Source organism: Hyunsoonleella aestuarii (genome assembly GCF_006148925.1).
Taxonomy (GTDB): Bacteria; Bacteroidota; Bacteroidia; order Flavobacteriales; family Flavobacteriaceae; genus Algibacter_D; species Algibacter_D aestuarii.
In genome coordinates this window covers 130,001-245,343 of record NZ_VAWB01000001.1, presented here as the reverse complement: position 1 = coordinate 245,343, position 115,343 = coordinate 130,001, and the positions used below count along the sequence as shown (strand labels likewise).

Here is a 115,343-nt window from a genome sequence, read left to right as displayed (position 1 = left end):
CATGGTAAGTATTTTATTTAATTTCTAAGGAGTCGTAAAATAGTGGTTACTATTTCGCTATTTTTGCTGTGCAAAGGTATGAAAAAAAACGTTACCAGAAAAATAACAAGAAGTTAAATGCTTATGAGTCAAGAGGTAATACACGTCTATTTGATGCCGGGTATGGCTGCTAACCCCAGAATCTTTGAACACCTCAAGTTGCCAGAGGGTCAATTTGAATTGCATTGGTTAGAATGGATGATACCCATTGAAAATGAGTTGCTTAGTGATTATGCTTTCAGAATGACAAAAAAAATTGAGCATGAGAATATAGTTCTACTAGGCGTTTCGTTTGGAGGTGTTCTCGTTCAGGAAATGAGTAAATATTTAAAGTTGAGACAATTAATAATTGTTTCGAGTATTAAATCTATGCATGAGCTACCTAAGCATATGTTATTAGCTAAAAAAGTAAAAGCCTATAAATTATTTCCAACCCAATTAACTTATAATGTAGACTTTTTCGCTAAATATGCATTTGGTACTAATATCAAAAAGCGTCTTGATCTTTATAAAAAATATTTATCAATAAATGATTCAAAGTATTTAAGTTGGGCTATAAAGCAAATAGTTTGTTGGAATCAAGATGTACCTATCAAAGGTATTGTACATATTCATGGTGATAATGATTCGGTTTTTCCTATAAAGAATATAAAAGACTGCATCTCAATCGAAGGAGGTTCACATATAATGATTATTAATAAATATCGATGGTTTAATAAGAATTTACCTGAAATTATTTTAAAGAGCTAAATCTTAATTTTAGATTATTTTTTATAACTTTAAACCAAACTTAAAGTAATGAAGATAGCTCAAAAAATTTTGGCGCTTGTGGGATTATTAAGTTTATGTCTCTTATTTATTTATGCCCTACAAGATGCTCCTACCGATGAAAATTTCGAAAAGAAATTAATTAACGATTATAATGTTTATGCGCTTCAAGTTCCAGAGCATTTAGATTTTTCTGGCGAAGCAATGCCTTTAAATAACCCAGATATTTTAGAGCGCATGGATAGGGAGTTACTAGTAAATACCTATTGGCAATCCAACGGCTTATTGATGTTTAAAAGAGCTAAGAAGTATTTTCCGATAATAGAACCCATTCTTGAAAAATATAATATCCCAAACGATTTCAAATACTTAGCTGTTATTGAAAGTGGTCTAACCAATGCGGTTTCGCCAGCTGGAGCAAGAGGTGTTTGGCAAATCATGAAAACGACTGGTCGTGAAAACGGACTCGAAGTTAATACCAATGTTGATGAACGATATCATCTTGAAAAAGCTACAGAAGTTGCTTGTAAATATTTGTTAAAATCAAAAGAGCAATTAGGTTCATGGACCTTAGCAGCTGCAGCTTATAATGCTGGAAATTCAGGTGTTTCCAGACGCCTAAAGGAACAAAATGTAACGGATTATTACGATTTATTGTTAGGAGAAGAAACAGGCAGGTATCTATTCAGAATAGTTGCCTTAAAAGAGATTCTTAACAACCCAAATAAGTATGGGTTCAATTTTAGAGAAAAAGATTTATACAGTAATGTTCCAACCTATAAAGTTGAGGTAGATACAGCAGTAACAGATTTTACTCAATTTGCTGAAAAATTCGGAATCAATTACAAAATATTAAAACTTCATAACCCTTGGTTAAGAGAGCCACATCTCAATAATAAAACTAGAAAACAGTACTTTATTGATATACCAGAAGAAGGCTATTACGATTTGGCTAGTAAATAGTTATCGGCCACGTCTTTTTTGTGACCTTAGAGACCCTCCGGTCCCGTAATGTTGATTAGGCATTTGAGCACGTTTCATATTATCCTTCATCATTTTTACTTGTTCTGTCAGCATACCTTGTTTATCAAGTTTCTGTGCTTCAGACAGTAATTTTTGTGCTTCTTGTTTTCTTCTTTTCGAAAAAGCTATTCCAGCCAAATTTAGTTTTGCCATCGCCAAATCATGATCCATTGATAGTCCAAGTGAAATGGCTTTTTTAAAGAATTTTTCAGCATCATTCATATTGCTTTGAGAAACCATTATACCATGTAAATAGTTGTAATATCCTTGTTGTTTTCTTACTAATGCCGCTTCTGGATTCTTAATTTTATTAAGCCATTTTTTTGCACCATCAAAATCTTGCTTACGTAACCTTAAAAAAGCCAATAGAATAAATTCATTTTTAAAATAAAGAAATACGAAAATTAAAGACAGAAGAATTAACATAATGCCATTTCCTGTGTACCCTTCAGTAAATTGATATACCGAGTAGGCAATTATGCCTGCCGCTATGATGAGTTTTATGATTTTGTTATACATTTTTGTAAAGTTTAATACCGTAATTATTAAGAGTAAAGCATTGAAAGGTGCTTTCTGTTTAATTTTGACTGCAAAGAAACTAAATTTTTATGAAAAATTGGCATCACTTTGCCTCAAAAGAATGCTTGTAAACCCAAATAAATACTGGTCTTGTAAACTAATTAAAGTGTATGGATTTATTTAAAAATATTTTTTATAAAATGATTTGCAAAGTAATAAAGGCTTTGTATATTTGCCCTCAGTTTTGGAGAAACCCCGAACAAAGTACAAGAAAATTACAATTCAGATATTTAAAGATATAAGATAATGAGTAAAAGAACATTTCAGCCTTCTAAAAGAAAGAGAAGAAATAAACACGGTTTTAGGGAAAGAATGGCTTCTGCTAACGGTAGAAAGGTATTAGCTCGTAGAAGAGCTAAAGGAAGAAAAAGATTATCTGTGTCATCTGAAACAAGACATAAAAAATAATGATTAACAATTGTTGATAATTTAAAGGTGTTACTTAAGTGTAACGCCTTTTTTTATATCTACTGATTACTATTTTTGTAACCGATTATTTAAAATATATAACTAATAAAAATGCCGAAAAATCCAAAATTAAAATCGATTCTAATTATTGGTTCTGGACCTATTGTTATTGGTCAAGCATGTGAGTTTGATTATTCTGGTTCACAATCCTTAAGATCCTTAAGAGAAGATGGAATAGAAACTATTTTAATAAACTCTAATCCTGCAACAATTATGACGGATCCCTCTATGGCAGATCATGTGTATTTGTTACCGTTGAACACAAAATCAATTATCAAAATTTTAAAGGAGCACCCTCAAATTGATGCTGTATTGCCAACAATGGGAGGTCAAACAGCTTTAAATTTATGTATTGAGGCAGATGAAAAAGGAATTTGGAAAGATTTTGGTGTTGAGTTAATAGGTGTCGATATTAACGCCATTAATATCACTGAAGATAGAGAGCAGTTTAGAGAATTAATGGGAAAAATAGGTGTAGGTATGGCACCCCAAGCTACTGCAAACTCTTTTCTAAAAGGAAAAGAGATTGCTCAAGAATTTGGTTTCCCACTATGTATTAGAGCCTCTTACACGCTTGGTGGAGCTGGAGCTGCTATAGTTTATGAGGAAGAAGATTTTGATAAACAATTGCGAAGAGGTTTAGAGATTTCGCCTATTCATGAGGTGATGATTGATAAAGCCATGATGGGTTGGAAAGAGTATGAGTTGGAGTTACTAAGAGATAGAAATGATAATGTGGTTATTATATGTTCTATTGAAAATATGGACCCAATGGGTATTCACACAGGTGACTCTATTACTGTAGCTCCCGCTATGACTTTAAGCGATAGAACGTATCAAAAAATGCGTGATATGGCGATTAAAATGATGCGCAGCATTGGAGATTTTGAGGGAGGTTGTAATGTACAGTTTGCTGTTAGTCCAGATGAAAAAGAGGACATAATTGCAATTGAAATTAACCCACGTGTTTCGCGCTCTTCGGCACTTGCGAGTAAGGCTACGGGTTATCCAATTGCGAAAATTGCAACAAAGTTAGCCATTGGTTATACTTTGGATGAATTAGATAATCAAATCACAAAATCGACTTCAGCATTATTTGAACCAACTTTAGATTATGTTATTGTTAAAATACCCCGTTGGAATTTTGATAAATTCGAAGGTTCAGATAGAACCTTAGGATTACAGATGAAAGCTGTTGGAGAAGTAATGGGTATAGGTCGCTCTTTTCAAGAGGCGCTTCATAAAGCGACACAATCGCTTGAGATTAAAAGAAATGGTTTAGGTGCAGATGGTAAAGGTTATACAGACTATAATACCGTTATTGATAAATTAACAAACGCATCATGGGATCGTGTTTTTGTGATTTATGATGCCATAGCTATGGGTATTCCGTTAAGCCAGATTTACGATATCACGAAAATTGATATGTGGTATTTAAAGCAGTATGAAGAGTTATTTCAATTAGAAAAAGAAATTTCAAATTATACTATTGATACGCTTGACAAAGAATTGTTATTAGAGGCGAAGCAGAAGGGTTATGGAGATAGACAGATTGCTCATATGCTAGGTTGTTTAGAAAGTCAAGTATATAACAAGAGAGACGAATTTAATATTCAGCGTGTATTCAAGTTGGTAGATACATGTGCTGCTGAATTTACGGCGAAAACACCTTATTATTATTCTACTTTTGAGAATATGGTAGAGACCCCATCTGGAGAAAAATATGTACATAACGAAAGCGTTGTAACAGACAGAAAGAAGGTCGTAGTTTTAGGATCTGGACCAAACCGAATTGGGCAAGGAATTGAGTTCGATTATTGTTGTGTTCATGGGGTTTTAGCAGCAGCTGAATGTGGTTATGAAACTATCATGATTAACTGTAATCCTGAAACGGTTTCAACAGATTTCGACACTGCTGATAAATTATATTTCGAGCCAGTTTTCTGGGAGCATATTTATGATATTATACGCCATGAAAACCCGGAAGGAGTTATTGTTCAGCTAGGAGGTCAGACTGCATTGAAACTAGCTGAGAAGTTGACCAAATACGGTATTAAAATTATTGGCACTAGTTTCGAATCTTTAGATTTAGCTGAAGACAGAGGAAGTTTTTCACGTTTATTAAAAGAAAATAATATTCCTTATCCCGAGTTTGGTGTTGCTGAAAATGCTGATGAAGCTTTACAGCTAGCTGATGAACTTAATTTTCCAATCTTAGTACGACCTAGTTATGTATTAGGAGGGCAAGGAATGAAAATTGTTATCAATAAAGAAGAGTTAGTAGAGCACGTTGTTGATTTAATTCGTAAAATCCCTAATAATAAGTTGCTATTAGATCATTATTTAGATGGTGCAATTGAAGCTGAAGCTGATGCTATTTGCGATGCAGATGGTAATGTTTACATTATTGGAATAATGGAGCATATTGAACCTTGTGGTGTGCATTCTGGAGATTCTAACGCGACCTTACCTGCATTTAATTTAGGTGATTTGGTGATGCAGCAAATTATTGATCATACACATACTATAGCAAGAGCATTAAATACAGTTGGGTTAATAAATATTCAGTTTGCAATTAAGGATGATATTGTATACATCATTGAAGCTAATCCAAGAGCATCTAGGACAGTACCTTTTATTGCAAAAGCATATAAGGAGCCGTATGTAAATTATGCGACTAAAGTTATGCTAGGAGAGAAGAAGGTAACAGATTTTGATTTTAACCCTCAATTAGAAGGTTATGCTATTAAACAGCCAGTGTTTTCATTTAATAAATTTCCAAATGTTGATAAACGATTAGGACCAGAAATGAAGAGTACTGGAGAAAGTATCTTATTCATTGATAGCTTAAAGGATGACGAATTTTATGATTTGTATTCCAGACGAAAAATGTATTTGAGTAAATAATAAAAAAAAGCCGCTTTAAGCGGCTTTTTATATCTTTTTAAGCTCAAAAATGAATGAGGGCTAAATGTTTTCGGCCTTTTCTTCTAATAAATCATTTTGATAATGAACACAAATCATTGATAATATTAATGGAAGATATAGTTATTTCTTAGTCAAAGGGTAAACTAATTTTTTATAAATCGCCTGCTTAAGTTAATGTCATTAACAATGATAGAAGCAATATAAAAACCCTTAGGTAAAAAATCAATATTTATAGATGAATTGCTATGTAAAACTTTACTGTGTAATATTTTTGTTCCTATAACATTATAAATTTCAACATCAATATCGTCTATACTTTTAGGCCAGCTTAGATTTAAACGTGATGAGGCCGGGTTAGGATAAATAGAAATATTCGATAAATAATTTAATTCTTGTATGCTTAGAGTGCCCTCCGAAACAACTGTTATAGTGCCAAACATTATACTGCTATGTGGTTCACAAATAAAATCGGTGGTACCGATTTGATTAAATGTGAAACTAAAATTGATGCCGGGGTTACTTGTGGTTGATCCGCTGTCAAAACTTTCTGTACCACCATCAGAAACTACATTATGAGATCCGCTGGCATACCAATTCCACTCTACTGTATCACCAACTTCAATAGTTCTATCGGTATTTGCATTTCCAGAAGCGGTTGGTGTAGAATTAAAACCCCAATCAATTGTTATGGTTTGGGTAGTTTGTGCTTGTGCACCTAAAAAAAATAGTAGAAATAATAGTAATATTGTTTTCATAGTATTAAAGATTTAATTGTTAATAATTATGGGGCATTGATCTAGTCTGACTTGTTCCAGCAAATCATCGTAACCTATTACACGTCCTTTTATTTTTAGTTTAGAGTTTATTTGTATTTTAGTTTCTAAAGAACCTTCGAATGAACAAAAAACTAAGTCTTCAATGGTAAGATTATATTCGCTTAGCTCAGTTATGTACCCAAGGATTTCAAGAGTATTATTTAAAAATTTTTCTTCTGAAGTGCTTAAATTTTTTAGACTAGAGTTACTTATTTCAGTTGCTGTAAGTATGTATTTTGCTTTTTCTAATTTTATATTCCTATGGTCTTGATAAACATATTGGTAGATAGAGACCCCAACAATGAAAATAAAAATTAAAAAAACCCATTTGCGCATGATTGGAGAATATTAGCACATATTTTCAGCTCCAAATTCCAATCAATACATTCTATGTGAAGTTTAATGTATTTAGTGTCGTAATTAATTATGTAACCTTACAATTAAATATCAATTTGTGCATTATGTAGCTTTATAATCTCCAAATAATTTTCAATTTTAAATTCTGAAGATTTAAATTTATTAGTTCGATGTTTGGCTTGTTCTTGTCGGGTAATACTTCTTGCAAAACGTCTAATTGCCTGTTCCGAATCTAACATGATACCTGGTACTTTGGCATTTTTACCATTTTCATCCTTGGCAACCATAGTAAAATATGAAGAGTTACAGTGTTTTGTTTTTCCAGTTTGAATGTTTTCCGATTCTACTCGTAATCCAATAACCATAGAGGTTCGTCCCGTATAATTTACCGAAGCTTTTAAGGTTACTAATTCCCCAACTTCAATAGGGTTTAGAAAATCAACACGATTTACAGAGGCTGTTACACAATAGTTTTGAGAATGTTTTGAAGCGCATGCAAAAGCTATTTGATCCATTAAGTTTAATATATGTCCGCCATGAATTTTTCCACTAAAGTTGGAGTGCGATGGCAGCATGAGTTCAGTTATGGTTACTTGTGATTCTTTAGGGTGTTTGAACATATTAATTTATTTTATTCGCTTTCTTCAGCACGCTTAATAATAGCTTCAGGTAATGATTTTTTTGCTTTTGCGCCCATTTTTTTCAATTTTTCAACACTAGTGATAAGGTTGCCTCTGCCTTCGACCAATTTATTCATGGCAGCAGAATAATCACTTTTAGCTGAATCTAATTTTTTGCCAACACCCGTTAAGTCAATCACCAAACCTTCGAATTTATCGTAAAGCGCTCCGGCTTGACGAGCAATTTCAATAGCGTTACGCTGTTGTTTTTCATTATTCCACATAGTATCAATAGTGCGAAGTGTTGCCAACAGAGTAGAAGGTGTAACAATTACGATATTTTTTTCGAATGCTTTGTTGTAAATAGTATTGTCCTCATTAACCACAATAGCAAAGGCGGGCTCAATTGGAATAAACATCAGAACAAAATCTGGTGACTCAATATCATATAAATCTTGGTAGTTTTTTGCAGAAAGCTGTTCAACATGTTTTCTAATGGAATTTACATGGGCTTTTAAAAACAGAGGTCTATCATCTTCGTCGGCATTTACAAAACGTTCGTAAGCGGTTAAAGATACTTTTGAGTCAATTATCATTTTCTTACCATCTGGTAATTGTAAAACAACATCTGGCATAACACGAGTATTATCATTACGCGTAAAACTTTGTTGCACGAAATACTCTCGGTCTTTCTCTAATCCAGATTTTTCAAGTACACGCTCTAATACCAATTCACCCCAATTTCCTTGCATTTTACTATCACCTTTTAAAGCCCTAGTTAGGTTAGTTGCTTCTTTGGTCATTTGTTGGTTGAGGTCTTTAAGGCCTAAAAGTTGTTCCTTTAAAGCAGAATGCATGCTAATACTTTCTTTTTGAGATGCTTCAACCTTTTTTTCAAAGCCTTGTATTTTTTCTTGAAGGGGATTTAGAATGTTTTTAATGTTTTCTTTATTCTGTTCAGTGAATTTATTTGATTTTTCTTCAAGAATAGTATTTGCTAAAACTTTAAACTCATTTCTTAATTGTTCTTGGCGCTCTTCTAATTCTTTATCGCGTTTAATGTTTAGTTGCTGAAGATTATCGTATTCTGTATTTTTTTGAACCAATTCTAAATTCAAGGCTTCTCGATCGTCTCTAAACTGGTCACGTTCCCTCTCTAAACTTTCAATTGAGTTTTTTAAATCTGAAATTGTTATGTTAAGTTGATTTTCACGCTCTTCCAGAGCACTCTGTTCACTTTTGCTTTTTAGTTTTGCAATAGTTTTACCAATATAAACACCTAGACTACCCGATATAAGGATGGCAAGAATTAGAATAATACTCTCGTTCATTTAAAAAATAAGTTTACTCAAAGATAATTTTTTAAATGAAGTCATGAGCTTAGTTTATTCTCTAATTTTAGAAAAAAAACTATAGTATGGAAGTATTTATTTCAATATTGGCATCTTCCCAAGCACGATTAAATTCTTCTTTTATGTCTTTAGCCTCATCATCTTTACCCTGTGCTAATAAACTGTTGTGCAAGCCCATAAGGGACCACCCATTTTGCCTTAGGTCTTTTAAATCTTCACGATAAATTTTTTCAGCTTCACTATATTTTTTAGCCTTCATTAAAACAGCACCTAAATTTTGTCTTGGCGGAATATGCCAAGTAGAAGGCTCGTTGTAAATTAATAAGTCTTCCATTTCAACGGCCTTTTCTAAATGAGATATAGCGGAATTGAAGTCTTTTTTTGTGGAAGCAATTTCTCCCGCTACAATTTCGTAGGCTAGATTGGCTATAGTAGTTCCGTTATCAAAACCTGAGGCTATGTTTTCTAAATCTGGATCCTTAATTAATGTTTCAATAGCCTCAAGTTCTTCTTGAGCTTCCTTTAGATTATTTTTTCTAGTAAAAGCTACACCTCTGGTGTAATGCCAAATGAGTTTTAAATATTTAATATCGTCATTTGGTTTCGGATAGGTTAAAATATCATTCCATTTTCCAAAACGTGTGTAAGCTAAAAGTGGGGTTGCGGCAAAACTCTGTAAAAAATGAAGTTCTTTCATTTCGCCAACAGGGACTTTTTCAGCCGTCTTTTTTGCTGCTTCAATGGCTATGTCACTATTCCCTAATAGGCTTGACGCCGACCATAGAAAATGAATATTATGAGGGTAATAGCCCAATGGGTACATACCTTGAGCATAGCATTGGGAAATATAATCTTCATCAGCTAAAATAGCCTTTTGATTGGCGATAACAGCATCTTTATATCGACCTACACGAATGTAGATATGTGAAGGCATATGCACTATATGTCCAGCTGCTGGCATCAAACCTCCTAGTTTTTCAGCACTTGGAACTGCAAGATCTGGTTTTGGGAGCTCCACCATGTGAATATAGTAATGATGGGCTCCAGGGTGATTAGGATTTATCTCTATGGCTTTTTCAAGTGCTGCCTTGGCCTCTTTTATATTTGGTGAAGGATTACCATCTTTATCCCAGTAATTCCATGGAACTGTGTTCATTACAGATGCTGCGTACAATGTTTGAATATCTGCATCATTAGGATAATTGGTGACTACCTTTTCCATAGCTTCCATATAAGCCATGTTTAATTCCGACACCTCAGTAGAGTCTTTAGAATATCTGTTTGACAACGCTTGGATTAGGGCTTGTTCTTTTAAAGTGGCTTTTGAAGCCAATTTACTCGCTTTAGCAATTGCTTCGTTATAATTTTTTTTACGTTCTTCATCTGGGAAAGGATCATTTATATTTGGTCCAAGTACAAAGGCTTGACCCCAATAAGCCATTGCTAAATTGGAATCTAACCTTGAAGCTTCCATAAACGAACGATGTGCCTCGGCATGATTAAAAGCATAAGTTAACCGCAAACCTTGGTTAAAGAACTTTTGTGCCAACTCATTCACTGTGCTTACTTTATAACTATGATCGCCTATATTTTCAAAAAGTGGCGCAATTTGTTTTGTGGTATCGACATCAGTAAGTAAAAATTTTGCAGGTGTGCAACTTATAGCATTAGAACCAATTCTTTTGGGGTATTCAAAATCATCCTTATCATTTAGTAGAAGCATAACAATTGAAAATGTTAATAAGGAAAAAAGTAAGAGACTTAGTTTGGTTTTCATGGTTGAACAGTTTTAAGTTAGTCACAACCATAAGTAGCTATGAGAAATAGGTGTTAGAGGCTTTTGCGCTAATTGATTAAAATTAAGAAATATAAATGAAATAATAAATAAACTTATTTTTTTACTTTAAAGCTGCCTGTTTTTTCATCAAAGACTATGAGGTCTTTAGGAAATAAGGATTGAAAAACACCTTTTGAGATTAAATTACATGGTTCATCAGAAATAACATCCTCGTCGGTCATTACAATTAGATTATCACAAAGCTGGATTGCTAAATCAATTTCATGAGATGAAAAGAGAATGGTTTTACCCGTTTCTTTGGTTAATCTTTGAAGTAGTTTTAATGTATAAGCTTTATGATACATATCTAAATGTGTTGTAGGCTCATCTAGAATAATCAAATCTGTATCCTGTGCAAGTGCACGAGCAATCATCACATTTTGTAACTGTCCATCACTGAGTTCAAAACATTTTTTGTCTTTCAAGTGTTCAATATTGACTTGTGTAATCGCTCGATTCGTAATTTCAATGTCTTCTTTTGAAAGATTGCCAATCCAATTGGTGTAAGGTTGCCTGCCCAATGCCACAAGTTCATAAACTGACAAGTTTTTGGACGCTATAGGCTCTGTTAAAACCAGACTCAAGACTCTAGATAATTTTAGCGGAGAAATGTCCCTTAGTACTTTGTTATTGATAAAAATATCACCTTCAATAGGGTTTTGAACCTTAGTTAAGGTTCTTAACAAGGTAGATTTACCGATACCATTAGCGCCTATTAGCCCTACAAGTTGCCCTTTACTTAATTCAATATTGATATTAGATGCAACAACCGTTTTTGATTTTCTTGAAGTATACCCAACGGATAGATTTTGAGTTTTTAAAATAATATATTGGTTTTTACTATCCATTAAAATATCATCTTTCTTTTTCTAACTAATAGCCAAATTACTACAGGTGCACCAACTAAAGACGTAATAGCATTAATTGGTAAGGTGAATTCGCTATTCGGAAGTTGTGAAATACTATCGCAAATTAACATTACTATGGCACCAAATAAGAATACTGCAGGTAATAATATTTTATGGTTTGAGGTGTTGAATACTTGTCGTGTAATATGAGGAATAGCTAACCCAATGAAAGCTATTGGTCCAGTAAATGCCGTTATAGTTCCAGCTAAAAGACTTGTTGCTATAATGATTAAGAATCTACTTTGCTTGATGTTTAGTCCCAAGCTTTTCGCATAATTTTCTCCCAAAAGCAAAGTGTTTAATGATTTTGTAGAGAGTTTAGCTAGTAAGATGCCTATTACATAAATAATAAGTAGTATAGTTATATCCTCCCATGATAAGTTGCCTAAACTACCAAAACCCCAGAAGATGTATTGTTGCAATTGTTCCGCGGACCCAAAATAGGATAATACACTTACAATTGACGCAGTTATGCTGGCAAACATGAGACCAATAATAAGTATAGCCATGGTGTCTCTAACTTTCAAGGATACTGCTAAAACTGCAAGTAAGACTAAAAAACTACCTAAACTAGCGGCAATAACGATACCCCATTTCGATATAAAAAGCGATGACAAAATGCCTCCAATAAGGCCAGATCCTAATATTATAATAGCTACGCCTAGACTTGCCCCAGAACTTATTCCTAGAACAAAAGGACCAGCCAATGGATTTCTAAACAATGTCTGCATTAACAACCCTGAAACCCCCAATCCTGAACCGACAATTATGGCAGTTAGTGCTTTAGGTAATCTATAATTTTGAATGATGAATTGCCAAGTTTCTTGTTCCGAAGCATTTCCGATAAGGGTATTAAAAATATCTTTTAAGGGGATATATACCGAACCTAAACTAATATTTATAAAAAAACAAGTAACTAATATAACTGTAAGAATTATAAAGGAAATACGGTATGTCTTAATATTAGGCAACTATTTCAAAGGTTTTAGGAAATATGGTTCATAATAATTTAATAGTTCTGGATGACAAATTTTGATGATGTCTTTTAAAACTAAATCCGGTCTTGTCATTCCCAACTCGTAATATAAAACACCTCCAGTTGCGCCTGTTGTATTTGTAAAAGTATATATGTTTTTGTTTTGATATGCATCAAAAAGAATATGGTTTTCATTACCATTTTTAAGACTTTGATAACTTGTGTAATTTGAAGGGTTTAACCATATGTCGGCTTCTTTGGCTTTAACAAAAACCGATTCAAAATTTAATTTTAAGCTTCCAGAACCTTCAGTGCTACTCCATAGGTAGTTCACATTGGCATCCTTTAAAAGTTGTGCTTCAATACTGGTTCCATTGGGCAAGTACCATATGTCGTTGTGCATAGCGCCACTTAATACTGTTGGTTTTGATTTTGTGTTTTGAGCTAGTTTTTTTGCCTTTAAATAATCTTCTTCAATTTGGTTAAAAACAGAATCGGCTTCTTTTTCTTTATCATATAAAGCGCCAAAGAATTTAATCCATTCCGCTTTAGCTAAAGGCGAACTTTCCACCCAATCCCCATTAAAAATCACGGGAATTTCAGATTTTTTAATAGTTTCTAAGGAACGGTTTCCACCATCAATACCAAATCCAATAACAACGTCAGGATTCAATTCTAATAGAACTTCGGTATTTAATGCTTCATTTTTACCTAATTCTCTAACCGTGCCGCTATCAATTAGTTGCCTTATAGTTGTGGAAGAAACATAATCTGTTCCAGGAAACCCAACTAGAGTTTGCTCAACATTTAGTAATTCTAACGCCGGAAGGTGAGTTGTTGATGTGCAAATTATATTTTGAACAGGAGTCATTATGATGCCATCATATTCACTCCGTAAAATCGTAGCTTTGGCCGCATCTTCTTTATTAATTAATAAAAATTTGAAGGGTTGTTTGGCATTTGGCCAAGGCATTTTTATCTCTAGAATACTAAAGGTATTAAACTTGGTAATTAAAAATCCCTGAGCATATTTTAATGTAACCTCTTCTTTAACAATTAGAGGTAACTCTTTACTATTTTTTTTGTCTTCTTTACAGGCAAAAGAAATGCTGAAAATAAAAAGTAAGATTAGCTTTTTCAAAATCGAATTTTATTCTTTCAAAAGTAATATTATTTAAAGTTTTAATATAAACATTAAACGGAATGTTTACATTTGCAGCGAAATTTGGTTCTATTCAATTAATATGAATGGATTAAAAGGGAATCTGGTGAGAAACCAGAACTGTTCCCGCAACTGTAAGCTATAAAGCTTCATGTTAACTTCAATGTCACTGTCAATTTGATGGGAAGACCAACATGAAGACGCAAGTCAGGAGACCTGCCATTTTCAAAACAAATAAGTTAAACTTTCGGGATAAAAGTTTGCGTATGATAATCCATGCGATTCTCGAGTAATTATTCATTAAAATGAAAAAAACAAATGTTTTTGGTGTCCTTTGTTTAGGGATATCTATGGTTGGTTTTGCGCAGCAGCAAGTAGATTCAACCAAAGTAGAACAGCTTGATGAAGTTGTAATTTCAGATTCACGATTTGAATTAAAGCGTGAAAATTCCGGTAAAACCGTTATTAAAATTTCTCAACAGGAAATTGAGAGAAATCAAGGCAGAACAATTGGTGATTTAATTAATGCCAAGAGTGGTATTGAAGTTAACGGCAGTCGAAGTGTTGCAGGACAAAACATTTCAAGTTTTGTTAGAGGGGGAAATAACAGGCAGGTGTTGGTACTTATAGATGGTATCCAAATTAATGACCCTTCATTAGTAAATAATGAATTTGATTTACGGTTGATGGATTTAAGCACTATTGAATCTGTTGAGATTGTTAAAGGGGCGGCGAGTACCTTATATGGGAATGCCGCAGCAACGGCGGTAATTAATATTACGACTAAAAAAGCTAGTAAAGATGTGGTTTCGGGAAGCTTTTTAACCGTGATTGGAACGAATCAGACGCAAGATGACTTAAATTACAACGGCGCTAGTTTTACCAATAATGTTTCTATAAATGGAACTTTAAATAAGTTTAGTTATTTAGCTTCCTTCGGAAACCAATTTGTTGATGGACTATCAGCTGCCAAGGCTGAAAACGCAGAGAAAGATTCCTTTTCAAGGTATAATACTAATTTGAAATTAGGTTACGAATTCTGTGATAATTTTGAGATAACTGCTTATGCGAGTTTGGATAAGTTTAAAACTGATATTGATGGTTTCCCTCCACCAACATTTGCTTTTGCCGATACTGATGATAAATATATCTCACAGCAGAAAAGAGTAGGTCTTTCTCCCAAGGTAACGTACAAAAATGGAAGTTTTCAAATAAATGCTGCCTACACAAAAATTGATAGAGAAACCATTTCTGCTTTTGGTTCTACAAATGAAGCGGATAGCTATGTTGTTGATGCCTTTAATAAGTATAACTTTAACGATAAATTTTTTACCATAGTTGGACTAAATTATGGTGATTATAAAAGTTTATTTGTAGAAGAAGAAAGTTTAACAAATACCGATCCTTACTTGAATATAGTTTATGTCTCAAAATCTGGTTTAAATATTAATGCCGGCGGAAGAATAAATAACCATAGTGAATATGGTTCTCATTTTGTATATAACTTAAACCCATCTTATAATGTTTCTGTAAATGAAGGTTATGCTAAAATATTTGGGTCTTATGCAACCTCATTCATTGCCCCAAACTTGTCACAGCTTTTTGGTTTTTTCGGAGCTAATCCAGATTTAGAGCCCGAGGAAAATATTACTATTGAAGGTGGACTCGAGTATAATACCAAAAATGGGTTTCGTGTGAGTGGTCTGTATTTTAATAGAAATGAAGAAAATACTATTGTTTTTGGTAGTGCGTACGAAAATGCTAATACGGATGCTACGGTTCATGGTATTGAGGTTGAGGTGCAACTTTATTTAATTGAAAAGGTATCCGTTTCCACAAACTACACGTTTACGGAAGTAAAAGATGGGGTGCGTTTAAGGATACCTAAACATAAAGCTAATGCGAGTTTAGGATATGATATTTGTGAAAACACTTTTGCTTCTTTAAATTATCAGTTCGTTGGAAGTAGAACAGATACTAATTTTTCAACCTTTACAAATGAAGATTTAAGTGCTTATTCCTTAGTTGATTTATATTTTAGCTATAAAATTATCAATAACAAGTTGAAGCTTTTTGCTAATGTAACAAACTTATTAAATGAAGATTATTTGGAAATACTGGGCTATACTTCTAGAGGAAGAAATGTGAGCTTAGGGTTGAACTTGAATCTGTAAATTCAAAAAATAAATTTAAAAAAGGTTGCTTCAATGTATTTTGAAGTGACTTTTTTATGGAATCAAATCGCAGTACCAAACGCCATATTTCTCATCATCACTTTTACAAATAGGGTCGTCATTAGTTTTTGGCGACTTATATTCACGATATACTTTTTCTCCAATAGAGAATTCAATTGGTTTTTTGAAGATAGGACCATCAAAACAAAAGGTGTGAAACTCGCCATTTTCACCACAAGGATCGACGCCTTTAGGTAAATTTTTAATAAAGTCTTTATCGATTACAGTGCCAACAAAATCTTCATTAAAATATTTTGAGTTGGCACAAACTATTATGGTTTTAAAACCTAAATTTAAAAACTCAGTCAATAGCTCTTTTGTATCTCTTTTCCATAGCGGGTAAATAGTAGATAAATTTTTTGTTGCCAATAGCTTATCTCTATAATCTCTTAAATCTTCTAAGAAAATATCACCAAAGGCGGCATATGTAAAACCTTCTTGTTTTAATCCAGAAACAGTTTTATTCATTATTTTCTCATAAACCGCCATACTTGGCATTTCTGGGAGCTCAATTAAACTAGCAGGAATACCAATAGCATTTGTTTGAGCGACTAAAAGTTCTTTTCTCAAACCATGCATAGAAACGCGATTATAATGTGAATTTACCGTTGTAATTAAATGGTCAACGGAAAAGTGATTATCCTTCAACAGATGATGCAAAGCTAAGGCTGAATCTTTACCAGAGCTCCAGTTGAAGTAGGTTTTGTGATTATTCAAAAACTAATTTATTGACCAATACTTTAGGGATTTTTTTATCGGAGTACATGCCTTTTCTAAATGGAGCAAATTCATTACTGTCTGCATCAACGTCTAAGAAGTTTAAGTTATTAGATTTCGCATTAGACGATTTCCCGGTTGCTATTATTTGCGAAATGGCCTCTGCAAGAAGTGGTTCATCAATATCTCCTAGAACGCCCATATTAGTAAACTGTTCGCCTAGTTCTATATCTGGTGTGAGACCATTAAAATAATCGGTAACACCATTAATATTTATGGTTTTATAAACTAAAGGTTGCATAGCATAAGTATGTGTTGGGTCAGCTCCGTCGCGACCAAAATCTTCAGAATCATATACGGTTCTTGATGCTTGGTATTTTCCTGATGTGTTGGTGCCAATATGCACGACGTTGATGTAAGGATCTAAAGAATTAATAACTAACTCACTGGCAGAAGCACTACTTCTAGTAGCTAGAATGAATACACGATCAAGATTTAAGCTATTTAAACTCATACCATCTTCGTTATCTATATATCTGTTTATTAAAAATTCTGGATCATTATCTTCTATTGCAGTTTGAATCTCGGCATTCCACTCCTCTGTATTATGGACTTGTCCAGTAAACTGACCAGTAATTAAACTTGAAAACAAAATAGCTTTAGAAACAAAACCTCCTGGGTTGTATCGCAGATCAACCACCAAATCATCAATTCCGGAGTTTTTAAAAGATCCAAAGACGTCATTAAGTTGTTGAGAACTTCCAGTAAAACCATTATACATTAAATATCCAATCTTCTTTTCACCAGTTTCAACAACCTTATTAATAAAAATAGGATTTTCAATATATTCTTCTTTAACTAAATCTACAGATTCTGAAGTTTCCTCTATAAAGTCGTCTACAGAAGTGTTGGTTGTTCCATTATTGTTATAAACTCCAAAATTAATAGTGTAACTCGACAGTCTTAGTAAATCGTAATTATTGTCTGTAGATGAGTTGAAAAAGAGTTGTGTCCCATTAATACCGTAAAAAATGTCACCTCGTTTAATACCATTTCTTTCAGCACTTGTTTCAGGTAACACATGAGTTACTACACCATAGCGGTTAGACTCTCCAGACCTTAATGGAGCCAGAAGGTACTCCATGCCATTAGTAGCCGAAATATTCTGGAAAGACTGTTCTAAGGCAATATAATCATCAGTTATCCAACTGAATCGATCAACCGACTGTCTTTGAAAAATAAGACTTTCGAACTGTTCTTCGGGGGATGAAAAGCTATTTAAATACTCTCCATATTCACCATTGGAAGAAAAGCGATCATTTGCAAGATCGGGCACATTATCTTTATATAAGTAGAAAATGTTCATGCCTTTCCATACAAAATCATTTAGTTGACTTGCCGAAATGGCGTTATCATCATTATCTTCAAAGCAGCTTGTAAAAAGTAAACAAGCGACTGTAAAGACTAATAGGGCTTTATAAATTTTCATAGCTTTTTAATTACGTAACACTTAGTCTTTAAAACCCTAAATTTACTTACAATATTGTGCAATAAAAAATTTTTGTAACAAATTAGGATGTTGTTCGTCGTAATATCAAATAGCAAGAATGAAGCTGTTTAACTAAACCCAACCAAAAATGACTCAAAGTGAGTTTTTAAATATTGTAATGCCTTTTAAAGATAAGGTCTTTAGGTTAGCAAAGCGATTATTAGTTTCGACTGAAGAAGCAGAAGACGCCACGCAAGAGGTTCTGTTGAAATTATGGAATAACAAAGCAAAAATTGCTGAATATAAGAATGTTGAAGCATTTTCGATGACGATGACCAAGAATTTTTGTTTTGATAAGTTGAAGTCTAAACAGGCACAAAATTTGAAAATTGTGCATAGTAATTACGAAGACAAACAAACGACTTTGCAAAAGCAAGTTGAATTAAATGACAGTGTTAATTGGGTTGCGAAAATTATAGAAGATTTACCAGAACAACAAAAAATGATAATTCAATTACGAGATATAGAAGAATACGATTTTGACGAGATTGCTAAAATGCTGGATATGAATAATACAGCAGTTCGTGTAAACTTGTCTAGAGCAAGAAAAACAATAAGAGAAAAATTAACTAATACGCATAATTATGGTATTAAATAATATAGAAAAATTACTCGAAAGGTACGAGAACGGAGAAACATCGATTAAAGAAGAGCAAGTGTTGAAAAACTATTTTTCCAGCGACACTGTGGCACCGCATTTAGAAATGTATAAACCTATGTTCAACTATTTTTTGGTAAACCAGCAAGAACAATTTACTAAAGACATTCCATTAAACACTAAACGTAAATTTAATTACAAATGGATTTCGGTTGCGGCAGTAACAGTTCTTATGGTGGGGCTCTATTTTGGTAAATCATTCAATAATGATTTAGGAACTTATAGTGAATCTGAAAAAGAGTTGGCTTATAATGAAGTTGTTAAGTCTTTAGAAATGATTTCAGGTCATTTTAATAAAGGGACTTCAACAGTAGCTTATCTAAACGAAGTGGAAAAAGGAACCTCCGCTTTAGGGTATCTAAATGAAGTAAATAAAGGTACTTCAACATTGGGATATCTAAATGAAATTGATAATTCAACAGGAATAATTTTTAAAAACTAACATGTACTGATCTTTCATCAGTAAAAAAATCAAAAAAAATGAAAACTTTAAATAATTTAAAAACAAGAACAATGAAAAATAGATTAATAGTATTTGTAATGGCAGTTATGTTATTGCCAATAACAGGAATGGCTCAAAAAAGTGTTTTTGAGAAGTACAGTGAAAGTCCAGATGTAACTTATGTAAACATTAAACCTAAAATGTTTCAAATGTTAGCAAAGATGGGTGTTAATATTGACGACCCTGAAGCTAAGTCGTACATGGAAATGGTAAAGAGTATTACTAGTTTTAAAACTATTGTTACAGATAATAAAGGGATTTCATCGGATATATCTAAATGGGTAAAATCACGTTCAAGTTCTTTAGAAGAGTTAATGGAGGTTAAAGATGACGGTACCGAGGTTAAATTTTATGTGCAGGAAGGTAAAGATTCGGACCATGTAAAGGAACTTTTAATTTTTGTAAGCGGCATTGATAAAGCAATGAATGGTAAAGGCGTAGAAATTAATGGTGAGAATCGTAATATAGAAACTGTAGTGGTGTCGCTTACTGGGAACATCGATTTGAATGAAATATCTAAGCTTACCGATAAAATGAATATCCCTGGAGGTCAGCATTTAGATAAAAAGGAATAGTATTTTAAAACATCAATCTTAAAATGAGCAGTTGTGATATGCTGACGAAACAAATCATTCGTCAGCATATTGTAATTGTTAATCAAAAAATAATCAACCAATGAAACCCATATTCAACTACATAACTTTAACGGTTTTAATAATTACAATTTTTACTAGCTGTAACAGTGGTCCAACATTGCAACGCTATTTTGTGGATAGTCAAGAGTCGGCAAATTTTATCTCACAGGATGTTCCACTTTCCATGGTCAAGATAGACGATTCTCAGTTTACTGAAGATCAAAAAGAAGCCTATAATTCTGTAAAGCGATTAAATTTTTTAGGGTACAGAGCAAATGAATCAAACGTTGAAGAACTTGATGCTGAAGTAGCCATTGTAAAAGAAATTTTGAGCGATTCTAAATATCAAGACTTAATGGAATTTAGTGATAAAGGAAACAAAATCGTTGTAAAGTATATAGGTGATGATGATGAAGCAGATGAGGTAATTATCTTCGGAAGTGCGAAGGAACTAGGTTTTGGTGTTGTTAGGATGTTAGGAGACGATATGAGCCCAGATAAAATGGTGACTTTGGTTTCTGCCCTAAAAGATGCTAATGTAGATGAGTCTAATGTTCAGGATATTATGAATTTTTTTAAATAGATTATAATATTAATGTAAAAAGGTTTGCTTAATAGCAAACCTTTTTTATTCTTCATTTCCAGTTGAGTCTTCCTTTTTTTTTACCTTATTCATTGTGTAAACCAGATTACCCACAATAGTTAGAAAAATTATAGTTATCACAGTTAAGACAATAAAATTATTAAGAATGTTCAATACGCCACTTACAAAAATGACAGTGGCAAGTATCCCACAGAGTATTAAAGATTGTTTATCTGTTAACATGCTTAAATTCCTGTATAGTTACTTGGTGTTATTTGTTTTAACTCAGTTTTAATCGCATCAGATACTTCTAGTGTATCTATAAAATTAGAAATAGAATTCTGATTAATTTGTTCGTTGGTTCTAGTTAATCCTTTCAGTGCCTCATAAGGGTTTGGATAACCTTCGCGACGCAAAATGGTTTGGATTGCTTCAGCTACAACAGCCCAATTATTTTCTAAATCTTCAGCAAATTTTCTTTCGTTTAATAAAAGTTTATCTAATCCTTTTAATGTAGATTTAAAACCGATTAAGGTATGTCCAAATGGAACACCAACATTACGCAGAACCGTACTGTCTGTTAAATCACGCTGCAATCTTGAAACTGGAAGTTTCGCCGATAAATGTTCGAAAATGGCATTAGCAATACCTAAGTTTCCTTCAGAATTTTCAAAATCAATTGGGTTTACTTTATGAGGCATCGCAGAACTGCCAACTTCTCCAGCTTTTATTTTTTGTTTAAAATAGTCCATAGACACATAAGTCCAAATGTCTCTGTCTAAATCAATAATAATGGTGTTGATGCGTTTTAAAGTATCAAACAAAGCAGCCATATGGTCGTAATGCTCAATCTGTGTTGTAGGAAACGAATGTTGTAAACCTAATTTTTCTTGAACAAAACTACTTCCAAAAACTTTCCAATCAATATTTGAATAAGCAACATAATGCGCGTTGAAATTTCCAGTAGCACCACCAAATTTTGCAGCACTTGGAATATCGTTTAACAAATTAAATTGTTCTTCTAAACGTACTATAAAAACTTCAATCTCCTTTCCAAGACGTGTAGGAGAAGCTGGCTGTCCGTGGGTTCTAGCCAACATAGAAATAGCTGCCCAATCCTTAGATAAGATTTTTAGTTTTTCTAGAACTGTAAAATATTCTGGAACATAGACATCGTTCATTGCCTCTTTAATACTCAGAGGAATGGCAGTGTTGTTTATATCTTGAGAGGTTAATCCAAAATGGATAAATTCCTTATATTCAGATAAACCTAGAGTATCAAATTGTTCTTTAATAAAATATTCAACCGCTTTAACATCATGATTGGTAACACTTTCAATCTTTTTAATAGCAGAAGCATCCTCTGCTGAAAAATCTTTATAGATTGCTCTTAAATCATTAAAAATGCCATTATCAACCTTCTCCAATTGTGGTAAAGGAATTTCGCAAAGCGCAATAAAATATTCTATTTCAACTAAAACACGGTATTTTATTAAAGCTTCTTCAGAAAAATAAGGGGCTAATTCATTGACTTTGCTTCTATAGCGACCATCTATAGGAGAGATGGCATTTAACGCAGATAACGACATAATTTTGTTTGATTTTTTCAAGTTCCAAAGATAGAAAAGAAAGTTTGAAGCACGAAGTTAGAATACCTAACTTATTACTTTTTAATTTTTTTCAAAATATGTCTTGCACGTGCTTTAAAACCGGAACTCTGCAAGTGGAAATCGCGTTCCAAAATTAAAGCTAGTTCTGGATGTACCCAGTCATATTCTTTCCCAAGTAAAAATAAGGTGTTCATAGAGTATGCTTTAGGTGCAATTTTTTCATCATTAATCATGTAGTCAAAACAGGTTTCTATGATGCGCTCTTTATGTGTTTCCGTTAAAATCAGTTTTATATAATTGTCCGTTTTACTCGTATAAGCCTTTGCAAGAAATTCACATATTTTTGCAATTGGACGAACAGCCGAATCTAAATGAACGTTTTTAATATTTGCTGTAAATGTATCTAAATAAGGTGCTATGATGGTTATATCTTCATTACACATAAACTCAAAAACCCATGTTGCACGAGGTGAAATTTTATCATCTACTCTAAATAGAATATCTAAAAGACTTGGAATTAAATTGGGCTTTTCCTGTAGCATTTTTGAATAATACAAACGCTTTTCTCTGGAATGATTTACATAATTTAATTCGTTATAGAGTTGCTCTGTAGTCAAATGGTTTTCTTATTTTTAAATCTTAAAATAATACCGATGAAAATAATAAAAAAAATCCTCATACTACTTCTCATTGTTCTAGTTGTTGCGCAGTTTTTTGGACCAGAAAAGAATCAAGGTGATTTAGCCACAATTGAAGCTTTTATGAATGAAACAAATCCGCCTGAAAACGTAAAGATTATTTTAAAAGAAACTTGTTTTGACTGTCATAGTGACTTTACGAGATATCCATGGTATTCAAAAATTACACCTGTTAATTATTGGATGGAAGATCATGTTAAGCATGGAAAGAAGCATTTTAATGTATCTAATTGGGAAGGTAATTCTGTAAAGCGAAAAGATCATAAGTTTGAAGAGCTTATAGAAATGGTTGAAGACAAAGAGATGCCCTTAAATAGTTATATTTGGATGCACAAAGAGGCTAATCTTTCTGATGACGACATAAAAGCTGTTATAGACTGGGCAAAAGGTGTTCGAATGAAATATAGTTTGGTAAAGCAGCCAGAATAATTTGATAACCTAAAAAAACGTATCACGTGCTAAAGCAATTTTTGATTATTGGTTTTGTTTGGCCAGAACCAAAAAGTTCTGCTGCAGGTACGAGAATGCTACAATTAATTGAAGTCTTTCGGCTAGAAGGATACAAGGTAGTCTTCGCTAGTCCTTGTTCTAAAAGTGATAACGCATTTAATCTAGAAGCTATAGGAGTTACTCAAGTTTCTATTGAACTGAACAACGCTTCATTTGATGATTATATAAAACAACTCAATCCAGAGATTGTTATGTTCGACCGTTTTATGATGGAAGAACAATTTGGCTGGCGGGTTACAGAGCATTGCCCAAAAGCTTTGAAAATATTAGACACAGAAGACTTACATTGTTTGCGTAAAGGAAGGCAGCAAGCTTATAAAGAAGGTGGCGTTTTTGATAAAACTTATTTGTTAAGTGATGTTGCAAAACGCGAAATAGCCAGTATTTACCGTTGCGATTTGAGTTTGATAATCTCGGAGGCTGAAATGGCAATTTTAAAACAAGAGTTTAAAGTAGACGAATCTTTACTGTTGTATTTACCATTTATGTTGAATTCAATTTCAGATGAAGAAAAAAGTAAACTTCCCAAATTTCAAGAAAGAAATCATTTTTTAACCATTGGTAACTTTTTACACGTACCCAACTATGATGCTGTGTTGTATTTAAAGAATACTATCTGGCCTTTAGTTAGAAGACAATTGCCTTCTTCAGAGTTACATATTTACGGAGCCTATGCGTCCCAGAAAGTGAATCAGTTGCATAATGAAAATGAAGGTTTTATTGTCAAGGGATTCGCTGAAAATGTGGATGACGCAATGCAATCGGCCAAAGTTTGTTTAGCACCTATTCGATTTGGAGCGGGTTTAAAAGGAAAACTTGTCGATGCCACGATAAATGGAACACCGTGTGTTGTATCTTCAATTGCAGCCGAAGGGATATATGGTAATTTGGAAGCCAACGGTTTTATTGAGGATCATCCAGAAGATTTTGCGAATAAAGCCATACAGTTATTCCAAGATGAAAGGTTATGGAATACTAAACAGCAACATGGATTTAAAATTGTCAGTCAACGTTTTAGTAAAGCGAATTTTCAAAAAAAGTTAGTTGAAGGAATCAATCAAATAGGTAATAACCTTACAAGACACCGCCAAAATAACTTCACGGGACAAATGCTACAATATCATAGCTCACAAAGTACTAAGTATATGAGTAAATGGATTGAGGAAAAGAATAAATAGTTCTTTCATGCTATCAAATCCAGCTTCTTTGCTTGGAATTACCAAATAATCCGCCTATCTTTAAGGGGCTAGCAACCAATCAATTAATTTCTAATGACTCAAAAAAAAGTTTGGTCTAGGAGACAATTCTCCAAGGCCATTATCTCTGCCCAAGTATTACTTGCATCTGGCGCCTTGACGTTTCCGATAGCATGTAAAATAGACAAGAAAACTCAACAGAATGCTTTATTGCTCGAATCGGAACTTGAAACATTGAAATATGCTATGGATGAAATTATTCCGAAAAGCATTAAAATGCCTTCAGCATCTGAAGTGGGAGGAATAGATTATATTTTAAATATTCTTGATGAATTACCTGATTTATTGCCTGTGTTTCAAAGTACTGTGAGTAACCTCGAAAATATTAGTTTGGCTAAATCAAATAAAGCCTTTTCCGAAATAGAGAAAGACAATCGGGTAGCAGTTTTAAAATATTTAGAAAAAGATAGCCCTGACTTGTTTGGCGTACTTCGAAATTTCACTTACGAAAGTTATTATACGAGTCCCAAGGTTTATGAATTAATAGGTTACGAGCCACATCCAACGGGTACCATGGGACCTAAAATGGAACCTTTTGATGAAAAATTGTTAGATCGTGTGAAGACAATGTCACCAATGTACATAAAAATCTAGCTGTTATATGAAAAGCGAAGATATAGATGTTTTAGTTATAGGTGCGGGTGCTGCTGGTGCCGCTTTGTCATGGAGTTTGACGGAAAGAGGAGCTAAGGTTGTTTGTTTGGAGCAAGGAGGATGGATTGACCCTTCTACATTTCCTTCTTTGAAACCAGATTATGAAACACATCTTACTAGACCTAGAGACTTTAGTCTAAGTCCCAATATGCGTAAATTAAAAGAAGATTACCCAGTAACTACAGCTGGTGAAAATCCACCTTTTATAATGATGTACAATGCAGTTGGAGGATCTACAATACATTGGCAAGGTATTTTTCCTAGATTTCATCCATCCGATTTTAAAGTTAAAACTTTAGATGGGGTAGCAGATGATTGGCCCATTTCTTATAAAGATTTAGAACCTTACTACGATTTTAATGATAAAATGATTGGGGTTTCGGGGCTTTTGGGAGACCCCGCCAATCCTCCACGTTCGCCAAGACAGACACCACCACTACCAATTGGTAAAATGGGAAACACTTTAGTCAAGGGTTTTGAGAAATTGGGTTGGCACTGGTGGGTGAACGATCAAGGTATTATTTCAAAAGCCTATAAAGATAGATCGCCATGTATGCTTCATGGTAAATGTATGTTTGGTTGCCCTATGGGAGCAAAGGCTACTACAGATCGAACCTATTGGCCATTAGCAATTGAAAAAGGAGCCGAAATACGAACTTGGTCCCGAGTAAAAGAAGTTATGGTAGACAAAAACGGCAAAGCAAAAGGAGCCATTTATTTTGATAAAGAAGGGAACACCCAAGAGGTTAAAGCTAAAGTCGTGGTGGTATGCTGTAACGGTATAGGAACACCACGTTTATTGCTAAATTCTAAATCCAATTTGTTCCCAGATGGTTTGGGTAATAGCAACGGTATGGTTGGTAAAAATTTCATGGTGCATCCAAATTTATTTGTTACAGGTATATTCGAAGAGGTAATGGATAGTCATATAGGACCTATGGGCAGCCCTTTATTTAGTCAGCAATTTTATGAAACAAATGAAAATCGCGATTTCGTTAGAGGTTATATGTTGTATGGAGAACGAACCTTTGGACCATTATCCCAATCGGGAAGTATACCATGGGGAGAAAAACATCACGATTCATTTGGTGAAATATTTCCACACCAAGTAGGGCTCACAGTTTTAGCAGATGATTTACCTGAAGAAACCAATACTGTTACTTTGGATGACACAGAAGTAGATTCCAATGGCATTGCTGCTGCAAAAGTGACCTATTCACTTTCAGAAAATTCTAAAAAAATGTTAGATCATGCTGCCCAAAAGGCAACTGAGGCTCTTGAAGCTGCTGGTGCTAAAAAGGTTGTGGTTCCAGCCCCATCAAATATGGCACATTTAATGGGAACGGCAAGAATGGGAACTAGCGACAAGAATTCTGTTGTTGATGCCACCAATCAAGTACATGGAGTACCTAATTTATTTGTTGTAGATGGTAGTTCATTTACTACGGGTGCTGGTGTTAATCCTACCTCGACCATTATGGCATTGGCGTTGCGAGCAGCGGATAAAATTTGGGAACGAAAAATGGAGTGGTAAAAGCCCTATTTCGAAACATAATCAATAAATCTCTTAATACCAATAGTTGCTTTTTCTGCAATAACGGTTAGATTTTTATTGCTTTCTATGTTTGGCTTGGGATCAATAAAATAAGTTGGGGTATTTTTTGGAACGTAATGCATCAAGCTTGCTGCTGGATAAACTTGCATGGAGGTACCTATAATTATTAGAATATTGGCTGTTTCACAAATGTTGACAGCCTTTTCAATCATGGGTACATCCTCACCAAACCATACAATATGTGGTCTTAATTGATGCCCTTTTTTACAAAGATCCCCGAGAACTAAATCGGTTGTCCAATCTAAAACGTCATTTTTATCAAGAGTACTTCTAACCTTTAACAATTCACCATGTAAATGAATGACATTAGTGCTTCCCGCACGTTCGTGTAAGTCATCGACATTTTGTGTAACAATAGTGACTTGATAATTTTTTTCAAGATAAGCTAAATCAATATGGGCTTGGTTGGGTTCTACCTCAAATAATTGACGGCGTCTTTGGTTATAAAAGTCCAAGACTAATTCTGGATTGGAAGCAAAACCTTGTGGCGTTGCAACTTCCATCACATCATGCCCCTCCCAAAGTCCATTAGCATCCCTAAAGGTTTTTATACCACTTTCGGCACTCATGCCTGCTCCAGTGAGAACAACAATGTGTTTTTTCATATTATTCGTCTAATAAATCGGGACGTCGCTCTTTAGTGCGCTGGTAAGCCTGTTCTTCTCGCCACTTTTCAATTTCAGGAAAATTGCCACTAAAAAGAAGCTCTGGCACTTTCCATCCTTTATATTCTCTTGGTTTGGTATATATTGGAGGAGCTAATAAATTATCTTGAAACGAATCCGTTAGAGCAGAGGTTTCATTACCTAAAACCCCAGGAATTAATCTAATAATAGCATCACACAAAACAGCAGCACCTAATTCGCCTCCAGACAGGACATAATCGCCAATTGAGATTTCTTTAGTAATAAAATGATCACGTACGCGCTGGTCGACGCCTTTGTAATGGCCACAGAGAATTATAATATTTTCTTTCAATGAAATTTGATTAGCAATACTTTGATTCAACGTTTCTCCGTCTGGGGTCATATAAACGATTTCATCATAATCACGATACGATTTTAAAGCTGAAATACATCTGTCAATGGGTTCAATCATCATTACCATACCAGCACCACCTCCAAATTGGGTGTCGTCTATAGATTTATAATTGTCGGTTGTGTAATCTCGTAAATTATGAAAATGAACTTCTACCAAATTTGCCGCTATTGCCCGTTTTAAAATAGAGGCTTCAAATGGACTTTTTAATAACTCTGGCAATACGGTTATGATATCTATACGCATAATGTTCTTTGTGAAATGCAAAGATAATTTAATTGCTTGGTATATTTAAAGACCAAAAAGGATGTATTTATAATAAAAAAGGTTGTTTAATACTGTTAAACAACCTTCAAGAGAATACATTTTGTTTTTTAGGCAGAATTAACATCGTGAGTATATTCCTTTAAATTATTAAAAGTGTATTCTTTACTGTGTTTCATTTTTTGGAATAAGTTTTCATTTACAGATACTGGTATTTTTAAATTTGGAAACTTGATAAGGTAGAAGTCCCCCTCTTTACCAGCGAAGTTGACTTGTAGAGGTCGCTCATTCATAACTTTAAAATTAAAAAATTAAACCATAAAATATTTATAGAATTGTAGTCAAAAAGTATTCCATTGGACATTGAATTCATTAATGGTTACTTGGGTTATAGTTCAAGAAGACTACTACTGTCATATTTTCATAATGTTTAATGTAACTGTCAGTTTACTAGCTCTTTAAAATGAATTTTTGACAGTTATTTGTTAAAGCTAGCATTAAAAAGAGGTCTTTATAGTAGAATTTTATTTTGGTATTTTATTTGCTATTTACTTGATGAAATAATGTTTAACTTAAATTTTTAATGTCATGAGTAATTTAGTTTCGATACCAAAAAATGGAAGTTTAGCAAAAACAAAAGCGAATGCTATTAAAGGCTTCCCATTTGTGTCCTCATTTTTTGATGATATGTTCTTAGAAGATTTCCCTTCTTTATTTTCTTCAAATTTTAATGCTGGAGTGTCTTTACCTAAAGTAAATATAAAGGAAACGGAAGATTCTTTTCATGTGGAAATGGCAGTGCCGGGTATGAAAAAATCTGATTTTCAGATTAATTTAGATGAAAATGTTTTATCTGTTTCAACAGAATTAGAAGAAGAGAATGAAGTCAATGAGACGGGTTTTACCAGAAGAGAATTTGGATATTCTTCTTTTAGAAGAACTTTTACGCTGCCTGATACTGTTGATGATAACAAAATCCTCGCAGAGTATAATGAAGGTATATTAAGTATAAAGCTTCCAAAAAAGGAAGAGGCAAAGAAAAAACCTGCCAGAACTATTAAAATTTCTTAAAGTATTATAAAAGGCTTACAACACGTTGTAAGCCTTTTTATTTAATGATTAAGCGCCTTTTTGCTTGTTTATTTCGTCTTGCAATTGGCGTCTTACTTTTTGTTCGCGTTCGAGTGCTGTTTTGCGATGTTCGTCAAATTCTTCTTCGATTTCGGCTAATGCTTTTTTAGCACCTCTAGTTACCGAGTTGCTATTCTTAAACTTGTAAATAAATAGAATTAGAAGAGCCAAGAGCACCCCAATAATTGTCCACATAAGCATATTATATCCTGTCTTACTCATTTGCAAGCCAAATAACGCCATGTTATTCTTTTCGGTGTTAGTTTTTTCTAAATCGTTTTGTGTATTCGATAAGTTTGATTTTAAATCTGCAATTTCTTTTGCCTGAGTATCTACTATGGCCTGAGTTTCAGCAAGATTTTTATGAACTGTTTTTAAGGAATCAATAGTATGTCTTCTCAAGGTTAGCAACGTACTAAGCTTTACGGCTTCATAAGCTTGCCCATTTACACCTTTAAAATTACCAGACTTTCTTAATACATACTCGAATTGATTATCTATGGTGCTATTATCTAACGATAATGTTTCTTCTTCTTGATTTGTTTGTGCATTTGATGTTAAAGTAGAGGCAAGTACAAAAACAGCAAGGGTTAAATACTTAAGGTATTTCATTTAGGATTGGTTTATTATGGTTGTTTTCCGTTTACGAATTTATAAAATATTGTTTACTAAATGATGTATGTTCAACAAAAAGCCTCACTTAGTGAGGCTAATTTATATACGAACAAAAATGTTTTTTAGATTTCGCCTATTAATAATATGTGTAACGTCTAACTTTAGCAATATATTTTGCAAGCCTTATAACTTGATGACTATAGCCATATTCGTTATCGTACCATATATATAACACGACGTTTTTCCCATCTGGTCTTATAATCGTTGCTTTGCTATCATAAATAGATGGGGCAGAGGACCCTACAATATCGCTAGAGACAAGTTCATCGCTTAATTCATATTTAATTTGTTCTACCAAATCACCCTCTAGAGCATACTTTTTCATAATGGTATTAATGCCATTTAAAGAGGCTTTCTTTTCTAGTTCTAAATTTAAAATGGCAAGAGATCCATTTGGAACTGGAACACGAATAGCATTTGAGGTAAGTTTACCTTCTAAACTAGGTAGAGCTTTAGATACGGCTTTACCTGCACCTGTTTCTGTAATAACCATATTAAGTCCAGCGGCACGACCACGACGGTATTTACTATGAAAATTGTCAACTAAATTCTGATCATTGGTGTAAGCATGAATAGTTTCTAAATGTCCACTCTTTACGCCAAAAGAATCTTCCATTACCTTTAAAACTGGTGTAATGGCATTAGTTGTGCATGATGCAGCGGAAAATATATTAACGGAATCTGGATTGTTTTCAAAATGATTAACACCATGAACAATATTTGGTACACCTTTTCCTGGAGCAGTTAATAAAACCTTGGTTACTCCTTTAGACTTTAAGTGTCTACTTAAGGCTTTGTTATCTCTAAAAGCACCAGTGTTATCTATAACTAAGGCTTTTTGAATATTGAACTTGGTATAATCAATATCCTCTGGTGCATTTGCAGAAATTACATTTACAGTAGTTCCATTAATAATTAAGGCGTTGTTTTTAGAATCTACAGAAACAGTTCCAGAAAAATCACCATGTACTGAATCGTTACGTAATAATGAGGCTCTTTTTTCAAGAATCTCTTCATTAATTGCGCCTCTGGTTACAATAGCTCTAAGGCGTAATTGACTGCCTTTACCAGTTCTTGCCATAAGTTCGCGAGCAACTAAACGACCAATTCTACCAAACCCGTATAAAATGACATCTTTGGGTTCAATCTTTCCATTTTTATTCGCATCTTTTAGTTTTTGAGCAACAAATGCCGTGGCATTACTATGCTTGTTATCCTCTAAATGATACTCGTAAGTGAGTTTACCAATATCTAATTTGGCAGGTGGAATATCAAGGGTTTTAATGGCTTGAGCAATTTCTACAGAATCAAAAATTGAAATGGGTTTTTGAACAAACTTTCCAGCATAATCGTGCAGGTTTAAAATTTGGCTTACGTTTCTATCAATTAATTGATTTCTGAAAATAACAAGTTCAATAGACCTGTCGTACCACAAGTCACTAACTGTTTTAATAAATTCTACAGTTGCGCGCCTGCGGTCTGCTTGAAATGATAATTCTTTCTCGTAAGTTTTGTTAAAAGACATTCCTTAATGTTTAGTGTGTTGTTTGAAAAATTTTGGCAAAATTACCATATTTCAAACGTTTTCGTAACGTATTTTAACAAAAAAATAACCCTCTTTTTAGAAGGTTATTTTTTAACTAAACTATTAACTTAAAAATTATCTGAAATTGTAACGTTCTTTTTCTCCCTCAGCATTAATTAATTCGATTCTTAAAGGTTCGCTTCGGGACTGATTTCGAATAATATTTTGAGCATCATCAACAGATTTTACTTTTTTATCATTTATAGCTGTAATAATTGTACCCTCCTTAACATTGTTGTTTCTCCAATAATCGGCATATTCATCATCTAATTTCGATATTTTGATACCATATTCTATTTTATACTTCTTTAAATCTTGAGGTTTAAGGTTTTTAACTTGTCCTACTAAAGGAAGCACAAAAGTTTCATTGCGTATTAATTTAACAGGAACCGTTTTTAAAACTCCGTCTCTTGAAAGGGTAACGTTAACAATATCGTTTGGCCGCTTCGTATTAAGGTGACCACTTAAATCTGAAAACTTTGTAATTTTTACATTATCAATTTCTTTGATAATATCTCCTTTTCTCAATCCCGCTTTTTTTGCACCTGAGTCTTCAACTACGCTATCAACATAAAAACCTTGAGTGTCTTCCACGCCAATTTGTTCTGCCGTATTGCTATTTAAAGTACCTCCAGTTATACCTAAAATTCCATTTTGTACGTTTCCATACTCCATAATATCTTCAACAACTTTTCTAGCAATGTTGCTTGGAACTGCAAATGAGTATCCTATATATGAACCTGTTTGAGAGGAGATAGCAGTATTAATTCCAATCAATTCTCCATTTGTATTTATTAAAGCACCTCCGGAGTTCCCAGGATTTACAGCTGCATCAGTTTGTATAAATGAGTGTGTGTTTTTTCCTGTTGGATCCAGATTTCTCGATTTTGCACTAATAATTCCAGCAGTAACTGTTGAAGTCAAATTAAAAGGATTGCCAACAGCCAAAACCCATTCGCCTATTTTAGCTTGGTCTGAGTCTCCAAAAGTCGCGAAAGGAAGGTCTTTATCTGCCTCAATCTTTAAAAGTGCAATGTCGGTTTTAGGATCAGCACCAATAATTTTTGCAGTGAAGGTTTTATTATCGTTAAGTGTTACAGATAATTCTTGGGATTTATCAATAACATGATTATTGGTAATAATATAACCGTCTGGGGAAATAATAACTCCAGAACCTGTTCCAACTTGTGCCCGTTGTTTACGTCTGCCTAAAAATAAATCTTCAAAAGTAAGTTGACCCGTGCTTAATGTTAAGTTTTTTACATGAACGACTGTGTTAATACTGTTCTTTGCTGCTAAAGTAAAATCGGGCGTTTCGTAAGCTTTATATAAAGTATTTGCTGCATTATTTGTTGGAAAGAAAGACGGGGTTGTTTCTTGAGTACTTACAACAATGGGATGTTCTTTTTCAATAAAGAGTTTATAAGTTCCCAAGGTGAAAATACCACCTAACGCCGAAATCAATACTAATGATAAAATCTTCTTCATAATTTTCAGTTTTAAGTTTTCCTAATTAACGATTAAAATTAAATATTTATTGAATGTTTAATTCAACTTTAACGACGATTTAACAATCAAAAAAACAGTTTAATATTCATATATTTGCGCATCATTATGCAGCAAGAATTTTACAAATATCAAGGAACTGGTAACGATTTTGTGATGATAGATAATCGTCAGCAAAAAATCGACAAAAATAATACCAAACTGGTGGCAGCTTTATGTGACAGACGTTTTGGCATAGGTGCTGACGGATTAATATTAATTCAGAATCATGAAAAAGCAGATTTTGAAATGATTTATTTTAATTCTGATGGCAGTCAAAGTTTGTGTGGAAATGGAGGACGTTGTGCCGTAGCTTTTGCAAGAAATTTAGGCATCATTGCCAAAAAAGCGACGTTTGAAGCAATTGATGGTTTGCATTTTGCAACAATTGAAGACGATATTGTAAAACTACAAATGCAAGATGTTAATGCTGTTGAAAAATATGTCAGCCATGTTTTTCTTGATACTGGATCTCCTCATCATGTTGAATTAAGAGAAAATATTGATGATTTTGATATTAAGGCTGAAGGTTCAAAAATTCGCTATGGTGCGCCCTACAATGAAGCTGGAAGTAATGTGAATTTTGTTAAAAAAATAGGTGATGCGACATTTGCTGTGAGAACCTATGAAAGAGGTGTTGAAGATGAGACTTTATCTTGTGGTACTGGTGTTACGGCAGTTGCCATTGCGATGCACACACTTAAAGAAACCACAGATAACTTAATAACTTTGAAAGCACTGGGGGGCGATTTACAAGTCTCTTTTGAAGAAAATAATGGTGTATATTCCAATATTTGGCTTATCGGTCCAGCGAAATTAGTTTTCAAAGGGAGCATATGATTACTTTAAAAGGGGATAATGTTTATTTACGGGCTTTAGAACCTGAGGATTTAGAGTTTATTTACGCGATAGAGAACGATGAATCAATATGGGAAATTAGTAATACACAAACACCATACTCTAAGTTTATCATAAAGCAATACTTAGAAAACGCCCATAAAGATATTTTTGAAGTTAAGCAGCTCCGGCTAGTCATTTCTAGTAATGACAATGAGTCTTTAGGTTTAATTGATATTTTTGATTTCGATTTTAAAAACAAGCGTGCAGGCATTGGTATTTTAATCAAATCTGATAATCGTTATAAAGGGTATGGATTTGAGGCCTTAAAGTTGCTAGTCAGCTACAGTTTTAAAACCTTAGGTTTACATCAGTTGTATTGCAATATTTCAGAAGGTAATGAGGCGAGTATGAGTCTGTTCAAAAAACAAGGTTTTGTAAACGTTGGACTAAAAAAAGATTGGAATTTTAACAATAATGAATATAAAGACGAATATTTGTTTCAGCTAATTAATAATTAAATGTATATCAAAAAAATTCTTCTTGCTATTGTGTTTTTAGGTTTAGGTGTGGCTGCCTATTTTGCCTATTTTGTTTATAGCACCATGTTTACCCCAAATACAGCTTTTAATAATGCCGAAGCCTACATCTATGTGAAATCAACTGATTCCTATACGGAGGTTCGTGAACAGCTAGAGCCACTTTTAAAGCATATAGATAAATTTGATGCTCTTGCAGAACGAAAAAAATATGTTAGCTATGTTAAGGCTGGTCGCTTTGTAGTAAAAAAAGGAATGACTAATAACGAGATTATAAACTCTATTAGGAGTAATAATTTGCCAATAACGGTCTCTTTTAATAATCAAGAATCACTTGAAAAGTTAGCCGGACGCGTTTCAGAACAAATTGAAGCAGACAGTGTTTCCATTCTTAGTGCTATGAAAGACATTTCTTTTCTTACCGAAAACAAATTTAACCAAGCGACAGCTTTAGGGATGTATTTACCTAATAGTTATGAGTTTTTCTGGAATACTTCAGGTGAAGGTTTTAGAGATAGAATGTTAAAAGAATATAATCGTTTTTGGAATGATTCAAGAATTAAAAAATCTGAAGCCATTGGTTTGTCGCCAAATCAAGTGATTGCATTGGCTTCTATTGTATATGAAGAGTCTAAGCAAGCTTCAGAACAGCCAAGAATTGCTGGTGTTTATATGAATCGGTTAAAAATGGGAATGCCACTTCAAGCAGACCCTACCTTAAAATTTGCAGCATATAAACTGCCTCAGTATAAAAATACTGTAATAAAGCGGGTTTTAAATGTGCATAAAGAAATTGATTCTCCATACAATACCTATAAAAATTTAGGTTTACCACCTGGTTTAATTGCTATGCCTGATATTTCGGCAATTGATGCCGTGTTAAATTCTGAAAAGCACAAATACCTTTATTTTGTTGCAGATGCCAAACGACTCGGTTTTCATAAGTTTGCCAAAACATTAACACAACACAATGCGAATGCTAGAGAATATCATCGTTATTTATCTTCACAAGGTATTAATAGGTAATGAAGCAAACATTACTTAAATATATTTTCCTCTTACTATCACTCTTGACTTTCTCGCAATCAAAGTTAGATGCTTTTTTAAAACCATCTGATACGCTGAATATTTCTAGAAGAAATACTGTGGTTATTTCTGAAGCATCATTAGCGACTATTTCTCTAATAGGTTTAAATCAATTATGGTATGCAGATTTTGAGAGGTCTAAATTCCATACGGTAAATGACAATAGTGAATGGTTACAAATGGATAAGGTCGGGCATGCTTTTACGTCTTACCAGTTAGCCAAACATGGAGCACAAGTCCTTAATTGGAGTGGTGTTAAAAAGAGAGATCAATTATTGTACGGTGCAACACTCGGTTTTACATTTTTAGCTGCTGTTGAAGTCCTGGATGCCTATTCACAAGAGTGGGGGTTTTCATGGGGCGATATAGTTTCAAATGGAGCAGGTACAGGTTTGTATATTGGACAAGAATTATTATGGAATGAGCAGCGAATTGCGTTAAAGTTCTCTTTTCACCAAACAAATTTTGCGGATAAAAGACCAGATAAACTCGGTGAATCGTTTTTTGAACAGGTTTTAAAGGACTATAATGGACAAACCTATTGGCTTAGTGCCAATCTTCATTCATTCTTTAAGAAGAGTAAAATTCCTAAATGGCTTAATGTAGCTTTTGGATATGGTGGAGAAGGTATGTTGTATGGTAATGCAGGTTTTGAAACAATTGATAATCAAACAGTTATATTTGATAATCGCTTTAGGCAATTCTACTTTAGTTTAGACTTAAACTTAAGTGCAATTCACACTAATTCAAGGTTTTTAAGGTCAATTTTAGACGTTTTCAATATGATAAAAATACCCTTTCCAACTTTAGAATTTAATAAAAAAGGGTGTGTATTTCATCTATTCTACTATTAAAATTCACATATAATCGATTTATTTTGAGGGTCTAAAAAATATATCTAATTTTGCACGCTCAAATTTCACGTGTTTTTAATATAACAAAACACTGAAGAAATTTAGAAATTATGATAAAGAATATTGCAAGTTACTTAACCCTAGCGCTTACAATTTCTGTTTTATTGTATGCATCGTTTAAAACTAACGAAACGATAGATTTAAGTGAGTATTCAACAAAAGGTCTAGTGTTAAACTATAACATGGATCTTGATGCAAATATTAATGATAATATTGACGCATCAAATGACGCTAACGAAGTATTTTCTCCGTATTTAGGGAAATCTTTTGTAGGATTTAAAGAGGCTTTAGCCTTTAAAGAGTCCAGAGGTGATTACCAATGTGTAAATACTTATGGTTACCTTGGGAAATATCAATTTGGTAAAGGAACTTTAAAGCTTATTGGGATTAATAACCCAAACAAGTTTCTAAAAGATCCGAAACTACAAGAAAAGGCATTTGTTGCAAATGCAAAACGTAACAAATGGATTTTAAGAAGAGACATTAAAAATTTTGTAGGCAAAAAAATTAATGGTGTTCTTGTAACTGAGTCTGGGATTCTTGCGGCGGCACATTTAGCTGGGCCGGGAAGTGTGAAAAAATACCTTAGAAGTTATGGAATGAATAATTTCGCAGACGGTTATGGTACGACAGTGTCTAATTATATGAAGAAATTTTCTGGTTATGATACCTCGTTTTTAAAAGCTGATAGAAAAGCAAAGGCTATTTAGGAATCCTTTAAGCTTTATGAATAATGAATATGGTAGGTCTCTTGTGGAGGTCTACCATATTTTTTTTCCATAAATGTGCTTCTTGGGTTTTAATGTATTCCGATGTTAAGCTAATATCACAAGCCACACATAAACTTGTATTACTACCAAGAGAATTGCTTAAGTCTTCAAGTAATTTGTTATTTCTATATGGAGTCTCAATAAATATTTGCGATTGGTTGTTTTCATACGACAAACGTTCGAGTCTTTTTATTTCCCGTTTTCTTTCCTCTTTATCGATTGGTAAATACCCATTAAACGAAAAATTTTGCCCGTTTAAACCAGAACTCATTATTGCCATAAGAATTGATGACGGTCCAACTAGTGGTACAACTTTAATATTTTGTTTATGTGCTAATTTTACAATATCTGCACCTGGATCGGCAACTCCAGGGCAACCTGCTTCAGACATTAAACCTACATCGATACCATTCTGGCAAGGGTTTAGGAATTCTGGTAACTCAAGTGGGTTGGTGAATTTATTTAAGTGAAATATCTGTAAACTAGATTGAGACTTTCCAGAACTGATTTTTTTTATAAACCGGCGAGCTGTTTTTTCGTTCTCAACAATGTATGTATTAATTTGCTCTACGATTTTTTTAACAGAAATAGGTAGTACTTCAAGAGGTGCATTATCCCCTAAGGTTGTAGGTATTAAATAAAGTTTGCCTGTTGCTTGGTTCATTAAGAATGATGAAAATTGTTAAAGCTTAAATGTACTAATAAATTTAAGATTTCATTGTAAGGCGGTCTGCTATTATAGAACAAGCTTCGTCTAACATTTTATAAACATTTTCAAACCCTTCTTTACCGCCATAATAGGGGTCAGGGACACTATAGTTTTGATCTGGGTAGATTTCGTTTAATATTAGTTTTACTTTGTCTTGGTCGGCATTATGTCTCGCTAAAGCAATAATATTATAAAAGTTAGTCTCATCCATAGCGAAAATGTGATCAAAAATATCGAAATCTGCAACAGAAAACTGTCTGCCTTTTAAATTGGAAATATCGAGTCCGTACTTTTTTGCTACTTTGACAGAGCGCCTATCTGGAGCGTTTCCAATATGATAACTAGCAGTTCCAGAGGAGTCAACTAAAAATTCTGATGCTGGTAATTTAGAGCGTAAAATACCTTCTGCTAATGGTGAACGACAAATGTTGCCCAAACACACCATGAGAATTTTTGTCATCTAAGTAAAGTTTTAAACTGAAAGTTTTTTTGTAATGTCTTCAACGTATTTTCTAAACTGCTTATCTGTAGAAGATAAATTGTCCACAGTTTTGCAGGCGTGTAAAACAGTAGCATGATCACGCTTTCCAATTTGTGATCCAATGCTAGCCAACGATGCTTTTGTTAATTTTTTAGCAAAGAACATAGCTAATTGTCTAGCCTGTACAATATGCCGTTTTCTTGTTTTGGATTGTAGTGTGTCAATATCCATTTGGAAATAATCCGAAACTACTTTCTGAATGTAATCAATCGATACCTCTCGCTTAGTGTTTTTGACAAATTTTTCAACAATTTGTTTAGCGAGTTCTATGGTAATCTCTTTTTTATTGAAAGAAGATTGAGCGATTAATGAGATAATAGCACCTTCTAGCTCTCTAACATTAGTTTTTATGTTTTTTGCAACATAATCAATTATATCGTCAGGCATTTCTACACCATCTCGATATAACTTGTTTTTCAAAATTGAAACTCGTGTCTCAAAATCGGGATGCTGTAATTCAGCAGATAAGCCCCACTTAAAACGTGATAGCAAGCGCTGTTCGATATCCTGCATATCTACTGGAGCTTTGTCACTTGTTAGAATGACTTGCTTTCCGTTTTGATGCAGGTGATTAAATATATGGAAGAAAACGTCTTGAGTGCCAGACTTTCCAGAGAAAAACTGAACATCATCAATAATTAAAACATCTATAATTTGGTAAAAATGAATGAAATCATTTCTATTATTCTTTTTTACAGATTCTATATATTGCTGTGTAAACTTTTCAGCAGAAATATATAAAACAGTCTTTTCTGGAAATTTATCTTTAATGTCAACACCAATAGCGTGCGCTAAATGCGTTTTGCCAAGACCTACACCACCAAATACTAAAAGAGGATTAAAAGAGGTGCCTCCAGGTTTAGCAGCTACCGCTAAACCAGCACTTCTTGCTAAACGGTTTGAATCGCCCTCTAAGAAGTTTTCAAAACTATAATTTGGATTTAATTGAGATTCTATTTTTACGTTTCTTATACCAGGTATAACAAATGGATTACGTAGCTCTGGACTTTTATTATTAAGAGGAATGTCTACGTCTTGAGCTTTTACAGCAGTTCTGTTTGAACTAGGAATCTTTTCGGTAAAAGGTTGCTTATTACCGTAAGTGTTTTCCATCTTAATAACGTAAACAAGCTTTGCTTTTTCACCTAGTTCCTTTGTTAATGAGACTTTCAAGATTTTAACATAATGTTCTTCAAGCCATTCATAGAAAAATTTACTAGGTACTTGAATACTTAATGCATTATCTGAAAGTTTAACCGCTTTAATAGGTTCGAACCAAGTTTTATATGCTTGCGGTTGAATATTATCCTTTATGAATTCAAGACAATTATTCCATACCGTTTGCGCAGTTACACTCATTAATTTTTATTTTCGGGTTTGTTAGTTAGTTATAATAGCATGAGAATTGGCTCCTCAAAATCCCTCTTATTGGGTTGGACAAATATGTGAACAAAATTCTTAAAAAAAAAATGATTTTCTATTGAATTTTAAGAAATTTTTCCTCATGTTTAGCCGCTAGCCGAAACTACAAAAAAATATTCAATAATACCTATGAAAGTCGATGAAATACATATAAGAGTGAGATATGGGGAAACTGACCAAATGGGTGTCGTGTACCATGGTAACTACCCATTATATCTTGAAATGGGAAGAATTGAGTTGCTGCGAAAAATGGGAATTTCATATAAAAAAATGGAAGAAGATGGTATCATGCTTCCGGTAGTTTCTTTGAGTTTAAATTATAAAAAATCAGCGAGTTATGATGATGTAATTAATGTAAAAACTCAACTTAAAAAAGCGCCAACGGTAAAGATAGAATTTGATTATGAAATCACTAATGAATTAGGTGAAATTTTAACTACAGCAAGTACTACTTTAGTTTTTATCGACATGAAAACTAATAAGCCAACACGACCACCAATTTATATTTTAGAGGCTTTAAAAAATTAAACTATTGTTCTTTTATGTCTACTTCATATAGATAATTGAAAATATCAAATATAGAACATGCATTTTTTTTCCATACAGAAATGGTAATTTGACAGTTTAATTCAAGCTTCTGATTGATAATATTGAGATTTTTCTCTTTAATTATTCGCATTACCTTATTCATGTTTTTATAGTCAAATGAAATAAGATATGTGACATTAATAGTTTTTTCAATGATTTTGGAATTTTCTATTGCTAGTTTAGCTGCAGACCTATAGGCGTTTATCAATCCACCAACGCCTAATTTAACACCTCCAAAGTAGCGCACCACAATAATTAATATATTAGTAAGTTCAAATGATTGTATTTGCCCGTAAATTGGCATGCCTGCAGAATTGTTTGGCTCGCCATCATCATTGGCTCGATATAAGAAGGTTTCAGTGCCAATTTGGTAAGCATAACACCAATGTCTGGCGGAATGATGTTCTTTTTTTAATGCTTCAAGTTTTAACTTAACTTCATCTTCATTGAAAACCGGAAAAGCGTAGCCATAAAATTTACTGTTCTTGTCTTTAAATAAAACAGAGCTTGTAAAATTTTTAATGGTTTTAAAGGTGTCTTTCTCCATTTACTCAAATAAATGTGCTTTGATCTTAAATAGATTAACTACGTCTTCAGTATTTGGATTAATATGCCAAGTTTTAAGATTTAAAGCATGTGCAGATTTAATGTTGTCTTGGTTATCATCAATAAAAAGGCATTCTTCTGGATTTAAATTATTTTCTTTTAAAACAAACTCGAAAATATCCTGGTTAGGTTTTATGAGATGTATTTCATGTGATAGGTAAAAAGCATCGAAGCAGTTTTTAAAATCTTCATAAAAAGAAACATTTTCTTTAATCCAATCGATGTGTAGTTCATTTGTATTACTCAGAAGAAGTAGTTTATACTTTGCAATGGCTTTAAGTTTTTTTAAAAAATCTAATCGATATTTAGGAAAATCTTTTAGCATGTAATTCCAAAGATCTACAAGTTGTTGTCTTGATAATCTTTGAAATTTATTACAATAAAAATCTAAAAAAGTATGAGTAGAAATTAATCCTTGCTCATAAAGACTGTTGTATTTATCCATTTCTAGTGAAATAGCTTCAATGCAAAGTGTTTTGTGAGCTTGTTTTTTAGAACCTTCGATATCTAAATTTATAAATACATTACCAAAGTCGAAAATAATGGTATTAATCATTCTTATAAATTTTCAGAACATCGTCTAAAATTGTTTCTTCAGAAATCAATTTACTTTTTAGTTGTGGTGCTTTAGTGCCATTTTTAAAAGTGACATTTCCAATGAATACTCGAGCCTCGTCCCAAAGATTTTCATCTATAAAGGATTGTAGTGTTTTTGCACCACCTTCAATTATTACGGAGTTAATATGGTTTTTAAACAGTTGTTTGCAAATTTGTTTTGCAATTTGGTTTGAAAAATCAATGTCTTTACTAGTTATTTTAATTGTTTTTGAACTATCGTCAAAGACATTTAGTGATGCATCAAGGTTATCGTTTTTATCAATTACAAATCTTACGGGGTTGTTTCCTTGCCAATCTCTTGAAGTTAAACTTGGGTTATCTTCTAGTACGGTTTTAGTGCCAACTAAAATCGCTTGCTCTTCCGTGCGCCATTTATGAACTAATTGTCTTGAAAACTCATTAGTAATCCAGACGGGTTTTTGTACTTGTTTTGTTAATGGGGCAATAAAACCATCTTTTGTTTCAGCCCATTTTAAAATTATATATGGGCGATGTTCTTTATGGAAAGTTAAAAAACGCTTGTGGTGGTCTTGGCATTCTTTTTCTAATACACCAACAATGACTTCAATACCATTGTTTTTTAGTGTAGCTATGCCTTTTCCTGCTACTTTTTCATTATTATCAATACAGCCAATTACAACTTTTGAAATTTTATGTTTAATAATCAAATCACTACAAGGCGGTGTCTTGCCAAAGTGCGAACAAGGTTCTAAAGTAACATAGAGCGTAGATTTTTTAAGTAAATCTTTGTTTTTAACTTCGTTTATAGCGTTAACTTCGGCATGATTTCCACCATAAGAACTAGTGAAACCTTCGCCTATAATTTTATTTTTGTAAACAATTAAACTCCCAACCATTGGATTAGGTCTGGTAATTCCTAAACCATTTTTTGCTAGTTGAATACATCGTTTTATGTAAGTTTCGTGTTTTGTCAAAGGTTACAGTTTTATTTTGACATGTTCTGTTTTATCAACGTTGTAGGTATATGAAAAACCGAATGTAGAATAAATGATGTCTCCTTTGTATTGGACTTTGACTTTTTTACTAAAAAGACTACCTATTAGACCACCAATGCTTTTGTTGCTAAAAATACTATCAGTTGGAACTTTTGTTTTCAATGGAATTGAAAATTCTTTTTTAGCAGGGACTTTAAATTTTTCGGTCGATATGCTGGCCATTTCATTATCATTTATGAAAACTTTTATTTCATTAGTTTTTAAATTTCCACCAATATCATTTGGATTTATAAACAATGCATTGGCTGTAATTATAACATGTTGAGCGTTGGATTCTAAAACTTTAATGTTTTCAATCCGTTGAAATTCTGGTTTTTCATTGACTGAACAACCAAGTATTGTAATCAATATTGTTGATAAGATTATGAGTCTTTTCATTTCTGTTTTTTTTGATTTGGTGTATATTCACTAATTCAAAATTATCTAGTAAAAGTGAGTAAAGATACTATAGTTATTCGAGAAATTGAACCACAAGATAACGGTCAATTAGAAGCCGTAATTCGTGCTTGCTTTCATGAGTTTAAAATACCACTTGAAGGTACTGCTTATGCTGATGCTGAAACACCAAGAATGTATGAGTCTTATCAAAATGGGAATGAAGTCTATTACGTTTTAGATAATAATGGTGAAATTTTAGGAGGTGGAGGAGTGAAACCTTTAACAAATTTTGAAACAGAAATATGTGAAATTCAGAAAATGTATTTTTCTCCAAAAGTTAGAGGTAAAGGGTTTGGAAAAGAACTTTTCCAATTATGTATGCAAAGTGCCAAAGCCTTGGGTTACAAAAAATGTTATCTCGAATCTGCGTCACAATTAAAAGCGGCAATTCATATTTATGAAAGTTATGGTTTTGAACATTTAAAAGGGGCTTTAGGTAATACGGGACATTATTCTTGCGGCGTATGGATGATAAAAAATTTATGAAGTTAAAGGAAATACAAATTTTATTTCATAACGAATTAGACGCTCTTTTCGGTAAAGAAGAAGTTGATAATTTCTTTTTCATTTTGATTGAGTCCTATTATGGTATAAAAAGATTTCAATTAGCAATGGATACGAGCTTAGGCTTGGAAAATAATGAAGCCATATTATCAGCTTTAAAGTTATTAAAGCAAGAAAAACCAATACAATACATATTAGGACACACAGAATTTTATGGATTACCTTTCAAGGCCAATAAACATGTTTTGATACCAAGACCAGAAACAGAAGAATTAATTTCCTGGATTATTGAAAATACTGATGTTAACGAAAAACTTAAAATTTTAGATATTGGTACTGGAAGTGGTTGTATCGCTGTTTCATTGGCCAAAAATTTACCAAAATGTGAAATTGTTGCCTTAGATATAAGTGCCAATGCTATTAAAGTAGCCGAAGGTAACGCGCAATTAAATAATGTTGAAATTACATTTGTAAAATCTGATATTTTAAATGTTTCGGATATTAGTAACGAACTTATCAACAAGCAATTTGACATTATAGTCTCTAACCCTCCTTATGTTAGAGAGCGGGAAAAAGAACATATGAAACCTAATGTTTTAGATAATGAACCGCATATAGCTTTATTTGTTAAAGACAATAACCCACTTCAGTTTTATGAGGCAATTGTAAACTTTGCTGAGAATAATTTGACTTCAAAGGGATTATTATATTTTGAAATCAATGAGTACCTTGGAGACAAGATGATATTTTTGTTACAGAGGAATGATTTTCAGGAAATAGAATTAAAACAAGATATCTTTAAAAAAGATAGAATGATAAAAGGAATTAAAAGTTAATGACTACTGAACAACAAATAAAAGATCTTCGGCAAGAACTGAGAATGCATAATTATAACTATTATGTACTGGATAATCCCACAATTTCAGATTATGAGTTTGATGTTAAATTAAAAGAACTTCAAGAGCTTGAAATAAAACATCCAGAGTTTTATGATGCCAATTCTCCTACCCAACGTGTTGGTGGAGCAATAACTAAAAACTTTGAGACTGTAAAACACGAGCATCGCATGTATTCTTTGGATAATTCTTATTCTAAAGAAGATTTGGAGGATTGGGAAATCAGAATTAAAAAATTAGTAGATGGAGATATTGAATACACTTGCGAATTAAAATATGATGGAGCATCCATTAGTTTGACCTACGAAAATGGTTTATTAGTTAAAGCAGTTACGAGAGGAGATGGATTTCAGGGAGATAATGTAATATCAAATGTAAAGACTATTAAATCGGTTCCTTTAAAATTGCAAGGTGATTTTCCTCCAAAATTTGACATACGAGGAGAAATTGTATTACCATTTGAGGGTTTTAATAAAATGAATGAAGAACGTTTAAAACTAGGAGAAGATCCTTATAGAAATCCAAGAAATACAGCTTCAGGTAGTTTAAAATTACAAGATAGTTCAGAGGTTGCAAAGCGTCCTTTGGAGTGTTTGTTATACAATCTAACAGGGTCGAGCCTTGGAATAACAACGCAATTTGAAAGTTTAAAAAAAGCTAGAGCTTGGGGTTTTAAAGTGCCTAGTGCTGCAAAATTGATAAATTCGATTGAAGGTGTTCTAGAGTTTATAGAGTATTGGGATAAAAAACGTCATGATTTGCCTTACGAAACAGATGGGGTCGTTGTAAAGGTAAATAATTTACAACAACAAGAGGAGTTGGGTTATACCGCAAAAGCACCCCGTTGGGCTATGGCTTATAAGTTTAAGGCAGAACAGGTATCGACTAGACTTAATAGTATTACTTATCAGGTAGGTAGAACTGGCGCGATTACTCCAGTTGCCAATTTAGAGCCAATTGAATTGGCTGGTACTACGGTTAAAAGAGCTTCCTTACATAATGCAGATCAGATAGCTAAGTTAGATGTTAGGGAGGGAGATATGGTTTATGTTGAAAAAGGCGGGGAGATTATTCCTAAAATTCTCGGAGTAGATTTAGAACAGCGACCTCTTGATTCTAAAGCAACCATATATATCAACCAATGTCCAGAATGTAAAACAGAACTTGTTAGGCAAGAAGGTGAGGCTCAACATTATTGCCCTAATTATAATGGTTGTAATCCGCAAATAATTGGAAGAATTCAACATTTCATATCTAGAAAAGCAATGGATATTGAAGGATTAGGAGGTGAAACAGTTGCGCTATTAGTAAACGAGGGATTAATTACAAATTATGCTGATTTATATGAACTTACCAAAGAGCAAGTTATTCCTCTGGAGCGTATGGCAGAAAAAAGTGCGGATAATTTAATAGATGGCATAGATAAGTCTAAAAACATTCCTTTTGAACGTGTTTTATTTGCCTTAGGAATTAGGTATGTTGGAGAAACGGTTGCTAAAAAGTTAGTTAAACATTACAAAACTATTGAAGCAATAATTAATGCCTCCATTGAAGATTTGATAAATGTTGATGAAATAGGAGATAGAATTGCGGAAAGTGTTTACGATTTTTTTAGCTCTGAAGAGAATATGACGATAATTAATAGATTAAGGTCGTTTGGTGTGAAATTAGAAATGTCTGCAGAACAACTTAAAGGTCAAACAGATATTCTTAAAGGAGATATTGTTGTAGTTTCAGGAGTATTTGAATCGGTCTCGAGAAATGAGCTAAAGAAACTTATTGAGGATAATGGAGGTAAAGTAAGCAGTTCTATTTCTTCAAAAACCAGCTACATTATAGCTGGGAATAACATGGGGCCGAGTAAAAAGGATAAGGCGGAAAAACTTGGCTTAAGTTTAATTAATGAGCATGAATTCTTACAAAAATTAAAATAAAAACAATTTTTATCGATAAAAAGTAAAATTTTATCGTTTAAATGAAAAATATTTTTATATTTGTTGCTAGAACTGTTAATCTCTAGTAATGAGTAGAACAAAAATATTAATTGGTTTTATCATTCTTTTATGTGTGTTGTTTACCGTATTTGAATTTGGTGAAATACTATGGCTGTCCGAGGTGTCCAGAGGTCTTATTGTTCCATCTATTACGGTTTTATATATAACCAATTATAAGCCTAAGATTTGTTGCTTTGCCTTATTTTTAATTCTTTTTTCTTTAGCAGAAATAGTCTCGATATTATCACTATTACCTGTAGTTGAATCGAAGGTGCCATATTTGCTGATTTATTATACCTGTAATGGGTTGTATGCAACGGCTTATTCTTTTTTAGTTTTTAATATTATTAGGACTTTGAATATTCGAGTAATTGCAAGAAACTTTTACATCCATCTTTTTGTTTTGGCAATTTTAAATAGTTATTTATTGTATGTGTTATTTAAAATAATGAGTCCGTTTATTTTGGACATAGGAGAAATATTCATTGAAATAGCATATAACATTGCAATTTTAATGGTGTTATCGGCATCATTGATTAATTTTATTTATAAGGACACTCAAAAATCATTATTAATGTTTTTAGGTTCGCTTTGTATCGTTTTTTCTGAGGTTATACAACTTGCTTATTTATATATCTCTTCCAAAATTTTATTAGACATTCTTTACACAATTCTTCTTGTGGCCGCCTTTTATTTTTTCTACAAACAAGCAATTTTGAATGAAGAGGAGTCTTCGGTTTTATCCGGAAACGAAGTTTTTAAGTAGAAGTTATTTTAAAAAAGGAATATCTTTTTTTACATTATAGAGAATTATTGCAGCTAAAATAAATGTAACTACCGCAGTTAAGAATAATATTCCTCCGTCATTATTAACTTCTATACCTAGCATGGTAAGGTGCATCATTATAGCTCCGCCAATTATTCCCATAGTCAATAGCGCTCCTAGCCATATTGTTTTGGGTATAAGAATTAATATACCTGAGATAAGCTCTAATAGACCAATTCCAATTCTGCCGTAAGGTTCGAGACCTACCTTTTCGAAAATATATATGCTGTCAGTATGTCCAGTAAATTTAAATCGAAGTGTCTGAATTAAAATAATCGCGACGATAATCCTAAGGAAAAGAAAGGTTTTTTTTTTCATGGTATATAATTTTTAACAATACCTTAGACGAAGAAAATCGAGTTACTTATCAAAAAGTAATGAAATTTTTAAACGATAATTGAAGTGCCATTGGCCGCTTTATTCTTTTGAGTGTCAAAATAAAAGTCAATTTTACCTAAATTAATACCGTAACATCCAACTTGATTTACAAGCATATTTTTGTTTTCCGAATTTTTTACCACGGTCGGTTTAGGTAAAAAAGTATGAGTATGCCCTCCAATAATTAAATCAATATCCTTAGTGCGTGAAGCGAGCTTTAAATCACTCATCTTTTCAGGTCTATTTCTGTAATGATAGCCTAAATGGGATAAACAAATAATTAAGTCGCATTGTTCTTCGTCCTTTAATATTCTTGTCATCTCTTGCGATGTTTCAACAGGGTCTAAATAATTGGTTTCTTTATACATCATCGGGTCAACAAGTCCTGTTAGTTTAATGCCTAAACCAAATACTCCAATTTTAATACCATCTTTTTTAAAAATTTTATAGGGTTTGGTATGCGTGTGCATTATTGTATTTGAAAAATCATAATTTGATGAAATAAATTCAAATTGAGCATGCGGCAACTGTGCAAAAAGACCGTCAATCCCATTATCAAAATCATGATTACCTATAGTTGCAGCATCATACTTCAGTTTGCTCATGAGTTTAAATTCCAACTCACCACCATAATAATTAAAATAAGGGGTGCCTTGAAAAATATCTCCAGCATCGAGTAAAAGGGTATTTGGATTCTCTTTCCTTATGTTTTCCACTAAACTCGCTCTTCTTGATACACCTCCTTTATTAGCGTTACGGCCATCTTCTGGACCAAAGGCGTCAATATGACTATGCACATCGTTAGTATGAAGTATTGTGATTTTTTTTGCTGAATTCAACTCTGCAAAGGACTGCAATCCAATACCTCCAATAGTTAAAGCAGTTGCTCCAGAAACAGTTTTTTGAATAAATTCTCTACGCTTCATTTTTGAATGTTAATTAATTTGAATGAATCTATCATCAATAACTGGGTTAATAGTATCAACCTTTTTAAAATGATCGATTAGAGCATTTCTTATTTTATAATTAAGTACGTAAAGGCTATCATTTGGTTTAAAAAAGGTCATATTATCGCCTCCGTTATATAAAAAATCATTGGTACAAACATAGTAGGTGGTGTCATTATAAATTGGTTTTCCCTTTATTGTGGCTTCAGCAACTTTAAAGTCTTCATCAAGGAGCAATCTTAGTTTAGATATAGGATGCGCTCGCCTAGCCTTGCTTAGATAGTTGACAAGACTATCAATTTGCGCGCCTTTGAGAGCAACAACAACAATGCTATTCTCAAAAGGCATAATTTCATAAGCAGTTCGCAATTTAATTTGCCCCTTTGAAATTATTGAGCGAATACCACCATGATTTAGTAATACAAGATCGATATCTTTTCCTGTTCTTTTTTTAAAGACTGGATAAGTTTCCTCGTAAATGGCATCTGCCATAAAATTACCTATTGCGGTATTTAAACTTCCATCTGTTTTGGAGTAAGTATCGACAGAATAAGCTAAAACACTATCTAAATCTTTTTGAATGTGGTTTCTAAATGGGGCAATATATTTCTCAATTTCATCATCTATTTTAAGGCTATCCGTGATTTCAATTTTACTACCTTCAATTTTTGTAAGATGAAGTTTTTCCTTTTTACAGCTCGTAAAGAATAAAATATATAACAAAAAAAAGAAATGTGTAAACCTCATATATTAAACGAATATTTTGAAAGTACTTTTGTTACCTTTGCGGAAAGCATAAATATAAATGATTTTAAAGGGTTTTAAGGAAAAATCTAATAAAAAGTATTTGAATAAAATACTCTTAAATCGTTATGTTTATGTTGATAATAGTAAGATTAAAAGTTTAGGAGTTATACTTAATATTGATGAAGTTGATGATTTTGAACGCTTTCGCAGTTTAGCTGCCTATATTAATGTACGACCTAATAGATTAAAAGTAATCGCATATTCACCAACTAAAAGTGAAAAACCCAATTTTTGGGAGGTTTGTTTCAATCCAAAAGATATTGGTTGCAGAGGAGCAATAAAAAATATTGAATTACAATCGTTTTTAGATACCCCTTATGATGCCTTAATTAGTTATTATACAAGTGAGGAGTTAGAGCTTAAACTGTTAACCGGCCTATCTAAAGCAAAATTTAAGATTGGAATCTTACAAACAGATTCTAGGCTTAATGATTTAATTATAAAAACAAAAGTGAATGAATTTAATGTATTTAAAAAAGAACTTTTTAAGTACCTAACTATATTAAACAAAATTTGAAATGAGTAAAAAGTTCTTAGGAACCGGAGTTGCATTAGTTACCCCATTTAATGATGATTTGAGTATTGATCATGAGGCTTTAACTAATATTGTTAATTTTAATATTGAAAACGGTACAGATTATTTAGTTATTTGTGGTACAACTGGAGAAAGCGTAACACTTACAAAAGAGGAAAAAAAGGCTGTAATTAAAACGATTACAAAAGCAAATAATGGTCGTGTACCTAATGTATTAGGTATTGGAGGTAATAATACAGCCGATATAATAGAAGAAATAAAGACTACAGATTTAAGTGGTATTGATGCCATTTTATCCGTTTCGCCCTATTATAGCAAGCCAACTCAAGAAGGAATTTACCAGCATTTTAAAGCAATTTCAGAAAAATCACCAATTGACATTATTTTGTATAATGTACCAGGTCGAACTTCAAAAAATATTGAGCCAGAAACTACTATTAGACTTGCCAATGATTTTGATAACGTTATTGCTGTAAAAGAAGCAGGAAACAATGTGTCTCAGTATTTGCAATTACTTAAGAATAAACCCGAAGATTTTTTAATAATTTCTGGAGATGATGATTTAGCCTTAGGTGTTGTATTAGCTGGTGGAGCAGGAGTTATTTCGGTCATAGGTCAGGCGTTTCCAAAAGAGTTTTCTCAAATGATACGTTTAGGGTTAGAAGGAAATGCCAAAGCGTCTTATGATGTTCATTTTAAGTTAATGGATGTTATAGATTATATCTTTGAAGAAAATAATCCGGCTGGTATAAAAGCTGTTTTTAATGCACTCAACTTGTGTAAGGATACGGTAAGGTTGCCTCTTGTTTCTGCATCCATACAATTAAAAGAAAAGATAGCACGTTTTATAAGTGATTTTAACTAATGTTAAATATTACTTAAACCTTGTGTTTGCAGTATTTCAACAATTATTTTAGCATCAAAATTATATTTTTAAAATCCATATTAATAACTTAATTTTGCATCCTGTTTTAAATTTATGAGAAAACCTCTTTACATATTATTGTCGTTCATCGTGTTAACGTCTTGTAGTGAATATCAAAAAGCTTTAAAGGCCGAAGGAGACGATGCTGTTAAGAAGAAATTTGAAATGGGAGAAAGTCTTTACAACGAAGGTAAATATGATAAGGCCAATAGGCTTTTTGCTCAAATTGTACCTAATTATAGAGGGAAACCTCAAGCACAAAAATTAATGTATTTGTATTCTAATTCATTTTACGAAATGAAGGATTACTACGTCGCTGCTTATCAATTTGAACGTTTTGCTTCAAGTTATCCAAAAAGTGAAAAATTAGAGGAAGCGTCATTTTTGAGCGCTAAAAGTTACTACATGTTATCCCCAGTTTATTCAAAGGATCAAAAAGAAACAAAAGAGGCGATTGAAAAATTACAAACCTTTATTAATTTGTTTCCAGAATCTGGATATCTAAAGGAGGCAAGTGATTTAGTCCAAGAATTAGATTTTAAATTAGAAAAAAAGGCCTATAGTATTGCGAAACAATATAATCACATATCAGATTACCCTGCATCTATAAAGTCTTTTGAAAATTTTATATTCGAGTTTCCTGGATCTTCCTTACGTGAAGATGCCTTATTTTATAAATTGGATTCTTCTTTCAAACTTGCAGTTAATAGTGTTGAGAGCAAAAAAGAAGAAAGACTCTTGGAAGCAAAAAAGACTTGTACTACTTTTATAAATACTTACACGAATTCTGAGCATATTGAAGAAGTAAATAATATGGCTTTAGAGATAGATAATGAATTAAAAAATTATAGCAATAAAAGCTAAACATATGAAAATAGATTTAAAGAAAACCACTGCTCCTGTTAATACAGTAACTTACGACAGAAACCAAGTTGACGAACTAACTGATAATATCTATGAGTCCATTTCAATTATTTCTAGACGTGCAGAACAAATTAATACTGACATTAAAAAAGAGCTAATTGATAAGTTAGAAGAGTTCGCTACTTATAATGATAGTTTAGAAGAAATTTTTGAAAATAAAGAACAAATTGAAGTTTCTAAGTTTTACGAAAAATTACCTAAGCCTCATGCTTTAGCTGTTCAAGAATGGCTAACAGATAAAATTTATTACAGAAATACTGAGGAAGATTCTCAGGAATAATATTTATGAGTTTACTAAGCGGCAAAAATATACTTTTAGGCATTAGTGCTGGTATAGCCGCTTATAAAACCGCTTCATTAGTTAGACTTTTTATAAAATCGGGCGCCAATGTAAAAGTTGTAATGACGCCATCTTCAAAAGATTTTATAACACCTTTAACCTTATCAACATTATCTAAAAATCCGGTTTATTCATCATTTACCAATGAGGAAGATGATAACGCTGTTTGGAATAATCATGTCGATTTAGGGCTTTGGGCAGATTATTTTATAATTGCTCCTGCCACAGCCAACACATTATCTAAAATGGCTAATGGTACATGCGATAATTTGCTTTTAGCTACCTATTTATCTGCAAAATGCCCTGTTTATTTTGCTCCAGCCATGGACTTAGATATGTACAAACATGAAAGTACATTTAATTCTTTTGAGGCCTTAAAAGGCTATGGCAACATAATGATTCCAGCTACTTCGGGTGAACTGGCTAGTGGGCTTGTTGGAGAAGGTAGAATGGCAGAGCCAGAAGATATTGTCTCTTTTATTGAAGATGATATTTTGGAAAAATTACCGCTTCGTGGAAAGCGAGTTCTCATAACTGCTGGACCAACTTATGAGGCTATTGATCCTGTAAGATTTATAGGGAATCACTCAAGTGGTAAAATGGGCTTTGAAATTGCTAAAGCTTCTGCTAATCTTGGTGCTGAGGTTTTTCTAGTTACTGGACCAACACATCAAAAAGTTTCTCATAAACTAATAGCGATATTGCCCGTTGTAAATGCTCAAGAAATGTATGAGGAAACACATAAGCATTTTAGTAATGTTGACGTTGCTATTCTATCTGCTGCGGTTGCAGATTTTAGACCAAAAGAAGTCGCTTCACAGAAAATAAAAAAGAATAAAACGACGTTAACTTTAGAATTGGAAAAGACTGAAGACATTTTGGCGTCGCTTGGTTCTCTTAAGAAACATCAGTATTTAGTAGGTTTTGCCTTGGAGACTAATAATGAAATTGAAAACGCAAAAGGCAAACTAAAAAAGAAGAATTTAAATTTAATTGTTTTAAATTCGTTGAACGACAAAGGCGCTGGCTTTAAAACCAATACAAATAAGGTCACTTTTATTAATGATAAATATGATATTACGACGTTTGATTTAAAAACAAAAACTGAGGTCGCTCAAGATTTATTAAATTACATCCTAAAATATATTCATGCGTAACATATTATACATTCTTTTATTTTGTCTAGGTTTGGGTGGTTTTTCGCAAGAATTGAATTGCAATGTTGTTGTAAATGCTCAACAAACAGGAAATGAAAACCTTTCTATTTTTAAAAATCTTGAAAAGCAGATAACGGAGTTTGTTAATAATACTAAATGGACTAATAAGGTTTTTGAACCTCAAGAATTAATAGATTGCAGTATGGTTATTACCATCACTAATTATAGTGGTGAGTCGTTTCAAGGCTCTATTCAGGTACAATCCTCTAGGCCTGTTTTCGGTTCATCTTTTAATACACCAATTTATAATTTTAACGATAGAGATTTCTCTTTTAGATACTTAGAGTTTCAAAATATAATTTATAATCCAACGCAGTATGCATCTAATTTAATTTCTGTACTGGCGTTTCATGTAAATATTATTTTAGCGTTAGATGCTGATTCCTTTGCCCAAAACGGGGGAGATATCTATTATAAACAGGCTCAAACAATTTTAAATTATTCTCAACAGGAAAATTTTAAGGGCTGGAAATTAGAAGACGGACTCCAAAGTAGGTTCACATTTATAGATAATGTACTATCTCCAACTTTTGCAGCTTATAGAGATGTTATGTACACCTATCATAGAGAAGGCTTAGATGTTATGAGTGATAACGCTAAAAAAGGTAAAGAGCAAATAGCATCCACTCTTAAAAAGTTTGAAGCTATGAATAGTAGGCGTCCAAATTCTTTTCTGCTCCGTACTTTTTTTGATGCTAAGGCTGAAGAGATTGAACAAATCTTTACAGATGGTCCTAATGTAAATATTGCCAGTGTTAAAGAGACACTTCAAAAAGTTGCACCAATGCATTCGAGTAAATGGCGCAATATTAAGTTCTAAGAAATCTTTCTTTTAATATTCATTTTACTATATTTAATTTTCATCTAATTGTAATTATAGTGCTAACATCTTTATCTATAAAAAACTATGCTTTAATTGATAATCTACATGTAGATTTTAATAATGGTTTTTCTATTATTACAGGTGAAACTGGTGCAGGAAAATCAATATTACTAGGTGGTTTGTCACTAATATTAGGCAAACGGGCAGATTTAAGTTCTTTAAAAGATGATTCAAAAAAGTGCATCATAGAAGCAGTTTTTAATGTTTCCAATTATAATCTTAGGTCGATTTTTGAGGTCGAAGATTTAGACTATGATGAGCAAACTATAATTAGAAGAGAAATACTTCCATCCGGAAAGTCTAGAGCCTTTGTAAATGATTCGCCAGTTAATTTAAGTAATTTACAAGTTTTAGGTGAGAAACTTGTTGACATACATTCGCAGCATCAAACCTTGCAAATTATTAGTAACGATTTTCAATTTCAAGTAATTGATGCCCTAGCCAATAACCAAAAAGAACGAGATAATTATGCTTTAGAGCTAAGGCAATATAAGAAACTTAATAAGGAATTAAATGAGCTTCTTAGTTTTCAGTCTAATGCCATCAAAGAACACGATTACAATTCATTTTTGTTAAATGAATTAGTAGAAGCGAATTTAGTTGAAGGTGAGCATGAAATATTAGAACAGGAGTATGAAACTTTAAATAATATTGAAGATATAAAAGAACGCCTTGCAGAATCATACCATGTGTTAAGTGACGAGCAAGTTGGTATAATAACTAATCTTACCTTGCTTAAAAATAATTTTCAGAAGCTAAGTAGTATGTCTTCAAAATATGAAGAACTTCATAATAGGATTAATAGTAGTTTAATTGATTTGGATGATTTATTGAGTGAGATTGATGAATCACAGAATAATTTAGAGGCCGATCCACAGCGTTTGGATGAGGTGAATGCAAAATTACAGCTACTTAATAATTTAATGTTAAAGCATACATCTAGTTCGGTTTCAGAATTGATTTCAATTCGTGATTCGTTATCTGAAAAAGTATCAGTTACTGAAAATTTAGATGAAACCATAAAAGAAAAGCGCGAAGCTATTTCTGGAAAGCAGCAGATATTGGATGAAATATCTAAAGAAATCCATAACAAAAGATCGCTAGCCATTCCAAAGTTAAAAAGGGAATTAGAAGATATTTTAATCGAATTAGGTATGCCAAATGCCCAATTTAAAATTGAAATTAATCTAGGAGATGATTATTTTTCTAATGGCAAAGATGAATTAACGTTTTTGTTTACAGCAAACAAAGGGGGTAGTTTTAATGAATTAAAAAAAGCGGCCTCTGGAGGTGAATTGTCCAGGATAATGTTGGCTATTAAGTCAATTTTATCAAATTATATACAATTGCCAACCATAATGTTCGATGAGATAGATACAGGTGTATCAGGAGAAATTTCAAATAAAATGGGAGATATTATGTTGCAGATGAGCAAAACAATGCAAGTGTTCTCCATAACACACTTGCCTCAAATTGCAGCCAAGGGGCATTCGCATTTCAGAGTTTATAAAGAAGACATAGCTGGCGTCACTTCAACTAAGCTTTTAAAACTTAATCATGATGAGCGGGTTGTTGAAATTGCTCAAATGTTAGGAGGAATGAATATATCATCATCAGCAATGGCTCATGCCAAGGAATTGCTGAATTAATTGCTATCTTTGAGCCGTAATTAAACTAATAACTAATCAATATAAAGTACAGGATATGTATAACTTATTAAAAGGTAAAAAAGGAATTATTTTTGGGGCATTAGATTCAAATTCAATAGCTTGGAAAACTGCTGAGCGCGTGCATGACGAGGGCGGACAATTTGTGTTGACAAATGCACCAGTTGCCATGAGGATGGGACAAATAAATGAGTTGGCTGAAAAAACAGGTTCTCAAATTATAGGCGCCGATGCTACCTCTTTAGAAGATTTACAAAATCTAATTGATCAATCTATGGAGATTCTTGGTGGTAAATTAGATTTTGTATTGCACTCTATAGGTATGTCAATTAATGTTAGAAAAGGCAAACATTATACAGACCAAAATTACGATTGGACTCAAAAGGGTACTGATGTGTCTGCGATGTCTTTTCATAAACTAATGCAAACATTGTACAAATCTGATGCTATGAACGAATGGGGAAGCATAGTCGCTTTAACCTATATGGCAGCACAACGCGTATTTCCAGATTATAACGATATGGCCGATAATAAAGCGTATTTAGAAAGTATAGCCCGAAGCTTTGGTTATTTCTTTGGGAGAGATAAAAAAGTACGGGTGAATACAATTTCTCAATCTCCAACACCAACAACTGCTGGTAGTGGCGTTAAGGGATTTGATGGCTTTATTGCATACGCAGAAAAAATGTCTCCACTTGGGAATGCTACAGCAATGGATTGTGCTAATTATACCGTGTCATTGTTTAGTGATTTAACGAAGCGTGTTACTTTACAGAATTTATTTAATGATGGTGGATTTAGTAATATGGGAGTGAGTGATGCCGTAATGAGTACCTTTGTTGGTGAGGAATAATCATAAAAATATATATTGAAAAAAGCCACCTTTAAAACGGTGGCTTTTTTGTTACATTTGTTATATGCAGTTAGATTTTTCTTTTATCATTCCAGTATATAATCGTCCGAACGAAATAAAGGAGCTGTTGCATAGTTTTTGTGCTTTGGATACATCCACAGCTTTTGAGGTTGTAATAGTAGAAGATGGCTCCAGCATATCATCTCAAGAGGTTGTGGAAGACTTCAATGAAAAACTAAATATCTCATATTATTTCAAGGAAAATTCGGGTCCTGGAGATTCAAGAAACTATGGGATGAGAAAAGCTAAAGGCAATTATTTTATAATTTTAGATTCCGATTGCATTTTACCAGAAAATTATTTATACGAAGTAGAGAAAAGTTTAAAAGTAGGTTATGTCGATTGCTTTGGAGGACCTGATGCAGCACATGAATCATTCACTAATTTACAAAAGGCAATAAATTTTTCTATGACTTCTATAATTTCCACTGGAGGAATTAGAGGGAGTGAAAAAGGCGTTGATAGATTTCAGCCAAGAAGCTTCAATATGGGAATTTCAAAAAAAGCTTTTATAGCATCAAATGGATTTGGTCGAATTCACCCAGGAGAGGATCCCGATTTATCTATTAGACTTTGGGATTTGGGGTTTGAGACTAAATTAATTCCTAATGCTTACGTGTATCATAAAAGAAGAATTTCATGGAAAAAATTCTATAATCAGGTACATAAATTTGGATTGGTACGCCCCATTTTAAATAACTGGCATCCAGCAACTAAAAAAATAACCTATTGGTTTCCAACAGTGTTTGTTTTAGCCTTAATGTGTTCAATCGGGTTATGGTTTTTTGGTTATAAATGGTTTCTTATTGTTTATGCGTTTTATTTTCTCTTTGCATTTATTTTAGCCATGATTTCAACTAAAAGTATTGCTGTTTCAATACTTGCACTTGTCTCAATTTCTATTCAATTTTTTGGTTATGGTTTAGGGTTCTTAAAATCTTGGCTAATATTAAATATTTTTAAAAGAAGTCCGGAAAACTATTTTCCTACTTTGTTTTTTAAACACATATGATAAGTAGATTGAGAAAACAAATATTGTCCTTGATAGAAAGCAGAAAGATTAATGTTTTTTTACTTTTTCTGCTAATGTCTTTTTCAATTTTAATGTTTACTAAGTTGTCAAAGAATTATACCAATACCTTAGCTTTTAAAATTGAAAAAATAAATGTACCAGAAGAAAAGGTGATTTTAAATAATTCAGATTCAATTGTGAATGTGACATTAAAGACACATGGTTTTAAATGGTTTAAATATTATCTGGGCAGACCTACACTAACTGTTGATTTCTCCAAAGATGTAGCAGAAAATAATGCTGTTTTTATTTGTGATAATTCAAATTTAGAATTCATTGCGAATAGAGCTTTGACAAATCAGGTGGAGTTAATTAAGGTGAGTCCAAAACGATTAGAGTTTAATTTTGATGTTAATCTGGTAAAAAAGGTGCCAGTAGTTCTAAAATCTAACATTATATTTACCCAAGGCTTCAATATTTCAGAATCTTATAAATTACAACCAGATTCTATTAAAGTAATTGGCCCTCATTCAATAGCAAAAAAGATTGAATATGTTGAAACGGAAGCTGTTAATTTAGAAGATGTAAAAACAAACATTAATAGAAAAGTCAGTTTAAAGAAATTAGACAATGAGCTTAAACTTTCAACTCAGTCAATAACTTTAACTGCTGAAGTTGAAAAATTTACAGAAGGTACTTTAAAAATACCTGTTACTATTTCTAATGTGCCAGAAGGCATATCACTAAAATATTTTCCTAAAGAGGTTAATATTTCTTTTTATACAAGTCTTGCAAGATTTAATCAGGTAAAGGCAAAAGATTTTAGGGTGGTTTGCGATTATAGTAAGGTCACGGAAAACCAATCATTTTTTATTCCCGAACTTGTAAAGCGATCAACACTTGTTAAAACTGCAAAGTTGAACCAGCAGCGCATAGAATTTATAATTTTAGAATGACAATTATTGGATTAACAGGAGGTATAGGAAGTGGTAAAACCACAGTGGCCAAAATTTTTAAATCGTTGGGTGTTCCTGTTTATATAGCAGACAAAGAGGCTAAAAAGCTTATGCGAAGATCCAAGGTCATTAAGCGGGAATTAGTGGAATTGTTTGGGGATAATGCTTACGTAAATGGTAAATTGAACAAGCCTTTTATCGCAAAAATAATATTTAATGATAAGGCATATCTGGAAGAGATGAATGCCATAGTACATCCTAAAGTGGCTAAACATTTCAATAAATGGCTACTCAAGCAAAAGGCATCTTATGTTATAAAGGAAGTTGCTATACTGTTTGAAAATGGCGGTCATAAAAATTGTGATTTGGTCATTACTGTAACTGCTCCAAAAGCTATTAAAATGGAACGACTTTTAAAACGTGATGACACGACAATAGAAAAAATTCAGGCCATTATGGACAACCAATGGAGCGATGCTAAAAAGATTGAATTATCAGATTATGTTATAGAAAACATAGATATAGATAATACTATTTCACAGGTGGAAAAATTACACTATAGTATACTTGACAGACTTAACTAATTACAATTTTAACATTTTTGTTAATGTAAGGTTAAATGATAAGTTCCCTAAATGTTAAAATGTTAATTTTGAATGATGAGCAAGAGAATTTTTATCCTATTGGTTCTTTTAATGAGTTTATCACTTATAGGTATCATTTTCGTGCAGGCTTATTATATTAAAGATGCCGTGAATAATGAAAAGGAGCGGTTTACTTTCAACGTAAAAAAGTCTTTAACTTATGTTTCTAATCAGATTGAAAAAGATGAATTAGCAACATATTTTAAAAAGTACCAAACATTGGTTAATGAAAAGAAGGAAGCAGATTCGGTTTCTGTAGCTCAACTTTTTATTTATCAGCAAAATAATGATACGAAGCAAACACTTATTTATAAAAGTGGAGTTTTAGAAGAGAACTATAAATTATCTTCCTCGCTCTTTGACATTGGTTTAGATAGTATTAATATAAAGAATATCATCGGTAGTTCTAACACCGAAATTTATAATAATGTGGAGTTTTCTGAGAAGGACTTAGATAAAGCCCCTATAGTAAATATTATAAATAACGGAAGTTTGAATGAAGCTCAAAAATTAAGTTTTGAGAGGGATTTTAAAGCTATTTCAAAAAGAACACCTGTACATAAGAGGGTTTCAACAGAAGAGATAGATTTCTTACTTTCAAAAAAATTGAAAGAAAATGATATAGATATAGATTTTGAGTTTGCTATTTATGGTAACGACCTGGCGACAAAGGTACATAGCGAAGATTTTGAATACGACAAAGCTTCAACTTTTAGTGTACCTATGTTTTATGATGAAAATAACATTAGTAATTATAAGTTGCTTGTTAATTTTCCCGAGGACAGTAAATTTATATTATCATCTATATTAGGGATGATTTTATTATCGGTTATTTTTACATCAATTATTGTAATAGCATATTCTAGTGCGCTGTTTCAGTTAATAAAGCAAAGAAAAATATCACAAATTAAAACCGACTTTATTAATAATATGACGCATGAATTTAAAACGCCTATAGCTACGATTAATCTGGCTTTGGATGCTATAAAAAATCCAAAAATTATTGATGATAAGGATAAGGTAGTGCGATATCTTAATATGATAAAAGATGAAAATAAACGAATGCATGCTCAGGTAGAAAATGTATTAAGGATATCTAAACTAGAAAAGAACGAATTAAATATTAGTAAGGATAGAGTTAAATTACACGACTTAATCCTTGATGCTATAACACATGTTGAACTTATTGTTGAAGATAGACAGGGTTACATAAAAACGTTTTTAAACGCAAGTAAATCTTCAATATTGGCTAATGAAACTCACTTTACAAATGTGATAGTAAATATTTTAGATAATGCAATAAAATATTCTCCAGATGCGCCTAAAATAGAGGTGTCAACAGAAAATATTGGAACTAATATTTTATTAAAGATAAAAGATTACGGTAGCGGGATGAGTAAAGCTGCTTCTAAGCGTGTGTTCGAAAAATTTTATAGAGAGCATACTGGAAATATACATAACGTAAAGGGGCATGGATTAGGATTAGCTTATGTAAAACGAATTGTAGATGACCATCAAGGCTATGTGTCTGTGGAAAGTGAAAAAGATAAAGGAAGTACTTTTACCATAAAGCTTCCAATAATAACATAAAAAATGGAAGAAATAAACAAGAAAATTTTACTAGTTGAGGATGATCCAAATTTTGGAACAGTTCTTAAAGACTATCTAATGATGAACGATTACGATGTGGTTCATGCGAAAAATGGAATGGAAGGTTTCGAGAAATTTAAAAAAGATGATTTTGATTTATGTATACTCGATGTAATGATGCCATATAAAGATGGATTTACATTAGCAAAAGAAATACGTGAAAAAAATACGGATGTACCTATTGTGTTCTTAACTGCTAAGGCCATGAAAGAAGATGTGTTAAAAGGTTATAAAGTAGGAGCAGATGATTATTTAAATAAGCCTTTTGATAGTGAAGTCTTACTCATGAAGATTAAGGCAATCATACAAAGAAAGGCTACTGAAACGATTTCTGATAGTAAGCAGTTTGAGTTCAAAATAGGCGGTTTCGATTTGAATTCTAAACTTCGCTTTTTACGTTTCAAAGGAGGGGATCCAATCAAATTATCGCCAAAAGAGAATGAGTTACTTCGTTTACTTGCGCTTCATGAAAACGATTTAATGCCGCGCGAACTTGCATTAACAAAAATTTGGCGAGATGATAATTACTTTACATCTCGTAGTATGGATGTTTATATAGCTAAACTTCGAAAATATCTTAAACTAGATGAAAAAGTAGAAATACTTAATATTCATGGTGAAGGTTTTAGATTAGTAATAAACCAATAAAAAAAAGCAGCTTTTTTAGCTGCTTTTTTCATGAATTACTAAGAGAGTTGTTGGATTACTTAATTTGCCATAATCTCCACCAAGGTGTTCCAGGTGAGTCATGATGTTCATAATGATATCCAAAAAAATAGCAACTTATAAATGCCAGAATGTGATTTTTTTTAAGAGAACCTGAATTGTGTTTATTCTTATGTTTATCGTGTCCCCCTTTATGAGGTATGTAGGTGCCAAAATAAAATAACTGAAAAGTAGAAAGTATTCCTGGTAAAATCCAAAACAGTATTAAATTTTCTAAAGGGAATATTAATCGTAATAGTTGTAAGCTTAAAGTCATAAGGATTAGTTGCTTTACCGTGACATATTTTTTTATGAATTCCCAATACCATAACGATAAATTACCAGATTCATGATAGTCTGGGTCCTCTTCTGTAGCAACAAACCTATGGTGTTCATGATGTTTTTTTAGAAGTCTGTCATAAAAGTTAAAAGCGAATAATAATGATGTAATCCAACCTATAAACGCATTAATTGTTTTGTTTTTCGAAACACTTCCATGCATCGCATCATGCGCTGTAATAAAAAGTCCAGTATATAGATGAGTTTGCCATAAAATAGCTATGTAAACCAAAGGCATGGTATAGCTAATGTTCCAATCTAACAGAAAATATAGACTAATAAACCATAGAAAAATCAATAAAATACTTATTATTGTTCCTGTAGGGTCTATATGCTTGTATAGCGCTTTGTTGGAGTTCATGATTAGTTTGTTTATTTTGTTTAACAAATATAGTAAAAAATTAAACAAAATAAAATTTAATCTATCAGTTGCAATCTTTTTCGATAAAAAGAAATAGAGAATATCTTGAGGACTGATTTATTGTGATATTAAAAGGGAATTCTGCTATATTCTTTTGCTAAGCCAATCTTTGAATTCGTAAAAATTTTGGGGTGCTACACCGTGGCCTACGGGAAATTCAGAATAGTGATGCTTAATATTTAAGCTTTTAAGAAAGTTTGGCGTTTGTCTTGCCCAATCCACTGGAATTACTTGGTCAACACTACCATGAGAACAATAAAAATCTAAATGCTGGTAGTCTTCTTTACTTTTATTTTTAGGTAATATATCGTGGTTTACATAACCGCTAAGAGCCACAATATTTTTAACTTTATTAGGATAAGAGAGTGCTACAGCATAACTTAAGATACTTCCTTGACTAAAACCCAACAAAGTGACATTATCTTTGTTTACCGGATAATTGGCCGTAACTTCATCTATAAACGTTGATATTAAATCGCAAGACATTTTGGCTTGTTTGTTATCGTTCCATTTGCGCTGTTCAGCATCAAAGTTTATTGCATACCAAGCATTCCCATAAGGTTGCATCGGGTATGGTGCTCTAGCTGAAATAATAAATAGTTCTTCTGGTAATTCACTAGCAAAGGAGAATAAATCATTTTCATCACTACCATAACCATGAAGCATGATTAAAAGTGGTGCGTTTTCAGAAAGGCTTGACGCTCTATTTATATGATATAAGGAAAGATTATTACTATGCATACAAGTTATCTACCTATTCCAGAAAACCATTTTTGGAATTGTTCACCTAGCAAAGGAACAGTTTGGACTTTGCCTCCAATAGCACCTATTAAACCGTATATGAAAAGTACGCTAAAAAAGATGTAGAAGCCAGAACTTACACTCCAACTATCAAAAGCGCTTGCAACAAAACCTAATAAATGAAACATAAGCCATAACCCAATAGATTGCCTTATGTGAAAACTAGTAAAGGGATTTTTCTTATCGTTATTCATAAAATAGGCAATAATAATTCCTATAATTGCCAGATAACTTACAATAGCTAGACCTTTGCCTTCAGCTATATCTTGGTTTGTCATAATGCTTAGTTTATTATAACTTTATTATTTGAAATAATACCATAGACCTTACCTTTTAAAGTAACCCCTTCAAATATGGCATTTTTAGATCTCGACTGTATATTTTCTCTTGTAAAGGTATATTTAGTTTCAGGATTGAAAAGTGATATATCAGCCTTGTTTCCTATATTAATCGATGTGTTTTCAACTCCAAATCGGGATTTTCCTTTAGTTAGTAAATCAATGGTCTTTTTTGTTGTAAAAATATTTTGCAAAGCACCAAATGCACTTTCTAAACCTATACTACCATAATCGGCATGATCAAATTCTATTTTTTTGAATTCAATATCAATAGGATTATGGTCACTAGTAACTATATCGATAGTGCCATCTTTTAGGCCTGCAACTAATGCATCAGTATCCTCCTTTGTTCTTAAAGGTGGTAGTACTTTATAATTTGTATTGAAATCTGCGAGGACATCATCAGTGAAGTACAGATTATGAATGGCAACACTACAGCTCACGTCAAGCTTTTTCTTTTTAGCTTCTCTTATTAATTCAACTGATTTTGCTGTAGATATAGTAGGAATATGTAATTTACCACCAGTATATTCCAATAAAAATAAATCCCTTGTAACTTGCAACTCTTCAGCTAAAGCTGGGTTTCCTTTTAGCCCAAGTTTGGTGCTAGTAATATGCTCATTAACAACGCCTTTTCCAGAAATTTTATTTTCTTGAGGAAAGGAACAAACCAATCCTCTAAAACTACTTGCGTATTGCAAGGCAATTTTCATGAGATTAGGATTTGTAATGGGTTTTTTATAATCATAAAATGCTACTGCCCCAGCATTCGACATGTCATATAGCTCAGCTAAGTCTGTTCCAGAGCTTGTTTTTGTAAGTGCACCAATAGGAAGCAAATTAACTGCATTTTTTGCGGCTTTAGAATTTACAAAAGCCACATCTGCATTGGTGTCAATAACTGGATTGGTGTTGGCATTCATGGCAACCGTTGTAAAACCAGACTTGGCAGCTGCTTTCAGACCATTTTCAATAGTTTCACGTTCTTCATAGCCCGGTTCACCAAAACACACAGAGCTATCAAACCATCCTTGTGAAACATGCAGATTCTCTAAACGTAATTCTTTATAATTCCTGGGATTGTTGAGATTATTGCCAATTTGAGTAATCGTACCATTTTCAATTAATAAGTCTTGTGTTGTATTATGAAACTCACTACTTGAATCTATTATGGTAGCAGATTTTATAAGTATGTTCATTTAAAATATTTTAAGATGAGCATTTCAATAATCAATAACGCTAGCGCAAAAATAACAAACCATTTCCACAAGGCATTAATTTTTGTATCACTTTTTATTGTGTTGAATACATCTGTGATAGAATTATCAATTGAAATATTTTCAATTTGGGATAAGTCTCGATAAACTAATCTGCTCTCATGCCTCTTATAATTATAACTTACATGCATTATAGAATTATCTTTATTGTTAACTGAATAAATGCCAGAAACGTCTGGTGTTTCAGAAGTTTTAACTACTATCTTATTACTAAACTGTTGTTGTAATGGTAGAAGGTTAATGTCATTATTTACCAAAGTTAATATTTCATCTTGTTGCAAATCTGTTATAACATCAAAACTATTAGTATTGCCAATAGAGAAATACAATTGTGGCTTTTTAAGACTAAATTTTCCAACGTTGAAAAGAGTAGGGACAATTAAAGGAGAGCTTTTAAAATTTGAGTTCTCTTCATTAAGTGGCGCTGAAAAAACAAAAGCATTTGAATTTTGACTTAAAAAAGGAGCTCCATTTTCGTATTGCAAAATAGATGAAGAATTATTTGAAACTAGGGCGAAATGATTATTTACTTTTGGGTATTGAAAATTACTCACCTGTTTTTCGAATACGCCATTACTGTATAAAGGATGAGAATAATTTATAGTTGTAATGCGCTTTTCTATATTTAGATAGTCATTTATAACCATATTATAATTAGACAACAAAGTGTTGTATGATTGCTGCGAAATATTAGAAGAAGGAACTACTACTATCACACCACCGTCATTTGTAAAGGATTTTAAAGCCGAAGCTAAAGCACTTGGGATATTATCTAATTCATTTAAGATAATTAAACTTTGATTGCTTATATCGTTATAGCTTAAGTTATTTATATTGGCTGAAGCATATTTGAAATCATTATCTGTAAATATGCGTTTTAAGAACATATCGTCCGCTTGATTTATTGCAAGAACATTTGTTTTTTCTGGTTTGTTGATGTTAAAAAAAAGTTTATCGTCAAAGGTCAAATTAGCATCATCTATTGTAATTTTTCCAAGTATAACAGTATTAATTGGTAAGGAAAAAGTCGCGCTTCCAGTTTTGTCTACGGAGATGCTAGTTTTGGCTATTAAATTGTTATTGTTGAATAAAGAAATAGGAATATTGTCTTGATAAGCGCCATTGTTTCTTAATGTTACTGTTAGTTCTATTGCAGCAGCTGAAGAAGTCGATATGTATGCACTATCAATAGAAATATTATTAGTGTTAACTGGTTCAAGTTTCACTAAATGTAAATTATTTAATGAGTCATTTACTTCTATGAAATCGAATTCATCTTCCTGAAAATCAGATATAAATACAATGTTATTTTTAATGGTTTGATTCTTGCTGAGTAGGGTTTTGCATTTTAATAAAGCTGATCGCGCCGATAACTCGTTTGCACTATAATTTAATTGAAGTAACTCGTTTTTTATTGCTTTTATGGTCGTTTGTTTAAATACCTTATCATTAGTAACAATTGACATATCTTCGTCTTCAGGAACACTAACAATAATGTCTTGAATAGCACGCTTAAAAAGTTCTCCTTTGTTACCCTTTGCTTGCATACTAAAGGAATTGTCTAAGTAAATTACCGTTTCAATTTTCTGATTTAATGTTTCAGATTTTGAAGTAAAAGGCTGCGCAAAGGCTAAAATTATGGCAGCAAAAAGCAATAATCGTGTGAATAAAATCAACCATTTTTTTATTTGGGAACTTTTTCTGGTTTGTAAAGTAGCCTCTTTTAAAAAGGCAACATTTGTGAATGTAACTTTTTTAAATTTTCTAAGTTGAAAAAGATGAACAATAATTGGGATGAGCAGTAAAAAAAGAGTGTAAAGAAGTTCGGGGTGTTTAAACTGCATGGTATAATTAGATTGTTCAAACCTACATAATTTTTTTCATTTTTTTAATAAAACATTAAAATGAAAACGAAGTAATTAACAAAAGAAAATATAATCTACCGTGGGTTTTAAATGTAAAATATTCATATAGTTTATGATACTTTTTTGTGCCTTTTTATTAGCAACAGTAATTATACTCTGGGCATTTTTAATGGTTTTGAGTTTACTAAATGGTTCAAGTGTTACCCCATAAATATCTCGACCTATTTTATTGGGATTATCACAGATCCAACGAAAGGTTATGTTTTTTTCTACCAAAGTCTTAGCAGTTATTTTTCCCTTTTTTCCAGCCCCCCATATTACAAGCGTTTTATTTTCATTATAATCAATAGCAATGAAATTATTAATCTTCAAATTAATGAAATGATTTTCGGCATAGTTAGAATCTGTTCTGGATGATCTTGTTGGGTAATCACGCCAAAAATGAATAACCTTATTACAAGGAATACATTTGTATTTATGTTTATAAAAGCGAAATGTTAAATCGTAATCTTCGGGGTATATGTTTGGATTAAACGCATCACTGGCAACTAAATCTTCGCGATGAATCATCCAGCATGGTGATGGTATAACACATTCTTTGTAAACTTCAGAATAGTTATGCCCTGTTTCTGTTAATTTATTAAGCCATGTCTCATAGCTTTTATATCCGTCACCAATACCTGCTTTAGAAAAATAACGCACTTGTCCCACCGCAATATGCTGCTTGCCATATTTAGACAGATTGTTAACTAGAACATCTAGTTTTTTTGGGTGCATTATGTCATCACTATCCATTCTTGTTATCAAGCTCCCGTTAGAATTTTTAAATGCTAGTCTTAAGGCATCAATAATGCCTTTTCCATTGTTAATTAGAAGTTTAATTCTTTGGTCTTGCTTAGCAAAATTTTCAACTAGATTGTAACTTCCATCTGAAGAATTATCATCTACAATCAATAATTCCCAATTAGTATAAGTTTGGTTAATAATCGAATTAAGGCATTCTTCCAAAAACAGTTCTGTATCCTTAAATGGTGTTAATATACTTACAAGAGGCTTAGGCATGCTGCGAATTTAACATAACCTTATGAAAATAAGGTGTTACATAATCTTATTTTTGGCGTCAGCTTAGAAAATATTAAATACACTTTATGAATACTAGAATATTTGGTGCCTTTTTAATAGGTGCTTTACTTACCAGTTGTAGTTCTACAAAAAATTCAGCCAACGATTTAGCAATCAGCAATCCTATTGAAAGCGCTATCCATTTAGATAAGGTTTCAGATGATAAGGCTCCTGTTGAAATTAATCCAGGGCGATTTACTACAGAAACAGTGACTTACAGATTGCCAAAAGTAATACAAGGAACTTATGCTGTGAGCAGTTTTGGAAGGTATATAGATGATTTTAAGGCTTTTGATTACGAGGGTAATGAAATGCCAGCAACCAAGATTGATGATAATTCTTGGACTATAAATAATGCTAAAAAGCTGGACAAAATCACCTACCTAGTAAATGATACTTACGATATTGAAATAAATGGAGGTATTGGTAAAGATGTACCTTTTTCTCCAGGAGGAACTAATATAGAACCAGAGAACTATGTATTAAATTTACATGGATTCATAGGTTATTTCGACTCGTTAAAAAACAATCAGTACAAATTAGATGTAACTGGTTCTGCTGATTATATACGTACTTCGGCATTACAAAATGTTTCTTCAAAAGTAAGTGAAGATGGAAAAACAATAACAACTTCATATTTTGCTAATAGGTATTTTGAAATTACCGATAATCCTATGATGTTTGGTAACCTTGATGTTGAAGAATTTCAAGTTGGCAACATAAAAATAGTATTAAGCGTTTATTCGCCTAATAACGTGCATTCAGCTAAATCTTTAAAGGAAACTTTCTTTAAAATGATGCAAGCCCAAAAGACATATATGGGAGATATAGATAGTACGCCACGATATGATATTTATGTGTATTTATCTGAAGGTAAAGAAGATTCTCCTAAAGGGTTTGGTGCCTTAGAGCATCATACATCTACTGTAGTAGTTATGCCTGAAGCGGCTCCAGCAGACGCTATGGCTCAAAGTATGATTGACATTGTATCACATGAATTTTTTCACATCGTAACACCATTAAGTGTCCATTCTGAAGATGTACATTATTTTGATTATAACAATCCTACGTTTTCAAAGCATTTATGGATGTACGAAGGTGTTACCGAGTATTTCGCAACCTTGTTTCAAGTTAATCAAGGACTTGTTGAAGAATCTGAATTTTATAATAAGATAATGGGCAAAATTCAGGCAGCCGCAAAAATGAACGATGCCATGAGTTTTACCATAATGAGTGAAAATGTTCTTAAGCAACCTTATAAAGATCAATACTTAAATGTCTATCAAAAAGGGGCTTTAATAGGAATGTGTGTTGATATTTTAATGCGCGAATCTAGTGATGGAAATAGAGGGATTTTATCTCTTATGAAAGAACTTTCTAATAAATATGGAAAGAACAAGCCGTTTGAAGACGATAAGTTAATTGATGAAATTGTAGAGATGACTTATCCTTCCTTAAGAGATTTTTTTGATAACCATGTCATAGGAGATATACCAATTAATTATAATGATTTCTTTAATAAAGTTGGATTAGAAATTGGAGAAGGAAAAGTAGAAACAAACTATATTCTAATGGATGGCGCGCCTATTATTAGTGGTGATGGACAAAAAGGAACAATCTTTTTTACCGAAAAGGTTTTAGAAAATAGTTTTTGGGCAGAACAAGGTGTAAAACCGAATGATGTGATAAAAAAAATAGACGGATCAGATTTAACTCTAGCAAATGCCAACGAATTACTTCAACAAGTTTTTTTATGGCAACCAGGTAAAGAGGTAGAAGTTGTTTTAGAACGGGATGGAGAAGAAGTTCTAATAAAAACGACAACAACAAAAACGTATACCAATGGAAAAGGTATCATGGAAAAGGCAGATGCTACAGATTCTCAAAAAGCCTTACGTGAAGCTTGGTTAAGAGGGTAACTGAAATTTTATAAAACAGATAAAAGCCACACTTGTTTTTAAACAAGAGTGGCTTTTTTAGTATTTAGCAGATTTTCCCTTGCTTAAAGATTCATTAATAAAAGTTCTTAAATCTTCATTGGCAGAAATTAAATCTTCGTTCCTTAAGTACATCATATGACCACTTCTATAGCCTTTAAAAGTAAAACGATCTTTCATTTTACCACTGGGGTCAATTTGCCACATGGTATATTTAGCTGCAAAATATGTAGTAGCACCGTCATAGTATCCAGATTGAATTAATACTTTTAAATAAGGGTTTTGTGCCATGGCTTGCCGCAAGCCTTCACGTGTGTTATCGTTTCTTCTATCCCAAGGCTCTTGACTAACCAAAACATTATACTTTACATCTGTCTTAAAATTTAGATGCATTCTTATATAGTAATTAATAGCTGGTGTAAAAGAATGATACCATGAAGTTAATTCTGCTGAATAGTCGGGATTATTACCAGATTCTCTTTTATCAATTCCTAAATATCTAGAATCTAATCGGCCAATTATATGGCCAGACTTATCCCTAAGTAACTCTTTCCAGAAAAAACTTGTAGGAATGTCTAAATTATTCTGAAGAATAGCTTTTTCACTTAATCCAGAATAGTAAGACACTTTTTTAGCTATTTTTTGTTTTTCACTTTCAGCAATAAAGCCTCCTTTGGCTAGAGCAGGCATGAAGGTGTTGATTGCATAATTCTCAACTTCAGGCAAAACTTCTAATAAATCCTTTTTTTGCAAAGCAGAAGGAAGCGCTTTTTGATACCATGCTGCTGCCGTATAGTAAGGTAAGTTTAATGAAGAGTAAACAGTTTGACCTGTGTTATATAATTTATAATCGGCTGGAGATACCAAAATCACTCCGTTTAAGTACATCCATTGTTTGTTCTGTAATTCATTGGCTAAGCCCATAACACGTGTCCCGCCATAACTTTCTCCAATGATATATTTAGGCGATTCCCATCTGTTTTTTCTAGAAACAAAAGTGTTAATCCATTCAGCTAAATATTTAATATCTGCATTAATACCAAAAAAGGTTTCTCTTTCTGGGAGTTTACCCTCTTTATCTTTAACCATCCTTGAGTAACCCGTATTCACAGGATTAACGTAGACAATATCTGCAACATCAAGAATTGAATTTGGATTATTTTTTATACCATATGGTTGTACAGGATAACCTTCTTCATCTATCTTTAAAATTCTTGGACCTGTATAAGCTATATGCATCCAGACAGATGCCGAACCTGGACCTCCATTGAAAGAAATAATCAATGGTCTATTGGCTCTATCTTTAACATTATTACGCTCGTAATATGTGTAAAATAAAGTGGCAATTGGCACTCCTTTTTTATCCCAGACAGGTTGTGTTCCTGTAGTTGCTGAATATGAAATACTAACTCCCTTAATGATTGTATTATGATTAGTAACAACCATAGTGTCTAAAGGAATCATTAAATTTTGAGAAGTGATAATGAAGGTAACAAAAGAAAATATAAAAACTAAATAATATTTCATAAAGTGCTTATTACGATTGATTGTTTAAATATAAAGAAAACAAACTTAAAACCCTTCAAAAACGCCAAGGCCAAATAGCGCATAGTCGTATTTAACAGGGTCCAAAGGGTCTAGATTTCTAAGATTAATATCCAGTTCTTTAAGAGCTTTCGCATCATTCTGTTTTCTTTTTAGTAATCCTAGTTTTCTGGCAACATTACCTGAATGTACATCCAATGGGCATGATAACTGGGAAGGGGATATGCTCTTCCAAATTCCAAAGTCAACACCCGCATTGTCATTTCGTATAAACCATCTCAGCATCATATTCAACCTTTTGGCTGCTGAATTTTTTAGTGGGTCGCTAACATGTTTTTGAGTTCTAGTAACATGTTCAATTTCAAAGAAAATTCGTTTGAATTCTGAAATAGATTTTTGAAGTGAATCTTTTTCTACAAATTTTGAAAATACAGCTTCAAGACCATTATGATTTTCATAAATATTTCTCAAACACTTAATAAACTGAATACAATCATCACCATTAAAAGTTCGATGAACAAAAGATTTTAGTTTTTCTAAATCGGTTTCCTTGTGATTTAATACAAAATCATATGGAGCATTATCAAGCAGGAGCATAAGTCGATTTGCATTATTAATAATACTTTTGCGATTCCCCCAAGAAATAGTGGCAGTTAAAAACCCAGAAATTTCAATGTCCTCTTTTTTAGTAAATGTATGCGGGATTTGAATGGGGTCACTTTCAATAAATTTAGGATTGTTATACTGTGAAACCTTGAGATCGAGAAATTCTTTGAGATCTTTTTGATTCAAAATAAAAAAATTACTCGTTTACTATTTTTCCATCTACCATCACCAATTTTCTATCAGCCATATTTGCTAAATCTTCATTGTGGGTAACAATCACAAAAGTTTGCCCAAATTCATCTCGGAGCTTAAAAAACAAGCTGTGAAGATTTTCGGCTGATGCACTATCTAAATTGCCAGAAGGTTCATCTGCAAAAATTAAATCTGGATTATTTATTAGTGCTCTAGCTACTGCCACCCGCTGTTGTTCCCCACCAGATAATTCATTGGGTTTATGTTCGTGGCGATGAGATAACCCCAGAAAATCTAAAAGCTCCTTAGCACGTTTTTCAGCTTCATTTTTTTTTGTGCCTTTTATGAAAGCAGGTAAGCAAACATTTTCTAATGCGGTAAATTCTGGTAGTAATTGGTGAAATTGAAATATAAAACCGATGTGCTCATTCCTAAATTTGGCAAGAGCCTTATCATTTAACGATTTTATTTCTGTCTTATTTATGATTAAGCTATAATCTTCTTTTTTTGAAGCTTTATCTAAAGTGCCTAGTATCTGCAATAGTGTAGTTTTTCCTGCACCTGAAGCTCCTACAATTGAAACGACTTCGCCTTTTTTTACGTGTATATCTACGCCTTTAAGTACTTGTAAATCATCAAAATATTTATGTATGTTTTTTGCTTCAATCATGTCATGAAAATATTGATGGTGAATTTACTATTTTCTGTTGTGACCTACAATTAAGAAACCTTTTTATTGGAAAGTCGACTTTTAACTTTATATTTATTCAAAAGGAAGAAATTAAATACGTTATGCCATATAAGAATTTGGAAGAATACAATATTGAAGTAACAAAGGATATTAAGGAACGCTATAAAAATATTATTGAAGATTTAGGTGAAGATACTAGCCGTGACGGTTTAATAAAAACCCCAGAACGTGCTGCCAAAGCTATGCAGTTTTTAACCCAAGGTTATGATCAAGATCCAGTTGAAATTTTAACGGGTGCTATGTTTAAAGAGTCTTATAATGAAATGGTAATTGTTAAAGACATAGAATTATATTCACTTTGTGAACATCATATTTTACCATTTTTTGGAAAAGTACATATCGCATACATTCCTAATGGATATATAGTTGGGTTGAGCAAGCTCCCTAGAATTGTAGATGTTTTTGCAAGACGTTTACAAGTGCAAGAACGATTGACTGAGCAAATTTTGGATTGTATAAATAATACACTTAAACCACAAGGTGTAGCAGTAGTTATTGAAGCGTCTCATATGTGTATGATGATGCGCGGTGTTCAAAAACAAAATTCCATCACAACCACTTCTGGTTTTCGAGGACAGTTTGAAAAAATTGAAACCAGAAACGAATTTTTAAAATTAATAGGGAAGTAATATTGGCACATTTCTTGTTCTTATTTCATCAAAAGTTTAAATGAATAAATATAAAATATTAGCCTTAGGGTTACTTTTTGATACCATAGGCTATATCTCTTTTATTATTCCTGGAATTGGTGAATTTTCAGATATTGTTTGGGCGCCGCTTTCAGGATGGATAATGACTAAATTATATAAAGGAAAGCCCGGTAATATAGCAGGTGTTATTTCTTTTATTGAAGAAGTGATGCCTGGTTTAGATGTTATTCCAACCTTTACCTTAATGTGGCTTTATACTTATGTTTTCAGTGGTAAAAAAAATAAGGTTGCCTAAGAAGTACTTTTCTTAGTGCTTTATGGTTAACTTTTTAGACAACCTTTTTCTTCTTATAAATTATAAGTAATCCCTATACTTATATTTCTACCCATATTAAATATACCATCCGGTTTTAGTCGTGACAAATGATTAATATAAGTCTCATTCGTTAAGTTAGTAGCTGAAACATACATATTCAATTCGTTTTTAAATAAGGATATACTTCCACCAAAACCAATGCTTAAAAGATTGAAGCTGTCGGTTGGGGTTTCAAAAGCACTTACATTATCTTGGTTAAATGTGGAACGTAATCTAACAAACGCATAGCCTTTCTTAAACCAATTGGTGTTAAACTCAGCTCTTAAAGTATTGGTCAATGAGTTTGCTGGAATTAAAGGTAAATAATCATGGTTATCTTGTTTGCCAGTCACTGTCTCAAAACTAGATTCTAGATGCAACCAATCCAGAGGATGGGGGTGTAAATGAAATCCAAATTCTCCACCATACAGTTTAGCATCGTCTTGCAAATAAAGAAAAACAGGGTCTTCGTCTATAAATTCGCCGTTAGGACTTAAATAAATATAATTGTTGATGATGTTATAAAATCCGTTCGCAAAAATTTCGATATGCTCGTTTTTGTATTCAAGAGCAACATCTGTTTGGAAGTTTTGTTCACTTTTTAAATCGGCATTACCAATCTCATAACGATTGGTTCCTTCGTGTGAGCCATCTGAAGCTAACTCAGCTAAATTTGGGCCACGAAATCCAGAAGCAAGATTTACTCGTGCAATAATATTATTACCAAGGTTAGTCTTTACCCCTAAGGCTCCATTAAAGCTGTTAAAACTTCTGTTAAGTCCAGATGCTATATCTATGCTACGATTGTCAAATCTTGCACCTAACTGAATGTCGGCGTTTTCAAAATGAATATGTGACGTTGCTAAGATTCCAATGTCATTAGTTACTGCATCTGGAATGAGCTGCTCTTCCCCATAGTTAGTGTTGGATTGCGTCATACCTTGGACACCTAAAATGGTTTCAAATTTCCCTAATTCAGGAAGATGATATTTTACATCATAATTCAATGTTTTTAGTTTCATATGTAGCGCTGCTTCTAGAACTTCGTCATCATCGTGTTCTTCGTCATGCTCTTCATCTTCGTCATGCATATCATCATCATCATCATCATCATGGTCTTCTTCATCATGGTGATGGTGGTCTTCAAATTCTTTCCTATCATTATAAATTAAACCTATATTAATATCCAATTTCGAATCTTTGAAGAACACAGTAGATTTTGAACTTAAAATATGATTGGTAATGTCTTGATAGGGAAGTAGAGGAGCTTTATTGGTAGATTGCTCGCCTAGTTCTTCTGGAATCCCAAGTTTTGATAGATTAAGGTTATAACGTAATTCAGTTTTAAAATTGGTGATTTGATAGCCTAAGCCTACTTTTATGTCCTGTTCTCTAAATCTTGTATTGGTTACTCGGTAGCTGTCTGTATTATAATCGGAGTGCTCGCTGGTACTTCCTCTAAACAAAAATTTAAAGTTTTCAGTAGATTTTTGAACGCCAATATTGCTATTATAACCTTTCGTGTTTGTAAAATAATTGAATGATGCATCTGCAGTTGCTGTGTTTTTATTAGCAAATTTCTCTGGATTTAGATATAACACACCGCCAAGAGCATCGCTTCCATACAACAGAGAAGCTGGGCCTTTTATGACCTCTACACTTTCAAGACCGTTAGAACTTAAACCTAGGCCATGTTCGTCACCATATTGCTGGTTTTCTAAACGAACACCTTGTGTATAAACTAAAACACGATTGCTACTTAAACCTCGGATTACAGGTTTACCTATACCTAAGCCTGTTGTAACACTTTCTACTCCGGCAAAATTTGTAATACCATCGGCTAAATTTATTGCACCTTGAGAATTTAAGTTAGCAATAGATTCCTGTTCGACTTTCATCACGTTTTCACTCTGTAATTTATGAAAAGGTGTTGAAATGATAACACCTTCAATTTCAATTGCTGAAGGTGATAATTCAATACTAATAGCATCAGAATAAGGAATTTGAAATGATAAGGATTTTGTTTCAAAACCAAGAACCGATACAATCATTTTATAGTTGCCTTCTGGTAAACCACTGAAGTTGAACGTACCTAATTCATCTGTAGCCCCTCCAAGCTCTAATTCGGGAAAATATACATGAGCACCAAAAATGGGTTGATTAGTTTCTTTATTTTTAATTTCTCCTTGTAAAAAATTTTGTGAAAATAATGGAAGTACTGCCAATAATAGCAATACATTAATTAATGATTTCATAATGGGATTTTATTAATTTAATTTAAAAGTTGTTAGATTATATCTAACATTTAATTCTATATTAAATTAACTTGAGGAGGGCCACGGAGCGAAAAATGTAAACGTTGGTAATCACTTAGAAATAAATATTGAGATACTATTTCTTTATATTCTTCTTGAAGGACTAAAAAGTCTGTATTGCCTTTCGAAATGGTAAAATTTTTGTTTAGCTGAAATTTATAGAATTCACAGTCTAAATCTACTTCGTGAAAATGTGTTGTTTCATCACCATTACATACTTTATGTTCATGGTGTGAGAAGGTATGTACAAACTTATCGACAGATGGAGCAAATAAAGCTAATACTATTATAAGGGCTAAAAACTTAAAAGCGATATGTTGTCTAAGTACTTGCATTAATCTAGAAATCGTTTAAAGCCAATTCTTCGGAGCATTTTCTTTTCGAAATTCCAAAAAAACTTGTATTGCCCAAATATCCAGCCAAAAAACACGAGAAGAAATTGATAAACAATAAATAGTAATAGAATTCTAATGACCCAATAGCTAATACTACCAAGTGTTTCTGAAGAAATATTGATAAAATTTAAAATAGGCTTACCAATATATGAAGCGGTAGAGCCTGTAACGGCAAAAACAACTAGAATAACTACAATTTGCCAATTGTTATCAATACCCCAACGTTCCTTCAGTTTGTTCACTTTTCAATTTTGAAAGCAAAAATAACTAAAATTGATTTAAATTCTGGGAAGAAAAGGCCCTAATCTTTGATTATAGGTTAGCTGAAAATATATAAAATAGTTATAAAGCAGGTAATTAACTTCGTAACCGTAATCTATATTTTGTTGATAATCAATTTGAAGTTCATAAAGATTAGGATTAAATCTTTGAGGTTGAAGTACACGTTGGTTCCATTCTATGACTAACAATTGATTTCTATTTTCCAAAAACTGTTGCGAATAGTACCCTCTGGGTCTTGCGCTACTTTGCAACCAGAAGTTAAATCCAGGCTCAATAATAATAATCTCATACTCTAACTCTTCGTTAGCGATAGTAACTGTGTCATTTTGCTTAATACGGTTAGGGTGTTCTTCTTTTTTATTTACGGTTGTTTTTGGGCTATTACAATTAAACATGAATATACCAACAATAAGCGCTAGGTAGTATAAGTTTTTCATAGTCTAAAATTTTTATTACGTCTCGATATTATCTTAAGCATACTTCATTTAAAATTTAGAATGAGTTAAAACTTGATTTTAATGCGGGATAGATATGCTTTTGACTAAAGTTACAAAAAATCATTCCTCAGTGTTGTCCTATATAGTTTATTTAACAAAAAAGCCGAACAATAAGTTCGGCTTTTTTTACCGTTTATTAACTTGACTAGTTATTTACCACCAAATAATCCGCCAAGTAAACCTCCTAGGCCACCTTTCTTTTTATTTCCGCCTAAAACCATACCAGCCACATCATCGATTACACTTCCGTCTCCATCTGCGTCTAATATAGATTCTAAAAAGCTTTGCTCTTGTTGAGGAGAGTTTCCTTTTAATAAGCCTCCTAGCAAGCCTTCTAATCCACTTGGACTACTTACGTTTTGTTGTCTTGTTTGTTTTCCAAGAACACCCAATAGAATAGGAGCAGCAACTTTAAGTATTTGAGCCACAGAACCTGCATCCATTCCAGCTTTAGCACCTAAGGTATTTTGAACGTTTTGCTGTTTATTTCCAAGGACATGCCCTAAAATTTTTCCACCATCATCCAATACATTTGAGTCGACACCGCCACTAAATAAACCACCTAGATTATCTAAAATACTTCCATCGTGTTTGCTATTAAGTGCTCCTAGTAAACCTTCTGCACCTTGAGGTGTTGAAGCATTTCGTTTCATGGCTTGCATTAATACTGGCAATGCCATGGTTAAAACATCTTGTGTTTTATTTTGAGGCTGTTTGGTTTGACCCGCAACACCACTTATTATGGTTTTTCCTAAGTCGCTGTTTAATAAATCTAAAATTCCTGACATAATTGTTTTTAATTTTAAAGAGGTTAAATAAAGGGGTAAATAAGGTACAAAAAAAGTCCTAACGTCAATAGTTAGGACTCAATTATAACTAAAAAGTCACATTTTAATTTTTTATCCCAAAATACTAATAATTTGAGAGGCTAATTCCGTACCAATTCTATCTTGTGCTTCATTAGTTGCAGCTCCAGTATGAGGTGTTAACGATAATGAAGCATTCATTAGTAATTGAATTTCAGGTTTTGGCTCTTTTTCAAAAACATCTAAAGCGGCTCTAGCAACTTTACCGCTTTCTATGGCATTCACTAATGCAACTTCATTAACAACACCACCTCGTGCAGCATTTGCTAAAATAACACCATCTTTCATCATGTTAAATTCTGCTTCATCAATAACATATTCCTTTTGAGCAGGAACGTGAAGGGTAATAAAATCTGATTGCTTTAAAACCTCTTCTTTGGAGATGGTTTCAATATCGAAGCTTAATGTCTGACCATCAAAAAAGTCTAATTCTAAATTAGCTTTTTCCAAAAATGGATCAAATGCAACTACCTTCATACCAGCACCAAGAGCCACTTTTGCTGTGGCCTGACCAATTCGGCCAAAACCTAAAACACCTAAAGTTTTCCCTTTTAGTTCGGTTCCTTTAGCGTAAGCTTTCTTTAGACCTTTAAAATTACTGTCTCCTTCTAAAGGCATTTCTCTATTCGAGCTATGTAAAAAACGCGCTAAACCATATAAATGACCAAACACTAATTCTGCTACAGAGTGAGAAGATGCAGCCGGTGTATTAATAACGCTTAAACCTTTTTCACGTGCGTACTCAACATCAATATTATCCATGCCAACGCCGCCACGCCCGATGATTTTTAACCCTGGACAAGCATCAATTAAATCTTTACGAACAGTTGTTGCACTTCTTACCAAAAGAACTGCAATATCTTTTTCATTGATGTAGTTTATTAATTGTTCTTGTGCTACGGTTGTTGTAATTACTTCGTAACCTCCTTTTTCTAAAGCATCAATACCGCTTTGAGAAATTCCATCGTTTGCTAATACTTTCATTTTATTTTTGTTTGTCATTGCTAAGAAGTATGACGTGGTAATCTTATTATGAGATTCCTACACTTCACTTGGAATGACCTTTAGTTTATTTATGCTTTACTTTCTAATTCACTCATTACTTCTACCAATACTTTTACGCTGTCAATAGGCATAGCATTGTACATAGAAGCTCTATATCCACCAACACTACGATGACCATTTACACCACTAATACCTGCTTCTTTAAGCATGGTTTCAAAAGTGTCTTTTAAATTTTCATTTTCTAATGTAAATGTAGCGTTCATGTTTGAGCGATCAGATTTTGCTGAAAATCCTTTAAATAAAGGGTTCAAATCAATTTCAGAATACATTAATCGAGCTTTCTTTTCATTTTCCTTTTCAATGGCAGCAATACCGCCTAAGTTCTTTAACCATTCTAAAGTTAGCATAGAAGTGTAAACAGGAAAAACTGGTGGAGTATTAAACATACTTCCTTTGTCTATGTGTACTTTGTAGTCCATCATCGAAGGAATCTTACGAGATACTTTTCCTAAGATATCTTCTTTAACTACAACAAGAGTAGTTCCTGAAGGTCCCATATTTTTTTGAGCACCAGCATAAATAATTCCAAATTGAGAAAAATCTAAAGTCCTAGAGAATATATCGCTACTCATATCACACACCATAGGTACTGGTGAATTCGGAAATGATTTTATTTGAGTACCATAAATGGTGTTGTTTGAAGTACAGTGAAAATAATCATAATCCTCAGGGATTTCATAACCCTTAGGAATGTAATTATAATTTGCATCCTTTGAAGATCCAACTTCGTAAATGTCGTCATAAATTTTCGCTTCTTTAATGGCTTTTGCTGCCCAAGCTCCAGAATTTAAATATCCAGCTCTCTTCTCTAATAAATTAAGAGCAACCATTAAAAACTGAGTGCTTGCACCACCTTGCAAAAATAAAGCTTTATAACCTTTGCCTTCTAAACCGAGTAATTCTAAAGCCAAAGATCTAGCTTTCTCCATTATATCAACAAAAGCTTTGCTTCTATGAGAAATTTCAATTAGAGATAAGCCGCTATCGTCTAAGTCGACAACAGCTTGAGAAGCTTTTATTAATACCTCTGGGGGTAATATAGATGGTCCTGCACTAAAGTTATGTTTCTTCATTTTGTAGTAAAATTTAAAGATGCAAAGTTCCTAATTAATTAAGTATTTTTTGTTAAGAATTCAATAATTTTTTGGTCAAATTGATAATAAAAATTTAATAGAATCGACACTATCCGCATAATCCCAAAGTTGCGGTTTTTGCGTGTTTCCAAATGGGATTTCACTTTCTATAAAACCTTTAGAAACAATACACTGAATTTGTTCTTTATCAGCTTGAATTTTTTCTTTCAATTCATCCAAATTATCGTAGTGTTCATAAAAAACGGTAGCAATTGGTGATGAATAACTTTCGTCTTCTTTAATCATAAAGAATCCATTTTCAAGCATATCAAATTCACTCATTAAGTATACCGCTTTATTATAGTCATAATTATTGGCGTACTTCGCTTTTTCAATAATAGGATGCCAGTGATACATGGCTTCAAAAAAGGCATCGAATTTATAATCTTTTGGAACAAAAAGTTTGGAAACATTTCTGCAGCCTAAACCGTAATATCTAAAAATATCTTCCGAAAGGTTTTTTAAATCTTTATGAGTTTCATTTCCAGTGAGAACAGCTACAGAGTTTCTGCTCTTTCTTATTATAGAAGGCTTTCCTTTAAAATAATATTCAAAATAGCGAGCTGTATTATTACTGCCTGTTGCAATGACTGCATCGAAGTTTTCAACTTTTTCAGCAGTAAACTTTATTTTTCCTTTAAACTGAGGTTCTACATGCTCTAGATATTTTGATAAATATGGCAGTACGTGTTTGTCGTTTGAAGATTGCTTAACCAAAACATGATGCCCTGAGATTAAAACCGATAAATAATCATGAAATCCAACTAAAGGAATATTGCCAGCCATGATAATGGCTACTAATTTTGAGTCTATAATTGCAAAATTATAAGCTCCGAGCCAAGTGTCTATGTTCTCTTTATTCAAAGTATCTGCCCAAGATTTTAAAGCGAATTGAATATTCTCTTGGGTAAACCATCCATTGTGTTCTTCGGCTATTTTTAGTTGATGTTTAAAGCCATTGAAGAAGATGTCATTATGTTCAACTTTATCATTTTTTTGGATGACTTCATTAGAGAATTGCCGTAAAAAATCTCCTAATTTTATAAAAGCATCAATTCTTTCTTGTAATTGCATCCGTAATTTGGTTATGAATGGTTTTGGCTTTATTTTTGCGACTGCAAAGTTAGAAAGAAAAATACGCTATGGCAATTATTATAACAGACGAATGTATAAATTGTGGTGCTTGTGAACCAGAGTGCCCAAATACTGCAATATATGAAGGTGCCGATGATTGGCGCTATAAAGATGGAACTAGTTTAGAAGGAACAGTTGTCTTAACAAATGGAAACGAAGTAGATGCAGAAGAAGCCCAAGAACCAATAAGTGACGAGCTTTATTATATTGTACCAGATAAATGTACGGAATGTAAGGGTTTTCATGACGAACCCCAATGTGCCGCTGTTTGTCCTGTAGATTGTTGTGTACCAGATGAGGATGTTGTTGAAACAGAAGAAGAACTTTTAGCTAAACAACGATTTATGCACCCAGAAGGGTAGTCTACTTTATTTAAGATATACAAATCCCAGGCCAAGGCTCGGGATTTTTTTTGTTTAAAAAATGCAATTCATCATAAATATTTTACAGTTCAGTCATTTGAAATTTTTGTCTTAAAACTTCTGTTGCACATTTGCTTCATCAAAAATTGAACAGACAAAAATCTAAGAAATGAAAAATCAATTACTAATTATCTTTGTTTTAACCTCTAGTTGGATAGGTGCTCAAACCGTAATCTCAGGAACTGTTACCAACACCAAAAATGAGTTAATTATAGGAGCTAATGTTTATTTGGAAGGCACTTACGATGGAGGGACAACTGATGAAAATGGCCAATTTTCCTTTAAAACTGATGAAACGGGAAGTCAAATACTACTAGTTTCTTTTCTGTCGTATGAAACTTTTACAATGGCAGGAGATGTGACTTTTATGACTGATTTAAAGATTAAACTTCGTGAAGACGTTAATACTTTAGATGCTGTTGTGTTATCAGCAGGAACATTTCAAGCAGGAGATAATAGTAAGGTAAATGTTTTAAAACCTTTAGATGTTGTAACAACTGCAAGTGCATTAGGCGATTTTGTAGGAGCGTTGCAAACCTTGCCAGGAACAACTACAGTAGCCGAAGATGGTCGTTTGTTTGTAAGAGGAGGAGACGCTAATGAAACCCAAATTTTTATAGATGGAATCCGTGTATTTACACCTTATTCTCCAACCACCAATAATGCACCTACCAGAGGGCGTTATTCTCCATTTCTATTTGATGGGATAACGTTTTCTACTGGAGGCTATTCCGCTGAATTTGGGCAAGCCCTTTCAAGTGTTTTGTTACTTAATACGATTGATGAACCAGATCAGGAAAAAACAGATATCGGTATTATGAGTGTTGGTGCTACTTTAGGAAATACGCAAAAATGGGAGAAAAGCTCTGTGAGTGTAAATGCATCCTACATAAATTTAGCACCTTACAATTCCATTTTTACTAATAGAAATGATTGGATAGAACCTTTTGAAACAGCATCTGGAGAGGCTGTTTTTAGAAAAAAAACCAATACTGGTTTAATAAAACTCTACGGTGCTTTTGACGCAACAAATTTTGAATTGATTCAAGAAGATATTAATAATGAAGATGGTCTTTATTTTAAGCTAAATAATAACAATCTCTATTTTAACGGGTCATATCAAGGCGTTTTAAATGATAACTGGTCTGTTATGGGAGGGTTTAGTTATACTCATGCTAAAAATAAGTTTAATGTTGGAGATCTTGCGATAAAAGACACAGAAAATTCCGTTCATACGAAGTTAAAGTTTAAGAATCGTGTTAGTAATAGATTCAAATTATATTTTGGAGCAGAATATTTTGCAACAGATTTTCAAGAAAATTTTAACGACTTAACAATTACCGATGCTAAGTATGGTTATAACAATAATATTGCGGCTGTTTTTGCTGAAGCAGATATTTTTATCTCAAAAAGTTTAGCATTCAAGACGGGTGTAAGAGGTGAATATAGCGAATTATTTAAAGCGTTTAATTTAGCCCCAAGGTTTTCGTTGGCATATAAGACTTCAGAAAAAAGTCAAATATCATTAGCTTATGGTAATTTCTACCAAAACCCTTCGAGTAATGTTTTAAAATTCAATCAAGATTTAAAATCGCAAAACACATCACATTACATTTTTAATTATCAGTATAATCAGGATCGAAAAATATTTAGAGCCGAAGCTTATTATAAAAAGTATGACAATCTTGTAAAGTTTAGTGACGAATTTCCAGATTTTAATAGCACGTTTAGTAATGACGGGACTGGCTATGCAATGGGTATCGACTTCTTTTGGCGGGATAGTAAAAGCATTAAAAATGTTGACTATTGGGTGAGTTATTCATTGTTGGATACAAAGCGAGAATACAATAACTTCCCTGAAAAAGCTCAACCTAATTTTGCTAATCCTCATAACTTATCTGTAGTAGGAAAATATTGGATAAACAATTGGCGCAGTCAAGTTGGTTTTAGTTATGCTTATGCTTCTGGTCGTACCTATACAAACCCATATGAAGAGGGTTTTTTGAACAGTAAAACTAAAAGCTTTAATAGTTTAAGTGTCAATTGGTCTTACTTATTAAGCCCTCAAAAGATTTTGTATGCTTCAATAAATAACGTTTTAGGTTTTAAGAATGTTAATGGTTATCAGTATGCCAATTCTCCTAATATGAATGGAAACTTTGACAGGCGTGCCTTAAGACCTGCCACAGATCAATTCTTCTTTGTAGGTTTCTTTTGGACTATTAGTGAAGATAAGAAGAGCAATCAACTGGATAATTTATAATAAAAATCAGCTTCTTTTTTTTAGATGTAATAGTCTTGTGGATCACATGACAATTATCATAGTTATTTATCCTGATTTCTAATAATTTTAATGTATAAATATTAGAGTCATGATACCAAAAAAGAACCCAGAGATTGAGATAGGTCGCAATAGCAGTCTCTATTTTGCAATAGGTTTGAATGTCATGTTGTTTCTTTCCTGGCAAGCACTAGAGCATAAGACCTATGAAAAGAGTGATATTGCAATGGATATTTTAAATGTAGAGGCCGAAGCTGATGAAGAAATACCCATTATAAATGTTAATACCCCGCCACCACCTCCGCCACCAGCGGTTGTAAGTGAGTCCATAGAAATTGTAGAGGATATTGAAGAGGTTGAGGAAACCATTATTGAAAGTACAGAAATAGCGCAAGATGATGCTATTAAGGAAGTAGTTGCTGTAAGCGATGTAGAAGTTGAAGAAGTAGAGGAAGAGGTAGAAGTTGCCTTTGCAGTTATTGAAGATGTACCTGTTTTTCCTGGTTGTGAAGGAAAATCTAGAAGTGAAAAAAAAGCATGTTTTCAAGAAAAAATTCAAGCTCACGTACTTAAGAATTTTAACTATCCACAAACAGCTTTAGATTTGCAATTGCAAGGACGGGTTTCTGTAATATTTGTTATTGATACAAAAGGGCATGTTACAGGTATCCGATCGAGAGGACCAGATAAAATATTAGAAAGAGAAGCTGAACGTATTATAGGCTTATTGCCCAAAATGAAACCTGGTAAGCAACGAGGAAGACCAGTTAAAGTGGCTTATGCTGTGCCTATATTCTTTAAGTTTCATGAAGGCTAGCATTAAGATTTTAAAAGCAATAATAAAGTCAAGTAATCTATTAATTACTTGACTTTATTTATTTTTATAACATTTCATCTTCAAAATATAACAGTTGGGTAATATGATTTTTAAAATGTTATGTTTCATGAAGATATTTGCATCATAATTTAAAATAAATAATCATGAAACATTTAATTATCATTGTAACACTTTTATTTTCTGGATTGGTAAGCGCTCAGTCTAATTATGAAAAGGGTATGCAAAAAGCTTTCGAGCTTTGGGGTAGCAATCCAATTGAAGCAGCTAATTTATTTGAACGTATTGCCAATGCTGAAAACGATAATTGGTTGCCTGCTTACTATGCTGCACAAGTAAATATCACATCAAGTTTTGGAGAAAAAGATGAACAAAAGCTAAGTGCTCAATTAAAAAAAGCCCAGGACTTAATTAACGACGCTACTGCAATTAGTCAAGACAATGCCGAAATTTTAGTGCTACAAGCCTTATTGCATACCGCTTGGGTGGCCTATGATGGAGCTACTTACGGGATGACATTGTCGCCTAAAGTGGTTGAGCTATATACAAAAGCCAAAGCACTTGCACCAGATAATCCTAGAGTTGTTTATTGCAACGCCGAATGGAATATGGGAAGTGCTCGCTTTTTTGGACAAGATGTCACACCATATTGTAAAGATTTAGAAAAAGCCGTAGAACTTTTTGCTAACTTTAAACCAGAAACACCTTTTCATCCTAATTGGGGAAAAGATCGTACCATTATGATATTGGAATCTTGCGGGAAGTAATCAACTAAATTAAACTCATGCGTAATTCAATTAAAAAAATTGTTATCACTGTTGTTATTGGAATATTTGTCTTTGTAATAGGCAATTTACTTTCCGATGGATTTCAATTCAATAGTGCTAAAGAGTTATTAATTGAAATGGGCTTTTATCAGTTATATTCTTTTGTACTTGGTTATTCCAATATGTATTTTTTTGATTATTTGGAGAAGCGTCATTGGAGAAAAAATGATACTGCAAAGCGAATTTTAATAGGTGTTTTAGGATGTGTTGGTATTACCCTTGTTGGTTTATTCATGTTGAGGGCATTCACTTCTGTAGTTTATTTTGGAAGCACTTTTGAAGGTTTCTTAGCTCAGGAAAAGTTTGAAAACTATCAATTTGGATTATGGATTACACTATCAATAGTAAGTGTTTTCTATGTTATTTACTTTTATAATAAGTATCAACAAAATAAAATAAAAGAACAGAAAGTAATTGCAGGTACTGCCAGCGCCAAGTTTGATGCCTTAAAAAACCAGCTAGATCCACATTTTCTATTTAATAGTCTAAATGTTTTAACAAGCTTAATTGAGGAAAATCCAGAAAATGCTCAACAGTTTACAACATCGTTATCTAAAGTTTATCGTTATGTTTTAGAACAAAAAAGCAAAGAATTGGTAACAGTTGATGAAGAATTACAATTTGCAAAAACATACATGTCACTATTAAAGATGAGGTTTGAAGATAGCATCGTTTTTAGTATGCCCGCAAAAGCCCAAAACCCAGAAAGTAGAGTTGTGCCATTATCGTTACAACTTTTGTTAGAGAATGCTGTGAAACACAATATGGTAACATCAAATAAACCTTTACAAATAAAAATTTATGAAGATGATAATTTTCTGGTTGTAGAAAATAATTTGCAACCAAAGCAAATAGTTAAAAAAAGTAGCGGTGTTGGTTTAAGCAATATTATGGAGCGCTATAGGCTATTAACGGATAGAAAAATGGACATAAGTAAATCCGTTAATAAGTTTATGGTAGCTATACCTATGCTGACAAAACAAGTATCATTTATGAGAACACAATCACCAACAATAATGGATGATAGTTATTTACGTGCACGCAGTTATGTAGATGAACTAAAAGGATTTTATTACAGCCTTATTTCCTATTGCTTAGTAATACCATTTTTAATATTTATTAATTACAAAACTTCGTGGCATTTTCAATGGTTTTGGTTTCCAATGTTTGGTTGGGCCCTAGGTTTGGCTATTCAAGCATTTAGAGTATTTGTAAACGATGGAGCTTTTGGTAGAAACTGGGAAAAGCGAAAAATAGAACAATTTATGCGTGACGAAGATGACAAACGTTGGAATTAACAATTAGAAATTATGGAAAAATTACCTATTACAAAAATAGATAGTAAATATGAAAGAGCCCGAAAAAGGGTAGAGGATATAAAGGGATTTTATTACAATCTTGTAACCTATTGTTTGGTTATTCCTTTATTGACATTTATAAATTATAAAACATCATGGGGGTTTCAATGGTTTTGGTTCCCATTAGGAGGCTGGGGTATAGGTCTAGGTCTGCATGCTTATCAAGTATTTGTGCATGATGGCTTTTTAGGACGCCGATGGGAAGAACGTAAGTTACAAGAATTTATGGACCAGGAAGAAAATGACCAGCGTTGGAGATAAAAGGAAATTATGGAAGATTTAAATTATAATAATGAATCGAGTGATTATATTAAAGAGCGAGCTTATAAACGTGCTCAAAAGCGACTCAAAGAAATAAAAGGCTTCTATTGGCATGCCTTCTGGTATGCCGTGGTTAACATCTTTATAATTGTTATGATTGTTTCGAATTCAGATGGCAATATCTGGCATTTTGGAACCTATTCAACACCATTGTTTTGGGGTATAGGTCTAGGTTTTCATGCCTTAGGTGTTTTTGGGAAAAACCTCTTTTTCAGCAAGTCTTGGGAAGAAAGAAAGATGAGAGAGTATATGGAAAAAGATAGAAGCGATAAAGATAACTTTAGATTCGAGTAGTTTTTTTACCCCTAATTTTTTAATATTAAACAATGAATGTAATAATTATAGAAGACGAAAAACCATCAGCACGACGATTACAAAGAATGCTTGAGAGTTTAGAAATGAAAACGCAAGTTATGTTGCATTCTGTCGAAGAATCTATACAATGGTTTCAAAATAATGAACATCCAGATTTAATTTTCCTAGATATTCAATTGAGTGATGGGTTATCTTTCGAAATTTTCGAGGCCATTGAAATAAAAAGTGCCGTTATTTTTACCACAGCTTATGACGAGTATGCTTTGCAAGCCTTTAAGCTAAACAGTATAGATTATTTACTTAAGCCAATAGATAAAGAAGAATTAGATGTTGCAGTTAAAAAATACAAAGACCGATTACCGAAAAATCATGCGGTAACACTCGATTTTAATGAGATTAAAAAGCTTCTCGTAAACCCAATAGATCGCGAATACAAAAAGCGGTTCTCAGTTAAGGTGGGTCAACATTTAAAACTGATTAATATAGATGATATTGAATGTTTTTACAGTGAAAACAAGGGGACCTATTTGCATACAAATGAAGGGAGAAACTACCTTTTAGATACAACTTTAGAACTTTTAGAAGATGAACTTGAACCGCAAAATTTTTTCCGTATAAACCGAAAATTCTTTGTAAATATTAATGCCATTAAAGATATGGTTAGCTATACTAATTCCAGATTGCAAATAAAATTAAACTCATATAACGATCAAGATGTTATTGTGGCTCGCGAAAGAGTTAAAGATTTTAAAAATTGGTTGGAATAATTTAAGTTTTTACTTTTTTAAGTAATCTAAATACAATTTATCCTAGATTAGTTCTCAATCCTATTATCATCAAAGGCAGAAGGCAATAACTTAGGTATAAACTTAACCACTAAAGGGAGCAATAAGGCACCCCCAGGTAATATAAAAATAGCCAAACTTGGTATAGATTTAAAAATATCTAACAGTTGCTCTTGTACTTTTTTTTGTTCTTCAAGGGTTAAATCTCGTCTTGTGGATTGAGAAAGTAAAATTAATAGTTCTTTACTGTCTTTTAATTCTCTATATAGCCGTTTACTGTTTCTGGTTATCAGTTTGATTACCATTTTACTGGAGTTATTATAAAAACTCTGTACAATATTTTTCGAGCTAAGTAATGCAATATTGTCTTTATTAGTAGTGTAAAATGTATTAACGGTTTCAATAGATGTTTTAATTCTATCTGTATCTAAACTTAAATCATTACCCAATTTTTCAATAAATTCTTGCTCGTCTGTATCAATTTTTCTGTCCCCCCAAGTAGCCATACATGACAAATCTAGAAGGTAATACTTTTCTAAATTTGAATTTATTAAGCTTAATGCCGTTTTGTAATCAACTTGCTCGTTGTTTTGAAAACGAAGAGAAGACTCAAAGAGTTTTATTAAACTTTCATCGTAAGTGTTTTTTGTAGTCTTAGCGTTAAGTACATCTAGTGAAATGGATTCGATTGCTTTTTCTAAATCTTTAATATATTCAATGGAAATAGCATCACTTTCTAAAAACTTTTTGAAAGCTAGAATATCAACAAACAACAAGGCGTTTATAATAAAGTAGTTGAAGTTTTTTGTAATAACATTATCATCAATTTGGATGCGCTTATGTATTATTTTTTCTAGCTGCTCACTCGACTTTTTAGCACCTAAAATGTCTTTAAAAAAAGAGGTTTTAAGTTCATTAATAGCCTTGTAGAAATTTATAACACAATCGGTAAAAGGAATTTTAGAATTCGAATTAACATGAACATATAATAATGACATACAGAGATTTGTTTTCGATCTTTCTTCTTCTGTAAAATCTTTACTGTCTATTCTTTTTGACAATATTTTAACATTACTACCATAAATAAAACCGCATAATCTTAATCCATTGTAAAAATCATCTTCAGTCAGTTTAAAAAGCATTTTATCTTTAGAAACCTCTTGAAGTAATTTTTTTACCCAACCCGACGCTGATGGATTCATAGAGTTAATTTATTAAAGGTAAAATTAAGAAGTTTTACTTAAACTAAAGTGTTTAGCTAGGCTAGAATAAAAATAGTTTTGCTCGTATAAATTTGACAGCGATTTATAAGAATTCAATTAAGACGTTTTAACGTCTACGTTGTCCAGAGAATTCCATAGCTTCTCCTTTTCCAAAACTGTAACTAATACCAAAGGTTATAAAACGACCACGTTGCCGGCTGCTAAATAAGAAAAAGTCTGGTTGATTGGTTGTTGTTTTATCAATTCTAGAAGCAAATAGGTCGCGTACACTTAAGTTTAAAATGGTCTTACCTTTTAATATTTTTTTACGAATACCAATATCTGCAAATATATTTTCTCCAACTTCATTTTGTACTGTTATGAATTTTGAACGGTAATCTCCTGAGATTTCCAAATCGATATCACTTGGTAGTTTAAACTTAGAAGTTAATTGAGTTGTCCAACGCTCACCTTTAAAGTCAAAAGAAGTGCCTTCAAATTCACCTTTTCTATTAAAAAAGTTAATATTAAAATCACCAGTTAAAGAAAACCAGTTTGTTGGTGCGTACTTGCCATTCATTTCAAATCCTGTAGTGCTATTAGTTCCTACATTTTCAGGTCGTCTTGTACTAATGTTATTTTCAAAGGTGGCAATACGTTCAACAACATCAACGGTATAACGGTTGTATAAACTAAAATTTAAAGATGCCTTTCCAATTTTGTGAATACTTGTAAGTTCGTATGAGTTCGTGTACTCTGGCAGTAAATCTGGATTACCAGTGGTAATACTAAAGTTATTTCGAATATTTGAAAAAGGGTTTAATTCTCTTAAACCTGGTCTTCTAATGCGTCTTGAATATCCTGCTTGGAGCGAGAAATTATCGTTAATCTTATAGGACGTATGGGCACTAGGAAATAGATTGGTATAATTGTTAGTATTACGTTCGTTAGTGGTCTCCAATAAAGTTTCCAGATTGGTGTCTTCTAACCTAAGTCCTAGTTTTAATCCCCATATATCACCTTCGTAAGCTACGGTGGTGTAAATACCTAAAACACGTTGATCGAAATCAAATATATTTGTAAAATCTGGATTGTTAACCCATACGCTATTTATTAAATCGCTTACAGCAAAATCATTAGATACATCATTAATAACATATTGAGATCCAGTTTCTATGGTGTATTTTTCTAAAAAAGGATGCGTGTAATCTAATTTAAACGTATAATCAGCCAAGGTATAATCGGTTCTAGTTCTTTGCTGAAAATCATCACTTGTTCCTGTTATGGTCCTATTCTGAAATTCTGAAGATTCGTCCTTTCTAAACGAACTACCTAAAGCACTAAATAATAAGTTTTGGTCTTTATGTCGTTTAAAATCTTTCTTGTATTGCAATTCATAACGAATTTTCGGGTTTTTAGCTTCAGTTATTTCATCGCGTCGCCAACTATCTGTTAAAGTATTGGAATCATCTAATTGAATAAAGTAAGTTTCAGAATTCCTATCTTCAACTTCAAAGGCATAAGAACCCGTTAAGGTGAATATATTTCTTTCATTTAAATGATAATCAGCACCAAGAAGAAAGTTACTGAATTTTTCATCGAAAATACTTTCACCTTCACTTTTTATAGTTGTATTATTCGTCAAGTCTTGATTAATAGACTCAAGATAATCAGGAAAACGACGAATACCAATACCTATCTGACTAAATAAATTGAATTTTTCGGTTCGCTTATTTAAGCTTAAACCAAAGCTGTTACTTTTGGGATCACCAACGTTTAAGGTTGCAGATCCATTTAGTCCTTTTTTTTCAGATTTTTTTAAAACGATATTAATTATTCCAGAGGTCCCTTCTGCATCGTATTTAGCCGATGGATTAGTAATAACTTCAATTTTTTCTATCATATCAGCAGTAATACTACCCAATGCGTTATTTTCAGCACTAGCCAAAACAGAAGGTTTACCATTAATAAGTATTTGAACACCTTGGCTACCGCGAAGGCTGATCTCACCTTCAATATTTACATTTACTGAAGGAACATTATTCAAAATTTCCATAGCGCTGGCGCCAGTGGAGCTTAAATCTTTTCCAACATTAAAAACACGTTTGTCTAATTTAAATTCTGTACGTGATGTTTCTGCGCGCACTAAAACTTCATTTAACGATTGAATATCCTCATTTAGAACAATGGTTTTTAAATCAATTTTGTTTTTTGTAAAATCTAAATTGTTTAGGGTTAAAGAGGTGTAACCCATAAAGCTTATTTCTAAATAGATGTTGTGGTTATCTGTTTTTATGTTGAATGTTCCATCTGCGGCGGTTATAGTGCCACTTATAGCTTCATTCGAAGTTTTATCAATAAGGGCAATAGTGGCATATTCAATAGGCAATTTATAAGTACTTTCAATGATTTTTCCAATAATTTTAACACTCTTGTTTTGTGCTAGAATAGAACCTGTCAAAAAGAAAAACAGAAATATTAAAACAATTGATTTATTCATTTGTGATTAAATACATTTAGACTCTTGGGTAAAATTAGGGTTTAAGATTGCCTTAAATTTATTTTTTCTATTTAAAAATTTGATAAGAGTATCAATTTTTCTTTTTGGAATTGCTAGCCTTTGCAAACGGATTAAAAGCAAGGCATAAATCGATCCAATAGGACAAATGGATATCCATATCGAAACCGTTTGGAGTAACAAAAATATAACCACGCATAGGTCTTCCTGTAAAGTCCATGGGAAGACATTCCCGTTTTTTTAGTTCTTCTAAATAAACTTGTTCTCCAACACGAGCCATAAGGAGACTGTCACCATATTTTTTATCGATATGAATCCCACATAGCATTTTATTATCAACTTTAAAACATAATCCTCCCATCATTTTAAGCTCTGTAAAGCTTACTTTTTTATCTCGTAATTGTTGCCTAATACGGTCTGCAAGAAATTCGTCGTATGCCATAAAGCTATTTTTTAAGTTTATCGATTGTCTTTCTTATTAAATTATAAAGAAAAGCGTTGGTTTTAGCATAATGGAAGGATATAATACAAACTACTACCATAAATAAAATGGCACCACCAATAGCCTCATAAGGGTCTAAAGATTTGTTTAAAAATCGTTTTATTCCATATCCTGTAAAACTTCCATAAAGTAGAATAAAATGAATGACATATATAGATAAAGTTTTTTCTCCAATTCGCGCTATTATAGATTGTTTTAAAAAGTGCTCTAAGGAATAAAACACACCAAATAGGATAAGTACATTACCAAGTCTTGTAAATAGGTAATTATAATCAGCGCTTCGCTTTAGTAATTCAATATCTGTGATGCCATATAATTCTATAAGTATCCATGATGAGTGATATATAAGGACATAACCAATAACGAAAAAAGTAATAATTGTTGATACTTTAAATTTATTACGATGCACGTGCCTAAAGAAAACGGTCGATAAAAAAGCTCCAAACGCAGAATAACCAAACCAAGGTAAAATAGTAAATACCGAACCATTCGATTTGCTCATGTAGTTACCAATTATGGGAGTTATAGAATCTAAATTCAGATTTCTATAAAGAGGCTCACTAACAAAACATAAACAGCCAAGAGTGAAGAGTACAATTGAAAAAATATAACTATGTTTTTTAAAAACTAGATGTAAGCCCACTAGTAATATCAATGACAATCCAATACATTGTAACACGTCAATAACAAAAAAATAAGAACTGAAGTAACCAGATAACCAACTAAAAACATTAATTCTTAAACTGTAACCAATCACTATTAAAAGAAGTCCTCGAAATAATCCTTTTTTAATTCTGGGCTTCTCGTCACCTTTAGCATAAGCACGCAATAACAGATAAGCGAAAACTAGTCCCGAAATCGTAAAAAATACAGGTGCAGTAATTCCTCTAAAATATACCCAAATATTATATATGGTATTTCCTTTGTCTCTGTAAATTGGATTTAAAAGGGTGTCAATAAAATGCCCTTGAAGCATCATGAGAATCGCGAAGGCTCTAACAGCATCAATAAAATATAATCTATTTGGCTTAGGCATAACTGTATTAAACAACTATAAATATACTTTTAATTAATTGAAACAAAATGTATCGAAAGTCATATATTTAGAAAATTATAGATAATTTATGGAAGAACTTGTTAAGGCTTTTTCAGATTACGCATGGGGATTACCATTGGTGATTTTATTAATTGGAGGTGGAGTTTATCTATTAATTTTATCTAGGTTTTTGCCCTTTCGGTATTTATCTCATGCTGTTCATGTTTTAAGAGGGAAGTACGATGACCCCAACGATCCCGGACAAATCTCGCATTTTAAAGCCTTAACAACGGCTTTGTCTTCAACAATCGGTATGGGGAATATTGCGGGAGTGGCTGTTGCTATTTCTGTTGGCGGACCCGGAGCCATGTTTTGGATGTGGGTAAGTGCGATTGTTGGTATGTCGACTAAATTTTTTACTTCAACATTAGCCATCATGTATCGAGGGAAAGATAGCGCTGGAGAATTACAAGGTGGTCCAATGTATTTTATTGTTGAAGGTTTAGGTAAATCATGGAAGCCTTTAGCAATTATGTTCAGTTTATTTGGAATGATTGGAGCGTTGCCTGTTGTTAATGTTAACCAGTTAACACAAGCTGTAAATGATATTATACTTATTCCTAATGGTGTAGATGTTGGCTTTAAGTCGAATCTTATTTTGGCTATTTTTTTAGTTGTCATTACTTCTATAATTATTCTTGGTGGATTAAATCGTATAAGCAATGCTGCCTCTAAAATGGTACCTACTATGGTGCTTTTATATTTCGTCTCAGTGGTGTTTATTTTGATTTCTAATTATGAATTAGTGCCTAAGTATTTTTATTTGATATTTACAGATGCCTTTTCTGCCGTAAGTTATAAAGGCGATTCATTTATGGGAGGTGTACTCGGAGCGTTAATTCTATTAGGAATTAGGCGTGGTGCTTTTTCGAATGAAGCGGGTATAGGAACGGCACCTATGGCACATGGTGCTGCAAAAACAGACGAGCCGGTGCGTGAAGGTTTAGTTGCTATGCTTGGACCAGCTATAGACACTCTAATTGTTTGTACCCTTACAGCATTAGCAATTTTAGTTACTGGTGTTTGGGAAACAACTTCAGATAACGGAGTTAGTTTAACAGCTTCAGCATTTAATCATACCATGCCCTTTTATGGCAGATATTTGCTCATGGTGTGTGTGGCTATTTTTAGCATTTCGTCGCTTTTTTCATATTCTTATTATGGCACAAAATGTATGTCTTTTTTATTAGGTGCTGATAGAAAGCATTATTACAATTACATTTATATATTGAGTATTATTTTAGCAGTAATGACGCCGTTTAATATGATGCTAAATTTAATTGATGGGGCATTTGCGTTAATGGCCATACCAACCATGTTAGCTACCCTAATTATGGCTCCAAGAGTTACTAAGGAAATTAAAGCATATTTTAAACGTATTAAAACTGAAGACTAATGAAAGAAAATAAAAAAGAAAATGCCAAGGTATATTGGAAAGAGAATATTAGGTATGTTCTTATCTTATTATCTATTTGGTTTGCTGTATCCTATGGTGCTGGAATTTTGTTTAAAGATGTACTTAATAATTTTAAAATAGGAGGATTTAAAGTTGGATTTTGGTTCGCACAACAAGGTTCTATGTACGTGTTTGTTATTCTAATTTTCGTTTATGTAAGACTAATGAATAAGCTTGATAAAAAATATGGATATGATGCATAGTTTATTAATTGAAGGTATTGGTGTTCAAAATTGGACATACATTCTAGTTGGTTTAACCTTTGCACTTTATATTGGAATAGCGATTTGGTCTAGAGCGAGTTCTACAAAGGAGTTCTATGTTGCAGGAGGAGGCGTATCTCCATTAGCAAATGGCATGGCGACAGCGGCAGACTGGATGAGTGCGGCCTCGTTTATTTCGATGGCAGGAATTATATCTTTTGCTGGTTATGATGGTGCAGTATACCTTATGGGTTGGACCGGAGGCTACGTGTTACTCGCCTTACTACTGGCGCCATATCTGCGCAAATTTGGAAAGTTTACCGTTCCAGATTTTATAGGTGATCGTTATTATTCTAAAACGGCCCGTATAGTGGCCGTATTTTGTGCTTTGTTAGTTTCTTTTACTTATGTGGCAGGTCAAATGCGAGGCGTTGGGATCGTTTTTTCGCGATTCCTTGAGGTTGATATTAATACTGGCGTTATAATAGGAATGTTAATAGTTTTGTTTTATGCGGTTCTTGGAGGTATGAAAGGTATTACCTATACGCAGGTAGCACAGTATTGTGTGCTAATTTTTGCATTTATGGTGCCCGCTATTTTTATTTCTATTCAAATAACAGGCAATCCTATTCCTCAATTTGGATTTGGAGGTGAGTTAGCCGATGAATCTGGAACTTACTTGTTAGATAAATTAGATGGTATGAGTACCGAACTGGGTTTTGCAGAATATACCGAAGGATCTAAATCATTAATAGATATTTTTGCTATAACCTTGGCTTTAATGGTCGGAACCGCCGGATTGCCGCATGTTATCGTTCGGTTTTTTACTGTGAAACGAGTTAAAGATGCTAGGAAATCTGCAGGTATTGCCTTGTTACTAATTGTATTGTTGTATTCCACAGCACCTGCAGTAGCTGTTTTTGCAAGAACAAATATGATTGAAACAGTTTCCAATCAACCTTACCATGATGTTCCAGATTGGTTTAAAAAATGGGAAACTACGGGGTTAATAACTTTTACTGATAAAAATAACGATGGACTTATACAATATTTAGCAGATAAAAATGAAAATGAATTAGTAATAGACAGAGATATCATGGTACTAGCAAATCCAGAAATAGCAAAACTACCTAATTGGGTTATTGCATTAGTAGCAGCTGGAGGATTAGCGGCAGCTTTGTCCACGGCAGCGGGTTTGTTATTGGTAATTTCTTCTTCGGTTTCACATGATTTGGTGAAGAAGATAATCAATCCTAAAATCTCGGAAAAAGGAGAATTGGTAGCTGCACGTCTGTCTGCAATTGGAGCTGTATGTGTGGCAGGCTATTTTGGAATTAACCCACCAGGATTTGTGGCAGCTGTTGTTGCACTAGCCTTTGGATTGGCCGCAGCATCGTTTTTCCCCGCTATTATCTTAGGTATTTTTTATAAGCGTATGAATAAAGAAGGAGCCATTGCGGGTATGGTAGTTGGTATTATAGCTATGTTGCTTTATATGATTAAATATAAACTTGGGTGGTTTGATGAGGTTCTTCCGGATAAAAGTGAATGGTGGTTTGGTATTTCTCCAGAAGGGTTTGGTAGCATCGCAATGTGTTTAAATTTTATTGTTTCAATTGTAATTATGAGTTTTACCCCATCTCCACCAGAGGATGTACAAGAGATTGTTGAGAATATAAGAATACCAAGTGCTGTTGGAGAAGCAAATAGCCATTAACTTAATTAATGGCTATTAAATATTGAGAAATGAGATTGTTTATAAGATAAAAGATAAACTCAAAATGAGTTGATCAGGCCTTGTATCAAGCCTATCTTCTATGGTTATATTGTTGTTTATAAAAGTAGCTTCGTTTTTATTAAAACCTCTTTCGTAACGTAAGTCTATACCAATACGATTTATATTAAGAGCGATCCCAAAGTTAAGCCCAACAGTAAAATCGTTTTCAATATTATTTATAGAAATACCTTCGTATTCCGAATCCAGAATATATTGAAATGCTGGACCTGCAAAAACACTTATAGGTCCAAGCACTTTAAACCCAATTAAAAGAGGTAAGTCAAGCTTTTCCATCTTAAAAGTATCATTGGTATAATCACTTTTTGTACTGGTAAAAACAAACTCAGGTTTTAAATAAACTTTATTACCAATTTTACCAAATATGCCAACATGATACCCAATGTTTCTATCCGGGTTTTCAGCATTACTGCTTATGGCTTCAAAATACTTACCATTCGCATTATAATTTAAGCCTCCTTTAAATCCGAAGCCCGTTGCGGTTTGCGCTTTAACAGAATTTGTCATTAATAGCGCAAAAAGTGAGGCTAAAAAATAACATTTAATAAATCCACGCTTACTTGGTTGGTAGTTGTGAAGTTTTTTCAAAATGTTCATAATATTCGTTTTAAGATTTGATATCTGTAATCAAAAACGCTGCCAAACGTTAAATATTTTAACAAACATCGCAAATAAAAAAATGGTTTTGCAAAATACATTCGCAAAACCATTGTGGTATAGTTCATGTAAAGTTAATTACTTTCTTGAAATTACTTTTTTAACTTTTTCAATAATAGCATTACTGTTCAATCCATATTTTGCCATAAGTTGTGCAGGTGTTCCAGATTCGCCAAAAGTATCGTTGGTCGCAATAAATTCTTGCGGCGCTGGCTTGTTTAAAGCTAATGTTCTTGCCACACTTTCACCAAGACCGCCAAGATAATTATGTTCTTCAGCAGTTACAATGCAACCTGTTTTTGAAACTGAATTTAAGATAGCTTCTTCATCTAAAGGTTTGATAGTATGAATATTTATTACTTCAGCGGAAATGCCTTTTTCATTTAATGCTTTAGATGCTTCCAATGCCTCCCAAACTAAATGACCTGTCGCTACAATGGTTACATCATTTCCTTCAGTTAACTGAATGGCTTTTCCAATTTCAAACTTTTGATCTGCAGGCGTAAAAATTGGAACTGATGGTCTTCCAAAGCGCAAATAAACAGGTCCATTATGTTCCGCTATAGCTATGGTTGCAGCTTTAGTCTGATTAAAATCACAAGGATTTATAACAGTCATTCCAGGTAACATCTTCATTAATCCTATATCTTCCAGAATTTGGTGTGTTGCACCATCTTCACCTAAAGTTAAACCTGCATGAGAAGCACATATTTTTACATTTTTCCCAGAATAAGCAATAGATTGACGAATTTGATCGTAAACACGACCTGTAGAAAAGTTTGCAAAGGTGCCAGTAAATGGAATTTTTCCACCAATTGTTAGTCCAGCAGCAATGCCCATCATGTTAGCTTCAGCAATACCAACTTGAAAGAAACGTTCTGGGTTTTCTTCAATGAACTTATCCATTTTTAAAGATCCTATTAAGTCAGCACAAAGTGCTACTACATTAGGATTTGTTCTTCCTAGTTCGGCTAAGCCTGCTCCAAAACCACTTCTTGTATCCTTCTTTTCTGTGTATGTATATATTTTCATTTTTTGTTTAAGTAAGTGGTTAGTAGTCTCCTAAAGTTTCTGTGTTTTGTTCAAGTCCAATTGCCAATTGTTCGTCATTTGGTGCCTTACCATGCCACGCGTGAGTATGCATCATAAAGTCAACACCATTACCCATTACTGTTTTTAGTAATACGCATACAGGTTTTCCTTGACCGGTATTGGATTTTGCTTCGGCCATTCCATTTAAAATAGCTTCTAAATTATTTCCTTCTTCAATCTCTAAAACAGTCCATCCAAAGGCTTCAAATTTACCTTTTATACTGCCCATTGGTAAAACATCATCAGTGGAGCCATCAATTTGTTGACCATTTAAATCGATAGTTGAAATTAGATTGTCCACTTTCTTTGCAGAAGCATACATAATCGCTTCCCAGTTTTGACCTTCTTGTAATTCGCCATCACCGTGCAATGAATAAATTATATGACCATCTCCATTCAGTTTTTTTGCTTGAGCAGCACCAATAGCAACAGACATACCCTGACCTAAAGAACCCGATGCAATTCTTACTCCAGGTAAACCTTCATGAGTTGTTGGATGCCCTTGTAGGCGTGAATCAATAAGTCTAAATGTGTTTAATTCTTCTACAGGAAAATATCCAGATCTTGCCAAAACACTATAAAAAACTGGAGAAATATGACCATTTGATAAAAAGAAAAGGTCTTCACCAATACCATTCATATCAAAACTGTCATTTCTGTCCATAATCTCGTTATACAAGGCCACAAAAAATTCTGCACAACCTAGGGAACCTCCTGGGTGGCCAGAATTAACTTTGTGAACCATTCGTAAAATATCTCTACGAACTTGGGTAGTTAAATCTTCTAATTGTTTAATGTTTGGCATGTTTTAAATCTTAAATTTTCAGCCACAAAAGTAAAGTTTTAAATAGACTTTTAGAAAGAGTTTTTTGGCATTTATTAACGATTTATAACCTTTTGCTAACAATTTTGATTTTATTAAGAAGTACATCACATATAGTTAATTATATTTGCCACCGATGATTTTTGTATATGATATTTGAATTAAAAGGGACAGATCCGAAAAGTAAGGCCAGAGCTGGAAGTATTACCACAGATCATGGTGTTATTGAAACACCAATATTTATGCCAGTAGGCACCGTAGCTACTGTTAAAGGGGTACATCAAAGAGAACTTAAAAGCGATATTAATCCCGATATAATTCTTGGGAATACGTACCACTTATATTTAAAACCTCAAACTAATATTTTAGAGAAAGCAGGTGGACTTCACAAATTCATGAATTGGGATAGAAATATTTTGACTGATTCGGGAGGTTATCAGGTGTATTCTTTATCAGCAAATAGAAAGATAAAAGAGGAAGGTGTGAAGTTTAAATCTCATATTGATGGAAGTTATCATGTTTTTACACCAGAAAATGTGATGGAAATACAGCGGAGCATTGGAGCTGATATTATTATGGCTTTTGATGAATGCACGCCATATCCTTGTGATTATAATTATGCCAAAAGGTCGATGCATATGACGCATCGGTGGTTGGATAGATGTATTAATCATCTTGAAAAAACACCATTAAAATACAATTATAACCAAACATTTTTTCCGATTGTTCAAGGAAGTACTTATAAAGATTTACGTCAACAATCAGCTGAATATATAGCTAATGCAGGAGCCTTAGGTAATGCTATTGGAGGTTTATCTGTGGGTGAACCTGCGGAAGAAATGTATGCGATGACCGATGTGGTATGTAATATTTTACCAGAGGATAAACCAAGGTATTTAATGGGAGTGGGAACACCAATCAATATTTTAGAAAATATTTCGTTAGGTATTGATATGTTTGACTGTGTGATGCCCACAAGAAATGCAAGAAATGGGATGCTGTTTACTGCACATGGAACCATAAACATTAAAAACTTGAAATGGGCTGATGATTTTTCACCTGTGGACGAAATGGGTATTACGTTTGTTGATACAGATTATAGTAAAGCCTATTTACGTCACCTTTTTACTGTAAATGAAAGACTAGGCGGGCAGATAGCAACCATTCATAATTTAGGATTTTACCTTTGGTTGGTTCGGGAAGCAAGAAAGCATATATTAGCTGGAGACTTTAGATCTTGGAAGGACAAAATGGTTAAACAAATGGATAAACGTTTATAAGTGAAGATATTAGATTGGTACATACTTAAACGCTATCTGTTCACATTTTTTATGATGTTGTTACTGTTTATTCCAATTGGGATTACAGTCCATCTCGCCGAGAAAATTGGAAAAATTTTAGAAAATGAAGTTCCTTTTGGAGAGGTAATGCTTTATTTTTTAGATTTTACCATTTATTTTGCACATTTACTTTTTCCTTTATTTCTTTTTTTATCGGTTATTTGGTTCACATCAAAGTTTGCAAACAACACTGAAGTTATCGCTTTTTTAAGTTCGGGTGTATCTTTTTCACGTTTCCTTAGACCTTATATGATAGGTGCTTTTTTTGTGTCTATTTTAGCCATTGTATTGGGCTTATATTTAGCGCCAAAGGCAAGCCAAGGATTTAACGATTTTAGTTATAAATATTTAAAACGAGGAAGGAGCGCCGTTGAAAATAAAAATGTCTACCGTCAAATTAATGATAATGACTTTATTTATGTAAGTAGTTTTGATATTAAGAATAATCAAGGGAGTAATTTCACATTGGAGCATATTGTAGATAATAAATTAGTATACAAGATTAATGCCACCAGTATTCGATATATTGAAAAAGATACCACTTACCGTTTAACTAATTATTCAAAAAGAATCGTAGGTGAGATTGAAGATGAGATAGAAGTACTTCGAAGAAAAGATACTTTGTTTTCATTTGATGTAGATGATTTAACTCCAGTAATTTATATAGCTGAAACTTTAGGATATGGAGAATTGAATGACTTCATTAAAAAAGAAGAGTTGCGCGGTTCATCAAATATAGGACGTTATAAGTTGGTCAAATACCGTAAATGGAGTTTACCAGTTTCTATTTTTATACTAACTATTATAGCAGTTGCTGTTTCTTCAATTAAAAGACGTGGGGGTATGGGAGTCAATTTAGCTGTTGGCATTTGCATCGCGATGGTATTTGTTTTTTTCGATAAGGTATTTGGTGTTATGGCAGAACAGTCCGACTTTCCACCAATTATAGCTGTTTGGTTTCCTAATATCATTTTTGGTATTTTAGCTTCATACCTCTTATATAATGCCAAACGCTAAGATTAGAAATTATTTACACTTACATTTTTTAGTATTCATTGCAGGATTCACGGCCATTTTAGGTGAACTTATTTCAATAAAGGCTGTGCCACTAGTCTGGTTTCGTATGGTAATGGCAGCAATTTTGATGTTAGGGTATATTAAAATTGCTGGAGTAAAATTAAAGGCTTCTCCAAAAGCAATTCTTAGATTTTCCATTGCAGGTGTCATTATAGCCTTGCACTGGATTACATTTTTTGGTGCCATAGATGTCGCAAATATTTCTATCGCACTAGCCATGTTTTCAACAGGTGCATTTTTTGCTTCATTTTTAGAGCCAATTATTCACAAACGAAGCATAATTTGGTATGAGATTATTTTTGGTGTTTTTGTAATTATAGGGGTGTTTATTATCACCCAAAGCGAAATAAAGTTTTTACTAGGGATTATTTTGGGAATTTCATCTGCTTTTTTATCATCATTATTTGCCGTTTTAAATGGCAAGTTTTTAAGACAGCATACAGCAACAGTTATTTCTTTTTACGAGTTTTTAAGTGGTGTCTTATTTATATCGCTTTACATTGCTATTTTTGGTGAAGGTTTTACTATAGATTTTTTTGAAATAAGCATGTCCGATTACGGATATCTCTTTATTTTGGCATCTGTTTGTACAGCTTACGCCTTTATCGCATCAATTTATGTTATGAAGCTTGTAAGTCCATATACAGTTGTTCTAACCTATAATTTGGAGCCTGTTTATGGAATAATAATGGCAATTCTATTGTTTCCAGAGAAAGAGAAAATGAGTAACTCGTTTTACATTGGAGCATTAATTATTATTTCTACAGTACTTTTAAATGGGATTATAAAAAACACATCTGCTGTAAAAAGAAAGAATACATAAACGTTAAACCTAATTAAAGTTTTTATATTTGTATGCTAACTAAAATCAAAAATTCTTATGGAATATTTAGAATTTGAACTTCCAATAAAAGAGCTTGAAGACCAGCTTCAAAAATGCAAAATAATAGGAGAAGAGAGTGAAGTAGATGTTACTGAAACCTGTGCTCAAATAGAGAAAAAACTTTCGGCAGCCAAAAAGGATATATACAAAAACTTAACACCATGGCAACGTGTTCAATTATCTAGGCATCCAAACAGGCCGTATACGTTAGATTATATTAGAGCTATTTGCGGCGATACTTTTTTAGAACTTCATGGAGACCGAAGTTTTAAGGATGATAAGGCTATGATTGGTGGTTTAGGAAAGATAGGCGACCAAAGTTTCATGTTTATTGGACAACAAAAAGGTTATAATACCAAAACAAGACAATATAGAAATTTTGGTATGGCTAATCCAGAAGGTTACAGAAAAGCATTGAGGCTTATGAAGTCTGCCGAAAAGTTTGGAATCCCTGTGGTGACCATTTTAGATACGCCTGGAGCTTATCCAGGTTTAGAAGCTGAAGAACGCGGACAAGGAGAAGCAATTGCTAGGAATATTCTTGAGATGACTCGCCTAAAAGTACCAATTGTAACTGTGGTTATTGGAGAAGGAGCTTCGGGAGGTGCTTTAGGTATTGGGGTTGGAGATAAGGTTTTAATGCTGGAAAACACTTGGTATTCTGTTATTTCACCAGAATCGTGTTCATCTATTCTGTGGCGTAGTTGGGAATATAAAGAGCAAGCGGCAGAGGCATTAAAGTTAACAGCTTCTGATATGAAAAAACTTAAACTTGTAGACGAAATTATAAAAGAGCCTGCAGGCGGAGCACATAGAGATCGAGAAAAAACTTTTAAATTAGTCAGTAATGCGATTGTTAAATCTTTTGAGGACTTTAAAAACTTATCACCAGAAGATTTAGTATCAAATCGTATGAATAAATATTTAGAAATGGGAGTCTTTAAGGGTTAATTCATTTAAAATCATATCATAGTAAAATCTGAAGTTTATAGCTTCAGATTTTTTTATGGTTATTGACAATATTATTAAGTTATTAACAGTTAAATTGTTAACTCTTGGTTGACAATAGAAAATCGATATTAACATTGAAAATATTTCTTTTTAATTACTTTCGTAGATATGAAACAACCTAACCAAATTCAAGGCTATAAAGTCGATAAAAGTACCATTATAAATTTAGAGAAAGGTAAAATACCACCTCAAGCACTTGATTTAGAGGAGGTTGTGTTGGGCGCAATGATGATTGATAAAAAGGGGGTTGACGAAGTTATCGATATTTTAAGCCCAGAAGCGTTTTATAAAGAAGCACATCAGCATATATTTGAAGCTGTTTTTCAACTGTTTGAAAACAGCGAACCTATTGACTTATTAACTGTTTCGAGTCAATTAAAGAAGAATGCTAAGCTAGAAATGGTCGGTGGTGATTTTTATCTTATTTCCCTCACTCAAAAAGTATCTTCATCTGCACATATCGAGTTTCATGCGCGCATTATTTTGCAAAAATTTATTCAACGCAGTTTAATTAAAATCTCAAGCGAAATCATTGAAGATTCCTACGATGAAACGAAGGATGTATTCGATTTATTAGACAAAGCAGAAGCCAAACTTTATGAAGTAACCCAAGGGAATATTAAGAAATCGAGTGAGACAGCTCAAGATTTAGTTATTCAGGCGAAAAAAAAGATTGAAGAAATTTCTAATAAAGAAGGTTTAAGCGGTATTCCAACCGGATTTAACAAGCTTGATAAATTAACTTCAGGATGGCAGCCATCCGATTTAATTATTGTAGCCGCTCGTCCTGGTATGGGTAAAACGGCATTAACACTTTCGATGGCAAGAAACATTGCAGTAGATCAAAATATACCAGTTGCATTTTTCTCTTTAGAGATGGCATCAGTGCAATTAATTACTCGATTAATTTCAAGCGAAACCGGATTGTCTTCGGAAAAACTTAGAACTGGTAAATTAGAGAAGCATGAGTGGGAGCAACTTAATGTAAAAGTTAAAGGCTTAGAAAAAGCACCTCTTTTTATTGATGATACGCCGTCTTTATCTATTTTTGATTTACGAGCTAAGGCGAGACGTTTGTCATCACAACATGGCATAAAGCTTATAATGATTGATTACTTGCAATTAATGACAGGTGGTAGCAGTCATTCAGGAAACAGGGAGCAAGAAATATCGATGATTTCAAGAAACTTAAAAGCCTTAGCTAAGGAGTTGAATGTTCCTGTAATAGCCTTGTCACAGCTATCTCGTGCGGTTGAAACACGTGGAGGAAGTAAGCGTCCGTTATTATCAGATTTACGTGAATCTGGAGCAATTGAACAAGATGCTGATATTGTGAGTTTTATATACAGACCAGAATATTATAAAATTGATGAGTGGGATGATGATGAACGATCACCTACAGAAGGGCAAGCGGAATTTATTGTAGCTAAACATAGAAATGGTGGGTTAGATAATATTCGTTTAAAGTTTATTGGCCATCTCGGGAAGTTTGACAATTTGGATGATTTTGATTCGCCTTTTGAGTTTCATTCTAAAATGAATGCTGCGGCTAATGATGATACTTTTAAAGCAGATACTTTTAAAGCAAGTCCGGATGAAGCTTTTGGAAGCTCTTTTAATGATGATAATGATGATGTTCCTTTTTAAAGTCTTAAGTAATTGAATATATAATAACTCTGAATCCAGATTTTAAGTCTGGATTTTTTGTATCGATATAATTTAAACTCATGTTAAACATCAGTAAATAAAAGTATTTTTTGAGTATCTTTCGATCTATGAAGAAGACATTTTCCATTCTATTATTTTTCTTTTTGTCGGTTAATGTTTTTGCATCCTACATATTACTTCCTATGGATGTAAAGAGCCAGAAGAATCATTTAAAGGCCTATGGTATTACCTATTGGACACTAAATAAACAATTAAAAGTCAAGTGGTTACTAAACTATCGGGGTGGGTCATTTTTGTTACCCGATATCGAAGAGATTCAAAGGGAATGTCAAATTCGTGGCGTATCGTTCGAAGTAATTTCCAATGCGCATGCAGAAAGCATTTTAGAAGATATTAGTAGTCCTAGTCAAAATATGGAGGCAGTAGTTCTAGAGAAAGCTCCAAAAATTGCAGTTTACACACCAAACGGTAATTTACCATGGGATGATGCAGTAACAATGGTTTTGCAATATGCCGAAATCCCGTATGAAACTGTTTACGACGAAGAAGTACTTAATGATGGACTTTTATTATATGATTGGCTGCATTTACATCATGAGGATTTTACGGGGCAGTATGGTAAATTTTATGGAGCATATAGAGCAACATCGTGGTATATTCAAGAAAAAAAAGAAGCTGAAGCCCTAGCAACTAAGCTAGGGTATAATAAAGTATCTCAGGAAAAGTTGGATGTTGCTTTAAAAATTCGTGACTATGTTGTAGGTGGCGGGTTTATGTTTGCCATGTGCAGCGCCACAGATAGTTTCGATATTGCATTATCAGCAGAGGGTATAGATATTTGCGAGCCCATGTTTGATGGTGATGGTAGTGATCCTGGTTACCAAAATAAAATCGACTATAGTAGAACGTTTGCATTCAAGGATTATATATTGGAACGAAGCCCAATTATATATGAGTTCTCGTCAATAGATATGACTAGAAAGCGTAGAATTCCAAAAACAACAGATTATTTTTCTTTAATGGAGTTTTCGGCAAAATGGGATCCTATTCCAACCATGTTATGTCAAAATCATACAGCTTTGGTAAAAGGTTTTATGGGGCAAACAACATCTTTTACGAGAGACGAAATAAAGTCTAATGTATTAATAATGGGTGAGAACAAGGCTAATGGAGAAGCCAAATACATTCATGGCATAAAAGGCAAAGGCTTTTTTACTTTTTATGGCGGGCATGATCCTGAGGATTATCAGCATAGAGTGGGAGATTCAAAAACGGAATTAGATTTGCATCCCACTTCACCAGGATATCGCTTAATACTTAATAATGTTCTTTTTCCAGCAGCTCGAAAAAAGAAACAAAAAACTTAAACTAGCATTATTCTGCTACTACAACGCGTTGAAAGGTATAAACAAAACCATCCGCGCCAGACCCCATGGTCGTCTCGTTTTGGTCTATCACTAGCACGTTTTGAGAATCTAAATAAATTTCACCAAAGTCTTGATTGTCGATTATTAAAATCTCTTTTGTATCAAAAGCGGTAGTTTCATATGAATAAACACCTGAATTTAAACCATCTTGCTTAGTGTCATCCGTATTATTATTTTCAACGGTTATTTCGTTATTATCCTCATCAAACGACCAGATAACAGTATCTAATTCAAATTGATTGTCAACACCAGCAATACCGCCAGTAACCCTTGCTAGATGCCAGAAGCTTCTAAAAGTCTGATATTGGGCACTATTTGATTCGTCATCTAGAGAACAACTGCTAAATAACATTAAAAATGTTATTGCGATAACTATTTTATTTTTCATGTTATACAGTTTGCTTTATTTTAAAGATGTTTGAACTTTATGATGGTTGCGTAAAATTCATAAAAGAATTAGAATCAATAAAGTTACATATGTTTATCTTATTTTTGATTGTACTACTTAATTGAATAGATATGAAATTCTACCAAAAACAAATTAAATTAGATCCATACATAAGAGGGTTTCATTTAATAACCGATTGCATTTTAAAGGCTATTCCTGAAATTAAAGAAATAAAAATAGGGCAGCTACAAGTATTTATAAAACATACATCTGCGAGTTTAACTATTAATGAAAATGCTGATTGTACAGTAAGATTGGATTTTGAAAGTTACTTTAATAAAATGGTTCCAGAAAACGCACCATATTATAAGCATACATATGAAGGGTCTGATGATATGCCAGCACATATAAAAGCATCACTATTAGGAGCTTCAATTCAAATACCAATATCTAATGGTAAATTAAACTTAGGGATTTGGCAAGGAGTTTACCTATGCGAACACCGCAATAATGGTGGTTCTCGAGGTTTAGTTGTAACTGCTTTTGGAGATTAAATTAGTTAAACCTGATACATATAGCATATTATTTAATAAGGTTTTGATAACTAGGTAATTGCACTAATAATAAGAGTTGTGGTAAAACCTGTAAATGCTAGAAGAGTGGTCATTACTGTCCAAGATTTAAAGGTTTGTTTTTCGGTCAACCCTAAATATTGGCTCACTAACCAAAAACCACTGTCATTTACATGTGATAAAATGGCGGCCCCTGAAGCAATTGCAATTACAATGGTGGCTAACTCTAAATTGCTATAATCCCCTAAAACTAGAATTGGTGAGACTAATCCTGCAGCTGTTATCATTGCTACAGTAGTAGATCCTTGTATAATTCTTATTATTGCAGCGGTTATAAACGCAAAAACTATTGTAGGCAAGCCTAAGTTAGTCATAAGTTCTGCAATAGCCAATCCTGCGCCCGAATCTACAAGTACCTGTTTAAAAACACCTCCTGCTCCAGTTAATAGTATGATTGTACCTGCTGGAGCTAGAGATTTTGAAGATATTTTAAGAAGCTCATCTTTTGAATAATTTTTTCGAATACCTAAAAAATACCACGCAAGTAAATTAGCTATTATCAAAGCAATAAAAGGATGACCTAAGAATTTAAAAACGGTTGTAAGAGTTGCATTTTGTTCTGTAAAAGCAGGAAATGCATTAATAGATGTATTTAAAAGAATTAAGGCAATAGGAATGAATATTATCGATAAAACTATAGCCACAGGTGGTAAATCTATATCGCTTTCAATGGGATTATTCAATTTGGGAGCTTCTATATGAATTCTTTTAGATATGAATTTACCAAATATTAAGCCGCTAATAATAACAGTAGGAATACCACATATGAAGCCAACTAAAATCACCCAACCCAAAGGAACATTTATTATGTCGGCAACTGCAACAGGTCCAGGAGTAGGAGGTATAAACGCATGTGTAGTTCCTAAACCTGCCAATAATGGAATGGCATAAAGTAGTAATGACTTTTTAGTTTTTCTCTGAAGCGCATAAATTACGGGTACTAAAATGATAAAAGCGACATCGAAAAAAACAGGAATGGCAATTATAAAACCAGATAGCATTAATGCAGACGGTGAGCGATTAATTCCAAATTTTTTTATCATAAAGTTTACTATAGCAACAGTACCATTAGAATGTTCTAAGATTGCTCCCAAAATTGCTCCCAAGCCAACAACAGTGGCTACGAAACCAAGTGTTCCAGCCATACCATTTTGAATGGTATTAATAACATCATGAGCATTTAGACCAGCAAGTAAACCAACAACAATACTTGCAATCAATAAAGAAATAAAAGCATGAATTCTAAAATAGAGAACAAGGATCAGGAGTAAAGCGATTCCAACTATAACAGATAGTATAAGAGATGTTGTCATAACACATTAATTATTATTTTTCAAAGCTAAAATGAATCTAAGTTATTTAATTTAGAATTGTGCCTGATTATTTATAGTAGGGCAATTAAAGGGAAATAATTAACATAAAAAAATCCGACTCTTTCGAATCGGATTTTATTAAGCGAATAATATGTTTTACAATAGGCTAAGCGCCTTATTTTACTTTATCTACAACTGCTTTAAAAGCATTTGGGTTATTCATAGCTAAATCTGCTAAAACCTTACGGTTTAATTCAATGTCATTAGCTTTTAATTTCCCCATAAATTGAGAATAAGATAAACCATGTTCTCTGGCACCTGCGTTGATACGCGTGATCCATAAAGCACGGAATGTTCTTTTTTTGTTTCTACGGTCTCTGTACGAATATTGCATCGCCTTATCAACCGCATTTTTTGCTACTGTCCAAACGTTTTTACGTCTTCCAAAGTAACCTTTTGCTTGTTTTAGAACCTTTTTTCTTCTGGCTCTTTTTGCTACAGAATTTACTGATCTTGGCATAATTTTAATTGTTTTTTGTAGTAGGCGGCCGAAAATCGACACTTGCTAAATTGTTTTGCCTAACTCCAGGGTTTATAAATTGTTTTAACCGATTAAAACATGTGTTACTTTAAACGCAACATAGTTTTAATATTGTCTTCGTCAGCCTTATGCACTAATGTGTCATGAGTTAACGCAAGCTTACGCTTTTTGGACTTCTTTGTTAAGATGTGACTCTTAAAAGCGTGCTTTCTTTTAATTTTACCAGTACCTGTTAACTTAAAGCGTTTTTTGGCACTAGATTTTGTTTTCATTTTAGGCATTTCTTTTCCTAGTTTTAATTACTTCGCTTAATTATTTTTCTGCTGAATTCGATTCAGCATCTTATTATTTATAACTTAATTATTCTCGTTAATTTACTTCTTTGGTGCAATAAACATGGTCATGCGTTTACCTTCAAGTCTTGGCATTTGTTCAACTTTACCAAACTCTTCAAGGTCTTGAGCTAAACGTAACAATAAAATATGTCCTTGCTCTTTAAATATAATCGAACGTCCTTTAAAAAACACAAAAGCTTTAAGTTTTGCACCTTCTTTTAAGAACTTTTCGGCATGCTTCTTTTTGAAATCATAATCATGGTCATCTGTTTGTGGACCAAAACGAATTTCTTTAATAATAACTTTAGTAGCCTTAGCTTTTAAAGCCTTATCACGTTTCTTTTGTTCATAAAGAAACTTTTTGTAATCCATAATTTTACAAACAGGAGGAGCTGCATTAGGCGAAATTTCAACAAGATCTAAACCTTGTTCATCTGCCATTTTTATAGCATCTCTTGTTGAGTACACACCCATTTCAACGTTATCACCTACAAGGCGAACATTTGGAGCTGTAATCTTAGAGTTAATCTTGTGTTTATCCTCTTGTGAAACCCTTCTGGGTTGTTGTCTTCTACGAATTGCTATGGTTTCTTTTTTTTAAATTAAACTTATTTATTCTTAAAACGATTTAAGCGTTTTCTTTATATCTTCTTTTATTATTTCAGAGAAAGCTTCTACAGAAATCATTCCTAAATCTGCTCCACCATGCTGACGCACACTGATTTTACCTTCTTTTTCTTCTTGCTCCCCAATAATGAGCATATAAGGGTGTTTTTGCATCTCGGCTTCCCGAATTTTCTTCCCTATAGTCTCGTTTCTATGGTCTACAAGGGCGCGAATTTCGTCATTTTCTAGCAAATTTAAAACTTTTTCAGAGTATTTTTCATATTTCTCACTAATTGACAAAATTATTGCCTGAGTAGGCATTAACCAAAGAGGAAAATTACCTCCGGTATGTTCAAGTAATAAAGCGACAAAACGTTCCATACTACCAAAAGGAGCACGGTGTATCATTATTGGTCTGTGTAATTCATTATCACTACCCTTATAAGTTAAATCAAACCGCTCTGGTAATGTGTAATCTACTTGAATAGTTCCCAATTGCCATTGTCTTCCCAAGGCATCTTTCACCATAAAGTCTAGTTTCGGTCCATAAAAAGCGGCTTCACCGGTTTCAATCACAAAATCTAAACCTTTATCTTCGGCAGCATTTATAATAGCTTGTTCCGCTTTTTCCCAATTCTCTACATCACCAATATATTTGTCAGGATTTTCGGGATCCCTTACAGAAACCTGAGCAGTAAAGTTCTCAAAACCTAAAGAGCCAAATACATATAGAACTAAATCTATAACATCTTTAAATTCTTTATCTAATTGTTCTGGAGCACAAAACAAGTGAGCGTCATCTTGAGTAAATCCTCTAACGCGAGTTAAGCCATGGAGTTCGCCACTTTGTTCGTATCTATAAACGGTACCAAATTCAGCAAAGCGTTTAGGTAAGTCTTTATAACTCCATTGTGATGCTTTATAGATTTCACAATGATGCGGACAATTCATAGGTTTCAATAAGAACTCTTCATCATCTTTGGGTGTAGTAATAGGTTGAAAACTATCCTCACCATATTTGGCATAATGTCCAGAAGTAACATATAAGTCTTTATGGCCAATGTGAGGGGTCACTACCATTTCATACCCAGCTTTTTTTTGTGCGGCTTTCAAAAAGTTTTCTAAGCGCTCACGTAAAGCAGCACCTTTGGGTAACCACAATGGTAGTCCTTGTCCAACTTTTTGAGAAAAAGTAAATAACTCTAGTTCTTTACCAAGCTTTCTATGGTCACGTTTTTTAGCCTCTTCCAATAAATGTAAGTATTCAGTAAGCTCCTTTTGCTTAGGAAAAGAAATCCCGTAAATACGTGTTAGTTGGGGATTGTTTTCATCACCTCGCCAATATGCGCCGGCAGCACTCATTACTTTAACTGATTTTATAATGCCAGTATTAGGGATATGCCCACCACGACATAAATCCGTAAACGTACTATGGTCGCAAAACGTAATCGTACCATCTTCAAGATTCTCAATCAATTCTGTTTTATACTCATTATCCTTATATAAATCTAAAGCCTCGGCCTTAGAAACAGATCTCATTTTAAAATCATGCTTACCACGAGCAATCTCTAACATTTTATCTTCTATACTCTTAAAGTCTTTTTCAGAAACAATTTGCTCTCCAAAATCGACATCGTAGTAAAATCCATTTTCAATTGCTGGACCAATGGTAAGTTTAGCTCCAGGATACAATTCTTCGAGCGCTTGCGCCAATACGTGTGCCGAAGAATGCCAAAACGCTTGCTTCCCTTTATCATCTCTCCAGGTATGTAAAACCAGTGAACCATCTGTTGTCAAAGGTGTTACAGTTTCAACAGTAGCACCTTTAAAACTAGCCGAAATAACATTTCTAGCCAAACCTTCACTAATGCTTTTTGCAACATCCATTGGTGTAGCACCTTTTTCAAACGCTTTCACACTGCCATCGGGCAAAGTAATCTGTATCATCAAATCAAATTAAAAATAGGGTGCAAAGATAATAGTATAAACAAATCCACACAATATATATATAGGTATAATTTTTATTAGCTCATTTCCCTATGGTGTCAGTTCTAGGAGTGAGGGATGCAACAAACACATATATCATGTAACGGGTATAATATATAATTATTAGAGCCATAAAAAGGATGTCACTACTATTCCTAACTTGTGGGATTGTTATTTAATTATTTAGATTGATATATTATGTCATTAAGTTTAGGATAATTTGTTATAGAGTATTAATAGAAGTTTAGAGGGGTTTTATTATTGTATTAGCAATAATGATTTAGTGATATTATTAAAAAAAATGAGTTTATAAATAGCAGATATCAAGGCAGTTAATGCGAGGATTAAAGAAAGATAAAAAAAAGGCAAAAAAAGTTATTGTTGAAAGAGAAATAGGTATTATGTTTGCACCCGCAAAAACGGGTTAAGAAGTTTTTGTATTTAGTTCATATACTTGGTAATTTTTAAGAGAGATTGGAGAGATTAGAATTTTTCTAAAAAAAAGATTTAAAAAGTATTGTGGGTAAAAAAAAAGGGTTTTATATTTGCACCCGCTTTGGGAGGAAAGTCTTAAAGTAAAGAAAAAAGAAGTTCATAAACATATTGAATTGACAGCGTAAAATTTTTACTGGAAACGGTAAGAATTAACAAAGAGAATAGACCATTTTGAGTACTAGAGATTCTAATTAGTTGTTAAAAGTTGTTGCATTGTATTTATATATGATAGTGACACACAAAAATTAACGATGAAGAGTTTGATCCTGGCTCAGGATGAACGCTAGCGGCAGGCCTAACACATGCAAGTCGAGGGGTAACAGAGAGTGCTTGCACTTTGCTGACGACCGGCGCACGGGTGCGTAACGCGTATACAATCTACCTTGTACTGGGGGATAGCCTTTAGAAATGAAGATTAACACCCCATAGTATGTCGACCTCGCATGGGGATGACATTAAAGGTTACGGTACAAGATGAGTATGCGTCCTATTAGCTAGATGGTGTGGTAACGGCACACCATGGCAACGATAGGTAGGGGCCCTGAGAGGGGGATCCCCCACACTGGTACTGAGACACGGACCAGACTCCTACGGGAGGCAGCAGTGAGGAATATTGGACAATGGAGGCAACTCTGATCCAGCCATGCCGCGTGCAGGAAGACTGCCCTATGGGTTGTAAACTGCTTTTATACAGGAAGAAACCGCTCTACGTGTAGAGCTCTGACGGTACTGTAAGAATAAGGATCGGCTAACTCCGTGCCAGCAGCCGCGGTAATACGGAGGATCCAAGCGTTATCCGGAATCATTGGGTTTAAAGGGTCCGTAGGTGGATAATTAAGTCAGAGGTGAAAGTTTGCAGCTTAACTGTAAAATTGCCTTTGATACTGGTTATCTTGAATCATTGTGAAGTGGTTAGAATATGTAGTGTAGCGGTGAAATGCATAGATATTACATAGAATACCAATTGCGAAGGCAGATCACTAACAATGTATTGACACTGATGGACGAAAGCGTAGGTAGCGAACGGGATTAGATACCCCGGTAGTCTACGCCGTAAACGATGGATACTAGCTGTTGGGTTTCGGCTCAGTGGCTAAGCGAAAGTGATAAGTATCCCACCTGGGGAGTACGTTCGCAAGAATGAAACTCAAAGGAATTGACGGGGGCCC

Annotated in this window: 118 protein-coding genes, 1 rRNA gene and 1 riboswitch (2 of these 120 running past the window's edge); of the genes, 59 read left to right on the top strand and 60 right to left on the bottom strand. The window is 33.0% G+C overall.

What is annotated here, in order from left to right; translation table 11 throughout:
- Positions 1–3, bottom strand: partial view of an N-acetyltransferase gene (locus FEF17_RS01240; protein WP_139000546.1) — the beginning only. 294 nt of this gene lie to the left of the window's left edge; 3 of the gene's 297 nt are visible here — the first part of the coding sequence; the start codon lies at positions 1–3; its stop codon lies off the left edge, out of view.
- Between the two features lie 120 nt (positions 4–123).
- Between FEF17_RS01240 and FEF17_RS01235 the strand changes: the two genes are divergently transcribed.
- Both FEF17_RS01235 and FEF17_RS01230 read left to right on the top strand, forming a co-directional pair.
- Entirely contained in the window at positions 124–789 is a 666-nt protein-coding gene (locus FEF17_RS01235) for an alpha/beta hydrolase (protein ID WP_139000545.1), read from the top strand.
- Positions 790–837: 48 nt separating this feature from the next.
- Positions 838–1,770: a lytic transglycosylase domain-containing protein gene (locus FEF17_RS01230; protein ID WP_139000544.1), complete on the top strand. Its 933-nt coding sequence runs from the start codon at positions 838–840 to the stop codon at positions 1,768–1,770.
- On the opposite strand, the gene FEF17_RS01225 is transcribed toward FEF17_RS01230, so the two are convergent.
- Complete coding sequence (locus FEF17_RS01225) at positions 1,771–2,349, bottom strand: tetratricopeptide repeat protein (RefSeq protein ID WP_139000543.1); 579 nt, start codon at positions 2,347–2,349, stop codon at positions 1,771–1,773. It lies immediately after the preceding gene.
- 306 nt (positions 2,350–2,655) lie between these two features.
- Here FEF17_RS01225 and rpmH point away from each other — a divergent pair, with 306 nt between their 5' ends.
- Complete coding sequence (rpmH, locus tag FEF17_RS01220; protein ID WP_042244185.1) at positions 2,656–2,817, top strand: 50S ribosomal protein L34; 162 nt, start codon at positions 2,656–2,658, stop codon at positions 2,815–2,817.
- Between the two features lie 111 nt (positions 2,818–2,928).
- Positions 2,929–5,784 carry a carbamoyl-phosphate synthase large subunit gene (gene carB / locus FEF17_RS01215; protein ID WP_139000542.1) on the top strand — a complete coding sequence of 952 codons (2,856 nt, stop codon included), beginning with the start codon at positions 2,929–2,931 and terminating at the stop codon, positions 5,782–5,784.
- A 164-nt stretch (positions 5,785–5,948) separates the two neighbouring features.
- Here carB and FEF17_RS01210 read toward each other — a convergent pair whose 3' ends face one another.
- From FEF17_RS01210 to FEF17_RS01175, 8 genes are all read right to left on the bottom strand, one after another.
- A complete protein-coding gene (locus tag FEF17_RS01210; protein WP_139000541.1) occupies positions 5,949–6,560 on the bottom strand; it encodes a T9SS type A sorting domain-containing protein in 612 nt (203 codons plus the stop codon).
- Positions 6,561–6,572: 12 nt separating this feature from the next.
- Positions 6,573–6,956 carry a hypothetical protein gene (locus FEF17_RS01205; RefSeq protein WP_139000540.1) on the bottom strand — a complete coding sequence of 128 codons (384 nt, stop codon included), beginning with the start codon at positions 6,954–6,956 and terminating at the stop codon, positions 6,573–6,575.
- A gap of 104 nt (positions 6,957–7,060) precedes the next feature.
- Positions 7,061–7,597 (bottom strand): acyl-CoA thioesterase, encoded by a 537-nt coding sequence (locus FEF17_RS01200; protein ID WP_139000539.1) that lies wholly within the window; start codon positions 7,595–7,597, stop codon positions 7,061–7,063.
- 11 nt (positions 7,598–7,608) lie between these two features.
- Positions 7,609–8,928: a DNA recombination protein RmuC gene (locus tag FEF17_RS01195; protein ID WP_139000538.1), complete on the bottom strand. Its 1,320-nt coding sequence runs from the start codon at positions 8,926–8,928 to the stop codon at positions 7,609–7,611.
- A 79-nt stretch (positions 8,929–9,007) separates the two neighbouring features.
- Positions 9,008–10,726 (bottom strand): tetratricopeptide repeat protein, encoded by a 1,719-nt coding sequence (locus FEF17_RS01190; protein WP_139000537.1) that lies wholly within the window; start codon positions 10,724–10,726, stop codon positions 9,008–9,010.
- 113 nt (positions 10,727–10,839) lie between these two features.
- The gene (locus tag FEF17_RS01185) at positions 10,840–11,634 is read right to left on the bottom strand and encodes an ABC transporter ATP-binding protein (RefSeq protein WP_139000536.1); all 795 of its coding nucleotides are present in this window, start codon (positions 11,632–11,634) and stop codon (positions 10,840–10,842) included.
- Positions 11,634–12,665, bottom strand: coding sequence for a FecCD family ABC transporter permease (locus FEF17_RS01180; RefSeq protein WP_139000535.1), 1,032 nt, complete (start codon positions 12,663–12,665; stop codon positions 11,634–11,636). The genes FEF17_RS01185 and FEF17_RS01180 overlap by 1 nt, the downstream gene beginning before the upstream one ends.
- Positions 12,666–13,811: an ABC transporter substrate-binding protein gene (locus FEF17_RS01175; RefSeq protein WP_139000534.1), complete on the bottom strand. Its 1,146-nt coding sequence runs from the start codon at positions 13,809–13,811 to the stop codon at positions 12,666–12,668.
- Between the two features lie 68 nt (positions 13,812–13,879).
- A riboswitch (cobalamin riboswitch) is annotated at positions 13,880–14,070 on the top strand.
- A gap of 67 nt (positions 14,071–14,137) precedes the next feature.
- Here FEF17_RS01175 and FEF17_RS01170 point away from each other — a divergent pair.
- Positions 14,138–16,006, top strand: a complete 1,869-nt coding sequence (locus FEF17_RS01170; RefSeq protein ID WP_139000533.1) for a TonB-dependent receptor plug domain-containing protein — start codon at positions 14,138–14,140, stop codon at positions 16,004–16,006.
- A 54-nt stretch (positions 16,007–16,060) separates the two neighbouring features.
- Here the strand turns inward: FEF17_RS01170 and FEF17_RS01165 are convergent, their stop codons facing one another.
- The gene (locus tag FEF17_RS01165; protein ID WP_139000532.1) at positions 16,061–16,783 is read right to left on the bottom strand and encodes a Dph6-related ATP pyrophosphatase; all 723 of its coding nucleotides are present in this window, start codon (positions 16,781–16,783) and stop codon (positions 16,061–16,063) included.
- On the bottom strand, positions 16,776–18,272 hold the full coding sequence (locus tag FEF17_RS01160) for a GFO_1087 family putative carboxy terminal peptidase (RefSeq protein ID WP_139000531.1): 1,497 nt from the start codon (positions 18,270–18,272) through the stop codon (positions 16,776–16,778). Before FEF17_RS01160 ends, FEF17_RS01165 begins: the two co-directional genes overlap by 8 nt.
- Positions 18,273–18,420: 148 nt before the next feature.
- On the opposite strand from FEF17_RS01160, the gene FEF17_RS01155 reads away from it, so the two are divergent.
- The 4 genes from FEF17_RS01155 (at position 18,421) to FEF17_RS01140 (ending at position 20,710) form a co-directional block, all read left to right on the top strand.
- A complete protein-coding gene (locus tag FEF17_RS01155; protein ID WP_139000530.1) occupies positions 18,421–18,930 on the top strand; it encodes an RNA polymerase sigma factor in 510 nt (169 codons plus the stop codon).
- A complete protein-coding gene (locus tag FEF17_RS01150; RefSeq protein WP_139000529.1) occupies positions 18,917–19,432 on the top strand; it encodes a PG0215 family putative anti-sigma factor in 516 nt (171 codons plus the stop codon). The genes FEF17_RS01155 and FEF17_RS01150 overlap by 14 nt, the downstream gene beginning before the upstream one ends.
- A gap of 71 nt (positions 19,433–19,503) precedes the next feature.
- Positions 19,504–20,067, top strand: coding sequence for a DUF4252 domain-containing protein (locus FEF17_RS01145; protein WP_139000528.1), 564 nt, complete (start codon positions 19,504–19,506; stop codon positions 20,065–20,067).
- 100 nt (positions 20,068–20,167) lie between these two features.
- Positions 20,168–20,710 carry a GFO_1091 family lipoprotein gene (locus FEF17_RS01140; protein ID WP_139000527.1) on the top strand — a complete coding sequence of 181 codons (543 nt, stop codon included), beginning with the start codon at positions 20,168–20,170 and terminating at the stop codon, positions 20,708–20,710.
- Positions 20,711–20,955: 245 nt separating this feature from the next.
- On the opposite strand, the gene purB is transcribed toward FEF17_RS01140, so the two are convergent.
- On the bottom strand, positions 20,956–22,299 hold the full coding sequence (gene purB / locus FEF17_RS01135) for an adenylosuccinate lyase (RefSeq protein WP_139000526.1): 1,344 nt from the start codon (positions 22,297–22,299) through the stop codon (positions 20,956–20,958).
- Positions 22,300–22,373: 74 nt separating this feature from the next.
- Entirely contained in the window at positions 22,374–22,862 is a 489-nt protein-coding gene (locus FEF17_RS01130) for an adenylosuccinate lyase (protein ID WP_344736608.1), read from the bottom strand.
- Between the two features lie 111 nt (positions 22,863–22,973).
- Here FEF17_RS01130 and FEF17_RS01125 point away from each other — a divergent pair, with 111 nt between their 5' ends.
- The 4 genes from FEF17_RS01125 (at position 22,974) to FEF17_RS01110 (ending at position 26,972) form a co-directional block, all read left to right on the top strand.
- A complete protein-coding gene (locus FEF17_RS01125) occupies positions 22,974–23,447 on the top strand; it encodes a heme-binding domain-containing protein (RefSeq protein WP_139000524.1) in 474 nt (157 codons plus the stop codon).
- A gap of 26 nt (positions 23,448–23,473) precedes the next feature.
- On the top strand, positions 23,474–24,706 hold the full coding sequence (locus tag FEF17_RS01120; protein WP_139000523.1) for a glycosyltransferase family 4 protein: 1,233 nt from the start codon (positions 23,474–23,476) through the stop codon (positions 24,704–24,706).
- Positions 24,707–24,799: 93 nt separating this feature from the next.
- Complete coding sequence (locus tag FEF17_RS01115) at positions 24,800–25,378, top strand: gluconate 2-dehydrogenase subunit 3 family protein (RefSeq protein WP_139000522.1); 579 nt, start codon at positions 24,800–24,802, stop codon at positions 25,376–25,378.
- 7 nt (positions 25,379–25,385) lie between these two features.
- Complete coding sequence (locus tag FEF17_RS01110) at positions 25,386–26,972, top strand: GMC family oxidoreductase (RefSeq protein WP_139000521.1); 1,587 nt, start codon at positions 25,386–25,388, stop codon at positions 26,970–26,972.
- Positions 26,973–26,977: 5 nt separating this feature from the next.
- On the opposite strand, the gene FEF17_RS01105 is transcribed toward FEF17_RS01110, so the two are convergent.
- The 3 genes from FEF17_RS01105 to FEF17_RS01095 form a co-directional block, all read right to left on the bottom strand.
- The gene (locus FEF17_RS01105; RefSeq protein WP_139000520.1) at positions 26,978–27,658 is read right to left on the bottom strand and encodes an SIR2 family NAD-dependent protein deacylase; all 681 of its coding nucleotides are present in this window, start codon (positions 27,656–27,658) and stop codon (positions 26,978–26,980) included.
- Position 27,659: 1 nt separating this feature from the next.
- Entirely contained in the window at positions 27,660–28,337 is a 678-nt protein-coding gene (trmD, locus tag FEF17_RS01100; protein ID WP_139000519.1) for a tRNA (guanosine(37)-N1)-methyltransferase TrmD, read from the bottom strand.
- Between the two features lie 128 nt (positions 28,338–28,465).
- Positions 28,466–28,648 (bottom strand): hypothetical protein, encoded by a 183-nt coding sequence (locus FEF17_RS01095; protein WP_139000518.1) that lies wholly within the window; start codon positions 28,646–28,648, stop codon positions 28,466–28,468.
- Between the two features lie 295 nt (positions 28,649–28,943).
- Here FEF17_RS01095 and FEF17_RS01090 point away from each other — a divergent pair, with 295 nt between their 5' ends.
- Positions 28,944–29,426 (top strand): Hsp20/alpha crystallin family protein, encoded by a 483-nt coding sequence (locus tag FEF17_RS01090; protein ID WP_139000517.1) that lies wholly within the window; start codon positions 28,944–28,946, stop codon positions 29,424–29,426.
- 48 nt (positions 29,427–29,474) lie between these two features.
- Here the strand turns inward: FEF17_RS01090 and FEF17_RS01085 are convergent, their stop codons facing one another.
- The 3 genes from FEF17_RS01085 to FEF17_RS01075 form a co-directional block, all read right to left on the bottom strand.
- A complete protein-coding gene (locus tag FEF17_RS01085) occupies positions 29,475–30,098 on the bottom strand; it encodes a tRNA (guanine-N1)-methyltransferase (protein ID WP_139000516.1) in 624 nt (207 codons plus the stop codon).
- A gap of 139 nt (positions 30,099–30,237) precedes the next feature.
- Complete coding sequence (locus tag FEF17_RS01080) at positions 30,238–31,686, bottom strand: glyceraldehyde-3-phosphate dehydrogenase (protein WP_139000515.1); 1,449 nt, start codon at positions 31,684–31,686, stop codon at positions 30,238–30,240.
- A gap of 135 nt (positions 31,687–31,821) precedes the next feature.
- The gene (locus FEF17_RS01075) at positions 31,822–33,234 is read right to left on the bottom strand and encodes a S1C family serine protease (RefSeq protein ID WP_139000514.1); all 1,413 of its coding nucleotides are present in this window, start codon (positions 33,232–33,234) and stop codon (positions 31,822–31,824) included.
- Positions 33,235–33,360: 126 nt separating this feature from the next.
- Between FEF17_RS01075 and dapF the strand changes: the two genes are divergently transcribed.
- From dapF to FEF17_RS01050, 5 genes are all read left to right on the top strand, one after another.
- Positions 33,361–34,131: a diaminopimelate epimerase gene (dapF, locus tag FEF17_RS01070; protein WP_139000513.1), complete on the top strand. Its 771-nt coding sequence runs from the start codon at positions 33,361–33,363 to the stop codon at positions 34,129–34,131.
- Positions 34,128–34,649, top strand: coding sequence for a GNAT family N-acetyltransferase (locus FEF17_RS01065; protein ID WP_139000512.1), 522 nt, complete (start codon positions 34,128–34,130; stop codon positions 34,647–34,649). Before dapF ends, FEF17_RS01065 begins: the two co-directional genes overlap by 4 nt.
- Positions 34,650–35,693, top strand: coding sequence for an endolytic transglycosylase MltG (mltG, locus tag FEF17_RS01060; protein WP_139000511.1), 1,044 nt, complete (start codon positions 34,650–34,652; stop codon positions 35,691–35,693).
- The gene (locus FEF17_RS01055) at positions 35,693–36,607 is read left to right on the top strand and encodes a DUF2279 domain-containing protein (protein WP_139000510.1); all 915 of its coding nucleotides are present in this window, start codon (positions 35,693–35,695) and stop codon (positions 36,605–36,607) included. Before mltG ends, FEF17_RS01055 begins: the two co-directional genes overlap by 1 nt.
- Positions 36,608–36,717: 110 nt before the next feature.
- Complete coding sequence (locus FEF17_RS01050) at positions 36,718–37,377, top strand: peptidoglycan-binding protein LysM (protein WP_139000509.1); 660 nt, start codon at positions 36,718–36,720, stop codon at positions 37,375–37,377.
- A 7-nt stretch (positions 37,378–37,384) separates the two neighbouring features.
- Here FEF17_RS01050 and FEF17_RS01045 read toward each other — a convergent pair whose 3' ends face one another.
- From FEF17_RS01045 to dnaA, 3 genes are read right to left on the bottom strand one after another with little or no spacing between them, the layout of a single operon-like run.
- Positions 37,385–38,101 carry an SAM-dependent methyltransferase gene (locus FEF17_RS01045; protein WP_139000508.1) on the bottom strand — a complete coding sequence of 239 codons (717 nt, stop codon included), beginning with the start codon at positions 38,099–38,101 and terminating at the stop codon, positions 37,385–37,387.
- Positions 38,102–38,144: 43 nt separating this feature from the next.
- Positions 38,145–38,606, bottom strand: a complete 462-nt coding sequence (locus FEF17_RS01040) for a low molecular weight protein-tyrosine-phosphatase (protein ID WP_246046767.1) — start codon at positions 38,604–38,606, stop codon at positions 38,145–38,147.
- Positions 38,607–38,618: 12 nt separating this feature from the next.
- Positions 38,619–40,046 carry a chromosomal replication initiator protein DnaA gene (dnaA, locus tag FEF17_RS01035; RefSeq protein ID WP_139000507.1) on the bottom strand — a complete coding sequence of 476 codons (1,428 nt, stop codon included), beginning with the start codon at positions 40,044–40,046 and terminating at the stop codon, positions 38,619–38,621.
- Positions 40,047–40,238: 192 nt separating this feature from the next.
- Here dnaA and FEF17_RS01030 point away from each other — a divergent pair, with 192 nt between their 5' ends.
- Entirely contained in the window at positions 40,239–40,637 is a 399-nt protein-coding gene (locus tag FEF17_RS01030) for an acyl-CoA thioesterase (protein ID WP_139000506.1), read from the top strand.
- A 1-nt stretch (position 40,638) separates the two neighbouring features.
- On the opposite strand, the gene FEF17_RS01025 is transcribed toward FEF17_RS01030, so the two are convergent.
- Genes FEF17_RS01025 through FEF17_RS01010 form a run of 4 tightly spaced genes read right to left on the bottom strand, consistent with a single transcriptional unit; the run spans position 40,639 to position 43,315 of the window.
- Positions 40,639–41,244 (bottom strand): IMPACT family protein, encoded by a 606-nt coding sequence (locus FEF17_RS01025; RefSeq protein WP_139000505.1) that lies wholly within the window; start codon positions 41,242–41,244, stop codon positions 40,639–40,641.
- A complete protein-coding gene (locus FEF17_RS01020; protein WP_139000504.1) occupies positions 41,245–41,859 on the bottom strand; it encodes an HAD family hydrolase in 615 nt (204 codons plus the stop codon). It abuts the gene before it with no gap.
- A complete protein-coding gene (ribD, locus tag FEF17_RS01015) occupies positions 41,852–42,856 on the bottom strand; it encodes a bifunctional diaminohydroxyphosphoribosylaminopyrimidine deaminase/5-amino-6-(5-phosphoribosylamino)uracil reductase RibD (protein WP_139000503.1) in 1,005 nt (334 codons plus the stop codon). The genes FEF17_RS01020 and ribD overlap by 8 nt, the downstream gene beginning before the upstream one ends.
- 3 nt (positions 42,857–42,859) lie before the next feature.
- Positions 42,860–43,315, bottom strand: coding sequence for an LEA type 2 family protein (locus tag FEF17_RS01010; protein ID WP_139000502.1), 456 nt, complete (start codon positions 43,313–43,315; stop codon positions 42,860–42,862).
- A gap of 54 nt (positions 43,316–43,369) precedes the next feature.
- Between FEF17_RS01010 and FEF17_RS01005 the strand changes: the two genes are divergently transcribed.
- From FEF17_RS01005 to FEF17_RS00990, 4 genes are all read left to right on the top strand, one after another.
- On the top strand, positions 43,370–43,861 hold the full coding sequence (locus tag FEF17_RS01005; RefSeq protein WP_139000501.1) for a GNAT family N-acetyltransferase: 492 nt from the start codon (positions 43,370–43,372) through the stop codon (positions 43,859–43,861).
- Positions 43,858–44,715: a peptide chain release factor N(5)-glutamine methyltransferase gene (gene prmC / locus FEF17_RS01000; protein WP_139000500.1), complete on the top strand. Its 858-nt coding sequence runs from the start codon at positions 43,858–43,860 to the stop codon at positions 44,713–44,715. The genes FEF17_RS01005 and prmC overlap by 4 nt, the downstream gene beginning before the upstream one ends.
- The gene (gene ligA / locus FEF17_RS00995; RefSeq protein ID WP_139000499.1) at positions 44,715–46,709 is read left to right on the top strand and encodes an NAD-dependent DNA ligase LigA; all 1,995 of its coding nucleotides are present in this window, start codon (positions 44,715–44,717) and stop codon (positions 46,707–46,709) included. The genes prmC and ligA overlap by 1 nt, the downstream gene beginning before the upstream one ends.
- Positions 46,710–46,797: 88 nt before the next feature.
- Positions 46,798–47,535 (top strand): hypothetical protein, encoded by a 738-nt coding sequence (locus FEF17_RS00990; protein WP_139000498.1) that lies wholly within the window; start codon positions 46,798–46,800, stop codon positions 47,533–47,535.
- Between the two features lie 3 nt (positions 47,536–47,538).
- Here FEF17_RS00990 and FEF17_RS00985 read toward each other — a convergent pair whose 3' ends face one another.
- From FEF17_RS00985 to FEF17_RS00975, 3 genes are all read right to left on the bottom strand, one after another.
- On the bottom strand, positions 47,539–47,913 hold the full coding sequence (locus FEF17_RS00985; RefSeq protein WP_139000497.1) for a DoxX family membrane protein: 375 nt from the start codon (positions 47,911–47,913) through the stop codon (positions 47,539–47,541).
- Positions 47,914–47,981: 68 nt separating this feature from the next.
- Positions 47,982–48,899 (bottom strand): bifunctional metallophosphatase/5'-nucleotidase, encoded by a 918-nt coding sequence (locus tag FEF17_RS00980; protein ID WP_139000496.1) that lies wholly within the window; start codon positions 48,897–48,899, stop codon positions 47,982–47,984.
- A 9-nt stretch (positions 48,900–48,908) separates the two neighbouring features.
- Positions 48,909–49,667, bottom strand: coding sequence for a 5'-nucleotidase C-terminal domain-containing protein (locus tag FEF17_RS00975; RefSeq protein ID WP_139000495.1), 759 nt, complete (start codon positions 49,665–49,667; stop codon positions 48,909–48,911).
- A gap of 58 nt (positions 49,668–49,725) precedes the next feature.
- Here FEF17_RS00975 and FEF17_RS00970 point away from each other — a divergent pair, with 58 nt between their 5' ends.
- From FEF17_RS00970 to FEF17_RS00910, 13 genes are all read left to right on the top strand, one after another.
- Positions 49,726–50,244 (top strand): DUF6913 domain-containing protein, encoded by a 519-nt coding sequence (locus FEF17_RS00970; RefSeq protein ID WP_139000494.1) that lies wholly within the window; start codon positions 49,726–49,728, stop codon positions 50,242–50,244.
- Position 50,245: 1 nt separating this feature from the next.
- Positions 50,246–51,127 (top strand): 4-hydroxy-tetrahydrodipicolinate synthase, encoded by an 882-nt coding sequence (dapA, locus tag FEF17_RS00965; protein ID WP_139000493.1) that lies wholly within the window; start codon positions 50,246–50,248, stop codon positions 51,125–51,127.
- A gap of 114 nt (positions 51,128–51,241) precedes the next feature.
- The gene (locus FEF17_RS00960) at positions 51,242–52,051 is read left to right on the top strand and encodes an outer membrane protein assembly factor BamD (protein WP_139000492.1); all 810 of its coding nucleotides are present in this window, start codon (positions 51,242–51,244) and stop codon (positions 52,049–52,051) included.
- Between the two features lie 10 nt (positions 52,052–52,061).
- The gene (locus tag FEF17_RS00955; RefSeq protein WP_211342471.1) at positions 52,062–52,391 is read left to right on the top strand and encodes a DNA-directed RNA polymerase subunit omega; all 330 of its coding nucleotides are present in this window, start codon (positions 52,062–52,064) and stop codon (positions 52,389–52,391) included.
- Between the two features lie 5 nt (positions 52,392–52,396).
- Positions 52,397–53,608, top strand: coding sequence for a bifunctional phosphopantothenoylcysteine decarboxylase/phosphopantothenate--cysteine ligase CoaBC (gene coaBC / locus FEF17_RS00950; protein WP_139000490.1), 1,212 nt, complete (start codon positions 52,397–52,399; stop codon positions 53,606–53,608).
- Positions 53,601–54,488: a type IX secretion system protein PorD gene (gene porD / locus FEF17_RS00945; protein ID WP_139000489.1), complete on the top strand. Its 888-nt coding sequence runs from the start codon at positions 53,601–53,603 to the stop codon at positions 54,486–54,488. The genes coaBC and porD overlap by 8 nt, the downstream gene beginning before the upstream one ends.
- 59 nt (positions 54,489–54,547) lie before the next feature.
- On the top strand, positions 54,548–56,200 hold the full coding sequence (gene recN / locus FEF17_RS00940) for a DNA repair protein RecN (RefSeq protein ID WP_139000488.1): 1,653 nt from the start codon (positions 54,548–54,550) through the stop codon (positions 56,198–56,200).
- A 55-nt stretch (positions 56,201–56,255) separates the two neighbouring features.
- Positions 56,256–57,071 carry an enoyl-ACP reductase FabI gene (locus FEF17_RS00935; RefSeq protein ID WP_139000487.1) on the top strand — a complete coding sequence of 272 codons (816 nt, stop codon included), beginning with the start codon at positions 56,256–56,258 and terminating at the stop codon, positions 57,069–57,071.
- A gap of 64 nt (positions 57,072–57,135) precedes the next feature.
- Positions 57,136–58,143, top strand: a complete 1,008-nt coding sequence (locus FEF17_RS00930) for a glycosyltransferase family 2 protein (protein WP_139000486.1) — start codon at positions 57,136–57,138, stop codon at positions 58,141–58,143.
- 74 nt (positions 58,144–58,217) lie between these two features.
- Positions 58,218–59,099: a CdaR family protein gene (locus FEF17_RS00925; RefSeq protein ID WP_246046766.1), complete on the top strand. Its 882-nt coding sequence runs from the start codon at positions 58,218–58,220 to the stop codon at positions 59,097–59,099.
- Positions 59,096–59,683: a dephospho-CoA kinase gene (gene coaE, locus FEF17_RS00920; protein ID WP_139000485.1), complete on the top strand. Its 588-nt coding sequence runs from the start codon at positions 59,096–59,098 to the stop codon at positions 59,681–59,683. The genes FEF17_RS00925 and coaE overlap by 4 nt, the downstream gene beginning before the upstream one ends.
- 111 nt (positions 59,684–59,794) lie before the next feature.
- Positions 59,795–61,333: a sensor histidine kinase gene (locus FEF17_RS00915; RefSeq protein WP_139000484.1), complete on the top strand. Its 1,539-nt coding sequence runs from the start codon at positions 59,795–59,797 to the stop codon at positions 61,331–61,333.
- Between the two features lie 3 nt (positions 61,334–61,336).
- The gene (locus tag FEF17_RS00910; RefSeq protein WP_139000483.1) at positions 61,337–62,041 is read left to right on the top strand and encodes a response regulator transcription factor; all 705 of its coding nucleotides are present in this window, start codon (positions 61,337–61,339) and stop codon (positions 62,039–62,041) included.
- A gap of 55 nt (positions 62,042–62,096) precedes the next feature.
- On the opposite strand, the gene FEF17_RS00905 is transcribed toward FEF17_RS00910, so the two are convergent.
- From FEF17_RS00905 to FEF17_RS00880, 6 genes are all read right to left on the bottom strand, one after another.
- Positions 62,097–62,798: a fatty acid desaturase gene (locus tag FEF17_RS00905; RefSeq protein WP_139000482.1), complete on the bottom strand. Its 702-nt coding sequence runs from the start codon at positions 62,796–62,798 to the stop codon at positions 62,097–62,099.
- 144 nt (positions 62,799–62,942) lie between these two features.
- Positions 62,943–63,599 carry an alpha/beta hydrolase gene (locus FEF17_RS00900; RefSeq protein WP_139000481.1) on the bottom strand — a complete coding sequence of 219 codons (657 nt, stop codon included), beginning with the start codon at positions 63,597–63,599 and terminating at the stop codon, positions 62,943–62,945.
- Between the two features lie 5 nt (positions 63,600–63,604).
- Positions 63,605–63,937 carry a hypothetical protein gene (locus FEF17_RS00895; RefSeq protein ID WP_139000480.1) on the bottom strand — a complete coding sequence of 111 codons (333 nt, stop codon included), beginning with the start codon at positions 63,935–63,937 and terminating at the stop codon, positions 63,605–63,607.
- Positions 63,938–63,942: 5 nt separating this feature from the next.
- The gene (locus FEF17_RS00890; RefSeq protein ID WP_139000479.1) at positions 63,943–65,196 is read right to left on the bottom strand and encodes a dihydroorotase; all 1,254 of its coding nucleotides are present in this window, start codon (positions 65,194–65,196) and stop codon (positions 63,943–63,945) included.
- The gene (locus FEF17_RS00885; RefSeq protein ID WP_139000478.1) at positions 65,193–67,118 is read right to left on the bottom strand and encodes a BatA domain-containing protein; all 1,926 of its coding nucleotides are present in this window, start codon (positions 67,116–67,118) and stop codon (positions 65,193–65,195) included. The genes FEF17_RS00890 and FEF17_RS00885 overlap by 4 nt, the downstream gene beginning before the upstream one ends.
- 75 nt (positions 67,119–67,193) lie before the next feature.
- Entirely contained in the window at positions 67,194–68,201 is a 1,008-nt protein-coding gene (locus FEF17_RS00880) for a glycosyltransferase family 2 protein (RefSeq protein WP_139000477.1), read from the bottom strand.
- A gap of 86 nt (positions 68,202–68,287) precedes the next feature.
- On the opposite strand from FEF17_RS00880, the gene FEF17_RS00875 reads away from it, so the two are divergent.
- The gene (locus tag FEF17_RS00875; RefSeq protein ID WP_139000476.1) at positions 68,288–70,180 is read left to right on the top strand and encodes a M61 family metallopeptidase; all 1,893 of its coding nucleotides are present in this window, start codon (positions 68,288–68,290) and stop codon (positions 70,178–70,180) included.
- A 57-nt stretch (positions 70,181–70,237) separates the two neighbouring features.
- Here the strand turns inward: FEF17_RS00875 and FEF17_RS00870 are convergent, their stop codons facing one another.
- From FEF17_RS00870 to FEF17_RS00860, 3 genes are read right to left on the bottom strand one after another with little or no spacing between them, the layout of a single operon-like run.
- Entirely contained in the window at positions 70,238–71,725 is a 1,488-nt protein-coding gene (locus tag FEF17_RS00870; RefSeq protein WP_139000475.1) for a S10 family peptidase, read from the bottom strand.
- A 45-nt stretch (positions 71,726–71,770) separates the two neighbouring features.
- Positions 71,771–72,535 carry a TIGR02757 family protein gene (locus tag FEF17_RS00865; protein WP_139000474.1) on the bottom strand — a complete coding sequence of 255 codons (765 nt, stop codon included), beginning with the start codon at positions 72,533–72,535 and terminating at the stop codon, positions 71,771–71,773.
- A 10-nt stretch (positions 72,536–72,545) separates the two neighbouring features.
- Positions 72,546–73,211, bottom strand: coding sequence for an ABC transporter ATP-binding protein (locus tag FEF17_RS00860; RefSeq protein ID WP_139000473.1), 666 nt, complete (start codon positions 73,209–73,211; stop codon positions 72,546–72,548).
- Between the two features lie 122 nt (positions 73,212–73,333).
- Here FEF17_RS00860 and folE point away from each other — a divergent pair, with 122 nt between their 5' ends.
- Together folE and FEF17_RS00850 are read left to right on the top strand one after the other, a co-directional pair.
- A complete protein-coding gene (folE, locus tag FEF17_RS00855) occupies positions 73,334–73,921 on the top strand; it encodes a GTP cyclohydrolase I FolE (protein WP_139000472.1) in 588 nt (195 codons plus the stop codon).
- Positions 73,922–73,961: 40 nt separating this feature from the next.
- The gene (locus tag FEF17_RS00850) at positions 73,962–74,237 is read left to right on the top strand and encodes a hypothetical protein (RefSeq protein ID WP_139000471.1); all 276 of its coding nucleotides are present in this window, start codon (positions 73,962–73,964) and stop codon (positions 74,235–74,237) included.
- A 53-nt stretch (positions 74,238–74,290) separates the two neighbouring features.
- Here FEF17_RS00850 and FEF17_RS00845 read toward each other — a convergent pair whose 3' ends face one another.
- The 8 genes from FEF17_RS00845 to FEF17_RS00810 all read right to left on the bottom strand — a co-directional run bounded on the left by FEF17_RS00845 (position 74,291) and on the right by FEF17_RS00810 (position 81,924).
- The gene (locus tag FEF17_RS00845) at positions 74,291–76,552 is read right to left on the bottom strand and encodes a TonB-dependent receptor (RefSeq protein WP_139000470.1); all 2,262 of its coding nucleotides are present in this window, start codon (positions 76,550–76,552) and stop codon (positions 74,291–74,293) included.
- Between the two features lie 56 nt (positions 76,553–76,608).
- Entirely contained in the window at positions 76,609–76,947 is a 339-nt protein-coding gene (locus FEF17_RS00840) for a hypothetical protein (protein ID WP_139000469.1), read from the bottom strand.
- The gene (locus FEF17_RS00835) at positions 76,947–77,249 is read right to left on the bottom strand and encodes a DUF6787 family protein (protein WP_139000468.1); all 303 of its coding nucleotides are present in this window, start codon (positions 77,247–77,249) and stop codon (positions 76,947–76,949) included. Before FEF17_RS00835 ends, FEF17_RS00840 begins: the two co-directional genes overlap by 1 nt.
- A gap of 36 nt (positions 77,250–77,285) precedes the next feature.
- Positions 77,286–77,726, bottom strand: coding sequence for a DUF6146 family protein (locus tag FEF17_RS00830; RefSeq protein ID WP_139000467.1), 441 nt, complete (start codon positions 77,724–77,726; stop codon positions 77,286–77,288).
- A gap of 209 nt (positions 77,727–77,935) precedes the next feature.
- Positions 77,936–78,574 carry a DUF937 domain-containing protein gene (locus FEF17_RS00825; RefSeq protein WP_139000466.1) on the bottom strand — a complete coding sequence of 213 codons (639 nt, stop codon included), beginning with the start codon at positions 78,572–78,574 and terminating at the stop codon, positions 77,936–77,938.
- A 111-nt stretch (positions 78,575–78,685) separates the two neighbouring features.
- Positions 78,686–79,636: a D-2-hydroxyacid dehydrogenase gene (locus FEF17_RS00820; protein WP_139000465.1), complete on the bottom strand. Its 951-nt coding sequence runs from the start codon at positions 79,634–79,636 to the stop codon at positions 78,686–78,688.
- 89 nt (positions 79,637–79,725) lie between these two features.
- A complete protein-coding gene (gene serC, locus FEF17_RS00815; RefSeq protein WP_139000464.1) occupies positions 79,726–80,790 on the bottom strand; it encodes a 3-phosphoserine/phosphohydroxythreonine transaminase in 1,065 nt (354 codons plus the stop codon).
- Between the two features lie 75 nt (positions 80,791–80,865).
- Positions 80,866–81,924, bottom strand: coding sequence for an acyl-CoA reductase (locus tag FEF17_RS00810; protein WP_139000463.1), 1,059 nt, complete (start codon positions 81,922–81,924; stop codon positions 80,866–80,868).
- A 68-nt stretch (positions 81,925–81,992) separates the two neighbouring features.
- On the opposite strand from FEF17_RS00810, the gene FEF17_RS00805 reads away from it, so the two are divergent.
- The 8 genes from FEF17_RS00805 to FEF17_RS00770 all read left to right on the top strand — a co-directional run bounded on the left by FEF17_RS00805 (position 81,993) and on the right by FEF17_RS00770 (position 89,110).
- Positions 81,993–82,346: a 4Fe-4S dicluster domain-containing protein gene (locus FEF17_RS00805; protein WP_139000462.1), complete on the top strand. Its 354-nt coding sequence runs from the start codon at positions 81,993–81,995 to the stop codon at positions 82,344–82,346.
- A gap of 169 nt (positions 82,347–82,515) precedes the next feature.
- Positions 82,516–84,669 (top strand): TonB-dependent receptor, encoded by a 2,154-nt coding sequence (locus FEF17_RS00800; RefSeq protein WP_139000461.1) that lies wholly within the window; start codon positions 82,516–82,518, stop codon positions 84,667–84,669.
- A 109-nt stretch (positions 84,670–84,778) separates the two neighbouring features.
- Positions 84,779–85,504: an energy transducer TonB gene (locus FEF17_RS00795; protein WP_139000460.1), complete on the top strand. Its 726-nt coding sequence runs from the start codon at positions 84,779–84,781 to the stop codon at positions 85,502–85,504.
- A 164-nt stretch (positions 85,505–85,668) separates the two neighbouring features.
- Positions 85,669–86,289 (top strand): hypothetical protein, encoded by a 621-nt coding sequence (locus FEF17_RS00790; RefSeq protein ID WP_139000459.1) that lies wholly within the window; start codon positions 85,669–85,671, stop codon positions 86,287–86,289.
- 17 nt (positions 86,290–86,306) lie between these two features.
- Positions 86,307–87,647: a histidine kinase gene (locus tag FEF17_RS00785; RefSeq protein WP_139000458.1), complete on the top strand. Its 1,341-nt coding sequence runs from the start codon at positions 86,307–86,309 to the stop codon at positions 87,645–87,647.
- Positions 87,648–87,659: 12 nt separating this feature from the next.
- Positions 87,660–87,968, top strand: coding sequence for a 2TM domain-containing protein (locus tag FEF17_RS00780; protein WP_139000457.1), 309 nt, complete (start codon positions 87,660–87,662; stop codon positions 87,966–87,968).
- Positions 87,969–87,977: 9 nt separating this feature from the next.
- The gene (locus tag FEF17_RS00775) at positions 87,978–88,322 is read left to right on the top strand and encodes a 2TM domain-containing protein (RefSeq protein ID WP_139000456.1); all 345 of its coding nucleotides are present in this window, start codon (positions 87,978–87,980) and stop codon (positions 88,320–88,322) included.
- A gap of 32 nt (positions 88,323–88,354) precedes the next feature.
- Positions 88,355–89,110 carry a LytR/AlgR family response regulator transcription factor gene (locus tag FEF17_RS00770; protein ID WP_139000455.1) on the top strand — a complete coding sequence of 252 codons (756 nt, stop codon included), beginning with the start codon at positions 88,355–88,357 and terminating at the stop codon, positions 89,108–89,110.
- Positions 89,111–89,157: 47 nt separating this feature from the next.
- Here the strand turns inward: FEF17_RS00770 and FEF17_RS00765 are convergent, their stop codons facing one another.
- The 4 genes from FEF17_RS00765 to FEF17_RS00750 all read right to left on the bottom strand — a co-directional run bounded on the left by FEF17_RS00765 (position 89,158) and on the right by FEF17_RS00750 (position 94,401).
- Positions 89,158–90,330 (bottom strand): LETM1-related biofilm-associated protein, encoded by a 1,173-nt coding sequence (locus tag FEF17_RS00765; RefSeq protein ID WP_139000454.1) that lies wholly within the window; start codon positions 90,328–90,330, stop codon positions 89,158–89,160.
- 127 nt (positions 90,331–90,457) lie between these two features.
- Entirely contained in the window at positions 90,458–92,830 is a 2,373-nt protein-coding gene (locus FEF17_RS00760; protein WP_139000453.1) for a TonB-dependent receptor, read from the bottom strand.
- Positions 92,831–92,921: 91 nt separating this feature from the next.
- The gene (locus FEF17_RS00755; protein WP_139000452.1) at positions 92,922–93,290 is read right to left on the bottom strand and encodes a TfoX/Sxy family protein; all 369 of its coding nucleotides are present in this window, start codon (positions 93,288–93,290) and stop codon (positions 92,922–92,924) included.
- A 4-nt stretch (positions 93,291–93,294) separates the two neighbouring features.
- Positions 93,295–94,401: a heparan-alpha-glucosaminide N-acetyltransferase domain-containing protein gene (locus FEF17_RS00750; protein WP_246046765.1), complete on the bottom strand. Its 1,107-nt coding sequence runs from the start codon at positions 94,399–94,401 to the stop codon at positions 93,295–93,297.
- A gap of 73 nt (positions 94,402–94,474) precedes the next feature.
- Here FEF17_RS00750 and FEF17_RS00745 point away from each other — a divergent pair, with 73 nt between their 5' ends.
- The 3 genes from FEF17_RS00745 to FEF17_RS00735 are packed head-to-tail and all read left to right on the top strand — an operon-like array spanning position 94,475 to position 97,822.
- Positions 94,475–95,842 (top strand): alanine/glycine:cation symporter family protein, encoded by a 1,368-nt coding sequence (locus FEF17_RS00745; RefSeq protein ID WP_139000451.1) that lies wholly within the window; start codon positions 94,475–94,477, stop codon positions 95,840–95,842.
- Positions 95,842–96,105: a DUF4212 domain-containing protein gene (locus tag FEF17_RS00740; RefSeq protein ID WP_139000450.1), complete on the top strand. Its 264-nt coding sequence runs from the start codon at positions 95,842–95,844 to the stop codon at positions 96,103–96,105. The genes FEF17_RS00745 and FEF17_RS00740 overlap by 1 nt, the downstream gene beginning before the upstream one ends.
- A complete protein-coding gene (locus FEF17_RS00735; RefSeq protein ID WP_425552641.1) occupies positions 96,095–97,822 on the top strand; it encodes a sodium:solute symporter family protein in 1,728 nt (575 codons plus the stop codon). The genes FEF17_RS00740 and FEF17_RS00735 overlap by 11 nt, the downstream gene beginning before the upstream one ends.
- A gap of 39 nt (positions 97,823–97,861) precedes the next feature.
- Here the strand turns inward: FEF17_RS00735 and FEF17_RS00730 are convergent, their stop codons facing one another.
- From FEF17_RS00730 to FEF17_RS00720, 3 genes are all read right to left on the bottom strand, one after another.
- Positions 97,862–98,446, bottom strand: coding sequence for an outer membrane beta-barrel protein (locus FEF17_RS00730; RefSeq protein WP_425552645.1), 585 nt, complete (start codon positions 98,444–98,446; stop codon positions 97,862–97,864).
- 189 nt (positions 98,447–98,635) lie between these two features.
- The gene (locus FEF17_RS00725) at positions 98,636–99,589 is read right to left on the bottom strand and encodes a transketolase family protein (RefSeq protein WP_139000448.1); all 954 of its coding nucleotides are present in this window, start codon (positions 99,587–99,589) and stop codon (positions 98,636–98,638) included.
- A 19-nt stretch (positions 99,590–99,608) separates the two neighbouring features.
- Positions 99,609–100,454 (bottom strand): transketolase, encoded by an 846-nt coding sequence (locus FEF17_RS00720; protein WP_139000447.1) that lies wholly within the window; start codon positions 100,452–100,454, stop codon positions 99,609–99,611.
- 167 nt (positions 100,455–100,621) lie between these two features.
- On the opposite strand from FEF17_RS00720, the gene tgt reads away from it, so the two are divergent.
- From tgt to FEF17_RS00690, 6 genes are all read left to right on the top strand, one after another.
- Complete coding sequence (gene tgt, locus FEF17_RS00715; RefSeq protein ID WP_139000446.1) at positions 100,622–101,752, top strand: tRNA guanosine(34) transglycosylase Tgt; 1,131 nt, start codon at positions 100,622–100,624, stop codon at positions 101,750–101,752.
- Positions 101,753–102,829 carry an LptF/LptG family permease gene (locus FEF17_RS00710; protein ID WP_139000445.1) on the top strand — a complete coding sequence of 359 codons (1,077 nt, stop codon included), beginning with the start codon at positions 101,753–101,755 and terminating at the stop codon, positions 102,827–102,829.
- On the top strand, positions 102,816–103,712 hold the full coding sequence (locus FEF17_RS00705) for a DMT family transporter (RefSeq protein WP_139000444.1): 897 nt from the start codon (positions 102,816–102,818) through the stop codon (positions 103,710–103,712). Before FEF17_RS00710 ends, FEF17_RS00705 begins: the two co-directional genes overlap by 14 nt.
- A 57-nt stretch (positions 103,713–103,769) precedes the next feature.
- Positions 103,770–104,723: an acetyl-CoA carboxylase carboxyltransferase subunit alpha gene (locus FEF17_RS00700; RefSeq protein WP_139000443.1), complete on the top strand. Its 954-nt coding sequence runs from the start codon at positions 103,770–103,772 to the stop codon at positions 104,721–104,723.
- Between the two features lie 168 nt (positions 104,724–104,891).
- Positions 104,892–106,430, top strand: a complete 1,539-nt coding sequence (gene dnaB, locus FEF17_RS00695) for a replicative DNA helicase (RefSeq protein WP_139000442.1) — start codon at positions 104,892–104,894, stop codon at positions 106,428–106,430.
- Positions 106,431–106,633: 203 nt separating this feature from the next.
- Positions 106,634–107,818: an asparagine synthetase B gene (locus FEF17_RS00690; protein WP_139002102.1), complete on the top strand. Its 1,185-nt coding sequence runs from the start codon at positions 106,634–106,636 to the stop codon at positions 107,816–107,818.
- A gap of 7 nt (positions 107,819–107,825) precedes the next feature.
- Here the strand turns inward: FEF17_RS00690 and FEF17_RS00685 are convergent, their stop codons facing one another.
- Complete coding sequence (locus FEF17_RS00685) at positions 107,826–108,266, bottom strand: hypothetical protein (RefSeq protein ID WP_139000441.1); 441 nt, start codon at positions 108,264–108,266, stop codon at positions 107,826–107,828.
- Positions 108,267–108,397: 131 nt separating this feature from the next.
- Here FEF17_RS00685 and FEF17_RS00680 point away from each other — a divergent pair, with 131 nt between their 5' ends.
- On the top strand, positions 108,398–108,820 hold the full coding sequence (locus FEF17_RS00680; RefSeq protein WP_139000440.1) for a secondary thiamine-phosphate synthase enzyme YjbQ: 423 nt from the start codon (positions 108,398–108,400) through the stop codon (positions 108,818–108,820).
- Between the two features lie 50 nt (positions 108,821–108,870).
- Here the strand turns inward: FEF17_RS00680 and FEF17_RS00675 are convergent, their stop codons facing one another.
- From FEF17_RS00675 to thrS, 5 genes are all read right to left on the bottom strand, one after another.
- Positions 108,871–110,211 (bottom strand): GntP family permease, encoded by a 1,341-nt coding sequence (locus FEF17_RS00675; protein ID WP_139000439.1) that lies wholly within the window; start codon positions 110,209–110,211, stop codon positions 108,871–108,873.
- A 175-nt stretch (positions 110,212–110,386) separates the two neighbouring features.
- Positions 110,387–110,731 (bottom strand): 50S ribosomal protein L20, encoded by a 345-nt coding sequence (gene rplT, locus FEF17_RS00670; RefSeq protein ID WP_139000438.1) that lies wholly within the window; start codon positions 110,729–110,731, stop codon positions 110,387–110,389.
- Positions 110,732–110,835: 104 nt separating this feature from the next.
- Complete coding sequence (gene rpmI / locus FEF17_RS00665) at positions 110,836–111,033, bottom strand: 50S ribosomal protein L35 (protein WP_019388182.1); 198 nt, start codon at positions 111,031–111,033, stop codon at positions 110,836–110,838.
- Positions 111,034–111,126: 93 nt separating this feature from the next.
- Positions 111,127–111,666 carry a translation initiation factor IF-3 gene (gene infC / locus FEF17_RS00660; RefSeq protein ID WP_216629469.1) on the bottom strand — a complete coding sequence of 180 codons (540 nt, stop codon included), beginning with the start codon at positions 111,664–111,666 and terminating at the stop codon, positions 111,127–111,129.
- A gap of 39 nt (positions 111,667–111,705) precedes the next feature.
- Positions 111,706–113,640, bottom strand: a complete 1,935-nt coding sequence (gene thrS / locus FEF17_RS00655; protein ID WP_139000436.1) for a threonine--tRNA ligase — start codon at positions 113,638–113,640, stop codon at positions 111,706–111,708.
- A 782-nt stretch (positions 113,641–114,422) separates the two neighbouring features.
- Between thrS and FEF17_RS00650 the strand changes: the two genes are divergently transcribed.
- Positions 114,423–115,343, top strand: a 16S ribosomal RNA gene (locus tag FEF17_RS00650); it runs 599 nt beyond the window's last position.

Coding starts and splice junctions, on each gene's coding strand:
- FEF17_RS01025 (WP_139000505.1), bottom strand. CDS start 41,244: ATGGAGAAAGACACCTTTAAAACCATTAAAAATTTTACAAGCTCTGTT.
- rpmI (WP_019388182.1), bottom strand. CDS start 111,033: ATGCCTAAAATGAAAACAAAATCTAGTGCCAAAAAACGCTTTAAGTTA.
- FEF17_RS00705 (WP_139000444.1), top strand. CDS start 102,816: ATGCCAAACGCTAAGATTAGAAATTATTTACACTTACATTTTTTAGTA.
- FEF17_RS01130 (WP_344736608.1), bottom strand. CDS start 22,862: ATGCTACAGGAAAAGCCCAATTTAATTCCAAGTCTTTTAGATATTCTA.
- FEF17_RS00800 (WP_139000461.1), top strand. CDS start 82,516: ATGAAAAATCAATTACTAATTATCTTTGTTTTAACCTCTAGTTGGATA.
- FEF17_RS01110 (WP_139000521.1), top strand. CDS start 25,386: ATGAAAAGCGAAGATATAGATGTTTTAGTTATAGGTGCGGGTGCTGCT.
- dapF (WP_139000513.1), top strand. CDS start 33,361: ATGCAGCAAGAATTTTACAAATATCAAGGAACTGGTAACGATTTTGTG.
- carB (WP_139000542.1), top strand. CDS start 2,929: ATGCCGAAAAATCCAAAATTAAAATCGATTCTAATTATTGGTTCTGGA.
- tgt (WP_139000446.1), top strand. CDS start 100,622: ATGATATTTGAATTAAAAGGGACAGATCCGAAAAGTAAGGCCAGAGCT.
- rplT (WP_139000438.1), bottom strand. CDS start 110,731: ATGCCAAGATCAGTAAATTCTGTAGCAAAAAGAGCCAGAAGAAAAAAG.
- FEF17_RS01010 (WP_139000502.1), bottom strand. CDS start 43,315: ATGAAAAGACTCATAATCTTATCAACAATATTGATTACAATACTTGGT.
- FEF17_RS01085 (WP_139000516.1), bottom strand. CDS start 30,098: ATGAAATACCTTAAGTATTTAACCCTTGCTGTTTTTGTACTTGCCTCT.
- porD (WP_139000489.1), top strand. CDS start 53,601: ATGCGTAACATATTATACATTCTTTTATTTTGTCTAGGTTTGGGTGGT.
- FEF17_RS00935 (WP_139000487.1), top strand. CDS start 56,256: ATGTATAACTTATTAAAAGGTAAAAAAGGAATTATTTTTGGGGCATTA.
- FEF17_RS00870 (WP_139000475.1), bottom strand. CDS start 71,725: ATGAAATATTATTTAGTTTTTATATTTTCTTTTGTTACCTTCATTATC.
- dapA (WP_139000493.1), top strand. CDS start 50,246: ATGAGTAAAAAGTTCTTAGGAACCGGAGTTGCATTAGTTACCCCATTT.
- FEF17_RS00735 (WP_425552641.1), top strand. CDS start 96,095: ATGATGCATAGTTTATTAATTGAAGGTATTGGTGTTCAAAATTGGACA.
- FEF17_RS00885 (WP_139000478.1), bottom strand. CDS start 67,118: ATGCAGTTTAAACACCCCGAACTTCTTTACACTCTTTTTTTACTGCTC.
- mltG (WP_139000511.1), top strand. CDS start 34,650: ATGTATATCAAAAAAATTCTTCTTGCTATTGTGTTTTTAGGTTTAGGT.
- FEF17_RS01195 (WP_139000538.1), bottom strand. CDS start 8,928: ATGAACGAGAGTATTATTCTAATTCTTGCCATCCTTATATCGGGTAGT.
- FEF17_RS01140 (WP_139000527.1), top strand. CDS start 20,168: ATGAAACCCATATTCAACTACATAACTTTAACGGTTTTAATAATTACA.
- FEF17_RS00960 (WP_139000492.1), top strand. CDS start 51,242: ATGAGAAAACCTCTTTACATATTATTGTCGTTCATCGTGTTAACGTCT.
- FEF17_RS01145 (WP_139000528.1), top strand. CDS start 19,504: ATGAAAAATAGATTAATAGTATTTGTAATGGCAGTTATGTTATTGCCA.
- FEF17_RS00780 (WP_139000457.1), top strand. CDS start 87,660: ATGGAAAAATTACCTATTACAAAAATAGATAGTAAATATGAAAGAGCC.
- FEF17_RS00915 (WP_139000484.1), top strand. CDS start 59,795: ATGAGTTTATCACTTATAGGTATCATTTTCGTGCAGGCTTATTATATT.
- FEF17_RS00985 (WP_139000497.1), bottom strand. CDS start 47,913: ATGAAAAAAAAAACCTTTCTTTTCCTTAGGATTATCGTCGCGATTATT.
- FEF17_RS00875 (WP_139000476.1), top strand. CDS start 68,288: ATGAATACTAGAATATTTGGTGCCTTTTTAATAGGTGCTTTACTTACC.
- FEF17_RS01170 (WP_139000533.1), top strand. CDS start 14,138: ATGAAAAAAACAAATGTTTTTGGTGTCCTTTGTTTAGGGATATCTATG.
- FEF17_RS01150 (WP_139000529.1), top strand. CDS start 18,917: ATGGTATTAAATAATATAGAAAAATTACTCGAAAGGTACGAGAACGGA.
- FEF17_RS01020 (WP_139000504.1), bottom strand. CDS start 41,859: ATGATTAATACCATTATTTTCGACTTTGGTAATGTATTTATAAATTTA.
- FEF17_RS00810 (WP_139000463.1), bottom strand. CDS start 81,924: ATGCAATTACAAGAAAGAATTGATGCTTTTATAAAATTAGGAGATTTT.
- FEF17_RS01185 (WP_139000536.1), bottom strand. CDS start 11,634: ATGGATAGTAAAAACCAATATATTATTTTAAAAACTCAAAATCTATCC.
- dnaB (WP_139000442.1), top strand. CDS start 104,892: ATGAAACAACCTAACCAAATTCAAGGCTATAAAGTCGATAAAAGTACC.
- FEF17_RS00680 (WP_139000440.1), top strand. CDS start 108,398: ATGAAATTCTACCAAAAACAAATTAAATTAGATCCATACATAAGAGGG.
- FEF17_RS00775 (WP_139000456.1), top strand. CDS start 87,978: ATGGAAGATTTAAATTATAATAATGAATCGAGTGATTATATTAAAGAG.
- FEF17_RS01225 (WP_139000543.1), bottom strand. CDS start 2,349: ATGTATAACAAAATCATAAAACTCATCATAGCGGCAGGCATAATTGCC.
- purB (WP_139000526.1), bottom strand. CDS start 22,299: ATGTCGTTATCTGCGTTAAATGCCATCTCTCCTATAGATGGTCGCTAT.
- FEF17_RS01040 (WP_246046767.1), bottom strand. CDS start 38,606: ATGACAAAAATTCTCATGGTGTGTTTGGGCAACATTTGTCGTTCACCA.
- dnaA (WP_139000507.1), bottom strand. CDS start 40,046: ATGAGTGTAACTGCGCAAACGGTATGGAATAATTGTCTTGAATTCATA.
- rpmH (WP_042244185.1), top strand. CDS start 2,656: ATGAGTAAAAGAACATTTCAGCCTTCTAAAAGAAAGAGAAGAAATAAA.
- FEF17_RS00900 (WP_139000481.1), bottom strand. CDS start 63,599: ATGCATAGTAATAATCTTTCCTTATATCATATAAATAGAGCGTCAAGC.
- FEF17_RS00895 (WP_139000480.1), bottom strand. CDS start 63,937: ATGACAAACCAAGATATAGCTGAAGGCAAAGGTCTAGCTATTGTAAGT.
- FEF17_RS01155 (WP_139000530.1), top strand. CDS start 18,421: ATGACTCAAAGTGAGTTTTTAAATATTGTAATGCCTTTTAAAGATAAG.
- FEF17_RS00905 (WP_139000482.1), bottom strand. CDS start 62,798: ATGAACTCCAACAAAGCGCTATACAAGCATATAGACCCTACAGGAACA.
- FEF17_RS00765 (WP_139000454.1), bottom strand. CDS start 90,330: ATGAATCCATCAGCGTCGGGTTGGGTAAAAAAATTACTTCAAGAGGTT.
- FEF17_RS00720 (WP_139000447.1), bottom strand. CDS start 100,454: ATGCCAAACATTAAACAATTAGAAGATTTAACTACCCAAGTTCGTAGA.
- FEF17_RS00860 (WP_139000473.1), bottom strand. CDS start 73,211: ATGATTGAAGCAAAAAACATACATAAATATTTTGATGATTTACAAGTA.
- FEF17_RS00700 (WP_139000443.1), top strand. CDS start 103,770: ATGGAATATTTAGAATTTGAACTTCCAATAAAAGAGCTTGAAGACCAG.
- FEF17_RS00790 (WP_139000459.1), top strand. CDS start 85,669: ATGAAACATTTAATTATCATTGTAACACTTTTATTTTCTGGATTGGTA.
- FEF17_RS00785 (WP_139000458.1), top strand. CDS start 86,307: ATGCGTAATTCAATTAAAAAAATTGTTATCACTGTTGTTATTGGAATA.
- FEF17_RS00990 (WP_139000498.1), top strand. CDS start 46,798: ATGAGTAGAACAAAAATATTAATTGGTTTTATCATTCTTTTATGTGTG.
- FEF17_RS01030 (WP_139000506.1), top strand. CDS start 40,239: ATGAAAGTCGATGAAATACATATAAGAGTGAGATATGGGGAAACTGAC.
- FEF17_RS00675 (WP_139000439.1), bottom strand. CDS start 110,211: ATGACAACATCTCTTATACTATCTGTTATAGTTGGAATCGCTTTACTC.
- serC (WP_139000464.1), bottom strand. CDS start 80,790: ATGAAGAAACATAACTTTAGTGCAGGACCATCTATATTACCCCCAGAG.
- FEF17_RS00795 (WP_139000460.1), top strand. CDS start 84,779: ATGATACCAAAAAAGAACCCAGAGATTGAGATAGGTCGCAATAGCAGT.
- FEF17_RS00975 (WP_139000495.1), bottom strand. CDS start 49,667: ATGAGGTTTACACATTTCTTTTTTTTGTTATATATTTTATTCTTTACG.
- FEF17_RS01160 (WP_139000531.1), bottom strand. CDS start 18,272: ATGAAAATTTATAAAGCCCTATTAGTCTTTACAGTCGCTTGTTTACTT.
- ligA (WP_139000499.1), top strand. CDS start 44,715: ATGACTACTGAACAACAAATAAAAGATCTTCGGCAAGAACTGAGAATG.
- FEF17_RS01115 (WP_139000522.1), top strand. CDS start 24,800: ATGACTCAAAAAAAAGTTTGGTCTAGGAGACAATTCTCCAAGGCCATT.
- FEF17_RS01065 (WP_139000512.1), top strand. CDS start 34,128: ATGATTACTTTAAAAGGGGATAATGTTTATTTACGGGCTTTAGAACCT.
- FEF17_RS01190 (WP_139000537.1), bottom strand. CDS start 10,726: ATGAAAACCAAACTAAGTCTCTTACTTTTTTCCTTATTAACATTTTCA.
- FEF17_RS00930 (WP_139000486.1), top strand. CDS start 57,136: ATGCAGTTAGATTTTTCTTTTATCATTCCAGTATATAATCGTCCGAAC.
- folE (WP_139000472.1), top strand. CDS start 73,334: ATGCCATATAAGAATTTGGAAGAATACAATATTGAAGTAACAAAGGAT.
- FEF17_RS00725 (WP_139000448.1), bottom strand. CDS start 99,589: ATGAAAATATATACATACACAGAAAAGAAGGATACAAGAAGTGGTTTT.
- coaE (WP_139000485.1), top strand. CDS start 59,096: ATGACAATTATTGGATTAACAGGAGGTATAGGAAGTGGTAAAACCACA.
- thrS (WP_139000436.1), bottom strand. CDS start 113,640: ATGATACAGATTACTTTGCCCGATGGCAGTGTGAAAGCGTTTGAAAAA.
- FEF17_RS00760 (WP_139000453.1), bottom strand. CDS start 92,830: ATGAATAAATCAATTGTTTTAATATTTCTGTTTTTCTTTTTGACAGGT.
- trmD (WP_139000519.1), bottom strand. CDS start 28,337: ATGCGTATAGATATCATAACCGTATTGCCAGAGTTATTAAAAAGTCCA.
- FEF17_RS01090 (WP_139000517.1), top strand. CDS start 28,944: ATGAGTAATTTAGTTTCGATACCAAAAAATGGAAGTTTAGCAAAAACA.
- FEF17_RS01075 (WP_139000514.1), bottom strand. CDS start 33,234: ATGAAGAAGATTTTATCATTAGTATTGATTTCGGCGTTAGGTGGTATT.
- FEF17_RS00770 (WP_139000455.1), top strand. CDS start 88,355: ATGAATGTAATAATTATAGAAGACGAAAAACCATCAGCACGACGATTA.
- FEF17_RS00925 (WP_246046766.1), top strand. CDS start 58,218: ATGTCTTTTTCAATTTTAATGTTTACTAAGTTGTCAAAGAATTATACC.
- FEF17_RS01050 (WP_139000509.1), top strand. CDS start 36,718: ATGATAAAGAATATTGCAAGTTACTTAACCCTAGCGCTTACAATTTCT.
- FEF17_RS00740 (WP_139000450.1), top strand. CDS start 95,842: ATGAAAGAAAATAAAAAAGAAAATGCCAAGGTATATTGGAAAGAGAAT.
- FEF17_RS01205 (WP_139000540.1), bottom strand. CDS start 6,956: ATGCGCAAATGGGTTTTTTTAATTTTTATTTTCATTGTTGGGGTCTCT.
- FEF17_RS00830 (WP_139000467.1), bottom strand. CDS start 77,726: ATGAAAAACTTATACTACCTAGCGCTTATTGTTGGTATATTCATGTTT.
- FEF17_RS00755 (WP_139000452.1), bottom strand. CDS start 93,290: ATGGCATACGACGAATTTCTTGCAGACCGTATTAGGCAACAATTACGA.
- FEF17_RS00745 (WP_139000451.1), top strand. CDS start 94,475: ATGGAAGAACTTGTTAAGGCTTTTTCAGATTACGCATGGGGATTACCA.
- FEF17_RS01235 (WP_139000545.1), top strand. CDS start 124: ATGAGTCAAGAGGTAATACACGTCTATTTGATGCCGGGTATGGCTGCT.
- FEF17_RS01105 (WP_139000520.1), bottom strand. CDS start 27,658: ATGAAAAAACACATTGTTGTTCTCACTGGAGCAGGCATGAGTGCCGAA.
- FEF17_RS01230 (WP_139000544.1), top strand. CDS start 838: ATGAAGATAGCTCAAAAAATTTTGGCGCTTGTGGGATTATTAAGTTTA.
- FEF17_RS00980 (WP_139000496.1), bottom strand. CDS start 48,899: ATGAAGCGTAGAGAATTTATTCAAAAAACTGTTTCTGGAGCAACTGCT.
- FEF17_RS01045 (WP_139000508.1), bottom strand. CDS start 38,101: ATGAACCAAGCAACAGGCAAACTTTATTTAATACCTACAACCTTAGGG.
- FEF17_RS00845 (WP_139000470.1), bottom strand. CDS start 76,552: ATGAAATCATTAATTAATGTATTGCTATTATTGGCAGTACTTCCATTA.
- FEF17_RS01095 (WP_139000518.1), bottom strand. CDS start 28,648: ATGAATGAGCGACCTCTACAAGTCAACTTCGCTGGTAAAGAGGGGGAC.
- FEF17_RS00820 (WP_139000465.1), bottom strand. CDS start 79,636: ATGAAAGTATTAGCAAACGATGGAATTTCTCAAAGCGGTATTGATGCT.
- coaBC (WP_139000490.1), top strand. CDS start 52,397: ATGAGTTTACTAAGCGGCAAAAATATACTTTTAGGCATTAGTGCTGGT.
- FEF17_RS00805 (WP_139000462.1), top strand. CDS start 81,993: ATGGCAATTATTATAACAGACGAATGTATAAATTGTGGTGCTTGTGAA.
- FEF17_RS00840 (WP_139000469.1), bottom strand. CDS start 76,947: ATGCAAGTACTTAGACAACATATCGCTTTTAAGTTTTTAGCCCTTATA.
- FEF17_RS00970 (WP_139000494.1), top strand. CDS start 49,726: ATGATTTTAAAGGGTTTTAAGGAAAAATCTAATAAAAAGTATTTGAAT.
- prmC (WP_139000500.1), top strand. CDS start 43,858: ATGAAGTTAAAGGAAATACAAATTTTATTTCATAACGAATTAGACGCT.
- FEF17_RS00825 (WP_139000466.1), bottom strand. CDS start 78,574: ATGTCAGGAATTTTAGATTTATTAAACAGCGACTTAGGAAAAACCATA.
- FEF17_RS00890 (WP_139000479.1), bottom strand. CDS start 65,196: ATGAACATACTTATAAAATCTGCTACCATAATAGATTCAAGTAGTGAG.
- FEF17_RS01210 (WP_139000541.1), bottom strand. CDS start 6,560: ATGAAAACAATATTACTATTATTTCTACTATTTTTTTTAGGTGCACAA.
- FEF17_RS00690 (WP_139002102.1), top strand. CDS start 106,634: ATGGATGTAAAGAGCCAGAAGAATCATTTAAAGGCCTATGGTATTACC.
- FEF17_RS00850 (WP_139000471.1), top strand. CDS start 73,962: ATGAATAAATATAAAATATTAGCCTTAGGGTTACTTTTTGATACCATA.
- FEF17_RS01125 (WP_139000524.1), top strand. CDS start 22,974: ATGAAAATAATAAAAAAAATCCTCATACTACTTCTCATTGTTCTAGTT.
- FEF17_RS00910 (WP_139000483.1), top strand. CDS start 61,337: ATGGAAGAAATAAACAAGAAAATTTTACTAGTTGAGGATGATCCAAAT.
- FEF17_RS00685 (WP_139000441.1), bottom strand. CDS start 108,266: ATGAAAAATAAAATAGTTATCGCAATAACATTTTTAATGTTATTTAGC.
- FEF17_RS00880 (WP_139000477.1), bottom strand. CDS start 68,201: ATGCCTAAGCCTCTTGTAAGTATATTAACACCATTTAAGGATACAGAA.
- FEF17_RS01080 (WP_139000515.1), bottom strand. CDS start 31,686: ATGTCTTTTAACAAAACTTACGAGAAAGAATTATCATTTCAAGCAGAC.
- FEF17_RS01055 (WP_139000510.1), top strand. CDS start 35,693: ATGAAGCAAACATTACTTAAATATATTTTCCTCTTACTATCACTCTTG.
- FEF17_RS01200 (WP_139000539.1), bottom strand. CDS start 7,597: ATGTTCAAACACCCTAAAGAATCACAAGTAACCATAACTGAACTCATG.